The 94,120-nt window shown below is 65.2% G+C and carries 83 protein-coding genes, 2 tRNA genes and 2 pseudogenes (1 of these 87 only partly in view); 47 read left to right on the forward strand and 40 right to left on the reverse strand.

What is annotated here, in order from left to right; genetic code table 11:
- The 10 genes from murD to BLV97_RS11575 form a co-directional block, all read right to left on the reverse strand.
- Window positions 1-1,401: the 5' portion of a UDP-N-acetylmuramoyl-L-alanine--D-glutamate ligase gene (gene murD, locus BLV97_RS11530; RefSeq protein WP_035845704.1), read on the reverse strand. The gene continues 3 nt to the left of window position 1, outside the view; 1,401 of the gene's 1,404 nt are visible here — the first part of the coding sequence; the start codon lies at window positions 1,399-1,401; its stop codon lies off the left edge, out of view.
- A 250-nt stretch (window positions 1,402-1,651) separates the two neighbouring features.
- Window positions 1,652-2,743, reverse strand: coding sequence for a sensor histidine kinase (locus BLV97_RS11535; RefSeq protein ID WP_143037517.1), 1,092 nt, complete (start codon window positions 2,741-2,743; stop codon window positions 1,652-1,654).
- Window positions 2,744-3,074: 331 nt separating this feature from the next.
- Window positions 3,075-4,157, reverse strand: a complete 1,083-nt coding sequence (mraY, locus tag BLV97_RS11540; protein ID WP_035845707.1) for a phospho-N-acetylmuramoyl-pentapeptide-transferase — start codon at window positions 4,155-4,157, stop codon at window positions 3,075-3,077.
- Window positions 4,158-5,606 carry a UDP-N-acetylmuramoyl-tripeptide--D-alanyl-D-alanine ligase gene (locus BLV97_RS11545; protein ID WP_035845709.1) on the reverse strand — a complete coding sequence of 483 codons (1,449 nt, stop codon included), beginning with the start codon at window positions 5,604-5,606 and terminating at the stop codon, window positions 4,158-4,160.
- On the reverse strand, window positions 5,603-7,093 hold the full coding sequence (locus BLV97_RS11550; RefSeq protein ID WP_035845711.1) for a UDP-N-acetylmuramoyl-L-alanyl-D-glutamate--2,6-diaminopimelate ligase: 1,491 nt from the start codon (window positions 7,091-7,093) through the stop codon (window positions 5,603-5,605). The genes BLV97_RS11545 and BLV97_RS11550 overlap by 4 nt, the downstream gene beginning before the upstream one ends.
- A gap of 23 nt (window positions 7,094-7,116) precedes the next feature.
- Entirely contained in the window at window positions 7,117-8,916 is a 1,800-nt protein-coding gene (locus BLV97_RS11555) for a peptidoglycan D,D-transpeptidase FtsI family protein (protein WP_035845713.1), read from the reverse strand.
- Window positions 8,913-9,338 carry a cell division protein FtsL gene (gene ftsL, locus BLV97_RS11560; RefSeq protein WP_176992649.1) on the reverse strand — a complete coding sequence of 142 codons (426 nt, stop codon included), beginning with the start codon at window positions 9,336-9,338 and terminating at the stop codon, window positions 8,913-8,915. The genes BLV97_RS11555 and ftsL overlap by 4 nt, the downstream gene beginning before the upstream one ends.
- A complete protein-coding gene (rsmH, locus tag BLV97_RS11565; protein ID WP_051646259.1) occupies window positions 9,338-10,354 on the reverse strand; it encodes a 16S rRNA (cytosine(1402)-N(4))-methyltransferase RsmH in 1,017 nt (338 codons plus the stop codon). Before rsmH ends, ftsL begins: the two co-directional genes overlap by 1 nt.
- Window positions 10,351-10,929: a division/cell wall cluster transcriptional repressor MraZ gene (locus tag BLV97_RS11570; protein WP_035845715.1), complete on the reverse strand. Its 579-nt coding sequence runs from the start codon at window positions 10,927-10,929 to the stop codon at window positions 10,351-10,353. The genes rsmH and BLV97_RS11570 overlap by 4 nt, the downstream gene beginning before the upstream one ends.
- A 659-nt stretch (window positions 10,930-11,588) precedes the next feature.
- Window positions 11,589-12,686: an Mrp/NBP35 family ATP-binding protein gene (locus BLV97_RS11575; RefSeq protein WP_035845718.1), complete on the reverse strand. Its 1,098-nt coding sequence runs from the start codon at window positions 12,684-12,686 to the stop codon at window positions 11,589-11,591.
- A 240-nt stretch (window positions 12,687-12,926) separates the two neighbouring features.
- On the opposite strand from BLV97_RS11575, the gene BLV97_RS11580 reads away from it, so the two are divergent.
- The 4 genes from BLV97_RS11580 (at window position 12,927) to BLV97_RS11595 (ending at window position 16,550) form a co-directional block, all read left to right on the forward strand.
- Window positions 12,927-13,142 carry a DUF1127 domain-containing protein gene (locus BLV97_RS11580; protein WP_035845720.1) on the forward strand — a complete coding sequence of 72 codons (216 nt, stop codon included), beginning with the start codon at window positions 12,927-12,929 and terminating at the stop codon, window positions 13,140-13,142.
- A gap of 608 nt (window positions 13,143-13,750) precedes the next feature.
- Entirely contained in the window at window positions 13,751-14,548 is a 798-nt protein-coding gene (gene surE / locus BLV97_RS11585; protein WP_035845722.1) for a 5'/3'-nucleotidase SurE, read from the forward strand.
- Complete coding sequence (locus tag BLV97_RS11590) at window positions 14,545-15,231, forward strand: protein-L-isoaspartate(D-aspartate) O-methyltransferase (RefSeq protein ID WP_051646261.1); 687 nt, start codon at window positions 14,545-14,547, stop codon at window positions 15,229-15,231. The genes surE and BLV97_RS11590 overlap by 4 nt, the downstream gene beginning before the upstream one ends.
- A gap of 68 nt (window positions 15,232-15,299) precedes the next feature.
- On the forward strand, window positions 15,300-16,550 hold the full coding sequence (locus tag BLV97_RS11595) for a LysM peptidoglycan-binding domain-containing protein (protein WP_051646262.1): 1,251 nt from the start codon (window positions 15,300-15,302) through the stop codon (window positions 16,548-16,550).
- A gap of 148 nt (window positions 16,551-16,698) precedes the next feature.
- Here the strand turns inward: BLV97_RS11595 and BLV97_RS11600 are convergent, their stop codons facing one another.
- A complete protein-coding gene (locus BLV97_RS11600) occupies window positions 16,699-17,895 on the reverse strand; it encodes a DegT/DnrJ/EryC1/StrS family aminotransferase (protein WP_035845724.1) in 1,197 nt (398 codons plus the stop codon).
- Window positions 17,896-18,567: an HAD hydrolase-like protein gene (locus tag BLV97_RS11605; protein ID WP_092164071.1), complete on the reverse strand. Its 672-nt coding sequence runs from the start codon at window positions 18,565-18,567 to the stop codon at window positions 17,896-17,898.
- 101 nt (window positions 18,568-18,668) lie between these two features.
- Between BLV97_RS11605 and glmU the strand changes: the two genes are divergently transcribed.
- The 3 genes from glmU to BLV97_RS11620 are packed head-to-tail and all read left to right on the forward strand — an operon-like array spanning window position 18,669 to window position 22,548.
- Entirely contained in the window at window positions 18,669-20,021 is a 1,353-nt protein-coding gene (glmU, locus tag BLV97_RS11610) for a bifunctional UDP-N-acetylglucosamine diphosphorylase/glucosamine-1-phosphate N-acetyltransferase GlmU (protein WP_092164072.1), read from the forward strand.
- Window positions 20,021-21,841, forward strand: coding sequence for a glutamine--fructose-6-phosphate transaminase (isomerizing) (glmS, locus tag BLV97_RS11615; protein ID WP_035845770.1), 1,821 nt, complete (start codon window positions 20,021-20,023; stop codon window positions 21,839-21,841). Before glmU ends, glmS begins: the two co-directional genes overlap by 1 nt.
- Window positions 21,838-22,548 carry a DNA alkylation repair protein gene (locus BLV97_RS11620; protein WP_051646265.1) on the forward strand — a complete coding sequence of 237 codons (711 nt, stop codon included), beginning with the start codon at window positions 21,838-21,840 and terminating at the stop codon, window positions 22,546-22,548. Before glmS ends, BLV97_RS11620 begins: the two co-directional genes overlap by 4 nt.
- Before the next feature lie 35 nt (window positions 22,549-22,583).
- Here the strand turns inward: BLV97_RS11620 and BLV97_RS11625 are convergent, their stop codons facing one another.
- From BLV97_RS11625 to BLV97_RS11645, 4 genes are all read right to left on the reverse strand, one after another.
- On the reverse strand, window positions 22,584-23,123 hold the full coding sequence (locus BLV97_RS11625) for a GNAT family N-acetyltransferase (RefSeq protein WP_035845773.1): 540 nt from the start codon (window positions 23,121-23,123) through the stop codon (window positions 22,584-22,586).
- Between the two features lie 249 nt (window positions 23,124-23,372).
- Complete coding sequence (gene rpmA, locus BLV97_RS11635) at window positions 23,373-23,642, reverse strand: 50S ribosomal protein L27 (RefSeq protein ID WP_035845777.1); 270 nt, start codon at window positions 23,640-23,642, stop codon at window positions 23,373-23,375.
- A gap of 12 nt (window positions 23,643-23,654) precedes the next feature.
- Window positions 23,655-24,326 (reverse strand): 50S ribosomal protein L21, encoded by a 672-nt coding sequence (locus BLV97_RS11640; RefSeq protein WP_035845779.1) that lies wholly within the window; start codon window positions 24,324-24,326, stop codon window positions 23,655-23,657.
- Between the two features lie 275 nt (window positions 24,327-24,601).
- Complete coding sequence (locus BLV97_RS11645; RefSeq protein ID WP_081825164.1) at window positions 24,602-25,363, reverse strand: DUF1223 domain-containing protein; 762 nt, start codon at window positions 25,361-25,363, stop codon at window positions 24,602-24,604.
- Between the two features lie 256 nt (window positions 25,364-25,619).
- Between BLV97_RS11645 and acnA the strand changes: the two genes are divergently transcribed.
- From acnA to BLV97_RS11660, 3 genes are all read left to right on the forward strand, one after another.
- A complete protein-coding gene (acnA, locus tag BLV97_RS11650; RefSeq protein WP_035845788.1) occupies window positions 25,620-28,370 on the forward strand; it encodes an aconitate hydratase AcnA in 2,751 nt (916 codons plus the stop codon).
- A gap of 439 nt (window positions 28,371-28,809) precedes the next feature.
- Window positions 28,810-30,450, forward strand: a complete 1,641-nt coding sequence (locus tag BLV97_RS11655; RefSeq protein ID WP_035845789.1) for an FMN-binding glutamate synthase family protein — start codon at window positions 28,810-28,812, stop codon at window positions 30,448-30,450.
- 3 nt (window positions 30,451-30,453) lie between these two features.
- Window positions 30,454-32,169, forward strand: a complete 1,716-nt coding sequence (locus tag BLV97_RS11660) for a thiamine pyrophosphate-dependent enzyme (protein ID WP_035845790.1) — start codon at window positions 30,454-30,456, stop codon at window positions 32,167-32,169.
- A 221-nt stretch (window positions 32,170-32,390) separates the two neighbouring features.
- Here BLV97_RS11660 and BLV97_RS11665 read toward each other — a convergent pair whose 3' ends face one another.
- Genes BLV97_RS11665 through BLV97_RS11675 form a run of 3 tightly spaced genes read right to left on the reverse strand, consistent with a single transcriptional unit; the run spans window position 32,391 to window position 36,173 of the window.
- Window positions 32,391-34,652 (reverse strand): xanthine dehydrogenase family protein molybdopterin-binding subunit, encoded by a 2,262-nt coding sequence (locus tag BLV97_RS11665; protein WP_051646266.1) that lies wholly within the window; start codon window positions 34,650-34,652, stop codon window positions 32,391-32,393.
- Window positions 34,645-35,685, reverse strand: a complete 1,041-nt coding sequence (locus BLV97_RS11670) for an FAD binding domain-containing protein (RefSeq protein ID WP_035845792.1) — start codon at window positions 35,683-35,685, stop codon at window positions 34,645-34,647. Before BLV97_RS11670 ends, BLV97_RS11665 begins: the two co-directional genes overlap by 8 nt.
- Window positions 35,682-36,173 (reverse strand): (2Fe-2S)-binding protein, encoded by a 492-nt coding sequence (locus tag BLV97_RS11675; protein ID WP_035845794.1) that lies wholly within the window; start codon window positions 36,171-36,173, stop codon window positions 35,682-35,684. The genes BLV97_RS11670 and BLV97_RS11675 overlap by 4 nt, the downstream gene beginning before the upstream one ends.
- A 218-nt stretch (window positions 36,174-36,391) precedes the next feature.
- Between BLV97_RS11675 and BLV97_RS11680 the strand changes: the two genes are divergently transcribed.
- Complete coding sequence (locus BLV97_RS11680) at window positions 36,392-36,988, forward strand: TetR/AcrR family transcriptional regulator (RefSeq protein WP_244521014.1); 597 nt, start codon at window positions 36,392-36,394, stop codon at window positions 36,986-36,988.
- 147 nt (window positions 36,989-37,135) lie between these two features.
- On the opposite strand, the gene BLV97_RS11685 is transcribed toward BLV97_RS11680, so the two are convergent.
- The 3 genes from BLV97_RS11685 to mnmA all read right to left on the reverse strand — a co-directional run bounded on the left by BLV97_RS11685 (window position 37,136) and on the right by mnmA (window position 39,300).
- Window positions 37,136-37,212: transfer RNA gene (locus BLV97_RS11685), tRNA-His, on the reverse strand.
- Between the two features lie 66 nt (window positions 37,213-37,278).
- On the reverse strand, window positions 37,279-37,779 hold the full coding sequence (locus BLV97_RS11690; protein ID WP_035845797.1) for a GNAT family N-acetyltransferase: 501 nt from the start codon (window positions 37,777-37,779) through the stop codon (window positions 37,279-37,281).
- Between the two features lie 375 nt (window positions 37,780-38,154).
- Window positions 38,155-39,300, reverse strand: a complete 1,146-nt coding sequence (mnmA, locus tag BLV97_RS11695; RefSeq protein WP_035845799.1) for a tRNA 2-thiouridine(34) synthase MnmA — start codon at window positions 39,298-39,300, stop codon at window positions 38,155-38,157.
- A 135-nt stretch (window positions 39,301-39,435) separates the two neighbouring features.
- Here mnmA and sciP point away from each other — a divergent pair, with 135 nt between their 5' ends.
- The 18 genes from sciP to BLV97_RS11780 all read left to right on the forward strand — a co-directional run bounded on the left by sciP (window position 39,436) and on the right by BLV97_RS11780 (window position 59,222).
- Window positions 39,436-39,714, forward strand: a complete 279-nt coding sequence (gene sciP, locus BLV97_RS11700; RefSeq protein ID WP_035845801.1) for a CtrA inhibitor SciP — start codon at window positions 39,436-39,438, stop codon at window positions 39,712-39,714.
- 95 nt (window positions 39,715-39,809) lie between these two features.
- Window positions 39,810-40,532, forward strand: coding sequence for a response regulator transcription factor CtrA (ctrA, locus tag BLV97_RS11705; protein WP_035845804.1), 723 nt, complete (start codon window positions 39,810-39,812; stop codon window positions 40,530-40,532).
- A gap of 105 nt (window positions 40,533-40,637) precedes the next feature.
- Window positions 40,638-42,917 (forward strand): NAD-dependent DNA ligase LigA, encoded by a 2,280-nt coding sequence (gene ligA / locus BLV97_RS11710; protein WP_035845809.1) that lies wholly within the window; start codon window positions 40,638-40,640, stop codon window positions 42,915-42,917.
- Window positions 42,918-45,008 (forward strand): ATP-dependent DNA helicase RecG, encoded by a 2,091-nt coding sequence (recG, locus tag BLV97_RS11715; protein ID WP_092164073.1) that lies wholly within the window; start codon window positions 42,918-42,920, stop codon window positions 45,006-45,008.
- A 110-nt stretch (window positions 45,009-45,118) separates the two neighbouring features.
- Window positions 45,119-45,241: a hypothetical protein gene (locus BLV97_RS21790; protein WP_280138182.1), complete on the forward strand. Its 123-nt coding sequence runs from the start codon at window positions 45,119-45,121 to the stop codon at window positions 45,239-45,241.
- 453 nt (window positions 45,242-45,694) lie between these two features.
- Entirely contained in the window at window positions 45,695-46,906 is a 1,212-nt protein-coding gene (locus tag BLV97_RS11720; RefSeq protein WP_244521015.1) for a capsule biosynthesis protein, read from the forward strand.
- Between the two features lie 91 nt (window positions 46,907-46,997).
- The gene (locus BLV97_RS11725) at window positions 46,998-48,140 is read left to right on the forward strand and encodes a polysaccharide biosynthesis/export family protein (RefSeq protein ID WP_035845813.1); all 1,143 of its coding nucleotides are present in this window, start codon (window positions 46,998-47,000) and stop codon (window positions 48,138-48,140) included.
- Window positions 48,141-48,142: 2 nt separating this feature from the next.
- Window positions 48,143-50,185 carry a capsular polysaccharide biosynthesis protein gene (locus BLV97_RS11730; RefSeq protein ID WP_035845815.1) on the forward strand — a complete coding sequence of 681 codons (2,043 nt, stop codon included), beginning with the start codon at window positions 48,143-48,145 and terminating at the stop codon, window positions 50,183-50,185.
- A 48-nt stretch (window positions 50,186-50,233) separates the two neighbouring features.
- Window positions 50,234-51,952 carry a methionine--tRNA ligase gene (gene metG / locus BLV97_RS11735; RefSeq protein ID WP_035845817.1) on the forward strand — a complete coding sequence of 573 codons (1,719 nt, stop codon included), beginning with the start codon at window positions 50,234-50,236 and terminating at the stop codon, window positions 51,950-51,952.
- 204 nt (window positions 51,953-52,156) lie between these two features.
- On the forward strand, window positions 52,157-53,449 hold the full coding sequence (gene serS, locus BLV97_RS11740; protein WP_035845819.1) for a serine--tRNA ligase: 1,293 nt from the start codon (window positions 52,157-52,159) through the stop codon (window positions 53,447-53,449).
- A 341-nt stretch (window positions 53,450-53,790) separates the two neighbouring features.
- Entirely contained in the window at window positions 53,791-54,453 is a 663-nt protein-coding gene (locus tag BLV97_RS11745) for an EF-hand domain-containing protein (RefSeq protein ID WP_051646267.1), read from the forward strand.
- Between the two features lie 80 nt (window positions 54,454-54,533).
- Window positions 54,534-55,127 (forward strand): RNA polymerase sigma factor, encoded by a 594-nt coding sequence (locus tag BLV97_RS11750; protein ID WP_035845821.1) that lies wholly within the window; start codon window positions 54,534-54,536, stop codon window positions 55,125-55,127.
- Window positions 55,105-55,503, forward strand: coding sequence for a hypothetical protein (locus BLV97_RS11755; RefSeq protein WP_051646268.1), 399 nt, complete (start codon window positions 55,105-55,107; stop codon window positions 55,501-55,503). Before BLV97_RS11750 ends, BLV97_RS11755 begins: the two co-directional genes overlap by 23 nt.
- A gap of 1 nt (window position 55,504) precedes the next feature.
- A complete protein-coding gene (locus BLV97_RS11760; protein WP_081825168.1) occupies window positions 55,505-56,074 on the forward strand; it encodes a periplasmic heavy metal sensor in 570 nt (189 codons plus the stop codon).
- Window positions 56,075-56,696: 622 nt separating this feature from the next.
- Window positions 56,697-56,987, forward strand: coding sequence for a BufA1 family periplasmic bufferin-type metallophore (locus BLV97_RS11765; protein ID WP_035845823.1), 291 nt, complete (start codon window positions 56,697-56,699; stop codon window positions 56,985-56,987).
- Between the two features lie 62 nt (window positions 56,988-57,049).
- A complete protein-coding gene (gene bufB / locus BLV97_RS11770) occupies window positions 57,050-57,919 on the forward strand; it encodes an MNIO family bufferin maturase (RefSeq protein ID WP_035845825.1) in 870 nt (289 codons plus the stop codon).
- Complete coding sequence (locus tag BLV97_RS11775) at window positions 57,916-58,674, forward strand: HvfC/BufC N-terminal domain-containing protein (protein WP_035845827.1); 759 nt, start codon at window positions 57,916-57,918, stop codon at window positions 58,672-58,674. Before bufB ends, BLV97_RS11775 begins: the two co-directional genes overlap by 4 nt.
- Complete coding sequence (locus BLV97_RS11780) at window positions 58,671-59,222, forward strand: DoxX family protein (protein WP_035845829.1); 552 nt, start codon at window positions 58,671-58,673, stop codon at window positions 59,220-59,222. The genes BLV97_RS11775 and BLV97_RS11780 overlap by 4 nt, the downstream gene beginning before the upstream one ends.
- Here the strand turns inward: BLV97_RS11780 and BLV97_RS11785 are convergent.
- On the reverse strand, window positions 59,219-59,578 hold the full coding sequence (locus BLV97_RS11785) for a hypothetical protein (RefSeq protein WP_035845831.1): 360 nt from the start codon (window positions 59,576-59,578) through the stop codon (window positions 59,219-59,221). The genes BLV97_RS11780 and BLV97_RS11785 overlap by 4 nt on opposite strands.
- A gap of 246 nt (window positions 59,579-59,824) precedes the next feature.
- Here BLV97_RS11785 and BLV97_RS11790 point away from each other — a divergent pair, with 246 nt between their 5' ends.
- The 3 genes from BLV97_RS11790 (at window position 59,825) to BLV97_RS11800 (ending at window position 62,292) form a co-directional block, all read left to right on the forward strand.
- Window positions 59,825-60,031: a cold-shock protein gene (locus tag BLV97_RS11790; RefSeq protein WP_035845834.1), complete on the forward strand. Its 207-nt coding sequence runs from the start codon at window positions 59,825-59,827 to the stop codon at window positions 60,029-60,031.
- 231 nt (window positions 60,032-60,262) lie between these two features.
- Window positions 60,263-60,856, forward strand: a complete 594-nt coding sequence (locus tag BLV97_RS11795) for an SAM-dependent methyltransferase (protein WP_035845866.1) — start codon at window positions 60,263-60,265, stop codon at window positions 60,854-60,856.
- A gap of 65 nt (window positions 60,857-60,921) precedes the next feature.
- Window positions 60,922-62,292: an MATE family efflux transporter gene (locus BLV97_RS11800; protein ID WP_035845836.1), complete on the forward strand. Its 1,371-nt coding sequence runs from the start codon at window positions 60,922-60,924 to the stop codon at window positions 62,290-62,292.
- 131 nt (window positions 62,293-62,423) lie between these two features.
- Here BLV97_RS11800 and BLV97_RS11805 read toward each other — a convergent pair whose 3' ends face one another.
- Together BLV97_RS11805 and BLV97_RS11810 are read right to left on the reverse strand one after the other, a co-directional pair.
- Complete coding sequence (locus tag BLV97_RS11805; protein WP_035845840.1) at window positions 62,424-62,849, reverse strand: hypothetical protein; 426 nt, start codon at window positions 62,847-62,849, stop codon at window positions 62,424-62,426.
- Between the two features lie 8 nt (window positions 62,850-62,857).
- A complete protein-coding gene (locus BLV97_RS11810) occupies window positions 62,858-64,060 on the reverse strand; it encodes a pyridoxal phosphate-dependent aminotransferase (protein ID WP_035845842.1) in 1,203 nt (400 codons plus the stop codon).
- An 85-nt stretch (window positions 64,061-64,145) separates the two neighbouring features.
- Here BLV97_RS11810 and BLV97_RS11815 point away from each other — a divergent pair, with 85 nt between their 5' ends.
- The 3 genes from BLV97_RS11815 (at window position 64,146) to BLV97_RS11825 (ending at window position 65,447) form a co-directional block, all read left to right on the forward strand.
- Window positions 64,146-64,565 (forward strand): helix-turn-helix domain-containing protein, encoded by a 420-nt coding sequence (locus BLV97_RS11815; RefSeq protein WP_051646270.1) that lies wholly within the window; start codon window positions 64,146-64,148, stop codon window positions 64,563-64,565.
- Window positions 64,562-64,837: an FAD assembly factor SdhE gene (locus BLV97_RS11820; RefSeq protein ID WP_035845844.1), complete on the forward strand. Its 276-nt coding sequence runs from the start codon at window positions 64,562-64,564 to the stop codon at window positions 64,835-64,837. Before BLV97_RS11815 ends, BLV97_RS11820 begins: the two co-directional genes overlap by 4 nt.
- Window positions 64,838-64,949: 112 nt before the next feature.
- Window positions 64,950-65,447 carry a MarR family winged helix-turn-helix transcriptional regulator gene (locus tag BLV97_RS11825; RefSeq protein ID WP_035845846.1) on the forward strand — a complete coding sequence of 166 codons (498 nt, stop codon included), beginning with the start codon at window positions 64,950-64,952 and terminating at the stop codon, window positions 65,445-65,447.
- Window positions 65,448-65,522: 75 nt separating this feature from the next.
- Here the strand turns inward: BLV97_RS11825 and BLV97_RS11830 are convergent, their stop codons facing one another.
- The 3 genes from BLV97_RS11830 to BLV97_RS11840 form a co-directional block, all read right to left on the reverse strand.
- A complete protein-coding gene (locus BLV97_RS11830; protein ID WP_035845848.1) occupies window positions 65,523-65,975 on the reverse strand; it encodes a DUF1178 family protein in 453 nt (150 codons plus the stop codon).
- Window positions 65,976-66,023: 48 nt separating this feature from the next.
- Window positions 66,024-66,578 carry an NUDIX hydrolase gene (locus BLV97_RS11835; RefSeq protein ID WP_081825169.1) on the reverse strand — a complete coding sequence of 185 codons (555 nt, stop codon included), beginning with the start codon at window positions 66,576-66,578 and terminating at the stop codon, window positions 66,024-66,026.
- A gap of 210 nt (window positions 66,579-66,788) precedes the next feature.
- Entirely contained in the window at window positions 66,789-67,280 is a 492-nt protein-coding gene (locus tag BLV97_RS11840) for a hypothetical protein (protein ID WP_143037518.1), read from the reverse strand.
- A gap of 700 nt (window positions 67,281-67,980) precedes the next feature.
- Between BLV97_RS11840 and BLV97_RS11845 the strand changes: the two genes are divergently transcribed.
- Window positions 67,981-68,055: transfer RNA gene (locus BLV97_RS11845), tRNA-Gln, on the forward strand.
- 77 nt (window positions 68,056-68,132) lie between these two features.
- A complete protein-coding gene (locus tag BLV97_RS11850; protein WP_321196755.1) occupies window positions 68,133-70,337 on the forward strand; it encodes a site-specific integrase in 2,205 nt (734 codons plus the stop codon).
- Window positions 70,338-70,465: 128 nt separating this feature from the next.
- Here the strand turns inward: BLV97_RS11850 and BLV97_RS11855 are convergent, their stop codons facing one another.
- Genes BLV97_RS11855 through BLV97_RS11870 form a run of 4 tightly spaced genes read right to left on the reverse strand, consistent with a single transcriptional unit; the run spans window position 70,466 to window position 77,956 of the window.
- The gene (locus BLV97_RS11855) at window positions 70,466-71,200 is read right to left on the reverse strand and encodes a M48 family metallopeptidase (RefSeq protein WP_035845852.1); all 735 of its coding nucleotides are present in this window, start codon (window positions 71,198-71,200) and stop codon (window positions 70,466-70,468) included.
- Entirely contained in the window at window positions 71,190-74,258 is a 3,069-nt protein-coding gene (locus BLV97_RS11860; protein ID WP_092164074.1) for a type I restriction endonuclease subunit R, read from the reverse strand. Before BLV97_RS11860 ends, BLV97_RS11855 begins: the two co-directional genes overlap by 11 nt.
- Window positions 74,259-74,300: 42 nt before the next feature.
- Window positions 74,301-75,518, reverse strand: coding sequence for a restriction endonuclease subunit S (locus tag BLV97_RS11865; RefSeq protein ID WP_051646274.1), 1,218 nt, complete (start codon window positions 75,516-75,518; stop codon window positions 74,301-74,303).
- Window positions 75,515-77,956 carry a type I restriction-modification system subunit M gene (locus BLV97_RS11870; protein ID WP_035845993.1) on the reverse strand — a complete coding sequence of 814 codons (2,442 nt, stop codon included), beginning with the start codon at window positions 77,954-77,956 and terminating at the stop codon, window positions 75,515-75,517. The genes BLV97_RS11865 and BLV97_RS11870 overlap by 4 nt, the downstream gene beginning before the upstream one ends.
- Window positions 77,957-78,239: 283 nt before the next feature.
- On the opposite strand from BLV97_RS11870, the gene BLV97_RS11875 reads away from it, so the two are divergent.
- From BLV97_RS11875 to BLV97_RS11900, 6 genes are all read left to right on the forward strand, one after another.
- Window positions 78,240-78,812: a hypothetical protein gene (locus BLV97_RS11875; RefSeq protein WP_143037520.1), complete on the forward strand. Its 573-nt coding sequence runs from the start codon at window positions 78,240-78,242 to the stop codon at window positions 78,810-78,812.
- Window positions 78,813-79,012: 200 nt separating this feature from the next.
- Entirely contained in the window at window positions 79,013-80,869 is a 1,857-nt protein-coding gene (locus BLV97_RS11880; protein ID WP_035845966.1) for a site-specific integrase, read from the forward strand.
- On the forward strand, window positions 80,869-82,560 hold the full coding sequence (locus BLV97_RS11885) for a site-specific integrase (protein WP_035845969.1): 1,692 nt from the start codon (window positions 80,869-80,871) through the stop codon (window positions 82,558-82,560). Before BLV97_RS11880 ends, BLV97_RS11885 begins: the two co-directional genes overlap by 1 nt.
- 324 nt (window positions 82,561-82,884) lie before the next feature.
- Window positions 82,885-83,283 carry a hypothetical protein gene (locus BLV97_RS11890; protein ID WP_051646275.1) on the forward strand — a complete coding sequence of 133 codons (399 nt, stop codon included), beginning with the start codon at window positions 82,885-82,887 and terminating at the stop codon, window positions 83,281-83,283.
- The gene (locus tag BLV97_RS11895; RefSeq protein ID WP_035845971.1) at window positions 83,283-83,666 is read left to right on the forward strand and encodes a hypothetical protein; all 384 of its coding nucleotides are present in this window, start codon (window positions 83,283-83,285) and stop codon (window positions 83,664-83,666) included. The genes BLV97_RS11890 and BLV97_RS11895 overlap by 1 nt, the downstream gene beginning before the upstream one ends.
- A gap of 86 nt (window positions 83,667-83,752) precedes the next feature.
- Window positions 83,753-83,941 (forward strand): hypothetical protein, encoded by a 189-nt coding sequence (locus tag BLV97_RS11900; protein WP_051646276.1) that lies wholly within the window; start codon window positions 83,753-83,755, stop codon window positions 83,939-83,941.
- A 454-nt stretch (window positions 83,942-84,395) separates the two neighbouring features.
- Here BLV97_RS11900 and BLV97_RS11905 read toward each other — a convergent pair whose 3' ends face one another.
- The 6 genes and pseudogenes from BLV97_RS11905 to BLV97_RS11930 all read right to left on the reverse strand — a co-directional run.
- Window positions 84,396-84,983, reverse strand: coding sequence for a HEPN domain-containing protein (locus BLV97_RS11905; protein WP_035845976.1), 588 nt, complete (start codon window positions 84,981-84,983; stop codon window positions 84,396-84,398).
- 10 nt (window positions 84,984-84,993) lie between these two features.
- Window positions 84,994-86,070 carry a ParA family protein gene (locus BLV97_RS11910; protein ID WP_160169199.1) on the reverse strand — a complete coding sequence of 359 codons (1,077 nt, stop codon included), beginning with the start codon at window positions 86,068-86,070 and terminating at the stop codon, window positions 84,994-84,996.
- A gap of 193 nt (window positions 86,071-86,263) precedes the next feature.
- Window positions 86,264-86,761, reverse strand: coding sequence for an exonuclease domain-containing protein (locus BLV97_RS11915; protein ID WP_081825175.1), 498 nt, complete (start codon window positions 86,759-86,761; stop codon window positions 86,264-86,266).
- Window positions 86,762-87,031: 270 nt separating this feature from the next.
- On the reverse strand, window positions 87,032-88,297 hold the full coding sequence (locus BLV97_RS11920) for a type II toxin-antitoxin system HipA family toxin (RefSeq protein WP_051646278.1): 1,266 nt from the start codon (window positions 88,295-88,297) through the stop codon (window positions 87,032-87,034).
- Window positions 88,294-88,620 (reverse strand): helix-turn-helix domain-containing protein, encoded by a 327-nt coding sequence (locus tag BLV97_RS11925; RefSeq protein ID WP_035845978.1) that lies wholly within the window; start codon window positions 88,618-88,620, stop codon window positions 88,294-88,296. The genes BLV97_RS11920 and BLV97_RS11925 overlap by 4 nt, the downstream gene beginning before the upstream one ends.
- Window positions 88,621-88,684: 64 nt before the next feature.
- Window positions 88,685-89,093 (reverse strand): annotated as a pseudogene (locus BLV97_RS11930) (transposase); the annotation flags it as partial.
- 220 nt (window positions 89,094-89,313) lie between these two features.
- Here BLV97_RS11930 and BLV97_RS11935 point away from each other — a divergent pair.
- From BLV97_RS11935 to BLV97_RS11950, 4 genes and pseudogenes are all read left to right on the forward strand, one after another.
- Complete coding sequence (locus BLV97_RS11935) at window positions 89,314-89,970, forward strand: hypothetical protein (RefSeq protein WP_051646279.1); 657 nt, start codon at window positions 89,314-89,316, stop codon at window positions 89,968-89,970.
- Between the two features lie 9 nt (window positions 89,971-89,979).
- Window positions 89,980-90,597 (forward strand): RES family NAD+ phosphorylase, encoded by a 618-nt coding sequence (locus BLV97_RS11940; protein ID WP_035845984.1) that lies wholly within the window; start codon window positions 89,980-89,982, stop codon window positions 90,595-90,597.
- A gap of 304 nt (window positions 90,598-90,901) precedes the next feature.
- Window positions 90,902-91,141: pseudogene (locus tag BLV97_RS21970) on the forward strand (transposase); the annotation flags it as partial.
- Between the two features lie 190 nt (window positions 91,142-91,331).
- Window positions 91,332-92,696 carry a DUF7986 domain-containing protein gene (locus BLV97_RS11950; protein ID WP_035846003.1) on the forward strand — a complete coding sequence of 455 codons (1,365 nt, stop codon included), beginning with the start codon at window positions 91,332-91,334 and terminating at the stop codon, window positions 92,694-92,696.
- Window positions 92,697-92,891: 195 nt separating this feature from the next.
- On the opposite strand, the gene BLV97_RS11955 is transcribed toward BLV97_RS11950, so the two are convergent.
- Together BLV97_RS11955 and BLV97_RS11960 are read right to left on the reverse strand one after the other, a co-directional pair.
- Complete coding sequence (locus tag BLV97_RS11955; protein ID WP_092164075.1) at window positions 92,892-93,794, reverse strand: DMT family transporter; 903 nt, start codon at window positions 93,792-93,794, stop codon at window positions 92,892-92,894.
- A 59-nt stretch (window positions 93,795-93,853) separates the two neighbouring features.
- Window positions 93,854-94,120, reverse strand: a 267-nt coding sequence (locus BLV97_RS11960; RefSeq protein WP_143037521.1) for an SDR family oxidoreductase, incomplete at its 5' end; no start/stop codon positions are given.

Here is a 94,120-nt window from a genome sequence, read left to right on the forward strand (position 1 = left end):
TCCGGCGGCCAGGGCCTGCACCCGGGCGGTGAAATCCTCGCCCCGTTTCTCGAAATTCGGATATTGGTCGAAACTCGCGGCGGCGGGGGCCAGAAGGACGGTGTCGCCCGGCTCGGCCTCGGCCGCGGCGCGGGCAACGGCGACCTCCATGGTCTCGCAGATCTCATGCGCGGTATCGCCAAGCTGCAGCGCGAAATCGCGCGCCGAATGGCCGATCAGATAGGCCTTGACCACGTGATCCAGATGCGGCGCCAGCGCCGCGATGCCGCCGTCCTTGCCCAGACCGCCGGCGATCCAGCGGATACGCGGGAAGGCCTGCAGCGCCTTTGCCGCGCTGTCCACGTTGGTCGCCTTGGAATCGTTCACGAAACGCACGCCGCCGCGTTCGGCCACCAGCTGGCTGCGATGCGGCAGGCCGGCGAAGCTGTGGAAGGCCTCCTCGATCAGCTTCGGCGCCAGGCCCAGGGACCGCACCGCCGCATGGGCCGCGCAGGCATTTTGATGGTTGTGCGCCCCGGGCAGCCCCTTGATGGCGCGCAGATCGATCGAGGCCACCTGCCGCCCCTTGCGCCATTCCGCCAGGAACCCCTTGCGCGCGAAGACCGACCAGCCCGGCCCCTCCAGCTTGGTCCCCGACGAGACCCGGATCACCCGGTCGTCCCCCGGCCCCTCGGACAGCTGGTTGGCCAGAAACCGGCCCTCGACCTCGTCCACCCCGATCACCGCGCGGTCGGGTCCGCCCTCGGCGAACAGCCGGCGCTTGGCCGCGAAATAGCCGCCCGGGCCGCGGTGCCGGTCCAGATGGTCGGGCGAGAGGTTGGTGAAGACGGCGATGTCGGGGGTCAGCGCGCGCGCCAGTTCGGTCTGGTAGGAGCTGAGTTCCAGCACCACCACCGCGCCATCGCCGGCGGGGTCCAGATCCAGCACCCCGCGGCCGATGTTGCCGGCCATCTGCACCGGCCGCCCCGCGACCTGCAGGACATGATGGATCAGCGCCGTGGTGGTGGATTTCCCGTTCGAGCCGGTCACCGCGATCACCTTGGGCGGCTGGTCGAAGCGGTTCCATTCCGGTGTCGCGAAGGAGCGGAAGAACAGCCCGATGTCGTTGTCGACCGGGATCCCCTCGGCCAAGGCGTGGGCGACGATCGGGTTGGGCGCGGGATAGAGATGCGGGATGCCCGGGCTCACGATCAGCGCGGCAACGCCCTCGAACGCGCGGGCCCGGGTCAGGTCGTGAAGGGCCAGGCCCTCTGCCTCGGCCTTGGCGCGGGCCTCGGGGCTGTCATCCCAAACCAGCGGCTCGGCGCCGCCCGCCTTCAGCGCCCGCGCCGCGGCCAGGCCCGAACGCCCCAGCCCCAGCACCGCGACCCGCTGCCCCCCGTATCCCCTGACCGGAATCATCTGCGCCCCCAAAAGTTCGGGCCGGAACTTGCCCCGGAGCCATCCCCAAGCGCAAGGGCCACGCTTGGCCGTCGAGGTTTTGCGCCCTCTTGCCCCCGAACGCCCGGCCGGGACGGATCTTGGCCAACAGCAAGCAGCGCACCTCGCCCGACGTGCCGGCGAAAGGGCGCCGCAGCAAGCGGTTGGAGCGCCACTGGCGGCAGCAGCGGCGGGCGACAGGGCCCGTGTCCCTGCCCGCCCAACGCGCGCTTCAGCGCGGCTTCAGCACGGCGACCTTGTCGCGCGACACCAACGGGAATTCGACCCAGAAGGTCGAGCCCTGCCCCAGTTCGGAATCGAACCCGGTCTTGCCGCCCATCTGTTCGGCCAGCTCCTTGGTGATCGCCAGGCCCAGACCGGTGCCGCCGGCCTTGCGGATATCGGAGGAATCCACCTGCGAGAACCGCTTGAACAGCCGGTCGTGCTTTTCCTTGGCGATGCCGCTTCCCTGGTCGATGACCAGGATCCGCGCCGCCGCGTTGGTGTAGCTGACGCGCAGCCGGACCGAATTGCCCTTGGGCGAGAACTTCACCGCGTTCGAGATGAAATTGCCAAGGATCTGAAGGAAACGCTGACGATCGACATAGATCTCGTGCTCGGACCCGTTCAGTTCGGCCAGGATCTTCACATCGAAGGTCTCGCCGAAACCGATGTTGTCGTCGACCGCGTCCGAGACCAGTTTCTCGACCCGCCAGAATTCCATCTGATAGGTGACCTTGCCGCTCGACAGCTTCTCGATGTCGAGCAGGTCGTTGACCAGCGCCGACAGCCGCGTGCAATTGCGCAGGGCGATCTCGACCAGGTGTTCGATCTTCGGCGGCAATCCGCCCAGCGCATTGCTGCGCATCAGCGACAACGCCCCCGAGATCGAGGTCAGCGGGGTGCGCAATTCATGGCTGACGGTCGAGATGAATTCCGCCTTCATCCGGTCCATGCGCTTGCGATCGGTGATGTCGCGGATCACGCCGACGAAGATCGGCTCGCCCGCGTGGCTGACCTCGGTCACACTGACCTCGATCGGGAACAGATCGCCCGACTTGCGCTTGCCTTCCAGCTCGGGGCGCTCGTTGATCACCTTGCTCTGGCCGCTGGCGGCATAGGCGGCAAGATAGCGGTCGTGTCGCATCGCATAGGATTGCGGCATCAGCAGCGCGACATTCTTGCCCACGACCTCGGACGCGCGATAGCCGAAGATCCTTTCGGAGGCCTTGTTGAACGACCGGATGCGGCCGTCACCGCTGATGGTGATAATGCCGTCGGCAACGGTATCAAGCACCGCCTGATTGAATTCGGAGGCCGCCACCACCGCTCTCGCGTGGGTAAACTTGTCATCCCCGAATTCCGGATCACTATGCACTTCGAAACCTTTCGGATAAGGAATGGCTACAGATTGCCACTATTACAGATGCGGGCGCACTGTCGCCTCCGGTCCTCGAAAGACCAGAGGCCGACGAAACGAAAGCGCAAAGTGTCGCAACAGCGCATCGCTTTTTCCGCAGAAAGTGTGTGCACAAGATGGCGCATGCCTATTCGTTGCGCACCCGTCATGAAAGCCTCACATTCGCCGTGGCGCGCCGCGATCCGCGGCCTGGACCGGACCGGACCGGCCAAGCATAGCCCGTGGCGAAACCCTGTCAACGCAGCTTCAGCGTCGCCAACCCGATCAGCGCCAGGATCAGCGAGATGATCCAGAAGCGGATGACGATCTGCGGTTCGGCCCAGCCCTTCTTCTCGAAGTGATGATGGATCGGCGCCATCAGGAAGACACGTTTGCCGGTGCGCTTGAAATAGAGCACCTGGATAATGACCGACAGCGCCTCGACCACGAATAGCCCGCCGACGATGGCCAGGACGATCTCATGCTTGGTGGCCACCGCGATGGCGCCCAGCGCGCCGCCCAAGGCCAGGCTGCCGGTGTCGCCCATGAATACGGCCGCGGGCGGCGCGTTGTACCACAAAAAGCCCAGGCCGCCGCCGATCAGCCCGGCGACGAAGACCAGCAGCTCGCCGGTGCCGGGCACGAAATGCAGATCCAGGTAGTTGGCGAAATTCGCGTTGCCCACCACATAGGCGATCACGCCCAGGGTACCGGCGGCGATCATCACCGGCATCACCGCCAACCCATCCAGCCCGTCGGTCAGGTTCACCGCATTGGCCGATCCGACGATCACGATCATTCCGAAGGGGATGTAGAAATAGCCCAGATGGATCAGCACCCGCTTGAAGACCGGCACCGCCAGATCCGCCGACAATGCAGGGGGTTGCACCCACATCACCACCGCCGTCGCCACCGCCGCGATGGCCAGGCCCAGCAGGAAGCGCACCCGGCTGGACACACCCTTGGTATTGTTCTTGGTCACCTTCTGCCAGTCGTCGGCGAAACCGATCAGGCCGAAGCTCAGCGTCACGCCCATCACCAGCCAGACATAGATCACGTCAAGCCGCGCCCAAAGCAGCGTCGACACCACCACAGCGCCCAGGATCAGCACGCCGCCCATCGTGGGCGTGCCGGCCTTGGCGAAATGGGTCTGGGGGCCGTCGTCGCGGATCGGCTGACCCTTCTTCTGGCGCAGGCGCAGAAAGTCGATCAGTGGACGCCCGAACAGGAAGCCGAAGATCAGCGCGGTAAAAAACGCGCCGCCCGCCCTGAAGGTTATGTAGCGAAACAGGTTGAAGATATCGCCGCCATGCGAGAAGGCGCTCAGCCAGTAGAGCATTCAGAGGGGTCCTTGGCTTGGGGTGGCGTCCGCTTGGCGCAATTTGCGCAGCGCGTCAACCACAAGGCTGACCTTCGAGCCCTTCGAGCCCTTCACCAGCACGACATCGCCGGCGTCGACCAGATGATGCGCCCGCGCCGCCAGATCGGCGGCCGAAGCGTGCCATTCGCCGCGCTGGCCGCGCGGCAGCGCCGACCACAGGCCGCGCATCCGGGGGCCTACGCAATGGATCGCGTGGATCGCGTCCAGCCCCGGGTGGCGGGCGATCGCCAGGTGCAGCAACTCTTCCTCGGGGCCCAGTTCCAGCATGTCGCCGAGAATGGCGATGCGGCGGCCCTCGGTCACGCGGCCGATGCCGTGCTCGGGCTCGGCGGCGATCAGCACGTCCAGCGCCGCCGCCACCGAGGCAGGGTTGGCGTTGAAGGCGTCGTCGATCAGGTCAAAGGCCATCTGGTCCTGGACCACATCCATCACGATCCGCTCGCGCAGGCCGCGCCCCGCCGGCGGCTGCCAGTGCCCGATGTCCAGCGCCGCGACGGCCAGATCAAGGCCCAGGGCCTCGGCCACCGCCAGCGCGCCCAGGGCGTTCTGGGCGAAATGACGCCCGGCAGAGCGGACCTTGAACAGCAGCGGCGCACCGCGCGCCAAGGCCCGCACCACCGTGGCGTCACGGCTGACGCGGGCTTCCTGCAGCCGAAAATCGGCCGTCTCATCGGCGCCGAACAGGGTAATCGCGGCGCTCTGCGTTCCGGCGGCCGCCGTCAGAATCGGGGTCACCGCCAGATCGGCGGGCAGCACCGCGGTTCCGCCGGGTTCTAGCCCCTGAAGGATCGCGGCCTTTTCCTGGGCGATGCCCGCGATGCTTTCGAAAGCCTCAAGATGCGCCGCGGCCACGGTGGTGATCATCGCCACATGCGGCCGCGCCAGACGGGCGAGGGGGGCGATCTCTCCGGGGTGGTTCATGCCGATCTCGATCACCGCGAAATCGCATTCCGCCGGCATCCGTGCCAGGGTCAGCGGCACGCCCCAATGGTTGTTGTAACTGGCCTCGGCGGCATGGACATGGCCCTGCCCGCCCAGGACCGCGCGCAGCATCTCCTTGGTCGAGGTCTTGCCGACCGAACCGGTCACCCCGACGACCCGCGCCCGCGCGCGCGCCCGTGCCGCCGCGCCCAGCCGTTCCAGCGCCGCCAGAACGTCGTCGACGATCAACAGCGGCGCGTCCTCGGGCACGCCCTCGGGGATACGGCTGACCAGCGCGGCCGCGGCGCCCCTTTCCAGCGCCTGGGCCACGAAGTCATGGCCGTCGCGAATGTCCTTCAGCGCCACGAACAGATCGCCCGGCGCCAGCGTCCGGGTGTCGATCGACACCCCCGTCGCGGCGAAGTCGCGGGTCGCCCGGCCCTGGGTGGCGGCGGCGGCCTCGGCGGCGGTCCAAAGCACGCTCATGCCAGCTTTCCTTCCAGCGCGGCGACCGCGACGCTGGCCTGCTCGGCGTCGTCGAACGGATAGACCATGTCGCCGACGGTCTGGCCGCTTTCATGGCCCTTGCCGGCGATCAAGAGCGCATCGCCCGGCCCCAGCGCATCGACGCCACGCAGGATCGCCTCGGCCCGGTCACCGACCTCCAGCGCGCCCGGACAGGCCGCCAGGATCGCCGCGCGGATCGTGGCCGGGTCTTCCGAACGGGGGTTGTCGTCGGTCACGATCACCATGTCGGCGTTCTCGGCCGCGGCCTTTCCCATCAGCGGCCGCTTGCTGCGGTCGCGGTCGCCCCCCGCCCCCATCACCACCACGAGCCGCCCCATCACATGCGGGCGCAGCGCCTTCAGCGCGGTTTGCACCGCGTCGGGCGTATGGGCGTAATCGACAAAAACCGGAGCACCGCTGGCGCGCGTCGCCACATGCTGCATCCGGCCGCGCACCGTGATCAGGCGCGGCAGCACGTCGAACACCGCCTCGGGCGGCTCGCCGCTGGCGATGGCAAGGCCCGCGGCCAGCATCACGTTCTCGGCCTGGAAGCCGCCGATCAGGCCCAGCCGCACCTGATGCGCCTCGCCGCGCCAGGAAAAGCGCAGGTCCTGGCCGGTGGCGTCGAAGCGCTGGTTCAGGATGCGCAGTTCGCAGCCCTCGGTGCGGCCGACGTTCAGGACCCCCTGGCCGCGCAGCTTGGCGACCTGGCGCATCTCGACCCCGCGCCTGTCGTCGACATTTATCACCGCCGTGCCGTCCTCGGGCAGCACCCGGTCGAAAAGCCCCGCCTTGGCGGCGAAATAGGCCTCGAAGGTGGCGTGATAATCCAGATGGTCCTGGGTGAAATTGGTGAACCCCGCCGCGACCAGATGCACCCCGTCCAGCCGGCGCTGGTCCAGCCCGTGCGACGATGCCTCCATCGCCGCATGGGTGACGCCGGCCTCGGCCGCCGCGGCCAGCGCGCGGTGCAGGGTGATCGGCTCGGGCGTGGTGTGGTGCAGCGGCGCGGTCCAGCTTCCCTCGACCCCCGTGGTGCCGAGGTTGATCGCCATCAGCCCCAGCTCGTTCCAGATCTGACGGGTGAAACTTGCCACGCTGGTCTTGCCATTGGTGCCGGTCACCGCGACCATCACCCTGGGCTGGGCGCCGAACCACAGCGCCGCGGCCATCGCCAGGGCCTGGCGCGGATCCTCGGCCACGACGGCGGGGATGTCGGCCGCTTCCAGCGCCTTTGCGGCCTGGCGCGCGCCCTGCGCATCGGTCAGCACCGCGGCCGCGCCCTGGGCCAGCGCCTTGTCCAGAAACGCGATCCCATGCGCCCGGGAACCGGGCAACGCGGCAAAGAGGTTCCCCGCGGCGACGATTCGGCTGTCGACGGCCAGGCCGGTGATCGCCACCTCGCGGCCGCCGCGCGCCGTCAGCCCCAGCTGGGCCAGGCTTTTCGTGGTGTCTTGTGCCGCCATCGCAGGGCCCTTTCCGGCTGCGCTCAGTTCTGGGCGAGCTTTAAGCCATTCAGCGAGGCGGTTTCAACTTGCGGCCGCATCCCCAGCAACGGCGCGACGCGACGGATGATCTCGGCGGCCACCGGCACGGCCGTCCAACCGGCGGTGCGCTTGGGGTGGCTGCCGATGTTGTCCGAGGGTTCGTCCAGCATCACCACCAGCACATATTTAGGGTCGTTGGCCGGAAAGGCACCGGCGAAGGTGGAAACCACCTTGTCGTGATAGTAACCGCCCTGCGGGTCGGGCTTGTCGGCGGTACCGGTCTTGCCGGCCACCTCATATCCCTTGACGTTGGCCATCGTGGCGGTGCCATCGGTCACCACCTTGCGCAAGATCGCGCGGGCGGTGGCCGACACCTGCGGCGACACGATCTGCGGGCCGATCTTCGGGTGATCGGTCTTGACCAGCGAGGCATAGACCCGGTGCCCCCCGTTCAGGATGGAGGCATAGGCCACGGCCAGGTTCAACGGGCTGACCGCCAGCCCGTGGCCATAGGCGATGGTGGTCGAGGCAACATCGGTCCATTTCGGCGGCGCCAAGGGCTTGGCACCTTCGGCCTCGATCAGCTGCACATGGGTCGGCGACAGCAGGCCCAGCGTCTTCAGGAAGGCCTCCTGCTTTTGCGGCCCGATCATCTGGGCGATCCGCGCCGCGCCGATGTTCGAGCTTTCGACCATGATCTTGGTGACGCTCAGCTTGCTGCCGTAATTGTGGAAATCGTGGATCAGGAAGCCGCCGATGCGGAACGGCTTGGTGTCGATCACCGTGTCGGGCGTGACCAGCCCCAGTTGCAGCGCCTGCGCCAGGGCGAACAGCTTGAAGGTGGACCCCAGTTCGTAAAGCCCCTGAACCGCGCGGTTGAACAGCGGCGAGTCGCCCGGATGCACGCTGGGCAGCGGCGCCGGGCGGCGGTTGGGATTGAAATCCGGCAGCGAGGTCATCGCCACGATCTCGCCGGTGTTGGCGTTCATCAAGATCGCGGCGGCGCCCTTGGCATTCATCATCTTCATGCCGGTCTGCAGCACTTCGCGCACCGTGGCCTCGGCCGTCAGGTCCAGCGACAGCACCAGTTGCTTGCCGCCGTTGGCCGGGTCGCGCAGCCATTTGTCATAGACCTTCTCGATGCCGGCGACGCCGACCAGTTCAGCCGAATCCACGCCCTCGCGCCCGTAGCGCACGCCGCCCAGGATATGCGATGCCAGATCCCCGTTGGGATAAAGCCGCATCTCGCGCGGGCCGAACAGCAGCCCCGGAGATCCGATGTCATGCACCTTCTGCATCTGCTCGGGCGACAGCTGCTTGCGGATCCATACGAAGGTGCGCTTGCCGGTGAACTGGCGCTCCATGCGCGCCTCGTCCAGTTCCGGAAAGATCTTCTTCAGATCCTTGGCCACGCGGACCGGATCAATCATCTGCTGGGGCTGGGCGTAAAGCGAATAGGTGGCCATGTTGGTGGCCAGGATGTTGCCGTTGCGGTCCACGATATCGGCGCGCTGGTTCAGGATCCGCGCATCCACCGCCGCCGCGCCGCTGCCCGCGTTTGCGGCGCGCGGCTCGGTCGGATCCGAGGACGAGACCATCTCCATCTGCAGTGCGACGGCCACGAAGGCCATGAAGAAGAAGCCGCACATCACCAGCAGGCGCCCCTCTGCGCGTAGGCGCTGGCGGTCGCGCATCTGCTCGTGCCGGGCGCGGATATTCTCGCGCTCGATCGCATCGGGGTTCTCGCCCCTGGCCCGGGCGGAAAGAATGCGTGCCAGCGGACGGAGGGGAGTGCGGGTCATCGTTTCTGGCCTGGCTTCGCGAGGGGGGTATTAAGCGCCGTGCGCCCGCCGCCCGCCGCCGCGGGATGGGCGGTCTTGGCCGCGGGGTCCGCGCCGGCCGCCATGCCGGGGCTGCCCGCTGGATCGGCGGCCGGTGGCGGCGCGAAGGGGATCTGGCTGACATCGCCAAACTGACTGGGGCTCATCGGTACCAGCTTCAACTTGTCGAAGTTCAACAGCGCCAGCTGGTGCAGCCGCGAGGGGCGGTTGAGAAAGGCCCATTCCGCGCGCTGCATGCCAAGGTTTTCCTTCAGGCCGGCGATCTCGGTCTGAAGCTTGGCGACCTGCTTCAACGCCTTCTGGGTGCCGTAGTTCTCTCGGTAGGCCCAGAAGACCAGGCCCATCACCGCCAACGCCGTGAGCGCGTAAAGAAGATTGCGCATCAGCCCCGTCCCTTTCTGCCGGTCCGGGCCGTGTCGGCGCGCGAGACGCCCGGCAGGCCCAGACGGCTGCGATCGACCGTCCCGGCCGGTGCCTCGGTGCGCGTCGCGACCCGCAGCTTGGCCGAGCGCGCGCGTGGATTTTCGGCCATCTCGCCGTCGTCCGGGGCCACCGCGCGGCGCGTCGTCAGGGTGAAGCGCGGCGCGACCTCTTCGGGCTGGGGCGCATAGCGGTTGGCATTGCCCGCCTGACCCGCGCGCAACTGGAAGAAGCGCTTGACGATCCGGTCCTCGAGCGAATGGAAGGTTACCACCGCCAGCCGTCCGCCGGGTTTCAGGGCACGTTCGGCGGCCTCCAGCCCTTCGACCAGTTCGTCGAATTCGGCATTCACCGCGATCCGGATCGCCTGAAACGAGCGTGTCGCGGGATGGCTTTGCCCCGGCTTGGGTCTGGGCAGACATTTCTCAACGATGCCAGCCAGTTGCAGCGTGGTCTTTATGTCCGCCTCGGTGCGGGCCGCAACGATCGCCCGGGCGATCCGGCGCGAGGCGCGCTCTTCTCCGAAATGATACAATATGTCGGCCAGTTCGGCTTCGGGCAGGGTCGCGACAAGATCGGCGGCCGAGGGGCCCTGCTGGCTCATGCGCATGTCAAGCGGGCCGTCGCGCAGGAAGGAAAAGCCGCGCTCGGCCCGGTCCAACTGCATCGACGACACGCCAAGATCCAGCACCACGCCCTCGACCTGCGCGCCCGCCAATTCGTCCATCTGCGAAAAGGTGCCGTGCTCCAGCCGCAGCCGTCCGGCATACTCGCCCGCCCAGGCCTGCGCCATTTCCAGCGCCAGGGGGTCGCGGTCGATGCCGATCACCAGATCGGCGCCGGCATCCAGAAGGCCGCGCGCATAGCCGCCCGCGCCGAAGGTGCCGTCGATCCACACCCCAGAGACCGGGGCCACGGCCGCAAGCAGGGGACGCAGAAGAACGGGGACATGCGGGGCGGAGGACGGCGCCTCCATCATCCCTGCCCTTTCGCGGCGGCCAGCAGCGCGTGCGGGTTGAAATCCTCACCCTGACTGGCCAGGAATTCGCGGGTCCGGCTGGCGCGGCGGGTCTTGTGCACCTCGGGCGCCCAGATCTCGAAGCGGTTGCCCTTGGCCAGGAACAGCGCCTCGCCGTCGATGCCGATGCGGTCGCGCAGATCCTTCGACAGCACGATGCGGCCGTCGTCATCGACCGCGAATTCCTGCACGCAGGAATAATAGAGGTCTTCCATGACCTCGCGCGCATCGGATCCCGGGGGAAGCTGGTCGATCTGGTCGTGCATCTCGGAAAGGCCCTCGACCGAATACCCCTCAAGATAGGGGCGACCGTCCTCTCCGTAAGCGATGTTGAGCGTGGGGCGGGCGCCGGGGGTCCAGGCGGGATCGGAGGTCTCGATCACGCGGCGAAACGAGGCCGGGATGGAAACCCGGCCCTTGCCGTCCACCTTCTGCTCGAATCTGCCTACGAACTTGCGCGCCACCTGCTCGCGCCCCTTCACATTGTCCCGACCCGGCCCCGGCTGAACGGAAAACGGCGGTCGGGCTGCTGCCACTGCCCGATCCGCCGCCCTCGTCCCATCTCTGGGTTGTCCGGCTGCGCACGCCACCTGGGGGGATGTCTGCTCGCCTGCGCGCCGGATCTCTTCAGTTCGATGAAAGCGGCTGCCTGTATGAAACCTGCTTGGTTGCCTTTTTCGGGGTCTAGAGCGCCCCATCTGTTGGCCGTCTCATCGTGGTTACAGGGATGACATGGTACTTCATGGGACGCAATGGTTTTCTGCTTGAAACAAGCCCGCGATCTGCAGGCAAACACCGCAAGATCGAATATGGCCCTCACCGAAATATGAGGTTAGCGACACACGGGTAGTAACATCCAGAGAATCAACCACAACATATGGGACACATGACTTCGCTTTCGCAGGGTTCCATGATATCCCGCCAGATTTCAAATAATTGCTAATTTGTCACAGTCCAGACCAAAATCTCTGCGCTTTGATTTTCCATGTTCACAGGCCTGGAGCCAAAGAACACAGGGCATCACGGCTCATTGATTCGGGCTTGCGGCCCGAAGACGCATCGCGAAACCGGATACTCCCATGATTTCCCGTGCGCCCCACGACACGAAAAGACCCCGACGATGCTGCGTCGGGGTCTTCAGGGGAAATCTCCGCTTGCACCGCCCCGGCCCCCGCGCGGGGGCCGAGGGCGGGGATCAGGCCTTGCCTTCGTCGACCAGCCGCTTCGCCAGCGTCATATAGGCATCGGCCGCCGGCCCCTCGCCTGTCGCCACCGGCGCGCCGGCATCGCCCGCGATCCGCACATCGAGGCTAAGCGGCAGTTCCGCCAGAAGCGGCACGCCCATCTTCTTCGCCTCGGCCGCGACGCCGCCATGGCCGAAGAGGTGCTCTTCGTGACCGCAGTTGGGGCAGACATAGGTGGACATGTTCTCGATCAGGCCCAGAATCGGGGTCTTCAGCTTGTCGAACATGTCGATCGCCTTGCGCGCGTCCAGAAGCGCCACGTCCTGCGGCGTCGACACGACGATCGCCCCGGTCATGATGGTGCGCTGACCAAGCGTCAGCTGCACGTCACCGGTGCCGGGCGGAAGGTCGATGATCAGGACGTCCAACCTGCCCCATTGCACCTTGTTCAGCAGCTGCTGCAATGCCCCCATCAGCATCGGCCCGCGCCAGACCAGCGCGGTTTCCGGCGCCACCATAAGCCCGATCGACATCATCGTCACGCCATGGGCCTTCAGCGGCACGATCGTCTCGCCATCGGGCGAGTCGGGGCGCGCGCTGACCCCCATCATGCGCGGCTGCGAGGGGCCGTAGATATCGGCGTCAAGCAGGCCCACGCGCCGCCCCTGCCGCGCCAGCGCGACCGCCAGGTTGGCCGAGACGGTGGACTTGCCGACCCCGCCCTTGCCCGAGGCGACCACCAGGATGCGGTCGACGCCGGGCACCGCCTGCGGGCCGCCCTCTTGCGGGGTCGGGTGGCCGCCGACCCGCAGCTTGGGCGGCGCCCCCGTGCCGGCGCCGGCCGCCGACTGCCCCGCCGGTGCCGTGGGCGCGGTCAGCGCGACGGTCACCTTTTCCACCCCGGGCAGCTGCGCGACCTGCTTTTCGGCGATGTCGCGCAGTGCCTCCATCGCGCGCGCGGCCTCGGCGCTGGGGGCCTCGAAAACGAATCGGACATTGGCCCCATCAACCGTCAACGCCCGCACCAGATCGCGCGACACCGGATTGCTGCCATCCGGAAATGACAAGGCCTTGAGTGCTTCAAGCACGGCTTCGCGGGTGACCGCCATGACAGGCTTCCTTTCATATTCCAAGCAGCGCATACCTTGTCGCGTTTTGCCGCGAGGGCAAGGGTCGGGTTTCAAAAGCGACGCAATAATGCGCAAGAACCCGGAAAAGGTGGCGTCGAATAGGTCAGCAACAGTTATGCACTTGCTGCATGGCAGCATTTCGCAACGGCGGGATTGTGCATCCGCAGCAAACACCTATTTTGATCTCAACGACGCGAACACAAACCGAAAGACGAAACGATGGCAAGTCTGAGCATGACCCATGTGGCCGACGGCGCCCGTAGCGGGCGGCTGGGCCTTCTGAAATCTCAACTCCGCGCCGCGCTAGAGCGCCGCCGGATCTACCGCACCACGCTGAACGAACTGAGTGCCCTGAGCGACCGCGACCTCGCGGACCTGGGATTGCATCGTTCGATGATCAGGCGGATCGCGCTGGAGGCCGCGAACAAAGTTTGACGAGGTTCCTAGGAAGGCTCTCTCCTCCTCCCTGAGCCTTCCAAATCTCGCGGCGACATCTCTCCTCCTCCCTGATGTCGCCGCACTTTTCTTCCCGGGGCCCGCGCCCGAAAGCGCCCGCCCCAACAGTTACGAAAGGCCCTCTCCTCCTCCCTGGGCCGATCGTATAACGCGGCGGTGCTTCTCCTCCTCCCTGGCACCGCCGCCCCCTCATCAGGGATCCACCGGATCCCGAACGGTTACGAAAGGCCCTCTCCTCCTCCCTGGGCCGATCGTATAGCGCGGCGGTGCCTCTCCTCCTCCCTGGCACCGCCGCTTTTTTTTGACCGCGTCACGACCGTTGCGGTGTGGCGAAAGGGTCTGGCCCCCAGCCCTTTCTGGCGCCGCGCCGCCGCCAAGGATATCTTCATCGCAAAGCGACGGGTCCGCGCCAGGCACCTTCCCGGCCGGAAGTATTGCCTGCCCGTGCTTGCCGCCCCACCACCCGTAGCGGCGACAAAAGCGACCCAAGCGCCGCGGTGGAAAGCAAAAGCGCGCCGGCCCGCCCGCACGGGTTTACGCCTGCGTCGGGCTGAACTAATCAGGGCATGCAACGACCGGGGCGAAGCATGCGCATTCTCATCACCAATGACGACGGGATCAACGCACCGGGGTTGCAGGTGCTGCACGACATCGCCACCCAGATCGCCGGCGACGGCGAGGTCTGGACCGTTGCCCCCGCGTTCGAGCAATCCGGCGTCGGCCATTGCATCAGCTACACCAAGCCGATGATGATCGCCGAACTGGGCCCACGCCGTTTCGCCGCCGAGGGTTCGCCCGCCGATTGCGTGCTGGCGGGATTGCATGACGTGCTGGATGGCGACCTGCCCGATCTGGTGCTTTCGGGCGTGAACCGGGGCAACAACGCGGCCGAGAACACGCTTTATTCCGGTACCATCGGTGGCGCGATGGAGGCCGCCTTGCAAGGCGTGCCCGCGATCGCGCTGTCGCAATTCCTGGGGCCCGACAATTACCACGCCGAGAACCCCTTCGAGGCCGCCGCCGTTCATGGCGCCGTCGTGGTGCGCGGGCTTCTCGATCATGCCGATTGGCAGTCCGGCCCCTACCGGACCTTCTTCAACGTGAATTTCCCGCCGGTCAGCGCCGCCGCCGTGCGCGGCACGCGGGTGGTGCAGCAGGGCTTTCGCCAGGATACGCGGTTCACCGTCGAGCCGCAGCATTCCCCCGCCGGGCGCCGGTTTCTGTGGATCAAGGGCGGGCCGCAGCACCTGCCGACCGCCCCCGGCACCGATGTCGAGGCGAACCTGGCGGGCTTTGTCTCGGTCACGCCGATGCGCGCGGATCTGACGGCGCACGACTTGATCAGCGATCTGCGCGCCCGGCTGGAGGCGGAGTTACCCGGATGAACGCCGAGGACGATCCTTCCACGGACCGCGACGGCGACCAGGCCGAAAGCCTGGCCGAGCGTCAGATGCGCTTCGTCTACGCGCTGCGCTCCAAGGGGGTGACCGATGCGCGCACGCTTTCGGCCATGGAAAAGATCGACCGCGCCGCCTTTGTCCGCGGCCTGTTCGCCAACCGCGCCTATGAGGACATGCCGCTGCCGATCACCTGCGGCCAGACCATCAGCCAGCCCTCGGTTGTTGGGCTGATGACCCAGGCGCTGCAGGTGGGCCCGCGCGACAAGGTGCTCGAGGTCGGTACCGGATCGGGCTATCAGGCCGCGGTGCTCAGCCTTCTGTGCCGCCGTGTCTATACCGTTGACCGACACCGCCGACTGGTGCAGGAAGCACAAGAGGTCTTCGACACGCTCGGCCTGACCAACATCACGGCGATGACAGCCGACGGAAGCTTTGGCTTGCCCGATCAGGCGCCCTTCGATCGCATCCTCGTGACCGCGGCGGCCGAGGACCCTCCGGGGCCCCTCTTGGCCCAGTTGCGCGTGGGCGGTATCATGGTGCTGCCGGTCGGACAATCCGACGCGGTGCAAAGCCTGATCCGCGTGACGCGAACCGAGGACGGGCTGGAGTATGACGAGCTTCGCCCCGTGCGCTTCGTGCCGCTGGTCGGAGGGCTCGGGCAGGACTAGGCCGACCCTTGGGGCGGTGTTGATAAGGGCAGCCCGGCAGCGTCCGGGCCTAGGCAAGAGGCAGATTGATGACCAAGCGATTTCCGCTGACCCGCCCGCTGGTGCTGTGCCTGGCCGTCGCGGGCCTAAGCGCCTGCACCGATGGCTTTGACTGGGATTTGCGCAGCCACGGCAACGGGTTCGACACATCGGGCGCGGTACGCGCGGCGATGGCCAAGCGGCCCCGGCCCGACAACCGCGGCATCATCTCCTACCCCGGCTACCAGGTCGTGGTGGCCCGCGAGGGCGATACGGTGATGAGCATCGCAAGCCGCATCGGCATCAATCCGGGCGAGTTGGCGCGCTACAACGGCATCTCGCCGAACGTGGCGCTGCGTGGCGGTGAAGTGCTTGCATTGCCAACCCGGGTGGCTGAACCTTCGGCCGCGACCGGTGCCTACGCCGCGGGCGGCGGCGCGGCGGGCGTCTCGGGCCAGCAGGTCGGCAACCAGGTGGGCGGCAGCGGCCAGATCAACATCACGGCGCTCGCCAACAATGCAATCGACCGTTCGCAAGGCGAAAATCCGCCGTCGGCCCGCAGCACTCAACCGGTGATCCAGTCGGGCCAACAGCCGCTGCGTCACAAGGTGCGCCCTGGCGAGACCGCTTATTCCATCGCCCGGCTTTACAACGTGCCCGTCAAGTCGCTGGCTGACTGGAACGGCCTCGATGCCAACCTTGACGTGCGGGTCGGGCAGATCCTGCTGATCCCGGTGCCCAAACGCAACGCCACTTCCGCCGGCGCCAGTGCCGCCGCGGGGAGCGCGATCGCGACCACCGCGGTCTCGCCTCCGGGGCAGCTGACGCCGGTGCCGCAGCCGCCTTCCGCATCGCGGCCGCTGCCCGCCGGCAGCCCGCCGGCCGCCGCCGGGCCCGGCCCCAAGGTTCCACCCTCGCCCGATCTCGGCAAGGACCGCACCAAGGCCTCTTCGGCGAAGTTCGACATGCCGGTTCAGGGCAAGATCATCCGCGGCTATGTGAAGGGCAAATCCGACGGCATCGACATCTCGGCCCCGGCGGGCACCGCGGTCCATGCCGCCGACAGCGGCACGGTCGCGGCGATCACCAAGGATGTCGACCGGGTCCCGGTGATGGTCGTGCGCCACGCCGACAACCTGCTGACGGTCTATGCCAATATCGACCGTATCAAGGTGAAGAAGGGCGAGAAGATCCGGCGCGGCCAGACCATCGCGGTGGTGCGCAAGGGCAGTCCGTCCTTCGTGCATTTCGAGGTGCGCAAGGGCTTCAGCAGCGTCGATCCGATGCCCTATCTGCAATAAGCGACCCCGGGGGCGGCGCCAACCCCGCCCCGCCGCGCCTGTGCCCGCCGGATATCCTGCCCACGCGGCAGGACGGGCGCGGCACGCGCATATCACCTTGGGAAAGGTTTCGCGGGAAGGACGGCGCGGCAACCTGCCCGCGGCGTCCTCAGGGTGCCTGATGGACCGCCCCGGCCTCGGCCCGCAGGATGCGCGCGATCAGGGCGCAGTCATCTAGGCTGAAGGTCAGCGGCAGGCGCATGTCGATCAGCCCCGCCAGCACCCGATCGGTCCCGGGCAGCGGCGCGGGCCGTGCATAGCGCCAGCTGTCGTAGCGCGAGGTGAACCCCTGCGGTTCCGCCGCGCCGAACCATTTCAGTTCCACCCCCCGGGCTGCGCAACGGTCCAGATAGGCGCGGATCTTCGCCTCGGGCCAGCCGTCCAGCCGGAACTGGAACGAGGAGCCGACGAAATCCTCGGCCTCCGCGCGCTCGATCAGCGACAGGCCGGGCGTGTCGCGCAGCCCCGCCTCGACCACCCGATAGCGCGCGGTCCAGGCCGCGCATTGCATGCCCAGCCGCCGAAGCTGGGGCCGCAGGATCGCCGCGCGCAGATTGTCCATCCGGCCAGAGATGTTGGGCGTCTCCCAGCGCAGGGCGTCGAAGGCCTCGGGGGGCGGCGCGGCGCGGTGGCGGACATAAAGCATGTAGCTGCCCGAAAGCATCACCGCCCGCGCCATCAATTCGGCGTCGTCGGTGGTCAGGAACCCGCCCTCGCCCGAATTCAGGTGCTTGTAGGTCTGGGTCGAATAGCAGGCGATCGCGCCATGCCGGCCCGACAATGTGCCGTTCCAGCGCGCGCCCATCGTATGGGCGCAATCCTCGACCAGCGTCAGCCCCAGATCGGCGCAAAGCGCGACCAGCCGTTCCATGTCGCAGATATGGCCGCGCATGTGGCTGAGCATCAGCACGCGTGCGCCCGTGGCCCGCGCCTGCGCCACGAGATGATCCATGTCGATGGTCAGATCGGGCCGCGTTTCCACGAAGACCGGCCGAGCACCGAGGCTGGCGATCGCACCGGGCACCGGGGCCAGGGTGAAGGCGTTGGTCAGCACCGCCTCATCCGGCGCCACCTGCAGGGCGCGCAGCGCGCAGCCCAGCGCATAGCCGCCCGAGGCCACCGCCAGCGCATAGCGCGCGCCCATCGCCTCGGCGAATTCCTGCTCAAGCTGCGCGACCTCGCCCGCCTCTCCCGGCGCGGTGTTGTAGCGGTGCAACCGGCCATGGCGCATCACCGCGACGGCGGCCTCGATCGCCTCGTCGGGGATCGGTTCCTGCTGGGTGAAGCTGCCGGTGAACCGCTCCATTCAGGCCTCCGGCAGCAGGCGTTGGGCCAGATCCGGCAGTGCGTCGAAATGATCAAGCAGCGCATCGGGGGCGAAGCGTTCCACCCCCCGCCCCTCGGGGCCGAAGGTGACCAGCGCCAGCGGCACGCCGCAGACGCGCGCGGTCCTGGCGTCGGTCTCGGTATCGCCCAGCAGGGCCGATCTCGCGGCCGTCCCCCCGGCACGCGCCACCGCAGCCAGATAGGGCGCGGGGTCGGGCTTGCGGGTGGTCATCGTGTCGGCCCCCACGAGCGATGCGAACAGCGCCCGCACGCCAAGGCGGCGTAGCAGGTCCTCGGCCAGGGCCTCGGGCTTGTTGGTGCAGATCGCGGTGGCGATACCCAGGGTGTGCAATGTCTCCACCGCACGCTCGGCCCCGGGATAAAGCCGCGTGTGGCGATCGATGTCGTCGGCATAGGCCTGCAGCAGACGGGGGTATTGAGCGTCGACATCGTCCTCGGACCAGGGCACGTCGAGGCGCGAGAACCCCAGCCGCAGCATCGCCCGCCCGCCGTGGAACGCGGTCAGCGCATCGGCGCGGGAATCGAGCAGATCGCCATGGCCGAGGGCGCAAAAGCAATGGTTCGCGGCCGCGATCAGATCGGCCGAGGTATCGGCCAGCGTTCCGTCGAGATCGAAGACCAACGTGCGCATCGCGCCCCCCTGAAACATCCGGTAAGGAGTTTTGAAGCCGCGCCACTTGCGGCCCCGACGCCTCTGGGTAAAACGGGCGGGACAGGAAGGAAAGGCCAGACATGTCCGTCACCCTGATCATCCTTGCCGCCGGGCAGGGCACAAGGATGAACTCCGACCTGCCGAAGGTGCTGCACCGGCTGGGGGGCGCTCCGCTTCTGGCCCATGCGATGGCCGCCGGCGCCGCGCTGGCGCCGGAACGCGTGATCGTGGTCACCGGCCATGGCGGCGAGGCCGTGGGCCGCGCCGCGCTGGCGGTCGAGCCGGAGGCCGTGGTCGTCGAGCAGGCCGAGCAGCTGGGCACCGCGCACGCGGTGGCCCAGGCGTTGCCGGCGCTGGCCGGGGCCTCGGGCGATGCGCTGGTGCTTTACGGCGATACGCCGTTGATCCGGGCCGAGACGCTGGAGGCGATGGCCGAGGCCCGCGCCCGCCATGCCGTCGTCGTGCTGGGCTTCGAGGCGGCCACCCCGGGCCGCTATGGCCGCCTGGTGACCGAGGGCGAAAGCCTGCAGCGGATCGTCGAATTCAAGGATGCAAGCACGGAAGAGCGCGCCATCACCCTGTGCAACAGCGGGGTTCTGTGCGCCGAGGCGTCGGTGCTGGCCGATCTGGTCAGGGCAGTGGGCAATGATAACGCGGCGGGCGAATATTACCTGACCGACGTGGTCGAACTGGCCCGCGCGCGGGGCCTGTCGGCCGGCGTGGTGATCTGCCCCGAGGCCGAGACCATGGGCGTGAACACCCGCACCGAGCTGGCCGCCGCCGAGGCCGCCTTTCAGGCCCGCGCCCGCGCCGAGGCGCTGGAGATGGGCGTTACCCTGACCGCGCCCGAAACCGTCTTCTTCGCGCTCGACACCTTCGTGGGCCGCGATGCGGTGATCGGGCCGAACGTGGTCTTCGGCCCCGGCGTCACCATCGAATCCGGGGCCGAGATCCGCGCCTTCTGCCATCTCGAAGGCTGCCATGTCAGCCGCGGCGCCACCGTCGGCCCCTTCGCCCGGCTGCGCCCGGGGGCCGAGCTGGCCGAGGACACCCATGTCGGCAATTTCGTCGAGATCAAGAACGCCATCCTCGACGAGGGCGTGAAGGTCGGCCATCTGACCTATCTGGGCGACACCCATGTCGGCGCGCGCAGCAATATCGGTGCGGGCACCATCACCTGCAACTACGACGGCGTCTTCAAGCACCGCACGGAAATCGGCGCGGATACCTTCATCGGATCCGACACCATGCTGGTGGCGCCGGTGAAGGTCGGCGACGGCGCGATGACGGCGACCGGATCGGTGATCACCAGCGACGTTCCGGCCGGCGCGATGGCCGTCGCCCGCGCCCGCCAAGAGGTGAAGCCCGGCTTCGCCACTCGCTTCTTTCAGCGCCTGCGGGCGCGCAAGGCTGAACGGAAGGAAACCACCTGATGTGTGGCATCGTCGGCGTTCTAGGCAATCACGAGGCAGCGCCCCTGCTGGTCGAGGCGCTGAAGCGTCTGGAATATCGCGGCTATGACAGCGCCGGCATCGCCACGGTGACGGGGGGCCGGCTGGATCGGCGTCGCGCGGTGGGCAAGCTGGTCAACCTGTCGGACTTGCTGGTGCATGATCCGCTGTCGGGCAAATCGGGCATCGGCCACACCCGCTGGGCCACCCATGGCGCGCCCACGGTGGACAATGCCCATCCCCACCGCGCCGGGCCGGTCGCCGTCGTCCACAACGGCATCATCGAGAACTTTCGCGAATTGCGCGCCGATCTGGCCGCCCACGGCATCGGGTTCGAGACCGAGACCGATACCGAAACCGTGGCCCTGCTGGCTCGGCACTACCTGTCCCAGGGCATGCCCCCGCGAGAGGCCGCGGCCGCCACCATCGCCCGCCTGCACGGCGCCTTCGCGCTGTGTTTCCTGTTCGAGGGCGAGGACGATCTGATGATCGCCGCCCGCAAGGGCAGCCCGCTGGCGATCGGCCATGGCGAGGGCGAAATGTTCGTGGGTTCGGACGCGATCGCGCTGGCGCCGATGACAGATCGCATCACCTATCTCGAAGAGGGCGACCGGGCCGAGATCACCCGCGCCGGCGTGGTGATCTTCGACGCCGAGGGGCGGCTGGCGAACCGCGCCGAGACCCGCGTCACGCGCGAGGCGACCCAGGTCGAGAAGGCCGGCTACAAGCATTTCATGGCCAAGGAGATCGCCGAACAGCCCGGTGTGCTGGCCGATGCGCTGCGCCATTACCTGAAGGACAGTGGCACCGCGCTGTCGCTGCCCGAGGAGGTGGATTTCACCGGCGTCGACCGGCTGACGCTGGTGGCCTGCGGAACGGCCTCTTATGCCTGCCTGGTGGCGAAATACTGGTTCGAACGGATCGCCGGCCTGCCCGTCGATGTCGATATCGCCTCGGAATTCCGCTACCGCGAGCCGCCGCTCTCGCCCACCTCCTGGGCGCTGTTCGTCAGCCAGTCGGGCGAGACCGCCGACACACTGGCAGCGCTGCGCTATGCGCAGGAAAAAGTGGCCAAGATCGTGTCGGTGGTGAATGTGCCAACCTCCTCGATCGCGCGGGAATCGGATCTGGCGCTGCCCAGCCTGGCTGGGGTCGAGATCGGCGTGGCGTCGACCAAGGCCTTCACCTGCCAGCTGACGGTGCTGGCGGTGCTGGCGCTGAAGGCGGCGGTCGATCGCGGCCGGCTAAACCCCGAGGCGCTGGCCGGGCATCTGGCCGCACTGTCGGCGCTGCCGGGGCTGATGAACCACGCGCTGGGGCTGGAAGACCGGATCGCCACCATCGCCGCGCAACTGGCCGAGGCGCAGGATGTGCTGTTCCTGGGGCGCGGCGCGATGTTCCCGCTGGCGCTGGAAGGCGCGCTGAAGCTGAAGGAGATCAGCTATATCCATGCCGAAGGCTACGCCTCGGGCGAGTTGAAGCACGGGCCGATCGCGTTGATCGACAGCCATGTGCCGGTGGTGGTGATGGCGCCGCGTGATGCGTTGTTCGACAAGACCGTGTCGAACATGCAAGAGGTGATGGCGCGCGGCGGCAAGGTGCTGCTGCTGTCGGACGGCGCCGGCGTGGCCGAGGCCGGGGCGGGCATCTGGCAGAGCCTGACCATGCCCATGGTCGATCCGTTCACCGCGCCGATCCTTTACGCCTTGCCCGCGCAATTGCTGGCCTATCACACCGCCATCGCCAAGGGCACGGATGTCGACCAGCCGCGCAACCTGGCGAAATCCGTGACGGTAGAGTGAGCGCCGCAGCCCCCACCGGCGCCCCCACCCCTGCCGAGGCACTGGCCGCGCTGGAAGCGCTGGGCGATCGCGAACGCGCGGCGGGGGCTGCGGCCTATCACAAGGCCCGGCGGCGCTATCTGGGGGTTTCGGTGCCGCAGATCGACGCCCTGGCCCGGGACTGGCGTCAGGGCCCTGATCTGGGCGCGCGGCTTCAACTGGCGGATGCGCTGTGGCGGTCCGATATCCATGAGGCACGGATCGCCGCCGCGCGGCTGCTGACCCAGGCACGCATTCGCCCCGACGATCGCGCGGCCTGGGATCTGGTCGCATCCTGGGTGCCGCAATTCGACGCCTGGGCGATCGCCGATCATGTCGCCAAGGCCGGGGAACGGCGGCTGCTGGCCGATCCGGCACGGCTCGATCAGGTCGAGACCTGGCTGGAGGCGCCGAACATGTGGCAGCGCCGCGCGGCGCTGATCTTCACCCTGCCCTGGACCAAGATCCGCAATCCCAAGCCCGAGGATCTTGCGCGGCGCGACCGGATCCTGGGCTGGGCCGCGCGCCTGGCCGGGGGACGCGACTGGTTCGAACAGAAGGCGGTGGCTTGGTGGATCCGCGATCTGTCGCGCCACGACGCGCCGCGCGCGCGGACCTTCCTGGACGCCCACGGCGGCAATCTGAAGGGGTTCGCCCGCAAGGAAGCCGCGAAATACCTGCATCCGTGATCGGGGCGCGGGCCTCGGCCACGCCGTGCGCCGCGTCAGCCGAAGCGCTTGATATAGGTCCAGGTCGGCACGCGGGCGTCGCGCGCGATGCAATAGGTTTCGGCGTCGCCGAGGTATTCGAACCCGCAATTGGTCAGCACCCGGGCCGAGACAGCATTGTCTTGGAATACCTCGGCAAAGATGGTGCGCGCGCTGTGCGGATTGGCATCGACCAGCGCCTTCACCGCCTCAGAGGCGAAGCCGGTGTTCCAGAAGGCCGGCGCCACCCAATAGGCGATCTCGAATTGCTCGCGCTCCATCTTGCGCAGGCCGACGGTGCCCAGGACCTCGGCCAGACCATGGGCCGAGCCGTCCAGAACCCAGACATCTTCGGAGCGGTTCTCGGCCATCGCCCGTTCGATGAAGGCCTCGGTCGCGCCGGGCGGAAGCGGATGCGGAATCGACCGGGTCGCCTCGGCCACCCGGCGGTCGGCGGTATACATGGCGATCAACCCCGCATCCGAGCGCCGCACCGGCCGCAGCACGAAACGCTCGGCCGCAATCTCCCGCTGGGGATGGATCGTTTCGAGTTTCATGGCTTCCCTCCTCTGAAGCGCACGAAGTGCCAGCCGCCGATCATCATCGGCGGCGCCGGCCTGTGCAAGGTCATCGCGGTAGCGGCCATCAGTCGACCGCACAGCAGAACGCGCGTCGAGCCGGGACGGATCCCCGCAACCGACTGCCGCCACATGCAAATCCACTGCTCCACCCATCGCGCCCTCGAACGAAAAAAGGGACCGGCCTTTTCGCCGATCCCCATACTGTGCAAAGAGTTAAGGTTCGGCTTACTCGGCTGCCTCCGCTACCGGGAGGACCGAAATAAAGGTGCGGCCCTTGAGGCCCTTTTTAAAGGTCACCTGGCCATCAACGGTGGCAAAGATCGTGTGATCCTTGCCCATGCCCACGCCCTCGCCCGGCCACCAGGTGGTGCCGCGCTGACGCACGATGATGTTGCCCGGCGCGGCGGCCTGGCCGCCGTAAAGCTTCACGCCGAGGCGGCGGCCCGCGGAATCGCGGCCGTTGCGCGAGGAACCGCCTGCTTTCTTATGTGCCATGGTCTGGTCTCCTTACTTCGCGAGGTCTTTGGCCTGGGCGACCCAGCCTTCGCGCTCGATCCGGCCCTTGAACGACAGCTTCTCGTCCATCTCGGCGATATCGGCCTCGGTCCAGGCGGCGATCTGGGCGAAGCTGGTCACACCGGCCTCGTGCAATTTCTTCTCGAGCGCCGGGCCGACACCCGACAATTTCTTGAGATCGTCCGCAGCGGCAGCGGCCTCGGCCTTCTTCTCGGCCTTGGGCGCGGCGGCCTTCTTCTCGGCCTTCGGGGCTTCGGCCTTCTTGGCCGGTTTCGCGGCACCGGTCTCATGCGCGGCGATTCGCGCGGCGGCGGTGCCAAGCGCGGCGCTGACGCCCGACTTGTCCGCGCCCGAGGCGAGGATGTCGGTGACGCGCAGCAGGGTCAGCTGCTGGCGGTGGCCCTTGGTCCGCTGCGAGCTATGCTTGCGGCGGCGCTTGACGTAGTGGATGACCTTGTCGGCCTTGATCTGTTCGATCACTTCGGCCTGCACGGCGGCGCCTTCGACAAGCGGCGCACCGACGGCGGGCTTGTCGCCGCCGATCATCAGAATCTCGTTGAACTGGATCTTATCGCCAGCATTGGCCGCAAGCTTTTCGACACGCAGGACATCGCCCGCCTGCACCTTGTATTGCTTGCCGCCGGTCTTGAGGACCGCAAACATGGGTCTTTCCTTCTCGTTCCCCGCGTCCTGCGGCCCCCCTGGCGGGGCGTTGAGGCCGGCTTCCCGGCGCCTTCGGACAGCGCGCCCCGCAGCGGGGGCCGTATTGCAAAAGCCCGGAAAGTGCGCGGGCACCATCCGGGATGGCGGCTTATCGGGAATCGCGGCCCAAAAGTCAAGTCTTGCGGGTCAGGTCCGCGGCAAGCGCGCAGCCCTCCGCGCGCCCCTGGGATATCCGAGCCGGAACGAAGTGCATGGAGGGACCCGTTCCCCACGCATCAGTCGACCCGGGCGGCGCCGTAGATCGGGCCGGGGCCCGGCGCCTGGATCAACAGAACCGCAGGGTCATCGCCTTCGATCTTGACCTTGGCGCGATAGCTGCCCGCGCCCTCCCATTCGCCGATCCGCGTCAACTGGGTGACAATATTGTGGTAGTCCATCGCCCGGCCCGCGTTCTCTCCACGGGTGATCTTGACCCGGCGCATGGGCTGGTATCGCACCAGTTCGACCAGCGCGGGCGCCTCGAAGCGGTGCTCGGCGGTGGCTTCGATGGTCAGCATGTCGCCGGTGCGCGCCATCGTCACCTGGGCGATCGGCGGGGTGGCGCGATACAGGCGGATCAGCGCCGCGACCTCGTTCGGCTTGAAGCCTACCACGCGGTCGGTGCCCTGGATGATCATCTGCGGCGTATAGACGGCGCGGTCGCCGGCCGTCCGGGCATAATCCTTCTGCCGTTTGGTGAAGGCCGGCGAACCGAAGGAATCCTTCCAGCCGATGTAATCCCAGTAATCAACGTGGAAACCCAGCGCGATCACCCCGCGATGCGTGGCCAGACGGCCCAGCAGTTCGTCCGCCGGCGGGCAGGACGAACAGCCCTGAGAGGTGAAGAGTTCCACCACCACCTGCCGGTCGGATGTCGCGGCCGCGGCCTTGTCCGTGTCGGACCCCGCCGCCGTCCCCGATCCGGCGGCCAGGGCGGCGCCCGCGCCCCCTGCGATGACAAGTACCAGCGCCAGAGCGGCGCCCGTAAGTCTGTACATGATCCTGTCCCGACCTGTCGCTTCCCTACACTTTCGTATAAGACGACACGCCCGCGCGCGACCAATCACCGTTGCGCGAGCATCTGTAACAGCCGCCGGCGCCGGATTTTCCCGTCCGGACCGCAGGCCCCGGAAATTCCCTCTGGATTCTCGGCATACAATTGCATACATACGCGGCGAGTCCCTTGCGCCCTCTGCCCGGCTGGGGCATGGAGTGCGGCAAGGACAGCCCCCGGATTCACCTAAGGAGGTCGCGATGAGTGTCACCGTCGGACATGACAGCCAGAAAACCCGCCAGAGCCTGAAGGCCGGCGGTGCCAGCTATGCCTATTACTCGATCCCCGCAGCCGAAGCCGCGGGTCTGGGCAAATTCGCCCGTCTGCCTGCATCGCTGAAGGTGGTGCTGGAGAACATGCTGCGCTTCGAGGATGGCAAGACCGTCAGCGTCGACGACATCAAGGCGTTCTCGGACTGGGCCGACAAGGGCGGCCAGAACCCGCGCGAGATCGCCTATCGCCCGGCGCGCGTGCTGATGCAGGATTTCACCGGCGTTCCGGCAGTGGTTGACCTTGCGGCGATGCGCGACGGCATCCTGGCGCTGGGCGGCGATGCGCAGAAGATCAACCCGCTGAACCCGGTCGATCTGGTCATCGACCATTCGGTGATGATCGACGAATTCGGCAATCCGCGCGCCTTCCAGATGAACGTGGACCGCGAATACGAGCGCAACATCGAACGCTACACCTTCCTCAAATGGGGCCAGAAGGCGTTCAACAACTTCCGCGTGGTGCCGCCCGGCACCGGCATCTGCCACCAGGTGAACCTGGAATATCTGGCCCAGGCGGTATGGACCGACAGCGACCAGAACGGCGAGGAAGTCGCCTATCCCGACACGCTGGTGGGCACCGACAGCCACACCACGATGATCAACGGCCTGGGCGTGCTGGGCTGGGGCGTCGGCGGGATCGAGGCCGAGGCCGCGATGCTGGGCCAGCCGATTTCCATGCTGATCCCCGAGGTCGTGGGCTTCAAGCTGACCGGCGAGATGGTCGAGGGCACCACCGGCACCGACCTGGTGCTGAAGGTCGTCGAGATGCTGCGCAAGCACGGCGTCGTCGGCAAGTTCGTGGAATTCTGGGGCGACGGGCTTGACCGACTGCCGCTGCCCGACCGCGCCACGATCGCCAACATGGCGCCCGAATACGGCGCCACCTGCGGCTTCTTCCCCGTCGATGGCGAAACCCTGCGCTACCTGGAAATGACCGGCCGCGACAAGGACCGCATTGCGCTGGTCGAGGCCTATGCCAAGGCCCAGGGCATGTGGCGTGACGCGGATTACGCGCCGGTCTACAGCTCGACGCTGGAACTGGACATGGGCACGATCGTGCCGGCGATCTCGGGGCCCAAGCGGCCGCAGGACTACCTGCCGCTGAACACCGCCGCCGATGCCTTCCTGAAGGTCGTGAACGATTATCGCGGCGTCGCCGCCACCGCCGGCGCCGAGGAAATGGCCTCGGAAGGTCCGGCCCCCGCCACGCCGGCCGATCCGCGCAAGTCGGGCGCCGTCGAGGGCGAGGATTACACGCTGCACGACGGCTCGGTCGTGATCGCCTCGATCACCTCCTGCACCAACACCTCGAACCCCTATGTGATGATCGGCGCGGGCCTGGTGGCGCGCAAGGCCCGGGCGCTTGGCCTGACCCGAAAGCCCTGGGTGAAGACATCTCTTGCGCCCGGCAGCCAGGTTGTCAGCGCCTATCTGGAGGCCGCCGGCCTGCAAGAGGATCTGGACGCGATCGGTTTCAACCTGGTGGGCTATGGCTGCACCACCTGCATCGGCAACTCGGGTCCGCTGCAGCCGGAAATCTCGAAATCCATCGCCGACAACGACCTGATCGGCGTCTCGGTGCTGTCGGGCAACCGCAACTTCGAGGGCCGCATCAGCCCCGACGTGCGCGCCAACTATCTGGCCTCGCCGCCCTTGGTGGTGGCCTATGCGCTGGCCGGCGACATGAACATCGACCTCACGACCGAGCCGCTGGGCAAGGACCGCGACGGCAACCCGGTCTATCTGAAGGACCTGTGGCCGACCCAGAAGGAGATCGCCGATCTGGTCCACAAGACCGTGACGCGCGAGGCCTTCCAGTCGAAATACGCCGACGTCTTCAAGGGTGACGACAAATGGCGCGCGGTCGAGACCACCGACAGCCAGACCTACGACTGGCCGCCCACTTCGACCTATGTGCAGAACCCGCCCTATTTCCAGGGCATGTCGAAAGAGCCGGGCAAGATCGAGGACATCTCGGGCGCGCGCATCCTGGCGCTGCTGGGCGACATGGTCACCACCGACCACATCAGCCCCGCGGGCTCGTTCAAGGAAACCACGCCGGCGGGCAAGTACCTGATCGATCGCCAGGTCCCGGTGCGCGAGTTCAACTCCTACGGGTCGCGCCGCGGCAACCACGAGGTGATGATGCGCGGCACCTTCGCCAACATCCGCATCAAGAACGAGATGCTCGATGGCGTCGAGGGCGGCTATACCAAGGGCCCGGAGGGCAAGCAGACCTCGATCTATGACGCCGCGATGGCCTATCAGGCGCAGACCACACCGCTGGTGGTGATCGGCGGCATCGAATACGGCGCCGGTTCCAGCCGCGATTGGGCCGCGAAGGGCACCGCGCTGCTGGGCGTGAAGGCCGTGATCGCGGAAAGCTTCGAGCGCATCCACCGCTCGAACCTGGTCGGCATGGGGGTGATCCCGTTCGAGTTCACCGGCGGCGACAACCGCAAGACGCTGGGCCTGACCGGCGACGAGGAGATCTCGATCGAGGGTCTTGCGGGCGATCTGAAACCGCTGAGCGAAGTGCCCTGCACGATCAAATACGCCGACGGCACCGTGAAGACGATCCAGATCAAATGCCGGATCGATACCGCGATCGAGGTCGAATACGTCGAGAACGGCGGCGTGCTGCACTATGTGCTGCGCAACCTCGCGAAAGCGTCGTGATCGGCTGAACCGCAGGCCACTTTCCCAGCGCGGCAGGCGATCGCGCGCCAAGGGACCAGGCCTTCCAGACCTGCCGGCTTCCGGGCCGGCAGGTCTTTCTCGATCCGCGACGCCTGCCCCGCCTGCGCCTGCCCCGCCTGCGCCTGCACAGACGGGAACTTGTGCGCAAAAGCCGCGTTCACCCGGGACGCTCCGGCGCCGGGCCGCCGCGTGGCAGAGCCGCAAGGTGTTCGGCTTGGCACCCCCGCCTCCCGGGTCCGGTTTGCGAAGCGAAAGCAAACAGCGACGGCGATCGGCCAAAGCACCTGGCGCGGCGGGCGCGTCGCGCAACTGTGTTGAGTTGTCATGAAACCGAACGCCGCACCAAGGGTTAATGCTTTGAGGTGCGCCCTTCTCCCTTCCCGACGCCCCGGGCCGCCACCAAGACAGAGGAGGGCCCATGCTCAAGCGCGCCATCTTGCCGGTCGCGGCCGCGATCCTGACCGTCCTGGCCTTGATCCCGGCCTATTGGAACGCCTGGTGGTTGCTGGTCTGGGTGCTTACGCTTCCCACGGTCGCACTGGGGATCTACGACTATGTCCAGACCCGATGGACCATCACCCGCAACTATCCGGTCGCGGCGCGCATCCGCTGGCTGTTCTACGATCTGCGCCCGTTCCTGCGCGCCTATATCGTCGAGGGCGACCTAGAGGGAAAACCCTTCCCCTACGAAGCGCGCAACCTCGTCCATGCCCGCGCGCGAGGCGAGACCGACACCCATCCCTTCGGCACCGAGTTGGACACCGAAGCCGAGGAATATCTCTGGCTCAACCATTCGATGGCCCCCGCCAACACCCCCGACATGCGGCCCCGGGTGACTGTGGGCAACGCGCAATGTTCGAAACCCTATTCGGCCTCGGTCCTCAACATCTCGGCGATGAGCTTCGGCGCGCTGTCGGCCCGCGCGATCGAGGCGCTGAACCTGGGCGCCAAGCAGGGCGACTTCTACCACGACACAGGCGAGGGCGGGCTGTCGCCCTATCACCTGAAACATGGCGGAGACATCGTGTGGGAACTGGGCTCGGGCTATTTCGGGGCCCGCGACGGCGACGGCAATTTCGAGCCGGAACTGTTCCGCGACCAGGCCCAGAACGACGCCGTCAAGATGACCGAGATCAAGCTGAGCCAGGGCGCCAAGCCGGGCCACGGCGGCCTGCTGCCGGCCGCCAAGGTGACCGAGGAAATCGCCCGGGTGCGCAAGGTGCCCGCGCATCAGGACTGCCTTAGCCCGCGCGGACACAAGGCCTTCAAGACGCCGTGCGAGATGATGGAATTCGCGGCCCGGATGCGGGATCTTTCGGGCGGCAAGCCGGTGGGGCTGAAGCTGTGCGTAGGCCAGCCGCACGAAGTCTTCGCGCTGGTCAAGGCGATGCGCAAGACCGGTATCTACCCGGATTTCATCGTCGTCGACGGCGGCGAGGGCGGCACCGGCGCGGCGCCGCAGGAACTGTCCGACAGCGTGGGCACGCCGCTGATCGACGGGCTGATCTTGATGCGCAACGCGCTGGTCGGCAGCGGCGTGCGCGACAAGGTGCGCCTGGCGGCCTCGGGCAAGGTCTATTCCGGCTTCGGCCTGGCCCACAACCTGGCGATCGGCGCCGACTGGTGCAACGCGGCACGCGCCTTCATGTTCTCGATCGGCTGCATCCAGGCGCAGCGCTGCCATCTGGGCACCTGCCCGACCGGCGTGACCACGCAAGACCCCAGCCGCCAGCGCGGGCTGGTCCCCGAGGTGCAGGGCGAACGCGCCGCACGTTTCCACGGCAAGACGCTGGACGCGCTGGCCGATATCGTCGCGGCCGCGGGTATCACCCATCCCACCGATCTGCAGCCGCATCATATCGTCCACCGCGTCGGCGTGACCCAGGCACGCACCATCGACACGGTCTATCCCTTCCTGCCCGAGGGCGTCCTGCTCGACGATCCCGACAGCACCGACTATGCCGATTGGTGGAACGCCGCCGATCCCGACAGCTTCGCCCCGCGCTTCCCGCTTGAACGGGTGCGCGAATCCACCCGAGCGCACGAGAAGGAGGCCTGATCCATGTCCCAGACCGTATCCGAGATCGTCGCCGATACCCTGGTAGAGGCGGGCGCGAAGCGCGTCTACGGGATCGTCGGCGACACGATCAATCACTTCATCGACGCGGTGCGGCGCTCGCCGCTCGACTGGGTGCATGTCCGGCACGAGGAAGTCGGCGCGCTGGCCGCCGGCGGCGAAAGCTACATGACCGGGGAACTCAGCGTCTGCGCCGGAACCGCCGGGCCGGGCAGCCTGCATTTCGTCAACGGCATTTTTGAAAGCCACCGCAACGGGGCGCCGGTGGTGCTGATCGCGTCGAACGTCGACCGGGCCGAACAGGGGCTGGGCTTTCCCCAGGAAGTGGACCAGCGCAAGATCTACGAACAGACCTCGGTGTTCTGCGAGGCGATCAGCCACCCCGATCAGGCCCGGCGGATTACCGCGATGGCGGCCCAGGCGGCGCTGGCCAGGGGCGGCGTGGCGGTGGTGATCGTCAATGGCGACATGTTCAAGCAGACCTCCGACGACGCGCGCCACTGGTCGGTGCATCGCGCATCGCCAGTGGTGCGCCCGTCAGAGGCAGAGCTGGACGCCCTGGCCGCGATGATCGCCGAGGCCAAGCGCCCGACGATCTATGTCGGCATCGGCGCGCGCGGCGCCGCCGATCAGGTCAAGGCGCTGGCCGAACGGCTGGCGGCGCCGGTGGTCCACACCACGCGTTCGAAGGAATTCATCGAACCGGCCAACAACTGGAACGTCGGCATGACCGGCATCCTGGGCAACCGCGCGGGGATGGAGGCCGTGGCAGATTGCGACCTGCTGATCTGCCTCGGCACCGATTTCGCCTATACGCAGTTCTACCCCGAGCGCGCGAAGATCGCCCAGGTCGATACCGATCCCACCCATCTGGGGCGCCGCACGCCGGTGGATCTTGGGCTGGTCGGCGATGTCGGCGCCACCATCGAGGCGCTGCTGCCGCGGCTGCAGCCGCGCGAGGCGGACAAACACCTGACCGCGGCGCGCGAGCAATGGGCCAAGGATCGCGCGGGCTATGACAAGCAGGCCGACGAGCCCGATCCTGCGCTGATCCACCCGCAGCATGTCGCGCATCTGCTCGACCGGCTGGCCGGGGATGATGCGATCTTCACCGCCGATGGCGGCTCTCCCATGGTCTGGCTCTTGCGCCATTTGACGGCGCGGGGGCGGCGGCGGTTCCTGACCTCGCTCATGCACGGGACGATGGCCAATGCCTATCCGCAGGCGATGGGGATCAAGCTGGCCTATCCCGACCGGCCGGTGATCGCGATGTGCGGCGATGGCGGCATGACCATGCTGATGGGCGACCTGCTGACATTGGTGCAGGAAGAAATTCCGATCAAGCTGCTGATCTTCAACAATTCCTCGCTAGGCTTCGTCGAGATGGAGCAGCGCGTCGAAGGCCTGCTCGACAGCTTCACCGGCCTCAAGAACCCCGATTTCGCGGCGCTGGCGCGGTGCGTCGGGATCGAGGGCACGCGGGTCGAGGCGGCCGGCGATCTGGACGCCGCGATGCGGCAATGGCTGGCGGCGAAGGGCCCGGCGCTGCTGGATGTGAAGGTCAACCGGATGGAACTGGTAATGCCGCCCAAGATCGAGGCCGGGCAGGTGGCGGGCACCGCCATGTTCGGGCTGCGCGCCGTGCTAGGCGGCCGCTCGGGCGAGGTGGTGGATCTGCTGCGCGACAACTTCTTGCGCTGAGGGCCGGCGGATGGGCTGGGTGGGCGCGAGGCGCGCCCCGCGTCACGGGGCCCGGCGGGCGCGCGTGGCCATCCGGGGCGCCGCGCCTCCCTTCGCCGCCCCGTGATCGCACCACGCGAAGCGCCAGCCCGTGGCGACGGGCGCGCGCCCTGCGCCCGTCGCCACGGACCGACCGGACCGCAAACGCGCCTCGCCGCGCCCCTGCCCCGGCCCGGCTGCCGCTAGGCCAGCCCTTCCATCAGATCCTCCAGCCGGATCGGGTAGCGCGTCACCCGCACCCCGGTCGCGTGCCAGACCGCGTTGGCGATCGCCGCCGCCGTTCCGGTGGTGCCGATCTCGCCGACGCCCTTGATCCCCAGCGGGTTCACATGCGGGTCGTCCTCATGCACCAGCAGCGTTTGGATCGAAGGCACATCGGCATTAACCGGAACCAGATATTCGCCCAGATCGGCGTTCAGCAGGCGGCCGCTGCGCGGGTCCATCTCGGCCCGTTCCAGCAGCGCGAACGAAAGCCCCCAGATCATGCCGCCGTTCAACTGGCTTTCCGCCAGCCGCGGGTTGATGATCCGGCCCGCCGCGAAGGCGCCGACAAGGCGCGAGACACGGATCTGCCCAAGCTCGGGATCCACCTTCACCTCGGCGAAGACCGCGCCATGCGACTGCATCGCGTAGGCGCCCGCCGCCGCCGGATCGCGCACGCCCTTGGCCTGGCCGCTTAGTGCCGTCCTGTCGGCCCGGGCCAGGATCTCGGCATAGCTTTCGCCGCGGCTTTCGTCGCCGGCCGCGTGCAGCCGCCCGCCGCGCGCCACCACGCCGGCATTTCCGGTGCCATAAAGCGGCGAGGCCGGATCGGCTGCGGCGATCTCGGCCAGCTGGCGGATCGCCTCGGCGCCGGCGCCCTCGATCGCCAGACCGGCGCTTGCGGTATGGCCCGAGCCGCCGGCGATGCCCGCGTCGGGCAGGTCCGAGGCGCCGCCGCGCATCTCGATCCGGTCCAGCCCCAGCCCCAGCGCGTCGGCCGCGATCTGCGCCAGCGCGGTCCAGGCGCCCTGGCCCATGTCGATCAGGCTTGTTTCCACCAGCGCGCTGCCGTCGGCGCGCAGGGTGGCGCGGGCCTCGGATTCGAACATCGGGCAGGGAAAATTGGCCGTGCCCATGCCCCAGCCGACCAGCATGCCCCGGTCGTCCGTCATCTGGCGCGGCGCCAGCGGCCGGCCGGCCCAGCCGAAGGCCTTCGCCCCTTCGGCAAAGCATTCGCGCAGCGCCTTCGAGGAATAGGGATTGCCGGTCATCGGGTCGGTCTCGGCGTAATTCAGCAGCCGGAAATCGATCGGGTCCATTCCCTGGGCCTCGGCGGCGATGTCGATCGCGACCTCCAGCGCGGCGGTGCCAGAGGCTTCCCCCGGCGCGCGCATCGGGCCCGGCAGGCCGATGTCGTTGACCACCGCCGCGTGCGTGGTGGCGATCGCGGGGCTGGCGTAGAGCAACCGCGAGGGCGTCGAGGCGGCTTCGATGAATTCGTCGAAACTGGCGGTCTCGGCGATGGTGTGATGGGCCAGCGCAGTGAAGCGGCCTGCCCCGTCAAGGCCCATGCGCAGCGTCTGACGCGTTGCGCCGCGATGACCGACGGGGCCGAACATCTGCGCCCGCGTCAGCACCATCTTCACCGGCCGACCGACCATGCGCGCCGCCAGCGCCGCCAGGATCTGCGGCGCCGACAGCACCGCCTTCGATCCGAAGCCGCCGCCCAGGAAGGGCGTGCGCAGGGTCACGTTCTGCGGCGCGATCCCGAACCAGGTGGCGAAGGCGGCGGCGGCCATCACCGGCGCCTGGTTTGGCGTGTCGATGACCAGTCTGTCACCCTGCCATTCGGCCACGATGGCGTGCGGCTCCATCGCGTTGTGATACTGGGCGGGGGTCTCGATCGTCACCTCCAGCCGCCGGGCGGCGGCGGCAAGGCCCGCCTCGATATCGCCCTTGGTCACCTTGGCCGGGGCGCCGATGCCGACCGCCTCGGGCGTGTAGGGCGGCTCATCCAGGCCGATGCGCGGCGCCTCGGGCGCATAGGTCGGGGCAAGCAGCGCGGCGCCCTCGGTGGCGGCTTCCAGCGTTTCGGCCAGTACCAGCGCAATGGGTTGGCCGGCGTAAAGCACGCGGTCGTCCTGCAATACCTGGGTGCGGAACCAGAACCGCATGGGCTTGCTGTCGGGATCGGCCGCCAGGGCCGGGCGGTTCGCCGGCGTGATCACCTCGACCACGCCGGGATGGGCCTTGGCCGCGTCGACGTCGAGGCCGGTAACCCGGCCGCGGGCGATGGTGGCGCAGGCGAAGGCCGCATGCAGCAGCCCCTTGGGCTGGTTGTCGGCGGCATAGGTGGCCGCGCCGGTGACCTTGGCCACGCCGTCGCGCCGCGTCGCGCGCTGGCCGGCGTTCGAACCCATGCGCTGCGGCAGGGCGGTGGCGATGGGGGTGACGTCAGACATGGGCGGTTTCTCCCCTATGGACGGAGCCCGGCAATGCGGGGACGCGCTCGGGCGTGCCCTGGGCGGCATGGGTCAGGGCGCGGGCGGCAAGGCGCTTGGCCAAGGCGATCTTTGCGTCATGGCCCGCGGCTCCTGCCAGCGCGGCCTCGGCCGCGAGGGCGAAGCTTTCGGCATCGGGCCGAGCACCTTTCAGCGCGGCCTCTGCCAGCGGCGATCGCCAGGGCCGGGGGGCGATCCCGCCAAACGCCAGCCGGGCCTCGGCGATCACGCCGTTCTCGATGCGCAGCATCGCGGCGGCCGACACCAGCGCGAAGGCGAACGACGTCCGGTCGCGCAGCTTCAGATAGCGGGCGTGATGACGGAACCCTGCCGCCGCCGCCGGCAGGCGAATTGCGACGATCAATTCGCCCGGCGCCAACTGGGTGTGCGCCTCGGGGCGCGTGCCGGGCAGCAGGTGGAAATCGGCCAAGGGCGTCTCGCGCAGACCCTCGGGGCCCGCGATCTCGACCACGGCGTCAAGCGCGGCCAGCGCCACGCACAGATCCGACGGATGGGTGGCAATGCAGGCGTCAGAGCCGCCGAGAACGGCAAAGCCGCGCCGGTCGCCACCCTGCGCCGCGCAGCCCGTGCCCGGCGCGCGCCGGTTGCAGGGACTGGCCGGGTCGGCGAAGAAATGGCAACGCGTGTGCTGCATCACGTTGCCGCCCGTCGTGGCGGCATTGCGCAGCTGGCCCGAGGCACCCGACAGCAACGCCTCGGCCATCGCCGGGAAGGTGGCGGCGATGTCGGGATCATGGGCGAGATCGGAATTGCGCACCATCGCGCCGATGCGAAGCCCGCCGTCGTCTTGCCATTCCCAGCGGTCCAGCCCGGGCAGGCGGGTGATGTCGACCAGCCGTTCGGGCCGGGCGGCGCCGGTCTTCATCAGATCCAGCAGATTGGTGCCGCCCGCCAGATAGGCGGTACCGGGCTTGCCACCCTCGGCCAGGGCCTGGTCCAGGCTTTCGGCGCGGATGTAGTCGAAGGGTTTCATGCGCGCTTGGCCTCCTGAGACAGGGTTTCGGTTGCGGCCAGCACGGCCTTGGTGATGCCGGCATAGGCGGCGCAGCGGCAGATGTTGCCGCTCATGCCTTCGCGGATGCGCTCGGGGTCGGCGCCGGCCTGGGCCTCGGCGATCAGGCCCACGGCGGACATGATCTGACCGGGCGTGCAATAGCCGCATTGCATGCCGTCATGCGCGATGAAGGCGGCCTGCACCGGGTGCAGCGTGTCGCCCCGCGCCAGGCCTTCGATCGTGGTGATCTCGGCGCCGTCATGGCTAAGTGCCAGCGCCAGGCAGGCATTTATCCGCCGCCCGTTCGCCAGCACCGTGCAGGCGCCGCATTGGCCGCGATCGCAGCCCTTCTTGGTGCCGGTCAGGTACAGCCGCTCGCGCAGCAGATCCAGCAATGTAACACGCGGATCGTCGAGTGTGACTTCCTGTACCGTTCCGTTTATCGTCAGGGTCAGTGTATGGGACATTTCGGGCTCCGGGCACTCGGGATGTCGGGAAGGACCGGCCCAGATGCGCCTGCGGGGCATGGCGCGGGCGGGCAGATCGGGATCAAGGACGGCACAGCACTGCGCCGGACGGACTGGGGGGCGCGGCCTCGGAGGCACCGCGCGACTTCCTTATACGGAGGGTTCCTCCGTTTTGCAAGAGGCGTAGCGGACCCTGTTTGGCGGGGCCCGGAAAGGCGATGACGAAGGACATGGGGCACGAGGACGCCAAGACAAGCCGCAAGCCGCGGGCCGATTCCCTGCGCAACCGCGAAAAGCTGCTGGCCGCGGCGACAGAGGTGTTTCGCGCCGGCGGCCCCGAGGCAAGCCTGGAGGCCGTCGCGCGCCGGGCGGAGGTGGGCATCGGCACGCTCTACCGTCACTTCCCCACCCGCGACGCGCTGTTCGAGGCGGTCTACCGGCGCGACGTGGACCAGCTGGCCGACCTGGCCGATGCGCTTTCGGCGGCAGAACCCCCGGGCGAGGCGCTGCGCCACTGGATGCACCGCGCAGTCGATGTGGTGGCCACGAAAAAGGGCATGCTGGCGACATTGTCGGTGGCGACCGAAGGGCGGCAGGAGCTTTATGCCTATACCTCCGGGCGCATGCATGACGCGGCGCGCGGCCTTCTGGAACGCGCGACCACTGCGGGTGCGGTACGCGCGGATGTAACGCCCGAGGACCTGCTGCATGCCTTCGTCGGCATGGCCTCGATCCGGCCGCGCCCCAATTGGCGCACGGCGGTGATCCGGGTGCTGGACATCTTCATCGACGGGCTCGCACCGGACAGGGGATGAGCATCTCGGCAAGGTCAGGGCTGGCAGGCTCAAGGCCGCCCGATCGCCTGCTGGCGCCCGGCCGGTTCGCGGCGGCCCGGTATCTCCGCGCGATGTAAGCCCGCATCCTGCCCGCGGCGGGCCAATTGCGCCGTAGTGTCGATGACTTGGTACCGCCTCCCCGGCTTGAACGGGGGACCTCTGGATCCACAATCCAGCGCTCTAACCAACTGAGCTAAGGCGGCACTGAGGGCCGTTTACCGCCCCCTCCTCTCGATTGCAAGAGGCTCCTGCGCCAGCGTTTGCTGGGGCTACAGGTCGATCTCCCAGCTTTGTTGGACCAGATCGCAGCCGAAGCTGCGCACCGGTCGCGACTCGGTCAGCAGAAAGCCGTGGCGGGCGTAAAGCGCGCAGGCGGCGCGGTGGCTTTCGTGGGTCCAGAGCACCATGCGCCCATAACCCCGCGCCCGCGCCCATTCCATGCACGTTTCAATCAGACGCTTGGCAAGGCCCGTTCCGCGCGCCTCGGGCTCGACCAGGAACAGGCGCAGTTTCGCCACCCCCTTGCCGGCCCGGACGCAGAAGATCGAGCCCAGGCGCCGACCGCCGTGCTCGGCAATCCAGCCGCGCTCGAACGCCGGGTCGTGGTCGCGGATGAATGCAGCGAGGATCTCAGCCACCAGCGCCTCGAAGGTCAGGTCGAAACCCTCGTCGCGGTGGTAAAGCTCGCCATGCCGCATCACCAGCCAGCCCGCGTCGCCGGGCCGCAGTTCGCGCAGGATCACCGCATCAGCCGGGATCGGATCGGGCATGACACTCTTTTCCTTGCGGGCTGCCTTGCGGGATGGACCGGGCGCGCGCCCGAGGCGGCGCATCCTACCCTTCCCAGGCTGGATTATGCCCCGGGATGACGCCCGAAACCAGAGGTGAAGACAGGTCATCGCCGCGCGGCGCGGGATCCGCCCGGTGCCCGCCATCGGTGCCGGACTGGCCCCTGCCCGCCCCACCACGCCGGAGGCATGCCGCCACCCGCAGCGATGCTGCTTGGCTCAACCGGCTGACACTTCGTTGCTTTCGATCACTCGGGCGGTCTGGCCGGACGTTGCCCCCATGGTGGCGACACTTCACCACCGCGACGCGACGCCGCATGAACAGGCGCCCTCTTGAGAGCCGCGCGAACCGCCCGCCTACCGGCCGCGCCAGATCCAGCCACCGCCCAGCACGCGGCTGCCCTCGGGGGCGTAGAACACACAGGCCTGGCCGGGGCTTACCCCCTCTTCCGGGGTCAGCAGTTCGACCTCGGCCTCGGTGTCCGAGACCGGCCGGATCACCGCGGACCGCGGCGGTCGGGTCGAGCGGACCTTGACCGCCACCTCCCACTCGCGCCGCGAAGTCAGGGCCGCGTCGCCCAGCCAGTTGATCTCGCGCACCGGCACGACGCGGGTGGTCAGCGCCTCCTTCGGGCCCACCACGACGCGACGCGCCTCGGGGTCGAGCTTTACCACATAAAGCGGATCGGACAGCCCGCCGATCCCCAGCCCTCGGCGCTGGCCGATGGTATAATGGATCACGCCGCGGTGTTCGCCCAGCACTTGGCCGTCCATATCCACGATCTCGCCCGGATCGGCCGCGCCGGGGCGCAGCTTCTCGATCACGCTGGCGTAATTTCCGTTCGGCACGAAGCAGATGTCCTGGCTGTCGGGCTTGTCGGCCACCGAAAGCCCATATTTCACCGCCAGCGCCCGGGTTTCGGCCTTCGATGCCAGATGGCCCAGCGGAAAGCGCAGATAATCCAGCTGCTCGGGCGTGGTGGAGAACAGGAAATAGCTCTGGTCGCGGGCCGGATCGGCGGCACAATGAAGCTCTGCCCCCGCCGCGCCGGTCTTGCGCTGTATGTAGTGGCCGGTTGCCATGCAATCGGCCTCCAGATCCTTCGCGGTCTGCAACAGGTCCTTGAACTTCACCCGCTCGTTGCAGCGGATGCAGGGCACGGGCGTGGCGCCGGCCAGATAGGCATCGGCGAATTCGTCGATCACCGCCTCGCGGAAGGTGTTCTCGTAATCCAGGACATAATGGGGAAAACCCATCGCCTCGGCCACCCGGCGGGCGTCGTGGATGTCGCGCCCCGCGCAGCAGGCGCCCTTCTTGGCCAGCGCCGCGCCGTGATCGTAGAGCTGCAGCGTGACGCCGACCACGTCATAGCCTTCCTCGGCCAGCTGCGCGGCCACGACCGAACTGTCGACGCCGCCCGACATGGCCACGACCACGCGGGTGTCGGCCGGGGCCTTGGGAAAGCCCAGCGAATTCATCCCGGTTTTGCTGTCGGGTGCCATGATCACGCCCTGAATGGGGATTGGGGAACAGGTGAGCAGGAATATAGGAAAATGCGTTACATCCTCAACCCCTCGCTTCACCCATCTTTAAGGCAGATCTGCAAGGCTTCCCGCGACAAGACGAGGGAAGGTTTCATGTACCTGAAGAAAGTTGACGGGCCGCGCCAGGTCACCCTGCCTGACGGGACCATTCTCAGCCGCGGGGACCTGCCGCCGCCCGATACCCGCCGATGGGTCGCCTCGCGCAAGGCGATCGTGGTACGGGCGGTGGCCTACGGGCTGATCGAGATGGGCGAGGCGCTGGACCGCTATTCCCTTTCGGAAGAGGAATTCGAAAGTTGGCGGCAGGCAATTGAAGTTCATGGGGAAGCCGCGCTGAAAGTCACGGCCATTCAGAAATATAGACAACTTTAAGTTGTTTTCAGGTGAAACTCTGTCACAGTAACGGCTGATTAACCATTTGCCACGATGGTATTAACGAAGCTTGTGACTGTAGCGGAGAGATTGCGATGCGTATCCTGTTGGTGGAAGATGACCCAACCACCTCGCGCAGCATCGAATTGATGCTGACCCATGCGAACCTCAACGTCTATTGTACCGACCTGGGCGAAGAAGGCATCGATCTCGCCAAGCTTTACGATTACGACCTGATCCTGCTGGATCTGAACCTGCCCGACATGTCGGGGCACGAGGTGCTGCGTCAGCTGCGTCTGTCGCGGATCGAAACACCCATCCTGATCCTGTCGGGCGACGACGCCACCGAAAGCAAGATCAAGGGCTTCGGCTTCGGCGCTGACGATTACCTGACGAAACCCTTCCATCGAGAAGAACTGGTGGCACGCATTCACGCGATCATCCGCCGTTCCAAGGGCCATGCGCAATCGGTGATCCGCACCGGCCCGGTGACGGTCAACCTGGACGCAAAGACCGTCGAGGTCGATGGGAAATCGGTGCATCTGACCGGCAAGGAATATCAGATGCTGGAACTTCTGTCGCTGCGCAAGGGCACGACGCTGACGAAAGAGATGTTCCTCAACCACCTTTACGGTGGCATGGACGAACCCGAATTGAAGATCATCGACGTCTTCATCTGCAAGTTGCGCAAGAAGCTGTCCGAGGCGACGGGCGGAGAGAATTACATCGAAACCGTATGGGGTCGTGGCTATGTCCTTCGCGATCCCGCCCCGACCCTGTCGGCCGAAACCGGGCCGCGGCTGGCCATCGGCGCCTGAACGCGCCGCCGCCGAAAGCGCCCCTGCGGCACCATTCGCGGCTGGACCTCGGCCCTGGCGCCTCCTATCACTTTCCGGGCCGACAGACCCCCGGGGGAGGACAGGATGCGCCCGGCCGAAGATATCGCCGTCGAAGAGTTGACCGAAGACCAGGCCCGGGCCGAACTGGCGCGGCTGACTGAGGCGATCGCGCGCGCCAACCGCGCCTATCATGCCGAGGATGCGCCCGAGATCTCGGATGCGGCCTATGACATGCTCAAGCGGCGCAACGCCGCGATCGAGGCGCGCTTTCCGGCGCTGAAACGCGCCGACAGCCCGTCGGATCAGATCGGGGCGGAACCGTCAGAAACCTTCGCCAAGGTCCGCCACGCCGTGCGCATGCTCAGCCTGGCGAACGCGTTCGACGACGCGGAGGTGGCCGATTTCGATGCCCGCATCCGCAGTTTCCTGAACCTGCCCGCCGACGCCCCCCTCGCCTATACCGCCGAGCCGAAGATCGACGGGCTCTCGCTCAGCCTGCGTTATGAGCGCGGCATCCTAGCCCTGGCCGCGACGCGCGGCGACGGCGAAACCGGCGAGAACGTCACCGAAAACGCCCGCACCATCGCCGATATACCCCAGCGCCTGACCGGTGCACCCAATACGCTGCCCGATATCCTGGAGGTGCGCGGCGAGGTCTACATGAGCCATGCCGATTTCGCGGCCCTGAACGACCGCCAGGCCGCAGCCGGCGCCAAGACCTTCGCCAACCCCCGCAACGCCGCCGCCGGCTCCTTGCGCCAGCTCGACGCCGCGATCACCGCCGCCCGGCCGCTGAGGTTCTTTGCCTATGCCTGGGGCGAGGTCTCGGCCCCGCTTGCGGATACGCAGATCGGCGCGGTCGCGCGACTGGCCGGTCTGGGCTTTTCGACCAACCCGCTGACCACACTTTGCGACGGCCCGGACGAGATGCTGGAAATCTACGCCAAGATCGAGGCCCAGCGTGCCGAACTTGGCTATGACATCGATGGCGTGGTCTACAAGGTGAACGACCTTGGCCTTCAGGCAAGGCTGGGTTTTCGCGCCTCGACGCCCCGCTGGGCCATCGCGCACAAATTCCCCGCCGAACTGGCGTGGACGCGACTGGAGAAGATCGAGATCCAGGTCGGCCGCACCGGCGCGCTTAGCCCCGTCGCGCGACTGCATCCGGTGACGGTGGGCGGCGTCGTGGTGTCGAACGCCACCCTGCACAACGAGGATTACATCGCCGGGCGCGATTCCAAGGGCGCCGAGATCCGCGGCGGCAAAGACATCCGGGTCGGCGACTGGGTACAGGTCTATCGCGCCGGCGACGTCATCCCCAAGGTCGCGGATGTGGATCTGTCGCGCCGCCCCGTGGGCGCCCAACCCTATGAATTTCCGACAAAATGCCCCGAATGCGGATCGGACGCGATTCGCGAGGAAGGCGATTCCGCGCGCCGCTGTTCCGGCGGGCTGATCTGCCCGGCGCAGGCGGTCGAGAAGCTGAAGCATTTCGTCAGCCGCGCGGCCTTTGATATCGAGGGGCTGGGCGCCAAGCAGATCGAGATGTTCTTCCACGACGATCTGCTGCCGATCCGCGAACCCGCCGACATTTTCACGCTTGAAGCCCGCGACGCCGCCGCCCCCCTGCAGAAGCTGAAGAACCGCGACGGCTGGGGAGAGACCTCGGCCACCAACCTGTTCCGCGCGATCGACGAGAAACGCCGCATCCCGCTGAACCGGCTGATCTTCGCCCTCGGCATCCGCCATGTCGGCGAGGTCGCCGCACAGGACCTGGCCCTCCATTACGGCACATGGACGTCTCTGACCGCCGCGATCGACGCCGCCCGACCCGCCGAACAGCGCCACGAACAGGCCGAGGCCGCGCTGCTGGCCGAACGCCAGGCCGCCCAGCACGAAGGCCGCCGCGCCCGCATCACCGAAACGCGCAACGCCGTCTGGCAGGCCGACCCGCCGCCGCCCGCCGCCGCGGTCGAGGCCTGGGATGATCTGATCGGCATCGACGGGATCGGCGCTACATTGGCCGTGTCGCTGATTTCGGCCTTCCACCAGAAAGCCGAGCGCGCCTCGATCGACCGCCTCGTCGCGCATCTCCAGATAGAAAAGGCCACCCGCCCCGTGAACCAGGGAAGCCCCGTCGCCGGCAAGACCGTGGTCTTCACCGGCTCGCTGGAAAAGATGACCCGCGCTGAGGCCAAGGCCCGGGCCGAGGCACTGGGCGCGAAGGTTGCCGGCTCGGTCTCGGCCAGGACGGATCTGCTGATCGCGGGTCCCGGGGCCGGGTCGAAGGCGAAGAAGGCCGCGGAACTGGGCGTCGAGACGATCGATGAGGATGCCTGGCTGGCCCTCATCGGAGACGGCTGAATGGCCGGCCGCCCCGAAATCCTGTTCCCGCTTTTTGCCGGGATCGAGACACTGCCCGGCGTCGGGCCTCGGGTGGCCGAACATCTAGCGGCGCTGGACATCACCCGCCCGCGCGACCTGCTGCTGACCCTGCCGCATTCCGTCGTCGACCGGCGCCTGCGCCCCAGCATCCGCGGCGTGCAGCCCCCCGACGTGGCGACGGTCGAGGTCACCATCGGCGCCCACCTTCCGCCGCGGGCAAAGGGCCGCCCCTACCGGGTGCAGGTGCGCGACTCTGAGACCGAATTCCAACTGGTCTTCTTCCATGCCCGCCCCGAATACCTGCTGAAACAGCTGCCTACCGGGCAGCGGCGCGTGGTGTCGGGCAAGCTGGAAATCTTTGACGGGATCGGCCAGATGCCGCATCCCGACCACATCCTGCCACCCGAGGCCGCAGGCGATCTGCCCAGTTATGAGCCGATCTATCCGCTGACCGCCGGCCTGACCCAGCGCACCCTGGCCAAGGCGATGGCCGGCGCGCTGACCCGGGCGCCCGAACTGGCGGAATGGATCGACCCCGCGCTGAAGACGCGTGAAGCCTGGCCCGATTGGCAGGCGGCGTTGCGCTGTGTCCACGCGCCGCAGGGGGCCACCGATCTGTCGCCCAGCGCGCCCGCCCGCCAGCGCCTGGCCTATGACGAATTGCTGGCCCACCAACTGACCCTGGCGCTGGCGCGTCAAAGCCTGCGCAAGGCCAAGGGCCGCGCCAGCCACGGCACTGGAACTATTCAGCGCAAGGTATTGGCATCTCTTCCATATTCCCCCACGAATGCACAGAACCGCTGCCTGTCCGAGATCGCCGCCGACATGGCGTCGGAGACCCGGATGAACCGGCTCTTGCAGGGCGACGTGGGCGCCGGCAAGACGCTGGTGGCCTTCCTGTCACTGCTGGTCGCGGTCGAAGCCGGCGGCCAGGGCGTGATGATGGCCCCGACCGAGATCCTGGCGCGGCAGCATCTGGCAAGTCTGCGCCCCCTGGCCGAAGCAGCGGGCCTGAGGCTCGAATTGTTGACCGGCCGTGACAAGGGCTCCGAGCGCGCGGCGAAGTTGGCGGCGCTGGCGGCGGGAGAGATTTCGGTGCTGGTGGGCACGCACGCGGTGTTTCAAAAGGACGTGGTCTTTTCCGATCTGCGCCTGGTGGTGATCGACGAACAGCATCGCTTCGGCGTCGCCCAGCGGATGGAACTGGGCGCCAAGGGCCGTCAGGCGGATGTCCTGGTGATGACGGCGACGCCGATCCCGCGGTCGCTGAGCCTGGCGCAATATGGCGACATGGATGTTTCGCTGCTTGACGAAAAGCCCGCCGGGCGCAAGCCGGTGACGACCGCGCTGATCTCTCTGGGCCGGCTCGACGAGGTGGTCGAGCATCTGCGCCGGGCGGTGGCCGAGGGGCGGCAATGCTATTGGGTCTGTCCGCTGGTCGACGAAAGCGAGGTCAGCGACCTGACCGCGGCGGAAGAGCGTTTCCGCCATTTGCGCGCGGCCCTGGGCGAGGGCGTCGTGGGCCTGGTCCATGGCCAGATGCCGCCGGCCGAGAAAGACGCCTCAATGGCCGATTTCGCCGCCGGCCGCAGCCGGGTGCTGGTGGCGACCACGGTGATCGAGGTCGGCGTCGACGTGCCCAATGCCTCGATCATGGTGATCGAGCGGGCCGAGGCCTTCGGCCTGGCGCAGCTGCACCAGTTGCGCGGCCGGGTCGGCCGGGGCGCTGCGGACTCGACCTGTCTGCTGCTGTATCAGGCGCCGCTCGGCGAGGCCGGCGCACGCCGCCTGCAGGTGTTGCGCGACACCGAAGACGGCTTTCGCATCGCCGAAGAGGATCTGGCGATGCGCGGCGCGGGCGATCTGATCGGCACCGCGCAATCCGGCGTGCCGCGCTTCCGCATCGCCGATCTGGAACGCCAGTCCGCGTTGATGGCCGTGGCCCAATCCGACGCCCGCAAGCTTCTGGCCGAGGACCCCGGCCTGAATTCCGGCCGTGGAAAGGCCGCCCGCGTGTTGATGTGGCTCATGGAACAGGATCAGGCAATTCGTTTGATTTCCGTGGGTTAAGGGAACTTCGGCAGCCTGAGTTCCCATTTGTTCTCATTTGTTCGTTAAAAGTTCTTTACATCACGTTAAGAACATGAGAACAAACAGGCAACAGAGAACAGGAGACCCCCATGTTTGACGATCTGAAGGCTGCTTTCTCACGCTCGGCCCCGACGCTCATCGAAGATGCGGCCGGTGCCACGGCGCTGGTGGTGATGCTGATGGTGGGCCTGTTCCTTCCGGCTGTGCTCTGACCTGCCTGCTCTCTCGCGTGCGGCGGCCCGCATCTCATCCCCATTGATGCTGCCTGGTCCTGCCTGACCGTCTGCCGGATGTCCCCACATCCGCGCCGCCGCCTCCGCGAGATTGCCGCCTGCCGCCGCCATCCTACGATGCGCGGCGGCTTTTTCTTGACCGCGCACCCGGGAATTTCGCGCCCGTTGCCTGCCGTCCGCGCGCCCCGTCCGGGCCAAAGTTCCGACACGGGACCATGCCAGATTTGGCGAAATTGTACAAAACTGCGTGACATGACCGCCGCCAAAGCGCACAGAAAGGCGGGTTTGCGGCACGGGACGGGACCGAAGATGGCCAGACACGGGGCTCGGGACAGGGCAAGCCGCCACCCGGCGGCAATCATATCGGGAAGTGGGCGTCACTTCCTGCTGCTTCAGGGTCCGCACGGGCCCTTCTTCCACCGTCTGGGGGGGATGCTGCGCGCCGCCGGAGGCACCGTCCATCGCGTCGGCTTCAACCGTGGCGACCAGGCCTTCTGGTTCGACGCGCCCGGTTATATCCCCTACCAGGGTGCCCCGGAAGACTGGCCCGACACCTTCCGCGATCTGGTGCACCGGCATGGGATCACCGACCTTGTGCTTTACGGTGACACGCGCCCGATCCATTCCCAGGCCATCGCCGCGGCCCGGGCACAAAATCTGACCATCCATGTCTTCGAGGAAGGCTATCTGCGCCCCTACTGGATCACCTACGAACGGGACGGCGCCAACGGCCATTCGAAGCTGATGGATATGTCGATCGCACAGATGCAACAGGCGCTGGACCAGCTGGACATGGAGCTTCCCGACGCCCCCGCGCGCTGGGGCGACATGCGCCACCACATCTTCTACGGCGCGCTCTACCATTTCCTTGTGATGACACGAAACCAGGCCTATCGGGCCTTCCACCCGCATCGCGCGCTTAGCGTGACCCAGGAATTTCGTCTTTATTTACGGCGCCTTCTGCTGATGCCGGCACATGCGCTGGAGCGCATCGCCGCGACCCGCCGGATCAAGCATGGCGGCTTTCCCTTCCATCTGGTGCTGCTGCAACTGGAACATGATTCCAGCTTCGTCATGCATTCCCCCTTCTCGACGATGACCGAGTTCGTGGCGCTATGCATCGAGGGCTTTGCCCGCGGCGCGCCGCCCCATCATCACCTGGTCTTCAAGGCCCACCCGCTAGAGGACGGCCGCGTCCCCGTGGCGCGGGAAATCCGCCGCCTGGCAGCCGAGCACGGGGTGGCGAAGCGGGTGCATTTCGTGCGCGGCGGCAAGCTGGCGGGTCTGCTGAACCATGCCCGCAGCGCGGTCACCGTGAACTCGACCGCCGCCCAGCAGGTGCTTTGGCGCGGGCTGCCGCTGAAGGTTTTCGGCGCGGCCGTCTATGCCAAGCCCGAATTCGTGTCGGACCAGCCACTGGCCACCTTCTTCGCCCGACCCTCACGCCCCGACAGCCGAGCCTATCGCGACTATCGCCACTATCTGCTGGAAACCTCGCAGGTGCCCGGCGGCTTCTATTCCGCCCGCGGCCGGCGCGAATTGCTGCGCCAGGTGGTCGACATGATGCTGACCCCCGAAGACCCCTATGACGCACTGCAATCGGGCAACGCGGCCCCCCGGCAACAGTTGCGGCTTCTGAAGTAGCAGGGCGATCACACTCTGGCTTTTTGTGCCGGCTTTATGTACCTTTGCGGAAAAAAGCTAAGGCAGAAATCCAGGTCAAGGAGACCGGGCAGTGAAAATCATCAGTCTGAGCGGGGCCCGCGTGTTGGCCCTTTTCGCGCTTGTTACGGTCCTTGCAGGCTGCGCCTTGCCACGCCCGGGTCCGGACAAGGCCGAGATCTACGCAGGCTCCGTGCAGCGCAAGGGAGACGCCTTCATCGTTGCGGTGAATGATCGCGTCACACGCGCCACCAGCGTCACGCCGGCGCTGGGGTTCTCGAATTCCTTCAAGCATGCGGGGCTGGTCGGATCCGATATCATTCACCCGGGCGACAAGCTGGGGGTCTCGGTCTATGAAAACGTGACCGATCCCCTGCTGGGCGCGCCCGGACAGAAGGTCTCGCAACTGGCCGAGATCAAGGTTGACGGGGCGGGCTATATCTTCGTGCCCTACGCGGGCCGCATCAAGGCGGCTGGCCTGTCGGTCGAGGCGTTGCGCCAGGCGATCACCCGCAAGCTGGACACACAGACTCCGGATCCGCAGGTGTCTGTCATCCGCGCGCCGGGCGACGGCGCGACCGTCACCGTCGAGGGCAGCGTGACCGGCCAGGGCGTCTATCCGATCGACCGCTCCACCCGGACGCTTGCCGCGATGATCGCCAAGGCCGGCGGGGTCAACATCCCCAATGACGTCGCCCTGGTCAGCGTGACGCGGGGCCACAAGGTGGGCGAGATCTGGCTGAACGATCTGTACGAGAACCCCAGCCTTGACATCGCGCTGCGCCCGGGCGACAGGATCACCGTCACCAAGGACAGCCGCGCCTTCACCGCGCTCGGCGCCACCGGCGTGCAGACCCGGGTGCCGTTCACCAGCAACACGATGTCGGCGATCGAGGCGATCGCGCAGGTCGGTGGGCTCAATCCGCTGCTGGCGGATCCGACCGGTGTGTTCATCTACCGCAACGAACCCGCGGCGATCGCCAATGCGGTGCTTGGCCGGCATGATCTGGTCGGCCCGCAAAGGATGATCTATGTGCTGGATCTGACCAAACCGATGGGCATGTTCGAAGCCCGCGACTTCCTGATCCGCAACGGCGATACGCTCTATGTCACCCAGGCGCCCTTCGCGCAGTGGCAAAAGGTGCTGTCCGCGTTCAGCGGTACGGTCGGCACGGTCGGCAACATCGCCCGCGTCAAGTCTGCGACCGGCTTCTGACCATGACGGGGCCCGACCGGCCCCAGATCCAGGCCGCCGGGGGGGATGCCCCCCGGCGGCTTCATGTTTACACCGGCGGATTGCTGCGCCCCGGCCGCATCCGGCGCATCCTTACCCTCGCCGGCCTGCGCCCGGTGCTGGGCCTGCCCGGACCCGGTGATCCGGTGGGCGTCTGGGGCCGCAGCCCGCTGGCGGCGCGCGGCGAACGGATCGCGGCACGCCGCGACAGCCCGCTGATCCGCATCGAGGACGCCTTCCTGCGCTCGGTCCGTCCCGGGCGCGCGGGCGAAGCCCCCCTGGGCCTGCTGATCGACCGCCGCGGGGTTCATTTCGACCCCGCCGTCCCGTCCGACCTGGAACATCTGCTGGCGACTCACCCCTTCGACGATTCCGTCCTTTTGGAACGTGCGCGCGATGGCATGGGCCGGATTAAGGCTGCGGACCTTTCAAAATACAACATCCACGATCCAGCCCTGCCCGCCCCCGCGCCGGGCTACGTGCTGGTGGTCGATCAACTGCGCGGCGACGCCTCGATCCGCCATGGCGGCGTGACCGAGGGCCTCTTTCGAGAGATGCTCGCCTTCGCCCAGATCGAGCATCCGGGCGCGCGGGTGCTGATCAAGACCCATCCCGAAACCCACTCCGGCCACCGCCCCGGCCATTTCGGCCCACAGGACGAAAACGACCGCATCCGCCTGTTCAGCGATCCGGTATCGCCCTGGAAGCTGCTTGAAGGCGCGGTCGGGGTCTACACCGTGTCGTCGCAGCTGGGGTTCGAGGCGATCCTGGCCGGCCACCGCCCGCGCGTGTTCGGCAAGCCCTTCTACGGCGGTTGGGGTCTGACCCAGGACGAGGCCCCGGTTTCCCGCCGCAGCCGTTCGCTGACACGGGCGCAGCTTTTCGCCGGCGCGATGCTGCTGTACCCGACCTGGTATGACCCCTGCCGCGACCGGTTGTGCAGTTTCGAGGAGGCTTGTGACCAGTTGGAGGCCGCGGCCCGTGCATGGCGCGAGGATCGTCACGGACATGTCGCCATGGGGATGCGGCTGTGGAAACGCGGCCATCTGCAAAAGGTCTTCGGCCAGGAGCGGCGGGTGATTTTCGACGACAATCCCGCCCGCGCCACCGAGCGCTCGGCACGGACCGGCCGGAGCCTGATGGTGTGGGCCGGCAAAGAGCAGATGGCACCCGCCGCGCCGGCCGTGATCCGTGTCGAGGATGGCTTTCTGCGTTCGCGCGGGTTGGGGGCGGCCCTGATCCCGCCGCTGTCCTTGGTCACCGACGACAGCGGCATCTACTACGATCCGACCCGCGAAAGCGCGCTGGAGCGGCTGATCGCGGCAGGTCCGCCGCCCGGCGGCACCGCGCGCGCGGAACGGCTGATGCGCGACCTGCTGCGCGGACGCCTGTCAAAATACAACATTCCCGGCGGAATGCCCGCGCTTCCCGCGGGGCACAGAATTCTCGTTCCCGGTCAGGTGGAAGACGACGCTTCCATAGAAAAGGGCGCGGCCGAGGCCCGCACGAACCTTGCACTTCTTCGATCTGTCCACAGCGCCCGTCCCGATGCGGTGATTGTCTACAAGCCGCACCCCGATGTCGAGGCAGGGCTGCGAAAGGGCGCGGTCCCCCAGGACGATCTGGCCCGCCTTGCCACCGTCACCACGCGCCATGCCGATCCGATCGCGCTGATCGAGGCCTGCGACGAGGTCTGGACGATGACATCGCTTCTGGGGTTCGAGGCGCTGCTGCGCGGCAAGCCGGTCACCTGCCTTGGCGCCCCGTTCTATGCCGGCTGGGGGCTGACGACCGACCTGGGCCCGGTGCCGGCGCGGCGCCGGGCGCGGCCCGCGCTCGCCGATCTTGCCCATGCCGCGCTGATCGCCTATCCGCGCTATTTCGATCCGCTCAGCGGCCTGCCCTGCCCGCCCGAGGTGGTGGTGGAACGCCTTGCCCTCGGCCCCCTGCCCCAGCCCGGCGCGGCCAACCGCGTGTTGGCCAAGCTGCAGGGCATCCTTGCCAGCCAAGCCCACCTCTGGCGCTAGGGGCGGGCTTGGGGTAGACGGGCGCCAACACGGACAAAGGCGCTTCTCATGGCTCGGATTCTCATTACTTCCGCCCTGCCCTATATCAACGGCATCAAGCATCTGGGCAATCTGGTCGGCTCGCAATTGCCGGCCGACCTTTACGCCCGCTACCAGCGCGGGCGCGGCCACGAGGTGATGTTCATCTGCGCCACCGACGAACACGGCACGCCCGCCGAACTGGCCGCCGCCAAGGCTGGCAAGCCGGTGGCCGAATATTGCACCGAACTGCATGAGGTCCAGGCCGGGATCGCCCGCGGCTTCGGCCTTTCGTTCGACCATTTCGGCCGCTCGTCCAGCCCGCAAAACCACCGCCTGACCCAGCATTTCGCGGGCCGGCTGGCCGAGGCCGGGCTGATCGAGGAAGTCGCCGAGAAGCAGATGTATTCCAACGCCGACGGCCGCTTCCTGCCCGACCGCTATATCGAGGGCACCTGTCCGAACTGCGGCTATGACCGCGCCCGCGGCGACCAGTGCGAGAACTGCACAAAACAGCTTGACCCGACCGACCTGATCAATCCGCGCTCGGCGATCTCGGGTTCCACCGATCTGGAGGTGCGCGAGACCAAGCACCTGTTCCTGCGCCAGTCCGCGATGCGCGACCGGCTGAACGACTGGATCGACGAGAAGACGGATTGGCCGGTGCTGACCACCTCGATCGCGAAGAAATGGCTCAATGACGGCGACGGGCTGCAGGACCGCGGCATCACCCGCGATCTGGACTGGGGCATTCCCGTCAGGAAGGGCGACCAGGACTGGCCGGGGATGGAGGGCAAGGTCTTCTACGTCTGGTTCGACGCGCCGATCGAATATATCGCCGCCACCGCCGAATGGGCCGAGGCGCGGGGCCTGGACGATGCCGCCTGGCGCCGCTGGTGGCGCACCGACGAGGGCGCGGGCGACGTGCGCTATGTCCAGTTCATGGGCAAGGACAACGTCCCCTTCCATACGCTCAGCTTCCCGGCCACGATCATGGGATCGGGCGAGCCCTGGAAGCTGGTGGATTACATCAAGTCGTTCAACTACCTGAACTACGACGGCGGCCAGTTCTCGACCAGCCAGGGGCGCGGGGTGTTCATGGATCAGGCGCTGTCGATCCTGCCCTCCGATTACTGGCGCTGGTGGCTTCTGAGCCATGCGCCGGAAAATTCCGACAGCGAATTCACCTGGGAAAATTTCCAGACATCGGTGAACAAGGACCTCGCCGACGTGCTAGGCAATTTCGTCAGCCGGATCACCAAGTTCTGCCGGTCGAAATTCGGCGAGACGGTGCCCGAGGGCGGCGCCCAGGCCTCGGCGGAAGAGGCGCTGATCGCCGATCTGACCACCCGCGTCCGCGCCTACCAGGCCAACATGGACGCGATGGAGGTGCGCAAATCCGCGACCGAGCTGCGCGCGATCTGGGTGGCCGGCAACGAATACCTGCAATCGGCCGCGCCCTGGTCGACCTTCAAGACCGACCCGGCGCAGGCCGCGGCGCAGGTGCGGCTGGGGCTGAACCTGATCCGCCTTTACGCGATCCTGTCGCGGCCCTTCATCCCCGACGCGGCCGAGGCGATGATGCAGGCGATGGGTTCGGACGATTGGTCCTGGCCCGAAGACGTCGCCGCCGCGCTGTCCGCCCTGCCCCCGGGCCATGCCTTCACCGTGCCGGATGTCATGTTCCGCAAGATCACCGATGAGGAACGCGAGGATTGGCAGACCCGTTTCGCAGGGCTGCGCACCTAAAGGCACTTCGCCTTCCTTTCGCCCGCGCGACCTGTTGCGCCCCGCGGGCCGCACACCCGGCGCCATCCGTCGCCAGAACCGGCGGCCCCCCGGGCCGGGGCGCTGATCGGGGGCGTTTTCGGACATGGCGCCGTCTTTCCCGGCGCGCCGCGATCTGCTAGGCCTTCGCCCGCGCCCGCGCCGCCCCACAGAAGGTTGAAAGACATGCACGACATCCGCGCCATCCGCGAAAACCCCGCCCAGTTCGACGCCGACCTCGGCCGCCGGGGGATGCCACCGATGTCGTCGCGGATCCTGGCCATCGACGAGGCGCGGCGTGCCAAGATCCTGGCGGCCGAAACCGCGCAGGCGGCACAGAACGCGGCCTCGAAACAGGTCGGGGCGGCCAAGGCCAGCGGTGACGAGGCCGAATTCGAACGCCTGCGCGCCCTGGTGGCCGAGAAGAAATCCGAAATCGCGCGCCTGCAGGAAGAGGCCGCGGCCGAGGACGCGAAGCTGCGCGACCTGCTGATGGGTCTGCCCAATCCGCCGCTGGCCGAAGTGCCCGACGGCGCCGACGAGGCCGGCAATGTGGAACTGCGCCGCTGGGGCAGCCCGCGCGATTTCGGCTTTTCCCCGAAAGAGCATTTCGAGATCGCCGGGGTGAAACCGGGGATGGATTTCGCGACCGCCGCAAAGCTTTCGGGCTCGCGTTTCGTGGTGCTGCGCGGCGCGGTGATCCGGGTTCACCGGGCGCTGGCGCAATTCATGCTAGACACCCATGTGAACCAGCATGGCCTGACCGAAACCTGGACCCCGGTGCTAGTCAAGGAAGAGGCGATGATCGGCACCGGCCAGTTGCCGAAATTCGCCGAGGACAGCTATCAGACGACCAACGGCTGGTGGCTGGTCCCGACATCGGAGGTGACGCTGACCAACACGGTCGCGGGGGATATCCTTGAGGCCGGCGCCCTGCCGATCCGCCTGACCGCCCATTCCCAGTGCTTCCGCTCGGAAGCCGGCAGCGCGGGCAAGGACACCTCGGGCATGCTGCGCCAGCACCAGTTCGAGAAGGTCGAGATGGTCTCGATCACCCATCCCGACGAAAGCCTCGCAGAACATGAGCGCATGACCGGCTGCGCCGAGGCGATCTTGCAAAAGCTGGGCCTGCCCTATCGGGTGATGGTGCTGTGCACCGGCGACATGGGCTTTGGCGCGCGCAAGACCCATGATCTGGAGGTCTGGCTGCCCGGCCAGAACACCTATCGCGAGATCTCCTCGGTCTCGGTCTGCGGCGATTTCCAGGCCCGAAGGATGAACGCCCGCTTCCGCCCCGAGGGCGGCGGCAAGCCGGAATTCGTGCACACGCTGAACGGCTCGGGGCTGGCGGTGGGGCGGGCGCTGATCGCAGTGCTGGAAAACGGCCAGCAAGAGGACGGATCGGTCACGCTTCCCGAGGCGCTGCATCCCTATCTGGGCGGCAAGACCCGGATCAGCGCCGAGGGCGCGCTGACCTGAACCCGCCACGGGCCCCGGCCTGCGGACCTGGCGGTGGGGCAAGGCCGGAGGCCGGGGGTTTTACACCCCTTCGTGATTGTCGCTTGAACCGATGGCGCACCAATGCCGGTCCCGTGGAGTATTTGCGCCAAGACGAAGACAGAGGAGGCGCCTGACCCGGATCCGTGCGACCGTCGCGCCATGGGCCGAGGCGCGGATCTTCGCCTGCGGCCTCGCCCTTTCCGGCGCAATTTCGCCCATTTCCATTGGCCGGGATATTTCGATGCGACGGAAGGGGTGGTCTGCCGCGTTGAAGGGGCATGACGCGCGGCAATTCAGCCCCGTGCCAAGAGGAGAGACCTATGAAACGCAAGGCAACGCTCACTGCTCTTACCCTGGCCGCCGTGGCCGCAGCCGGCCTGTCGACCGCGATCAGCGCCCAGACCATGGGCGGCGGGATGGGGGGGCCGATGGGTGGCCCCGGCATGCACCGCATGGGCCCCAAGATTGATTACAAGGCGATCGACACCAACGGTGATGGCACCATTTCGCAAGAAGAACTGAAAGCCTGGCAGGCCAAGCAGATCGACGGACTCGACGCCAACAAGGACGGATATCTGACCGAACAGGAGGTTGTCGATTTCGAGACGAAGAAGGCCGAGGCCCGGATCAAGGCGCGCGTGGCGCGGATGTTCAAGCAGCTCGACGTGAATGGCGACGGCAAGATCAGCGCCGCGGAAATGATGATGGCGCCACGCGACATGATGGCCGACCGAATGTTCCGGATGGCCGACGTCAATCACGATGGCAAGGTCACCCAGGCCGAATTCGACGCCGCGAAGCAGAAATTCCGCAAACGCATGGAACGGATGCGGGCCCATCACGGCGAGCGCAACTGGCATGGCGAAGATCAGTCCCCGATGCGCCGGCACATGGGGCAGGCGAATGGCCAGATGGGCAGCCAGATGAACACTCCTCCCGCGGCCGAGGGCAGCGACGAGGCCAAGACCCACGACAACAACTAGACGAGCCGCCGCGTCCGGCGCTGAGGCTCCGGGCGCGGCGCATTGAGTGAATCGGGGTTTCGGGATACGCCGACGGCAGGATGACGATGCCCTATGACGCCATGACCGAGGCCCCGGACGATGCGTTGCTGGCGCTCTATGCCAATGGCGACGGCGCCGCGGCACGGGTGTTGACCGAACGTCTGGCGCCGCGGGTCCTGCGGTTCGCGGCACGCATGCTGTCGGACCCGGCCGAGGCCGAGGACGTCACGCAAGAGGCGCTGCTGCGTCTGTGGCGGATCGCGCCCGATTGGCGCCGGGACGAGGCGCAGGTCTCGACGTGGCTTTATCGGGTGGCGCGCAACCTTTGCACCGATCGGCTGCGACGCAAGCGTCCGCTGGGGCTGGATGCCGCGCCAGAGGTGGAAGACGATCGCCCCGGCGCTGTCGCACGGCTGCAGGCGGCCGAGCGGGCCCAGGCGCTGGACCGGGCGCTTGCGCGGCTGCCCGACCGCCAACGCGAGGCGGTCGTGCTGCGGCATATCGAGGGGTTGTCGAACCCCGAGATCGCTGCAGTGATGGAGATCAGCGTCGAGGCGGTGGAAAGCCTGACGGCGCGGGGCAAGCGGGCGCTGGCGGCCGATCTGGCCGGCCGGCGCGAGGAATTGGGGTATGACGATGACGGACCGATCTGACGCGATGGCGGAACTCGACAGCTTCTTCCGCGCCGCCCGAACGAGCGCGCCGGTCCCGTCGGCGGACCTGACCGCGCGGATCCTGGCAGATGCGGCGGCAGCACAACCGCGCGCACGCACGCAGGAGGCGACCGCTCGGCGCGCGTGGGGCAAGCGGTGGCGCGGATTGCGGCGTCTGTACCTGCCCGCCCTCGGCGGCCCGGGTGTGATCGCCGGTCTGGCCGGCGCGATCGTCGCCGGTGCCTGGATCGGCTTTCTGCAGCCCGCCCCCCTGGCAAGCCTGGCCAGCCGGGTGACCGGCCAGACGGCGATGCTGGAACAGATCGACCTGATCCCCACCCTCGATAGCTATCTCACTACGGATACCGGAGAATAACATGAGCCCAGGCAGCCCTCCGCCCCAGCCCGGGCCCCGACCTGACCCCACCCCACGCACGCCGCTAAACCGCGGTTGGCGGATCTTGATCGTCACCTCGTTGGGGCTGAACCTTCTGGTCCTGGGTGCGATCGGCGGGGCGCTGTTCGGCGAATGGCGCGGCCACGGCCGCGTCGTGGTGCGCGATCTGGGCTTCGGCCCCTATGGCGCGGCGCTTAGCCGTGCCGACCGGGTTGCGCTGATGCAGGCCTTCGCGCGTGAGACCGGGGGCTTCGGGGCAGAGCGGCGCTTGGCGCGCGAGACCTTCGGCAAACTGTTGCGGGTTTTGCGCCGGACACCGTTCGATGCCGGTGAGTTCGGCAAGCTGATGACCGAGCAAGAGCAGCACATGGCCAGGCGTATGGCGCTGGGGCAGAAGCTGCTGGTCCAACGGGTCGAGTCGATGGACGCGCGGCAACGCCACGCTTTCGCCGACCGGCTGGAAGCGGCGCTCGCCCGGCACGAAATGCACCACCGCCGCCCGGGCCCGCCCCCGCCCGGCCCTGAGGCCCCGGCGCCCGCGAAGCCCTGATCGGACCACGGAAGGCCGCGAGAAAAAGGCTCGGGCCTTCCGCGCCACGCCCTCGGGGCGCAATCCGCGTACGATCCCGCTTTGCCGGCCGGCCATGCACCGGTTTACGGAATCGCCCCGCAAAGGCCGGGCACCCGCGGACTTTCCGGCGCCGCGCCCGCGACACGAAGGCCCGCCCGCGCCGTTTGGCCCAAGCCCGGCCGAAATCCCGCACCGTAAAACAAGGCCGAGCGTGGTGAGATTCGGTGCGCAAGCTCTTCACGCGGGCCCCGGCCACGCGCCGTTTTCGCGCCAGATCCATGCCAGATCGGTCGAATGTTACAACAGACCCCGCGCAGCGCCGCGCGGCCCGGAACCCATCGCCTTGCGCCACGGCCGCGGGCCGCCACGGGGACAGACGGGGCCAACCTATTCTTTCGTATCGCATTTATACTAACGTATAGGTTCGGACCTTTACCGGCTGCAGCCGTGCCCGCGGTTGCCGCAACCGCGAAAAATGTTTCATCACCTGACGGCTTCGTTACACACAGATGCGTGAATGGTTCGCGAGATCGCGTGACCAGTACCATGATAGCCATCGCAGTCGCGATCCATCAGAACCGTCAACAAGGGAAGTAAACACATGTCTCAACACATCAAGACCCTCGCCATCGCCGGTGCGGTCGCCAGTGCGCTGTCGGCTCATCTGGCGACGCCCGCAGCGGCCGCGGAGAAGGAAAAGTGCTACGGTGTCTCGCTGGCCGGGCAGAACGACTGCAAGGCCGGCCCGGGTACCACCTGCGCGGGTAGCTCGAAGGTGGATTACCAGGGCAACGCCTTCAAGCTGGTGCCCGCCGGCACCTGCGCCAAGATGGAACTGCCGGGCGGGCGGATGGGATCACTCACGTCGCTCAAGCGTGACGTGCCCGCGTGATGCCGCCGGGCTCCCGCCTAAACCGGGGGCCCGTCTTCCTACCCTTCGGCAGGAGACATGCCATGTTCGATGCGCCGCGCAACCCCGGCCTGCCCGCACTTTCCGGCGTCGGCTACAAGCCGCAGCACTATGCCCAGATCCTGGCCGATCCCGGCCCCGTCGCCTGGCTGGAAATCCATGCCGAGAACTACATGGGCGCCGGCGGCAGACCACTGGCCCAGTTGCGTGCATTGGCCGCGCGGTTCCCGATCTCGGTACATGGCGTGGGCCTGTCGATCGGCGGCGAAGCACCGCTGGACCCCGAGCATCTGGCGCGGCTGAAACATCTGCTGGGCTGGCTGAAGCCGGCAAGCTTTTCCGAGCACCTGGCCTGGTCGACCCACGAGGGCGCCTTCTTCAACGATCTGTTGCCGCTGCCCTATACCGCCGCCACGCTGGCCCGCGTCTGCCGGCATATCGACCAGGTGCAGGAAACCCTGGGCTGCCGGATGCTGCTGGAAAACCCGTCGACCTATCTCGCCTTCGCGGAAACCGAGATGGACGAGGTCACCTTCCTCACCGAAATTTCGCGCCGCACCGGCTGCGGGCTGCTGCTTGACGTGAACAACGTCCATGTCTCGGCCACCAATCAGCAGACCGACGCGACATCCTATATCGACGCCTTCCCGCTGGAACGGGTGGCCGAGATCCACCTGGGCGGCCACCAGGCCCAGACCGACGACGCGGGCGAGGCGCTGCTGATCGACAGCCACGACGCGGAAGTGGCCGATCCGGTCTGGGCGCTTTATGCGCATACCATCGCGCGGGGCGGACCGCGTCCCACGCTGATCGAACGCGATGCCGAAATCCCCCCCTGGCCGGACCTGGCAGCCGAAGCGGAACAGGCCGCCCAGATCCTCGCCGCCGCCACCGCAAGGGAGCTGCCGGCATGAGCACGCAATCCGCCTTTCTGGCCGCGATGCTGACCCCCGATGCGCCCATCCCCGAGGGCCTTCTAGCCCCGCGCGGCCGCCCAGCCGGAAACCGCTTTTCCGTCTATCGCAACAACGTGGCCGTCAGCCTGACCGAAGCGCTTGAACAGACCTTCCCGGTGCTGCGCGCGCTGGTGGGGGCGGAATTCTTCAGCGCCATGGCCGGGATCTTCCTGCGCGCCCATCCGCCGCAAACGCCGGTTCTGGCCGGTTACGGAGCGGCGATGCCGGGCTTTCTGGAAAGCTTCGATCCGGTCGCCGGGCTGCCCTACCTGCCCGATGTCGCGCGGCTGGAACTGGCGATCGGCGCCGCCTACCACGCCGCCGATGCCACGCCGGTGGCGCCCGAGACGCTGGCCCGGATAGATCCCGTGGCCTTCCTTGGCGCGCGGCTGACGCTGGCGCCGGCACTTCGGCTGATCCGTTCGGACTGGCCGGTCGCCACGATCTGGCACGCGCATCAGGAACCCGCCCTGCCCGAGGCCGCAAACCTGCCGGAAGGGCCGCAGGACACGTTGATCACCCGCCCCGCCTTCGACCCCCGCGTCCACCGCCTGCCCACCGGCGGCGGCGGCTTCGTCGCCGCGTTGATCGCGGACCAGCCGCTGGGCGTGGCGGCCGAGGCCGCACCGGAGGGTTTCGATCTGGGCGCCGTCCTGCGCCTGCTTCTGGCCGAGGGCGCGATCACCGCGATAACCACGGGGGAGAGCCTATGAACCAACTAGCCACCCTTCACCGCCGCAGCTTCGCGCGGGCAGAGGCGATGCTTGGCCCCTGGCTGCTGCCCACTATGGCACGGCTGATCTTCGCGGGGGTGCTGCTGGTCTATTTCTGGTCCTCCGCGGCGACCAAACTGGGCCCCGGGGCGCTGGGCTTCGTCAGCCCCTCGGCCGGGGCCTATGCCCAGATCTTTCCGCGCGCCTTCGAGGCCGTGGGATATGATACCGGCCAGTTGTCCGTCCTGCACTGGGCTGTCGCGCTGGCCGGAACCTGGGCAGAATTCCTGCTGCCCGCCCTGATCGTGCTGGGCCTGTTCACCCGGCTGGCCGCGCTGGGGATGATCGGCTTCATCGCCGTGCAAACCTATGTCGACATCACCGGGCACATGGTCGATGCCCAGACGGTCGGGCTTTGGTTCGATGGTGATTCGACGGCGCAGATCATGGATCAGCGCGCCCTTTGGCTGTTCTTGCTGACGCTTCTGGTGCTGCGCGGCGGCGGCCCCCTGTCCCTGGACCGCCTGCTTTCGCGGAACCGGACCTAATGCGGATCGGGCTGCTGCGCAGCGATCGCCAGGATCCCGCCCAGCCCGCACATCGCGATCGGGAACATCGTGAAGACGTTGAAGCCGAAGCCGTAGAACATCCCCGCCGCCGACACCAGAAGCAGCACCCCTGCAGCCATGTTGCGCGACCTCGCCATCGCCCCACCGGCGATCGCAAGGATCGGGGAAAGCAGGCTAACTACACGTATTAGCTGCGGATTATTCACCTGATGCGCCAGATCTCCGACATCGCTGCCGAACATGTCCATGAACACCGTGTAGCCATAGCCGAAGAAACCGACGATCATTCCCCAGATCCCGCCGATGATCCCCAAGATCAGTGCCGCATTGCGCATCAGGCGCCCTCCACGCTACGTCCCGCCGATATAGGCCCGCGCGCAGCCCGGGCAAAGCCCCCTCGCGGCGCGGGCGACGCCATATAATGTTTTCTTGATTTTCGTTGCGCTTTTGGCATGATTTTTCATGTGACAACAGACTTTCTGCGCGACCGCCTCCTGTTTCAGGCAGCCGGAAGACTCGAAGGACCTGGCTGCACGGCCCACGGCAATACCGCCGGGGGAAACAAGACATGGAGAGAGGGCATGCCGACTGGCACCGTGAAGTGGTTCAACAGCACCAAGGGTTATGGCTTCATCGCGCCTGACGATGGCGGCAAGGACGTGTTCGTCCACATTTCCGCCGTCGAACGCGCAGGCCTCAAGGGCCTGAACGACAACCAGAAAATCGGCTACGAATTGCAGGCCGGACGCGACGGGCGTTCCTCGGCGGGCGATCTCAAGCTACTCTGAGTTCAGCCGGCGGGTCCGCCCGGCGGCACAGCTGGCAAAAAGAATAGCAATATGATGCCGGGTCACCGGCCTGCGGCCCGGTGCGATCCGGGCCGTTTCACGTGATGCGAGGGTTGCCTCGCGATAGGGTGATCGGCCGAGCGCGCAGGCGATGCGGCGCCCGGGGATTGGCGCTTGTCCCGGCGCGGCGGACGCCCTACCTCAGCCCAAGCCGCAGCAGGGAGATCAATGATGTGGAATGAGCGTTATGCAGGCCAGGACTACCTATTCGGAACCGAACCCGCGGCCTTCCTGAAACGCGAGGCCGGGCGTCTGGCCCCGCAATCGCGGGTGCTGTCCGTGGCCGATGGCGAGGGGCGCAACTCGGTCCACCTCGCCGGTCTGGGCCATCAGTTGCACGCGATGGACGGCGCGGCCAACGCGGTCGAAAAGGCCCGCAAGCTGGCCGCGGACCGCGGCGTGTCCGCCAGTTTCGAAGTTGCCGACATCTCCACCTGGGAATGGGCCCCCGACAGTTATGACGCCGTGGTCGCGATCTTCATCCAGTTCGTGGGCCCCGAAGCGCGGCGCCAGATCTTCGATGGCATCACCCGGACGCTGAAATCAGGCGGGGTGCTGCTGCTGCATGGCTATACGCCGAAGCAACTGGAATATGGCACCGGCGGACCGAAGGTGCTGGAAAACCTCTACACACCCGAACAGCTGCGCGCCGAACTGCCCGGCCTGACCATAGAGCGGCTGGAGGCCTATGAAGCCGATGTGGACGAGGGCAAGGGCCATTCCGGCCGGTCGGCCCTGATCGACTTCATCGGCCGCAAGCCCTGACACGGGTCCGCGCCGCGGATCCAAGCGCGCTGGACGCCTCTCTGCGCCTCGGCTAAAGGCCGGATATGGTGCAAGAAGGGACATTCCGGGCCCAGATTCGGGCGACGCTGGGGCTGGGGCTGCCGCTGATCGGGGCCAATCTGGCGACGCTGGCGCTGGGGATCACCGACACGGTGATGCTGGGCTGGTATTCGGTGCCGGCACTGGCCGCCAGCACGCTGGGATTTTCCTTCTATTTCCTGTTGTTCATCCTGGGTAAGGGCTTTTCGGCGGCAGTGATGCCGATGGTGGCGCAGGCGGCGTCGGGCGGCGACGAAACCGAAGCGCGGCGCGTCACCCGCATGGGGTTGTGGCTGTCGCTGGCCTTCGCCGCGCTGGCCATTCCGGTGACCTGGTTCTCGGGTCCGATCCTGATTGCCATGGGACAGCAGCCGAAACTGGCGGCGCTGACGCAAGATTATCTGCGGATCTTCGGCTTCACCATGTTGCCGGCGCTGATGCTGCAGGTACTGATCAGCTTTCTCGCCGCGATGGAGCGCGCCCAAAGGGTGCTTTGGGCAAGCCTCATCGGCGCGGTCCTGAACGCGGGGCTGGATTACGCGTTGATCTTCGGCAATTTCGGGCTGCCCGCGCTGGGGCTTCGGGGGGCGGCCATCGCCTCGGTGTTCACGCAGACGCTGATCTTCCTGATCGCCGCCGGCTTTGCCACCTTGCCGTACGAGATGCGCCGCTATCAGTTGTTCGTACGCTTCTGGCGGCCCGATTGGGCGGCGCTGGCGCAGGTCTTCCGGCTGGGCCTTCCGATCGGGCTGACAAGTCTGGCCGAGGGCGGCCTGTTCAGCGCCTCGGCCCTGATGATGGGCTGGATCGGAACGCTGGCGCTGGCCGCGCACGGGATCACGCTGCAGATCGTGTCGCTGACGTTCATGGTGCATATGGGCCTGTCGAGCGCGGCTACCGTGCGTGCCGGTCGTGCCCAGGGGCGCCGCGACGCGCGCGATCTGCGGCTTGGCGCGTTGGCGGCGGTGACGCTGTCGGGGGTGTTCGGGCTGCTTTCGGTCGCGGTCATCGTGCTGATGCCGAGGCAACTTCTGGGTCTGTTCATCGACCCGACAGATCCGCTGAAGCCACAGCTTCTGGGGGTGGGAACCCGTCTGCTGATGGTCGCGGCGCTGTTTCAGATGACGGATGCGGCGCAGGTTATGGCGCTGGGGCTTTTGCGCGGCCTGCGCGACACGCGGGTGCCGATGATTCAGGCGGCGATCAGTTACTGGCTGATCGGCATCCCGGCGGGCTATGTACTGGCCTTTCCGATGGGTTTCGGGGCTGTCGGTGTCTGGTTCGGGCTGGTCATCGGGCTGACCGTCGCCGGCGTGCTGATGATGACCCGGTTCTGGCGCTTGGCGCCGCATCCCGGGACCTCTCAGCCGGCCTGAATAGCCGCGTCGGCGGGGCGCCCTTGGTCCTTTTCATGAAGACGATACCCATCGAAGCGCCATTGGCCGATCAACGATGACGACGGGCCGAGAAGCCCCGGCGCCGGTTCAGCGCAGGCGTGGCGCGCCTCTCACTCTTCGGTCCTTTCCGCGCCGGCGCCGCCGATGATGCGCTCGGCCTTCTTGCGCACCAGCACGCTGCGCAGGTCATGCATCGCCATCAGCAGCGCGTCGGTCACCACGTCCAGCTGCGCGTCGCTGGCCTTCGACTGCGCCCATTGCGTCGTCAGGTTCAGATGATCGACAGCGCGGTGGATATCGTCCAACTCGCGCGCGGCCAGCACGGCCTGGCGCGACGCGATCCAGCCGCGGATCGCCGCCAGTTCGTTCTCGGTCAACGCCCGGCCGCCCTGGGGCTTGATCTCGCCGTTGCGGATATTGACCACCGCGATCTGGTCCATCTCGATCCGGCGTTGACGGTTTTCGGAATCGACCCGAAACACCGCCGCGCCGTTCTCGCGGATCCGAAAGTAGAATTCCGGCAGATCCCCGGCCATTCCGTCCCCTAGCTAAGGCCCCCGCAGAAGGCCTGGATCCGCGAACATGCCTCTGTCAACGCGGCGTCAGAGGTAGCGTAGCTGACCCGGAAGGCCGGCGAAAGCCCGAAGGCCGCGCCGAAGACCACCGCAACGCCGGTCTCTTCCAGAAGCGCGGCGGCGAAGGCCTCGTCATCGGCGATCTTCGCGCCGCCCGCCGAAGTCTTGCCGATGCAGCCCGAGATGTCGGGATAGACGTAGAAGGCGCCTTCGGGCACCGGGCAGGTCACACCGGGCGCCGCGTTCAGCATCGACACCACCAGATCGCGGCGGCGCTGGAACACGGCGCGGCTTTCGCGGATGTAATCCTGGGGCCCATTCAGCGCCTCGACCGCGGCCCATTGGCTGATCGAGCAGGGATTCGAGGTGCTTTGCGACTGGATCTTCGCCATCGCCTTGATCAGCGGCACCGGCCCCGCGGCGTAGCCGATGCGCCAGCCGGTCATCGCATAGGCCTTGGATACGCCGTTGCAGGTCAGCGTGCGCTCATAAAGGCCCGGTTCGACCTGCGCCGGGGTGCAGAATTCGAAATCGTCGAAGACCAGGTGCTCATACATGTCGTCGCTCAGCACCCAGACATGGGGGTGGCGCATCAGAACGTCGGTCAGCGCCTTCAGCTCGGTCCGGCTGTAGCCCGCGCCGGTGGGGTTCGAGGGCGAATTGAAGACGAACCACTTGGTGCGCGGGGTGATCGCGGCCTCCAGCGCGGCGGGGGTCAGCTTGTAGGCGTCCTCCATCGGGCATTGCACGGCGACCGGCTCGCCACCCGCCAGCAGCACCATGTCTGGGTAGCTGACCCAATAGGGCGCGGGGATGATGACCTCATCGCCCGGGTTCAGCGTCGCCAGAAGCGCGTTGAACAGGGTTTGCTTGCCCCCCGTCCCCACGCTGATCTGGTTTGGCTGATATTCCAGCCCGTTCTCTCGGGCGAACTTGTCGCAGATCGCGCGCTTCAGCTCGGGCAGGCCGTCGACGGCGGTATATTTGGTCTTGCCGGCCTGGATTGCGGCGATCGCGGCCTGTTTGATGTTGTCTGGGGTGTCGAAATCGGGCTCCCCGGCGCCCAGGCCGATCACGTCGCGCCCGGCTGCTTTCAGTTCCGCCGCCTTGGTGGTTACCGCGATCGTCGGTGACGGTTTCACGCGATCAAGCGACGCGGACAGGAACGACATGGGGAAACTCCGGTTTGATGTTGCCGGGGACCTGTCATAGGTTGCGGCCCGAGGCCGATCAAGCGATATCGAGGGGAGAGGCACGATGGCAGATGAAATCCAGCAAGCCGGGGGCGACACCGCCGGCTGGTACAGCGAAGAGGCCGCCACCTTCGGCGACCGCCTGGCCGGCGCGCGCGAGGCCGCGGGCATGAGCCAGACCCAGCTGTCGCACCGGCTGGGGGTCAAGCTGAAGACCGTCGCCGCCTGGGAAAACGACCTGCGAGAGCCGCGCGCCAACAAGCTGCAGATGATCGCCGGTATGCTGAACGTCTCGATCATGTGGCTTTTGACCGGCCGCGGCGAAGGGCTGGATGCCCCGGCCGACCCCGAAGCGCTGCCCCCCAGCGCGGAACGCCTGTTGGCTGATCTGCGCGCCGCGCGAGCCGAGGCGCGCGCGCTGTCGGACCGGATGGGACTGCTGGAGAAACGCCTTCGCGGCCTGTTGAAGGAAACCTCGCTGTGACGGAAACCGCCGAGGCCCGGCTGAAACGGCTGAAGATGCGATCCTGGCGGCGCGGCACGAAGGAAATGGACATGATCCTGGGCCCCTATGCCGATGCCCACCTGGGCGGCATGACGGCCGTGCAGCTGGATCTGTACGAGACGCTGCTGGAGGAAAACGACCAGGATCTGTACCCCTGGATCAGCGGCCAGGCGGCGCAACCTGCACGCCTTGCCCCGCTTCTGGAAGAGATCGGCGCCTTCGCCCGCGCCCGGCTTCGCCCCGCCCGCTGACCCCGCCCGCCGCCCCACCGGGCGAAAAACGGCCTCGGATCGCGCATCATTTAACCCAATCTTTCCGTTTTGCCCTCAGCTTCGTGCGATGAGAGCGGACGGAGTTGGCGCAATGAGTATGCATGCACAGGGGGTACATGACCCCCGATTGGGGTTCATGGAGGGCTATCTTGAAAGCCTGTCACTGATCGAACGTCTGCACCGGCTATTGCTGGATGTCATCAAGGACGAGTTCGAGCGCCTGGGCCTGCTGGAAATCAACGCCGTGCAGGCGCTGCTTTTGTTCAACATCGGCGACAACGAGGTGACCGCCGGAGAACTGAAGTCGCGCGGCTATTATCAGGGCTCGAACGTCAGTTACAATCTGAAGAAACTGGTGGAGCTGGGCTACATGCACCACCAGCGCTCGGAGGTGGATCGCCGCTCGGTCCGGGTGCGGCTGACCGCCCAGGGGCAGGAAATCCGCCGCGTGGTGACCGATCTGTTCCAACGCCAGGCGACCGGGCTGGACGCACGCGGGGTGATGGGACTGGACGGGATCGACCGTTTCAATTCCGCCCTGAAGCTGATGGAACGCTACTGGGCCGACCAGATCCGCTATATCTACTAGGGGATTGGATCCAAACGGAAATCCCCGGGGCATGGATCAGCCGCCCGGCGCCTGTTCAGCTTTGCCGCGCTTGGCCTAATTGGTCTTGCGTCCGGGCGCGATGGGCAAGGGCGTAACTGGCAAACCCTCTTCCATAAGCTCCCTGACCTCATCAAGCCGCGCCTCGCCATGGATGACACGCTCGGGCGCCTCGCCGCCGTGGATCGCGCGGGCTTCGCTGGCGAAGCGTGGGCCCACATATTCGGAATTCTCCGCCAGATGCTTGCGCAGCGCCTTCAGCGCGGCTTCCATCGGATGGGAGGTTACTGAAAGCGGCCGCGAAGCGGCGTCAGCAGGCGCGGGGGCCTCAGCCGCCGCCGCCCGGCCAGGCCTGACAGAGGGCGCCATCAACGTCTTGCCGACCTTCGAGATGCCGCATTCTGGGCACGAAACCCTGCCCGTGCTCAAAAGCGAATCATAGGCCTCAGCCGAGGCGAACCAGCTTTCAAAACCATGGTCATTCGCACATTTCAGCGCGTAGCGGATCATCCGTCTTCTCCGTCAGATGGGATTAATCTAGTCCCCGACCCGCGGAATTCAACTTGCCTTCTTCGGCCCGCCGGACTTTTCGCCCTTCTTCCCAAGCACTTCGGGAAATTCGCGCAGAAGCGCACGCAACTCGGGCTCATCGACTTTCTGGGCCGCCTTCTTCGGGCTGAACCAGCGGCGCCGGCGCTCTTCGCGTTCGGGAAAGTCGTCAAGCAGCTTGCTGACCCTGATCGGATAGACGGCAACCACACAGGGCACGCCATTGGATCGCTGCGGCCCAAGCAGCTTTGTATAGGAATAGATGCCGGCACAGGCATCGCTGACCTTGCCGTTGACCCCGGCCTCCTCATAGGCCTCCTGGCGGGCGGTCTCGCTGGGGCCTAGGCCCTTGATCGGCCAACCCTTGGGAATGATCCAACGGCCGGTCTCGCGGCTGCTGACCAGAAGCACCTCGATCTCAGAACCACCGCGCCTGCGACGCCAGCACAGCGCCCCGTACTGGGTGCGCGGAGGGCGATCCCCGGCCTCTGCGCCCACCGCCCCGGTGGTGACCGCCTTCCCCTTTTTTTGCGCGGGGATGTTCGCTTTTCCCTCATATGACATGCGTTTCTGTGCGCCCGATTTCGGTTTTGCGCCGTTTTTTCTACTGCTCGGCACTATTAGTATAGCGTTTCGGGAAATAATGCACAACGTCCTGCCCTACCGGACGCACCTGTCACGCGAAGGCAACGCGGCCTTTGATGGAAAATCGGGCGGAGCCCGGCGGCCAGGGCGCGGTCTCCGGGGCAGCGCGATATTTGCCCCGCGAGACGCTTACACGCCGGTCGCGTTCCTCGGGCATCGCAGCGGCTTGGGACTGTCGCGGACCTCGACGTCTCTGTTGGCGCGCACCCAGCCCTTGCCCCCCAAGGCTGAACTGGCGTCCTTGCTGCCGTTGCCCAGGAACTGCGCCCTCAGCCCGTCCTGCTCGCGGTAGAAATGCCAGCAGTCGGGCGTGTCGCCCCCGCCCTGATAAAGAAAGCAAATCCGCCCATCCGAGGCCGGGAACCAGTGCCCCTGTTGACAGGGTTGGCCCAGAAAGGCCCAGACGACCTGGTGCTTGGGCAGGTAGTGTTCGGCGCCGTAGGGCGTCTTGCCGATTTCGTAGTAGAGCGTCTTGCCCGCCACATAGGAAGCAAAGGCCTGGGCCGACATTGGCGCCGCCCCGGCGCCGGCAGCGAGCCCGGCGAAACCGGAAACGACCCAGACTGCAAGAACCAGCGCAACGGTCTTGCGACCGCGTGAAAGAACAGCTGCACAGCGCATGGGACCTCCTCCTCGAGTCGAATGTGCAGAGCCAGTGCCCGAGGTTTGCAGATTTGCACCCTTGCCGCCAGCCCCGGCAGGCGCGACGGAAGCACGCAGGCCAGGACGCCCTTTGCGATGGTGATGACATGGCGGTGGCCAGCCTTCCCGCCCCCGGCCATGTTCGCGTCGCAGCAAAGCGCATTCCGACCTTGCACAGCGCTGATCAGGGTTTCCCGGCGCTATTCAGGACGATGGTGGGGGGCGTCCGCCGGTTTCTTCAGCGCGCGCGGGGTCTTGCTTCCGACCAGGCTGTGTGCCCGCTGCTCGTTGCCGTATCCACGCCACGTCTTCAACGTTTCGCCCGCATCTTCAGGGCTGAGCAACGATTGCTGGTTCAAGCACTCGGTCCGGAGCCGGAAGTCACGCGATGCGTTCATCGCCAACGACGCCAGCCAGACCTGCGGGGCCTCGCCGGCGTCTATGGCGGAGCCGATAGGCGATCCCCGCCCCCACCGACACGGGCACCCGGGAACCAGCCGGGCGCGCGTCGATCGACCCGACGTTCGCGCCCCGAACACAGAATGCGTCGTTCGGCAGCAGGCTTGCAAGCGCTCGCTCGGCGTCTTCGCAGAGCGGCGCTCGGGGAAGACTGCGGCGGAAAAAAGTCACCGTTACCCTCTTGCGGCGCGCACGGTGCTTGGATAAACACCGCGCACGTTGGGGCGTAGCCAAGCGGTAAGGCAGCGGTTTTTGGTACCGTGTACCGTAGGTTCGAATCCTACCGCCCCAGCCATGACTTCCAGAAAATACAGCAAAAACAATGCTCTAAGAGAGCCGCCGAAAGGCGATGTGTCATACCCCGCGTCAGGTATGACACAAGGTGTGACACATGGTGTGACACACGAGTCATCGCCGGCGCGCCCTGGGCCACGGGCACAACCGGCCCCGAGGGCACGACGGCGCCCTGCCCGATCGCCTGGTCCCTACCTCCAGAAACGCGTCGGAACCTTCTATTTCCGCAAGCGGCTCTCGCGCCGGCTGTCGGAAAAATGCGGCTCCGAGTTTTTGTGCATCTCGCTCCGGACAAGCTTCCAGAGGGAAGCGATGCAGCGCGCCCTTCGCCTGCTCGCCACCCTGGATGAAGCCGAGCAGACGATGTTGTCAGAACCCGCCATTGAAGCGCTGAAACCGGAGGAAATCCGCGTCCTCATCACCGAAGCGCTGCGCCTCGAGTTGGGAAAGATCATCGATGGCCAGCAGGCTGCCGCGGCCAGGAGCGACGAGGAGATCGACAGCCGGATCGAGGCGCTTGAGGAGGAGATCAAACGCCTTCGCCGCGCAAGCCGGCGCAACGATTTCGACCCAGCACACGAATGGCTGGCGCCCGCCGCCCGCACCACGTCCGTCACGCCTCCCAGCAGACTGACTACGGACGTTGGCCGGGAAGTTCTCGGTGTGATGCGTCAGCTTGTTGAGGTCGCGATCGCGGTCGAAGACGGCGAGGACGCGGTGTCGCGCAGCGCGCCTCTTGTCGCGCCATACTCGTCCGCGTCTGTGAAGGATTTCGTTCAGAAACCGGTTCTGATTTCCAACGCGACCGAGGAGAGCAAGAAGCACTACAGCGCCACGGTTCAGAAAACCGTTCAGGTGACGTCCTCGCTGCTTGTCACCTTCGCCACAGACTGCCCGGTCGACCTTCTCACGAAGGAAAAACAGAAAGAATTCTTCGCGTTCCTGTCACGGCTTCCAAAGGACCATGGCCGCAAGCACGGCAAGAACCGATACAACTCGGAGGGAACGCCGCTGACGAAGCTCGAGGAGATCGAAGCGGCAGATCAAAGAGATGCGCGGATCAAGGATGAGATCCGCGCCATGGACATCTCCCAACATGAAAAGAGGGCCCTGTTGGCCGACCGTCTCACGCCACGCGTCACCGTGGCGAACCTCCACAAGCATCTCGGGAATTTGGGACGCATTTTCCATGGGGCTCGGGAGCTCGGCGCCGCGTCCGGGCTTGATCTGATCACTCGCAAGGAACTCGCCGAACATCTTGCGACCCTGCGGACCGGGGACCCCTTGGACTTGCGCGTCACGCAAGGCAAGGAGCGCTTGGCATGGACAACCGAGCGCCTCGAGAAATTCTTCACGAGTCCCCTGTTCAGAGGCTGTTTCTCGAAGCATCGGCGGTCCCGGCCTGGAAAAGTAATCATCCGCGATGCATCGTACTGGATCCCCCTGATCGTGGTGATGATGGGCACTCGTATCGAGGAAATCCTTCAGCTCAGGCGGACCGATCTGCAGAAGCGCAATCGCATGCATGTTCTATCGATCGGCACACATGGCAATGCGGAGCAAACGACCAAGAATGAGGACAGCCGACGGTTCATCCCTATTCCAGACTCTCTTCTGAAACTCGGATTCGTCGATTGGGTTCACACACTACCGGCTGAACATGGGCCGCTGCTGTTTCCAGAAGCAGCCGCAAGAAGCGGGTCCGGCAAGCTGTCGGATGCCTTTGGCAAGCACTTCCGACGACTACTCGAGAACTTGGGCGTAGGTGACAGCGAGGAGGATTTCTACGCCCTCCGCAAGACTCTCTTGTCAGCCCTCGACCAGGCAAATGTTCCAGACGCAGTCCGAAAAGCGATCGCCGGGCACAAGCAGCAGGACATCATCAACCGGCACTACACTGCGCAGAATGCTCCCAAGCTGCGTACCGCTCTCGATCTGGCCGACTACGGTCTCGAAATTCAGCACTCGGAACGCCATGGCTACCCGATCATCGTCGGTTGTAGCGTCGGTCGGGAACGAGTTTTCGAAGCGAGCGTGGAACTGGGCGACCAAGGCGAGGCGAAGCAGGTCCGCGTCATCGACTGCGCAGACGGCAAGGAAGTGTTTGCGGCCCATATCTCCTTCGATTCGACATACGCCGGGGGAAAGCACGAGGGGCTTCGCATCATGTCACCTTTCGACGCCGCTAAACGGCTAAGCGAATATGACGCCGAGGGCTACCTTAGGAGACCGAAATACGGACCCAAATTGGCTGCACTGGAGAGCCTTGAGGCGTACGCCTGAATAGTGGATCGACGTAAGAGATGGCGCAATTATGTTTGGGGGAGAAGTAGTCCGCCCTGATACGTAGCATTTTGCGCCGTCGGGAAGCGGTCATTGGTGTGGTTACCCAGGAGTAAGGCCTTCCGCCCTTACAGCGAGTCGCGGTCAGCAACCCAGGCAGGAAGCGGAAGGGCATTCAGTTCGTTCCGGATGCCCCTCCAGCGTGGCAACTCGCGATCAAGAACTTCCGTGAAACTACTGTCATGTCTGGAGGAAACCAGATGGGCCAGCTCATGTAGAATGACGTAGTCAATCATGCGTTCCGGCTTCTTTGCGAGTTCAGAATTCAGCCAGACGATCCTTTTCTCGGAATTGCAGCTGCCCCATTTCGTCTTCATTGGTCGAATGCCCCATTTATGGGGGCTTCGTTTCAGGCGATCGGCCCAGAAGGAGACGCGGGGTGCGGCATAGGCACGGAGTTTGGCTTTCAACCAAGCATCCATCCAGCCTCGCATTTGGACTGGAGTACTGTCCCTCGGCACCCTGATAACCAAGCGATCACTGCCCTGCTGCGCGATGCGGTGGACTTTCTTGTCCCACCGTTGAACGTCCAGTCGAAGCGATCTGCCAAACAGGAAATGCGTTTCCCCGGAGACGAACTTTCGAACCGCCTGGCGCTCCTGCTTCAGGAACTGGGATTGCTTGCGCTTGATCCACTGCATTCTGGTCAGGACGGCAATCCGGATGGCTTCGTTGGTCATCCCCAAGGGGGCCGCGACCCTGACGCGTCCCTCCGGTGGATAGCAGCCGATATGGAGATTCTTGATCGTCTTGCGCACGATTTCGACCTCGACGTCAGCGATCTGCGAGATTTCAGTATTCATGCTGGTTCTTCAATATCTCAAAGACCCGCTCCAAGGTGTCAGGATCATCCAGAACCTGCTCCAGGCCGCGACGAACCTTCCTCTCCTTCATGGCGCTGCCGCGCCATCCGAACGGGGCCGTTTCGCGAACGATGCGATCAACCTCTAAGGTAAGGGCTTCATCCCCGCCGAGATTGTCATAAAGGGCTTTCTTACCCGGGCTGGTGATCGTCTCCGGATACTCCCTGCCATGCCCAGCCTTCACGTCCCTTACAAGTGCGGCAATCCGTTCGAGATACTCGGCGTATTCGATGGCCTCGGCCCGGCGCTGGCGGACGAGGTCGGTCAGGAGCTCGGACATTTTCTCGTAGAAGCGCGGGTTGACCGGCATCTCCTCGATGATCAGCTTTCGCACGTTGTTTTCGATCGCTTCGGCAACATTCTCGCGCTTGCGTCGTGACGCTGCCGGGAGATCATCTTCGACGGCTGCGCCCTTGCTCACGACCAGATCGATCAGGCTGATGTCGTCAAGATGCGAGATGGTCTCCGAGTCGTCGGCACGGATGTAGTTGTCGATCAGGTGCCGCATGGCTGGCTCGTAGAGCTTCATATCGACGGCATCGCCACTGTGCAGCCTGACCGCGTCCCTGATACCGATGGCGCGCTCAACCTCCCGGCGGAATTCGTCCAACTCCAAGTCGTTGAAGCCGGAATCTTCGGGCTCGGCAGCAATGTTCGCGTAGGCGCGGGCATAGCGACCGGAGATCTTGTAGAGCGCCTGTCGGCGCCGGGCCTTTTCCTCGGCGTCCGGGTCGTTTTCGATACCCTGCGGGCTCGAGAAATAGGCGAAGATCTCGTCATCCGATTTCGGCTGTTCGACTCCATCCATGAGCCCCAACCAGGCATCGCGTGCGGCCCGCAGATCCTGATCTGCCTGTTCGGCCCGGTCCGTGATTAGGCCTTCCACGTCCTCCTTGTCGAAGGCATCGAAGGCTTCCGACGTGTAGTCATCCACCGCGCTTTCGATGTTTCGGAACAGGTCCTTGTAGTCGACGATGTAACCGAAATCCTTGTCGTCACCGTCAAGGCGGTTCACCCGGCAGATCGCCTGGAAGAGGCCATGATCGCGCATCTGCTTGTCGATGTAGATGTAGGTCGCCGTGGGCGCGTCAAATCCGGTGAGAAGGCGGCTGACCACGATCAGCAGCTTCATGCGCCCGGGTTCCTTCTTGAACAGTCGGAGCGCCTCCTCTTCGTAGTCCTCTTCCGATGTCTCTCCGAGTAGATCCGTATAGACCCGATGAACATATTGCTTCTCGGTCTCGCCCATCCCGGTCTCCTCGCCGGTTATCTCGGGTGCCGCGCGCTTGTAGGAGGTGACGATGGCGCATTTGTCGGCCAGAACCGAGCCGGATTTCTTGAAGATCTCGAAGAATTTGCAGGCTTCGGGGATCGACCCGGCGACCAACATGGCGTTTCCCATCCCCGCCTTCAGGCGCGGTTTCATCTCCATGTCCATGATGATGTCATTCGCAATCTGCTCCAGCCGATCGCGGCTGGACAGAACACGCTGCAAAGTGCCCCAACGCTGCTTCAACGCCGCCTTGGCAATCGGGGTCAGGCCCTTTGTCTTCGCCTCGAACCAGGCGTCGATCTTGTCCGGGGCGCTGATCCGCTGGTCGATGTCGCGGGCTTCGTATCGCAGGTCCAGGACCACACCATCCTCGACCGCCTCGTCGAAGCGGTAGGGTTTGCCAATATAGGGGCCGAAGGTCTCCAGAGACGTGCCCTTGTCGGATCGTAGCAGCGGCGTGCCGGTGAAGCCGACGAACATCGCCTCAGGCAGCACCTTGCGCATCGCCTTGGCCAGCTTGCCGGACTGCGTGCGGTGTGCCTCGTCGATGAAGACGAAGAATTCGCCGATCGGGGCGCCGATATTGGCATTCTGGATCTCGGAGATCAGGCTCTCCATCTCGCCCTCTTCGCGCTTGCCGAACTTGTGGACGAGGGAGCAGATGACGCGGTCGGTCGGGTCCGCCCGCGCGGCCATCAGGTCGTTACCGCTGCGGGCGCGGCGCACCTTTTCGCCAGTGTTGCCGAAGACCTCCTCTATCTGGCCATCCAGTTCCTTGCGGTCGGTTACCACAAGGATACGCCCATCCGGGAAGGCCTCCCTGATCCAACGCGCCAGCATCACCATGATGAGGCTCTTGCCGGAGCCTTGGGTCTGCCAGATGATCCCGCCTTCCTTGGCGCTCACGCGGTCCTGTGCGGCCTTCACGGCGAAATACTGGTTCGGACGGGCGATCTTCTTGATGCCGGCATCGAACAGGGTGAAATCGTGGACCAGTTCCAGGAAGCGCGCGGGGGACATCATCTGCGTCACATCGCGGTCGAGACGGGCCGAGATTTCACTCTCTTCCTTCCAAGCCAACCAATAGGGCTGCGGCGTCTGGATCGGGGCGTAGCGCAGACCCTCGCTGTCATTCCCGGCGAAGGTGATCTGCACCGTGGTGAAGAAATGCCGGATGAACTCTGGGCGCTGGTTGTCGAGCGTCTGGCGGATGCCTTCGCCCACGCCCACGGTCGATTTCTTCAGCTCCACCACGCCAAGGGCGATGCCGTTCACGTAGAGGACCAGATCCGGGCGTTTGTTCCAGGACTTGGCGTCCTTGCCCTTGATGGCGACCTCTTCGGCGACGCCCAGGTCATTGGCGGCAGGGTCGCCCCAGTCGACGAAGCGGACCGTGACGGGGGCCTCCCCCGGGCCGGGGGCGACAGGCACGCCGTAGCGGAGCATCTCGTAGAAGCCGTGGTTGGCCTCGTAGAGTTTCGTGCCCTCCATCCGCGCCTCGCGCTTCAGGAGGGTAATTGCCTGGGTGACGATCTCGGGCGCGTAGCCGCGGGAGAGGAGCCAAGGACGAAGCAGGTCCTCCTCGATATTGGCGTTGCCCTCGCGCTTCTGCCAGTCGCCGAGGTAGCGCCAGCCCAAGCCGCCAGGCGCATCGGTCCGGTGTTCACTCAAAAGCTCGATGACCCGGTTCTGCGCCTTGCGTTCTGCCTCGCCGATCGTGCTCATCGCCCCTGTCTCCGTCCTTGGAAGTCACTCGTGAAGGTGTCGTCAGATCGGCCTGATCCGTCCGGTCAAAAGGTTCTGCATCATGCTCTCCTTCACCTGCCGTGCCTTTTCAAGGCGGGCTTCGAGGGCCAGGATTTCGGCATCCATGTCGGTCAGGACATTAGCTATTGAAACTCTCTCTTCGCTATCAAGCGGATACATTACTTCGAAAGCTCGGACTTCGTCTGCGTTTACGGAGTCAAAAGTCGACCCTTTTGAAAGGGAACTCCACGCACTTTCCGCGTTGATTAGAGCGTGATAGACAAATTCCTGTCCTGTACGCACGGCGCAAACACCGCGCCCAAGACAAAGATCGAATTCAGCTCGCGAGACTTCGCCAACTGGTGCGCGCACGGTAAGAATTATGTCGCCGCGCTTCCCCAGCTTCGTGATCTCAGAAGTGAATATTCGTCTGATTGTTTTTCGGGCTCTGATGTCGGCGGCGCCTTGAATAAGCGGTAAACCTCGCGCTTCCGAATTGTATGCCGCCGAACGCGGAGACTGCCCCATAATCACTGCTGCAATTTCACCAAGGTGCTTTTCCTTCCACTCCCCCGAGAACCCCGGAAGTCGGCGCTTGGCGGTCAGGAGATCCTGCATTGCGCCCCGCTTGATGAGCCGCTTCTTGGCGATCAGCCGCTCCAGCCCCTCGATCAAGCCATCCGCATTCGAAAGCGCCTCGGCGATGGCTTCCTGTTCTGGCATGGACGGCACGAGGATCTGCAAGTTCTGGAAAGTCGGCATGTAGATCGTGTTGTGGGTGCTGCCCGCCATCAGGCGTTCCCATTCTCCCCCCATGCCTCTGAACAGGTGCGCCAGGTAGGAGTTCAGCAGCCTCGGTCCGCAGATGTAGCAGGCGAAGTCCTGGCTGGTCGCCATCTCACGGCCCAGGATCGCGACCTTGCCGATCGTGGCCGTTCGAGACAGTGCGACGGTGCCCTTTGGGAGAAGTCGAGCTGACGAGTTCGCGATGCCGAGCGCGGATACAGTCATCTTGGTCTTGTGGAGTGTCTTGCCTTCGATGGTCTTGGAGTCATGAAGGGAGAGCCAAGGAATATCTCCATCCCAATAGTCAGGACGATTCCGACTGGGCGTGTGGCCGCTTTCAAGGCGTGCGATGTCGCAGAGCTTCTCCAACGTCCAGCCGTCCGGCTCGACATCAGGTGTCGGATGAACCCGCCCGACATGCCAGCGGGAAGCGAGGTCGCCTACTTCGCTCATACGGAAACACCCATGGCCACGAGATGGGCAGACACCTTCGCCTCCAGTGCAGCCATCTGATCAGCGATTTCAGGCAGCGTGTGCCCATACCGCTCCGTCAGCACCCGCACCCGGGCGGTCAGCTGTTCCGTCCGTGCCTCGATCTCAGCATCGATCAGATCGGCAATGTCGGTCAGCCATTTTTCGTCTACGACCAAGGAGCGGATCTCCTCATCGGTCAGCGCTGGATATTTCTTCAGCGTGGCCTCGGTCAGCGCCTCCTCGGCCTCCTTGCCTGCCTTCTTTGCCCCTGTTTCGGCGGCAATCAGCTTCGCCACCTGTTTTAGCAGTTTGGCCTCCTCAGGCCCTGCGTCGCCGGATTTGGTGCGCGCCTTGACCGAGGCCGCAGTCAGCTTGCCCGCCTCGGTCAGAGCGAACTCCAGAAGCCCGCCCTCGCCCCCGTGCTCCTCGGCCATCTCCTCGATCTCGCGGCTCAATTCCTCTGCCTTCGCCTGCGCATCATCAAGCGCCCGCTGCATTTGCGGGAAGAAGCGCGCAACGATCAGTCCGGGGGGGATAACATCTGCAACTATGCGCTTGCCGTTGACCGTCAAATCGGCGTCCTCAAGCCATTTGATTTTCTTGCCATCTTCGGACTTTTCATGGCGTGCAACGCGCAGTTCCTTCGCAGCCGCCCAGCCGGCGTCGGCGATGATGAAGACATCGTCCTGCATCACGTCGGCCCAGTAGGACATGAGCCGCTGATAAGCCTCGTATTTGTCGACAAGCGGAGCTGCGTCGAAACGTTCCAGCATGTTCTCGGCGATGGTGTGGATCAGGGCCTTTGGCTTGTCGCCCACCTGAATGCCGTCCAGGAGCGGTGCGTTCGCCCCAGCCCAGCGATCAAGTATGGCGTGAACGCGGTCGCGGAAGGCGCCGAATTCGGGATGGTCGCGAATGGTGGGACGAACCTCCTCCGGCTCGACCAGAGGGTCGGAATAACCTGGCCGCGGATTCGGCCCGAAGAGCGTGGCGCGGATACCAGGCATTACATCCCAGAACTCACCCAACAGATCGATATCGCGGTCCGGCACTCCACCTTTCAGGTGCGCCTCGATATCCTGAAGGTCCTCGGGGGTCGGGTCGGGAATGTACCGCGGAATATTCAAGTTGAAGTTGTTGCGCTTGATCGTGGCGAAGGGGACAAGGCTGGAGTAGCCCTCGATCTCCGCCTTGCGGACGTAAGCATCGATGATCTTGTGAATGTCGCGCTCGCGCAGACGGTTCTTGTTGCCGTCCTTGATGAAATCACGGGAGGCGTCGATCATGAAAACGGGGCGCTCGGCGCATGCGCCGGACTTGTCGAGCACGATGATAGAGGCGGGTATGCCGGTGCCGTAGAAAAGGTTCGCGGGCAGGGCGATGATCGCCTTGATGTAGCCGCGCTTGAGGATCTTCTCACGCAACTCCGCTTCCTTGTTGCCGCGGAACAGCACGCCATGGGGCAGAATGACCGCGCCTGAGCCGGTGGCCTTCATGGAGCCGAGGATATGGAGCAGGAAGGCGAAGTCGCCATTCTTCTCGGGTGGCATGCCGAGGTCGAACCGTCCGAACTTGTTGTCGCTGGTCAGACCCGAGCCCCAGGCCTTGGCCGAAAATGGGGGATTGGCGACCACGAAGTCGAACGTTTGAATTTCGGTCTCGGATGCCTTGAACTGCGGCTCGCCGATAACGTCGCCCTGGGCGATCTCGGCGTCCTCCCGCCCGTGCATGATCATATTCATCTTGGCGAGGCCGCGAGTCGTGATGTCGAATTCCTGGCCGTAGATCGTTAGATCGACGTCGGCGGCGTCCGCGGCCTTCAGCAACAACGACCCGGAGCCACAGGTCGGGTCGTAAACGGTCTGCTGCGGGCTGGTGGCGCGGTTGACGCCCGCAACCGCGGCGACCACGCGGGAAACCTCTGCTGGCGTGTAGAATTGCCCTTTGCTTTTGCCGGACTCGGTCGCGAAGTTCCGCATGAGGTATTCGTAGGCATCGCCCAGGATGTCGTCGCCGTCCGCCCGATTCCGGCTGAAATTCAGCTCTTCGCGGCTGAAGATGTTGATCAGCGCGGTAAGCGTGGTGACCATCTTGGCACCGCGCCCGAACTTCTCGGTGTCGTTGAAGTAGGCGCGATCGATGACGTTCTTCAGGTCGTTCGCTTCGGCAATCCCGGCGATAGCCGTGTCGATGCCTTCGCCGATGTCCTTGGTGCCCCGCAACTTTCGGATGTCTTCGAAGGAGCAGCCCGCCGGAACCTCGATCAGCGCGTCGGGCTGCCCGGCCCGATCGGACACGTATTTCAGGAAGAGCAACGTGAGGATGTAGTCCTTGTAGAGCGAGGCATCCATCCCCCCTCGCAACTGGTCACAACTGTCCCATAGGGACCGGTAGATATCGCTCTTCTTGATTGCCATGCCGCGCCTTTTCATGCCGTGGCGCCGCGATCTGGGCGGCGCTCGTTCGTTCTTCAGCGATATGACCGGAAGTGCTGAGCTTCCTCAACCATCAACCTCGAGACACTCCTCGGAGCAAGCCGGAGAAACGTAGTCTGGCTGGCCGCCCCGTTCAGCGCAATCGCGGGCTGCGACATGCAGAGCCGGTTCGAGGAGTTGCTGCCCTGGGACTACGCCGGCAAGGTGCGACCGGGACGCCAACCACAGAAATCTCGAATATTATTCATAAATATCAAAAGGGTGAATGAAATTTTCCAGATTTCTGAATTTTCTTTTTCCGTGCTCGCCAGGATGGACCCAGGTCCTCTCCATGACACACACAGCTGCATACAACGCAACCGACATCCGCAAGCGAGCGCAAGCTCTGAAAGCCAATCCTGTTCCGCTTCTAACCAAGAGTGATCTGAAGGCGCGGTGGCAAGTCGAGAGCTTCCAGACGATCAAACGGGTTCTAAAGTCCCACCATGTGACCCCGACCAATTCGGGCCGCTCGCAAAGAGAACTCTACAAGCTGACAGACATCCTCGGCATCGAGGGCGTCGACGATCCCATGACCGCTTGGGCACTGGGACGCGAGGAGGATCGCGACACCCTGAAGGCTCCCCTGCTCACGCCAGCAGAAGTCAGGCAAGAGGATAACTGGCTCGTACCTCAACACCTCGAAAGCATCCGCCGCAACGCCCGATCAGGCATGCGCCCCGGCATCAAGATCGGGAGGCAGTGGAGGTTTCGTCAGACTCGAAATGACGAGTGTGACACTCGGGATGAAGCTCAAAATGACGAAGGTTCTACGACTTATCCAAAGGGGTGCGATTAGCGCAAAAATGACGAATGCACCCCGTCGGGTTCTTCTGGGGAACCCTACAGTGTGTTCTCGTCAAACACTCCCCCCGACCGCGATTAACGCAAAATCCTCGTCATTTCACACGCTGGAGCGGGGCCTCGCTGGGGCGATGCCGACGCCCCGTTCCAGCCTGCATCACAGACCTAATCCAAAGAAGAAAGGAGCACGGACCGATGCTCGACGACACCTCCAAAACTAACATCATCACCTTGCCGGAGGCGCAGGGCCGCTTCGCACGCGGCGACTTCGATGACGCCTGGGCTGAGCAGACCCGGCTGAAAATCCGCGGATCCGTCAACAAGATTCCCAAGGTCTATCGCGCTGTCGCCGGAATGACGTCGCCCCAGCTGATCGTGTGCGACGTGGCCAGTCATGACGCGCTTTTCGAGCGCTACCTTCTGAGCAAGACCGCGCCGGAGCACTGCGGCTTCAAAAGCTATTCCAGCTTCTACACCTGGTACTCCAACAGCAGGCGCTTCATGGACGTCGCCAGTGGCAGCCGCATGCGGAAGGTTGCCTTGAGCGCGCTTGACGACGACTGGGCACAACTCATCAATCATCTTTCCGGTCAGTGCGGGACGCCGGCCTGGTTCGATCAATACGACATGATCGCGATCAGCATTCTCGCCGCGGAGTGCCGCGAGCGCGGGATTGCCATCGCCCAGCTCAGCGCCTCCTTGATCATGCAGTTCGTTCCCGAATTGCGCTCTGGGCCCAGGGACGCCATCCGTAACGCGTGCAGGCTTATCGACTCGCTTCGCGAGACCAACATGGTTCCGTCGGATCTCCTGCCGAGGTCGCCGATCGGGAGCCTGCCGACTTTTGTTGCTTCCGGTCGACGGCAGACCCCGCCTGTCGGCGCTGCCTACGCGATCACTCGAGATGCTTACATCGCGAAGCGTATCAACGGCAGCAAGGTGCTTCCTCTGGGCAGCGAAAAACGGGAAATCTCCACTCACGGCGTGGGGCCCGACCGCGCCAAGTCGATCAAGCAAGGGATCGACTGGTACTGGAACGGCCTCTGCAGCCTCGATCTGATTGACGAGGCCGCACCGATCGATCCGAAGCTCTACGCTGAACCCTACATCCTCCACGACGTTGTCATGGCCTGCGCCGATGGCAAGCTCGGAGGCGCCTGCAGCGTTGATACCCGTCGTGGACGGACGCGGACCGTGATCGAGTTTCTCGAGTGGTTGTCCCCCGGCTTCAAGGCCAGCCTTCCGGACGAGCTGTTCGAGGCCGTACAACTCGCCAAGGACCCCAATGATGGGGGCAGCGAATTCGATGCGTTCAAGCGGCAGACCTGTCTGTCTTTCGTGGGTGATCTCAACCGCCAACGTCGTTTCTTCCAGATGCCAAAGCACTTCTTCGATCTCGCCCGCCCCTTGATCGCGAATTTCAATGGCCTGCGTCCCGAGGACCAACGTGGCGAGATCAGCCGGGAGCAGCATCGCGCGCTCGACCTCGCGATCATGGCTGCTAATACGGCGATTGCGACCCGGTTTCCGCTTCGCCTTGCAACGCGTGCCCAACTTGTCGCCGGCGGCGTGCGCCCTCACATCGTGTTTCCTGAGGAGTCGAAGGAGGTTATCTTCAACATTCCCGGCTACATCACGAAGAACGGCCACTTCGCCGATGGCGTCCCGATCGCGCCGAGCCGGACGGTGGATCCCCGGGCTATCCTCGAATGGTACCTTTCCGAGGCTCATCCGCTGATCCTGAAATACAAGGTCGGCACCAAGGAGCGCCGCAAACCGCACTTGCTCTTCGCGGGCCTTCACGTCGAGACGCTTCGTCGGATCTGGCGCCGCCACACGGCGGAGGCGGGCTGCTACATCACGCCGCACATGTGCCGGCACGTCCTGGCGACGCTTCTCTACGCCGACGGCGTTCCCCTCGAGATCATCGCCGAACTGCTCGGCGACACAGTTGGGACAGTGGAAAAGTCCTACGCCTTCGTGAATCGGGCGAAACTCATTCAAGGCGCGATGGAGGCTCTCGCCCGGAAATTCAAGGGGATGTCGATCTGATGGAGTGCTTTCAGGAGTGGCCGGTCGCTTGCGTCCCCGCCTTGCAAACCGTACTGAAAGAAGCCGGCGACGAGCTCATGCAACGACGTGCTCAGAACGTCTTGACCAAGTACACTGAGTTCAGCCGTGCTCACGCCGGGGCAGTTCAACTGGGCGTCAATCTCGCCCGGCAGTTCCGCACGCACCTTCAGGCCACTCTCAGCGCCACCACGGCAAATAGTCAGTTCCGCATCATCTACAGGATCGGCATCTTGAGTTCCGACCTGCTCGTTCGGGACTGGTTCTTCGAGAATGCTCCGGACATGCGAGTGCAGGATAGGATTTTGGCCTCTCCTTGGTGGCCTGACTATATGCGACTGCTCGCGCCCGAAATGCTTGAGGCGCGACAAGCAGATGGCCGCCAGATCCTCGGGGAACTCGACAATTACTTACGGTTTCGACAGCGGCACCCGCAACTTCCCGCAGATGGCCTCATCGACCAAATGTTCTTGACAGAAGAACAAACGTCGCTGCGAAAATACCTAAGAATGGGTAAGCTGGTTGTAGGTCTCGAGCTGCTCGATCCGGGCACCCCGGAGTTGGCAATTCTCCGAACCGAGATGTTGCACCTTCACCGGGAGGCATATCCACCTCAGGGCCTGGACGCTCGGGCCCGACATCTTCCCGAAGTCGAGGAACTCCTGCGACGTGCCCGCAAGATCGGAAAGAAAGGCCGTGGCGCCCCCTATTCCGAGGCTGCGACGCGGGGACATCGCTTTGCGCTTACCGTGTTGCACGACGTGCTGATGGAGAACGGTCAGAGCTTTTCACTCAACCGGGCTGCACTGGATATCTTTGTCGACCACGTCGTCAAACAACATGAACGATATCGCGAGAACCACAACGCCGAGGATTGCTGGACGGCGACGTCGTGCGCGACCGTGCTCAAGTCACTCATTCCTTTCGTCGAGGGAAAACATCTGCGCGCGGATCTGAACGCGACGGCGGACTATTTTTGCGGCGAAGCCACGCTCGAAATCAAGGCAAAGGAACGCAAACTTGCCCAACACCCCTTAACACTTGAGAGCTATTTCGAAAGTGCGGCAAAACTGTTCGAGGCAGCGATGCATGAGACTCGCATCGCCATTCGTAACCCGAAATGCATCGGCGCCGGCCTGATCGCGCTTCTGGTCTTCTATCCACTTCGCCGCGCAGACGTTCGCAAGCTTCGCGTCGGCGTTGACATCAAGAGAACCCCTCGCGGCTGGCAACTCATCGCGGGCTCCACGCAAAAGGCAGGGACCCCGATCGAACCTGTCCGCTTGCCTGATGAGGCGACTCCGTTTCTCGACGGCGCTCTTCTTCAGGGCGTCATGTCCGAACACCTTTGGCAAACCTACGAAGAACGGATTGGGAAACCGCTCTTTCCATCCCGCAAGACCGGGGACTTCTACAGCGCACAAGGCCTGTCTGAATTGTTCCGGCGGGAAAGCGGTTTTGGCTTCGGCCCTCACATCATGCGGAGCCTCTGGGTGGATGCCTTGGTCGCCGAGGGCGAAGACCGTCAGACCATCAGCGCCATGCTGCAACATCGCAACCTGATGTCCCAGAAAGAGTATGAGGTCTTTGCGACCAAGATTCGCCGCAGCAAGGCAATCCAGCATGTTACCGACCTCGCAAATCGCGCACTCGCCATACCGGGCCTGAGCTGATTGGCAGAGGGTCGAGTGACCTTCCATGTTGGCGCCGCGAAGGTAACAATCACTCCGTTGCGACGAGTACGGGTGCGGTTTGGGACTGGTTGTACTCAGGTCACCCCGACAATCGGCGCGGCATTCTCGGTGAAGCCGCGCCGATTGTCAGGGCACCTTGAGTGAAAGGTTGGGCTGTCGAATTGAAATGGCGGGCATGAAGGTTTGGCAACACGAAAGGAAAGGGGTTGTGAATGGCCCGTGCCTCAATAGGGAAGACAAGCTGACACGGGAGATTCTTGACGCGGACCCATTGTGGGGACGCACACACCAGACAGGTGAGAAATGCAATACACTCCCAATCTCCAATCCCTGCTCCGCAACCTGAACAAGGCCAGCGCCTTCATCGACTGGCTGCGGGATGAGGGCGACAGTCTGATTGCCTCCGCTACGTTGCTTGGTGGCGCCAAGTGGGCGAAGCGCGCCCGTACCGTGGTCGCCCGCGCTCGGGCCGGCGATGACACCGCGTCTTGGGGCAAGGACCTGCATGCCCTGCGCCGGCTGCTGCATCTCGAGTTCGCGGACACCCTGGGCAGCGAGGAGGCCTATCGTTTCGCTGCGATCCATCCTGACGATCCTCGTGCGGACGAGGCCCGTCACTGCGCGGAGGCCGTCGATCGCGGCGTTCGCGCGCTGGAGGCGCTCCGGCTCTCCGGCCTGACCAACGTGCGCGGGGCTGCGTGATGGCGGAGGCTCTGAGCATTCATCGCGCGATGGGCCGCAACTGCACCCGGATGGCCGCCCAATGGCTTGTCCTGATCCATTTCAGGGCCCACGCGAACGCTCCTGTCTTTTCGCCGAGCGTTTCGCTCTACCACGACATGTTGAACCCGGAGGCAGAAGACAGCGCACGCCTGAAAGCCTGCCGCACGATGCTGGCAGTCGTGCGGGAACAAATCCTCTTCGAGAACCGGTTCGGGCGGCAGGCCTACACACGCGACAGGCCGGTCGACCCCTATGGTCGGCACTGGCAGACCACGGAGCTTGGCGCTTCGCTGGCGGCGATCGCCAGCCTTCTCGCCGAAGCGATCGGTGCCTTCGATCAGGGTCTGGCGAAACAGAACTAACTGGGCTGCGTCACCGGGCGGTCAGTTGCCGCCCGGTGATCCTATCAGCTTTGGTGACAGGGACTTGAGGAACAGGAGGGGCAGTCATGGAAGAGGCGGATATCCTGGAGCGCATCGCACCCCGCTTCGAGACATTCGAAGAAGCGTACATATGGTACGCCTTTGTCACGGTGCCTGGCTTCAGCGGGCAAACCGCACGAGAATTGGTCGATCAAGGTCGCGGGCAAGCAGTACTCGAGTTCGTCGCAGCCTGCGACGCCGGCGTCTACACCTGAACCGATCCGCGATGACGCCTCAATAAGTCATCGGTTGACCTGCCGTGGGTGTTTCATCCAGCCGTGACCGGAGCCTGGTTGATGTTTACGCCGATCGGCGCAGGTTGAGCAATCGTCCGACGCGCGGAGTGACACGCACGGCCTTTGGCGGCAGTTCATGCCACGCGCAGCGGATGACCGGTCCCTGAGCCTTTCCCGCCGCGCTTGACAGCACAATTTGGTAATAGCATAGGAAATGGTCTGTCAAAACCTCGAGGTGTCGCGCCCGCTATCGATGCTCATTTCTCTAGGCTGCTGGTCATTTGCAATATACCGATGCTGCCCACCGTCGCGCCAGACACTGGACGCACTTCCCTCTCGGTATAATTCTTTCCTGATCAAGGCCTCCCTCCACACAGTTTTCGGACCGTTTATCAACGGAAGCTTTAGGGTCGGCGACTGTCTTGGGAGGAATTCATGGCGTTAAGCTCTCGATCAGATCCGTAATGTCTTGAGCCAAGTCCACAAGAAAGTCCGCAGCGTCCGTAACATCGCCTGAGTAAATTCCCCAGTAAACAAAACTAGAATTGCTTGGAACCAAATCCCCCTCGTGAGCCACTCTATTTCTCCACCTCCAAATGAGATCCAGCTTCTTCCGCGTTTCTTTTGAATCTCTTCCGTTAAAATTTTCAAGCTCTGACCAGATGTTTACTGAGATCGAAGAAAAGCACTCCTTAATGTTTGCAGAACCGACAAAAGAACGGAAGGAGTTCTGTTTGCGCACGAAAAGATCAATTTCAGCTCCCATATTGGCTTCCCCCCGAGCAGTAACACTAAAGGGTACTTGTAGATTCACGCTCTCTGGGAAAGAAGCAACTCTTCTCGACACCTCGACTCTAATCACCTCGTGAATAAAAAAATCGAAAGCTCCGACGATCAGCATCAAGCTGCCACGGATGGCGGTATCCTGATCCTTGATGGGCAAGACCGAAGCTACACTGATTAGACTCCTTGCATCCGCGACGCACTTCTGAAACCCATCCTTTGCAAAGTAAAACGCCATTATATATGCATTATATATGCTTGAGCGCTAGAGAGATTTTCTTTGCGGCATTTTTGTAGATTCCATCAAATGTCGACACACTTGCGATTTGATTGTTCGCAACTGAACCAGATGTATTGATGTCGTCTCGCGTGAGTGTAAAAACTGGCTTCGAAAGATCTTGCGAAATCGCCATCAGGCTATTGAAATCGGGCACCTCAACCATGAAATCTTTCGGGTCTGAATTCATCTCTTTATATGCTTCTTCGTCAAGTAAAAAGCCTGCAGCTTCGAAGCTTTCGAAAAGATCGGACTGGAGCACCGACTTGAGATTATTGAACCATTTTTCAAACGCACGGGTTGGCCGATCCTCTCCATCCCTAAGTCTCTTTCGGTAGTTCTGCACAATTGATCCGACAAATTTAACCGGCTTCCCAGTCCATGGGTAATCTGCGGATTTGAGTATCGAATTCTCCCCAGCATTCTTGGACCACTCCCCCCAAACAGGAAGCGTTTTTGCCAAAGAACGGAGCGCCATCGCAGAGAAGAAATCTGGTGCCATCGGTATGATAAATGCGTCACTGCTCATCAAGATGTTTTGATTTAACGCCCCGAGGCTGGGACTCAGATCAATGAGCACAACATCAATGCCATTCTTTGCCGCTGTGATATTTATCGAATGAGCAATTGCGCCTGGTATATTCTGGAAATTCACCAGCGCTCCACCGAGCTCATGTGCGATCGCCAACCTGCTTTCGTATTCCGAAAGCCCAACATGCCCCGGAAGGATGAAAAGGTTGGATCTTCCGGGAACTGATTGTATTTCGGAGACTTCAATTGGTCGGGGACGACCATCAAACGCGGGCGCAACGGAATCTTTAATGTTTCGTGGATTCTTTACATCATTGGTTTCATAGGGATATTCTTCGTCTTGAGAATACTCCAGCATGAGCCCCGTAAGATTACACTGCGGATCGCAGTCGACAAGAAGAACCTTCTTTCCCTCTTCTGCCAGCTTCCAGCCGATGTTGAAGGTTGACGTTGTTTTCGAAACACCTCCTTTGTGGTTGAAAAAAGCAATTCTTTTGGCTTGAGGTTTTTTTGGCATTTGTGCTTTCCGAAGTTGCAGTTTTCTTGACGTAACCATGAAACTGGCAAATAAACAATATGTTAGTGTGCATGGGCTAGAACTTCCTCGCCAACAATGTCGCGGGGCTGACGCAGGATTTATGCTTAGCGACTGGCTATCTCGGTCTCTGACGGATCAATGATGTTATGCCTCCGTCAGATTCGGCTTGCTGTCACGCCTCAGACCGCCGCGGTCCCATCAACCAGGTGCAGCGCTTTCTGGGCTTTCCGGTCGTTCGTCCGGTTCGCAGCGAAGGTCGGCTCCCCGCCCTTCTGATCGCTCGCTGCCAGCGAGCCCAAGCAGGAAGTGGAAGGGCGTTAAACTCGTTACGGATCGCCTCGAGGCGCCCCCGCGTGCGCAGGTATTCGGGGATGCTGTTCGGAAGATCGTTGATCTCGACGTTCTCCCGGTAGACGTCGGCATCGGCGTTGCAGACGAGAACCGGCACCCCATCCAGGAAAGCCTCGAAGCGGCCCAGGGCCGCGGCAAAGGGGATGCCCTCGGCATCGAGGCGCGCCTGCGAGATGCACGTGAACGCCTGGCAGAAGTCGCTGAGCTCCGGGTTGACCTTCGGGCGCACGACCAGCTCGAAGCGATCGATGACCGAGAAGGTGCGGGTCTCGACGCGCACGGCGCCGATCTGGATGACCTCTCGCAGGTCGGTCGGCAGAGGGCGCCCGGCCTGCCGGCGCTCCCAGGACCCCTCTCAGCAGGTCTGTTCGGCGTCCAGGATCACCATGTCCGGGGTCTGCCGGAACTCCTCCAGCATCTGCCGCGTCGCGCCCTCGTTCAGCATCGTCTTTCCTTTCCTGGCGAGGGCCCGGTCGGCCCGCGGTCATCCAGGATATTGGCCTGAACGCGATGACGCGAAGCGAACTCTGCCCGGTGCGGGATGATTTTCGCCGACCCGGGCGCGTTTGCCGATGTTGGATGCTCGCCGCTATCGCGCTCGATCGCGACCGTAACGTCCCAGAGGGAGTTGCTTCATGGCCGCGCGCGTTGCGGTGCCGATCGCCTTCCTTGTCTTCGGAGGCACACCCTGCTCCTTTAAGAATTCCGGTAGCGCGTCCACGACGTCCGAGACCTCGCGCACGATCTCGCGGGTTCGGGATTCCTCGATGCCGTAGCGGCCTGCGAGGTTCACGATTGCTTGGGGGCGCATGTCCATATCGTCAGCCGAGAGGCCCATGGCATGATAGCCGGACGGGCTTCGGACATGCGTGATGTCGAAGGCCGGCGACAGCGTCCATGAGCCATTGCGGGTCATGAGGTAGGCGTGGTTCTTCGCGTGGTCGTCCTGGTTCACGGCGGCGATGTTGAAGGTCAGGCGCCGGAGAAGCTGCTCGGCATCCCGGTCATCTCCGTGAAGGCTTCGCGAGATCTGGAAGAGACTCTCGTAGGTCAAGGAGCCGGCGCGGAAATTCTGGTCGGTGAGGGCGGCGGCGGACTGCATATGGAGTCGTCGCGCCCCGGATCTGTCGAAGCGGTCCGTCTGGAAGAAGCGTTCGCCTTTATCGGACTGGACAGTTTCCGTATTCTCCATCGAGATGCAGGCCGCTCGGGCGGCCTGGGCGTAGGCCGCCTCGATCGGCACCGCACTCGGCAGGTCGTCGCGCGCGGCGCGCTTGACGAGGACATGCCTCAGGCCCGACTGCCACTCCGATCTGTGGTCGCGGTAGCGTCCAGTCTTTTCATCGAGGAGTGCCACGAATTTCGGGCGGGCGCCCTGCGAGCCGCCGGAAACGGCGCGCAGTCCCGCCAGCACATCGTGGTCGACCTGCTCGAGATCGTCCGATGTCCGTGCAAAATAGTCGAGGGAGAGATCGCTGACGCGCCTGGCGGTCTCATCCGCCGGCTCGTAGCACAGCGCCCCCATGCCATGGCGACCGACCATCGCGAGATGAGCCATCGGTCGAGGAAGGTGATCTTCCCGGACCAGGAGTTCCCGGTCCATGAGGAGCCTTCCCCAGCCGTCGGGAACACTGTCTCCGAAGACGGCAGGAAGTCCGTGAAACGCACGGGGGTCGTTCGTCGTGTGGAGGCGGGACCAATCCGTGACGAGGAAAGGCGAGAGCTTTAGACTGCTTTCGCGAACCTCATCGCTCCACTCGACATAGGCGCGACGCTCAGCATCGTTCCAGGCCAGGGTTCCGACATCGACCTGCGGCTGGCCGTCGTGAAAATCGAGCGACGCGCGAAGCCTCACGGCTGTCTCCCGCGCGGCGAGGCGCGTTTTCGCACTTTCCTTGGAGTGCGTCCTTCGACCTCATCCAGGGTGGACGGGGGCGCCGGCGGGATCACGTCATTGAGCCTGTGCCCGACCGCGATCGCGTCGCAAATGGCAAGGAAGGAGGCCAGCGAGATCTGACCTGTCCGTTCGAACTTCTTGAGTGTGGAGAGCGGGACGCCGCTCGCCTTCGCGAGGTCTTCCTGGGACAGGTTGAGGCCGAGACGACGGTTGCGCACGGCCTCCGATAGAGCTGCCACTCCCGGGGTCTCGCCGCGCCTGAGAACATCAACGAACATCATAGTAGCTATATGGTGCGGAATCTTTGCAGAAGCAAGGTGGAGCTTCCTTGGCGTTGTTACGCAAATCAGCGTCCAGGCTGAAGGGCCCCTTGCCCGAACGGCGGTACGGGACCTTCACCCCGATCCGCGCCTGCCGTCGGCACAGCGTCGAATAGTCCGGCACCGGCCAGTCGAGCCCAGCGATCCGGATCAGGCTCTCGACCGGCCCAACCGTTCGCCGAAGCGGAAGGCCGAAGATCACTTTCAGCGTGAGGCATAGCTGGACCGCATTCGTCGGGAAAACAGCGCCCCACGCTGTTTTCTGATCCTCCTCATTCCGAAAACGTCTCGGGCCGCCCCCGCTTGCCGGTCTTTCCGGCGCGCCAGACCGTGCCGGGATCGAACCAGACCGACAGCGAGCCAGGGCGCCGCAGCGCTGCATTGTAAGCGGACCAGTTTGTCGTGCGATAGCGGGTGGGACTTGGCTTCGGCATGGGCCGCTTCTAAAGCACCAGATTCGTTCAGTGAATCCTCTTCACCGATATGTGCAACAAGGTCCTCCTGCCTGGAGAACGGAACCGATCTCCCGCCGCGACGCGTTCCTGCTGCCGACCGATCCCGTCGACCGGACCCGGCTCTTGCATATCTCGAATATCAGCATACAATATATGCAAGATAACTGACGACGCCGGTACGCACCCGAGGAGGTCGCCCATGAAGGAAAACATCCACGTCATCCAGGCCGACGGCAAGGACAGCAGCCTGCCCCGGTCGGACGTCCTGCAGGCGCTCGGCCACATGCGCAACGCGCTTGTCGTCACCTTCACCTCGGCAAGCGATCTCACGGTCGGGCGCGGGGTTCTCCGCAACCTTCCGCGCCTCCTCGAGGAGAAACGTGCAGCGCGCCAGCAGGAGCGCATCGAGAAGATGATGGAGGGCCTCCTCGACCTCGATCCCTTCGACCAGGCCGAGACCAGGATCGACGCCGACAACGCGGCGCTGCGCACCCGCTTTCTGGAGGACTTCAAGACCCTGACGAGCGCGGAAGTGCATGCAAATGTCGGTCACAAGGGCCGGAATACCGCCCAGACCGCCGCGACGTGGAAACGGGCCGGCAGGATCTGCTCCGTGACCTACGGCGGTCGGGATCTCTTTCCCGCATTCCAGTTCGACAGTGGCGGACAGCCGCTGCCGCTCCTGAAGGACGTGCTCGCAGCCCTGCCCGGGACTCTCACATCCTGGCAGCGCGCCTTCTGGCTCGTCGCCCGCGATTTCCATCTCGACGGAAAAAGGCCGATCGATTGCATCAGGGAAGGCGACCCCGGGGTCATCGAGGCTGCCCGCCATGCGGGTGCCCTGCCGGTTGGATAAGGGATCTCGATGAAACTCCCGGACCCGGCCCGTGTCGCCCGGCCAGTCACTCTGGCCGCCGGCACGGACCTTCATCGCCTGCATCACGTCGATTATCCCGGGGCAAGCTTCAACCCCTGCAAGGGGGCTCCCACCCGCTTCGCACCGCTTTTCGACGGCACCACCTGCATCCCGACCTTCTACGCCGCCACGACTTTCGATGGCGCGGCCTACGAAACCCTCTTTCGCGGGATCCCGGACCCCTATGCCGGCATTCCGCGCGGATCGCTGGACGACCGGGGCGCAAGTCTCATCGCGCCGCTTCGGGACCTCACGCTTATCCCCTTCTTCACACCCGAACTCATCGGCTGGGGCCTCGACGCGGCCACTGTCTTTTCACCGAACATCTCGTCCTACCCGGCCTGCCGGGCACTTGCCCTCCAGGCCTGGCGCGACAATCCCGCCGCGGACGGCCTGATCTGGAACTCGGTCCGGGACAACTCGGCCCAGGCCATGCTCATCTTCGAGGGCCGGGCGCAGGCCGGAAACTTCCAGACGCGTTCCGTTCGCGAGGTGCGCGCGGATCCGGATCTTCTGGCCGACATCGCGGACGCGGGCCGGCGCGCGGGCTTCACGATCACCCGTTAGGAGAGGCAGACCTCACCTGCTGGAAAGGCTTCGCGATGACATCCAGGATCTTCTCACCCGATCACCGCGGGTAAATACGGGCCAGCCTTTTGCAGTAAATGAAGCAGAATGACCCGCCGAGGGCTCGTAGCGCGATGACCGCTTGGACCCCGCATCGACCGATTCTGCGACTGTCATTAACGGCGACTACGATGATCTCATCCTTCTTACGGGGCACTTAGGCGGTCGCGGTTTGAGCTTGGCTGAACCCGCGGGACAGGGCGACCTGCCACATGCGGTTCAGGTCTTGCTTGCCGACGCGCGCAACCTGTTGGTCGACAGCACAGGGATCAAGTTTCTCGGGGATGGAGAGTGGCTCGCTCGCAAGCACGGCACGCACCGCAGACGCCAATACCGCAAGGTCCATCTTGCGATGGACACGGGCTCCGGCGACATCCTGGCCGTGGAATTCACGTCCAGCCGCGAGGGCGACAGCCCCGTCCTGCCGGACCTCCTGGATCAGATCCCGCCGGATCAGGAGATCGGCACCGTGACCGGTGATGGTGGCATGCAGGTCCTTCAGGATGGCGAGACGACATTCATGCAAGGTGCAGCATTCTCGCTGAGAGGACGGCTGCAGTGTAGGCACGAAGCGGATGCTGAGGGCGGGCGGATGCGTCGATCACCAATTGCTTGTGGTGCTCCGCCGAAAATTTTACCAATCGCTCGTAGTCCCGTCGTGGAGGAGGGAGCCAGTGCAGGAAGGACATGATCTCGACGGTCTGATCCGATTTTCTCAACGCGATGAAGCCTGGAGAGAGCGGCTCGCCTCGGTGCTGGATGAGCATCTTCTCCCCGCCATGGAAGAATTCGATCTCGACTTCGAAGACCTGGAAGAGCTCCTGGGCGAGCAGGTGCCTTGGACGCTCTGGGGCTGTGCCTTCGAGGACTTCCTGTCTCGCGGGTGGGAACCGGGCGGACAGAATATCATCGATGTCTACCTCAAGCGTCGCGGTTGGTCGGAAAAGGCGCTGAACCGGGCCTACATCGAAGGCCTGCGCGATGCCCATGTCAGCCTTCACGAGGTCAGCGATGTAAAGCCGGGCGCCTCCATGAAACTGCGAGACCTTCTGACTGGGGCGGCCCCTGTGACCGTGCGCGAGAAGAGCGCCACGCGGTCTCTGAAGCAGTGGGACCGGATCGCCGTCCGGATTGTTCCGGTTCGGGATCACCACGTGATCTCTGGGGGCCTACTGCCTTTTTCACAGGAGGCGACAGATCTCCTCTTCGAGGGAATGCGCGATGTTCTGCGATTGCGAAAATCGCAAGAGCTTCGGCTGACGGAGGAGCAACTGCGCGACTGTGCTCCGCTATTCAGCTCGGCATGGCTGTTTACCGAACTGCCACGGGTTCTGGAGCCGCAGGCGCCGCAGCTGGCCAACACCGATGGCGAAGACCTGCTCTTTCACGAGCTTCGGTTTCCCTTCGCCAAAGGCGTGCTGCAGAGCCAGGTGGCCGCCGCGCTCAGAAAGGTGACCGGACTGGAACCGGCGGGGGCGAAATTCTGGAACTGGCTGGCCCCCAAGTCACGCAGCAAGAAAGGACAAACACAGAGGAAGGGGTCAGGGCTGGCTTTCGGAACCTTCACCGAGAGCGGAACCGTGCTCGGAACGGTTGAACTCAAAGGCAAGGCTCTGATCCTCGAAGTCAACTCCAAAGAACGTGCGCTTCGCGGTGAGGTGTTGATCAAGGACGCCACCGGCGATTTGCTGCGACCGCCGTTGACCAAGATTCAAACCGTCGAGCAGATCATGCGGGAGCGGGAAGACCAGCCGGACGAGGATTTCGACGGCACGGATGAGGTCCCGCCCGAGATTGCACGTCAGGTCACTCTGGAATACTTGGATCGCCATTATCGCGAAACGCTGGACCAGCCGCTCCCGGCATTGGACGGCAAGACACCACGCAAGGCAGTTCGCAGTGCTGCCGGGCGGACGAAGGTGGTGGAGTGGCTGAAATACCTGGAAAATGCCAGCGCGAAGAACATCGGATCCCCGATGGCCGACTACGATTTCGGCTGGATGTGGGATGAGTTGGGCCTCGGTGACAAGCGACAGTAGGAGTGTCGGCTTTGTTTTTTCTCGGACGACCGAGATCTGGAGCACGCCCATTGCTGCCCACAAGGGCAGTCGCGGCGGGCTGGTGCCCCCGTTCAGCATCAGCTCAGATTTCTCAGGGGCGCTGATGGGGGCGACGGGGGACAAAGAACCTCTTCATCGCCTGCGGCGCACCCTCGCGAAACTTGGCAAACGACGCTATGCCGCAAGAAGCCCCTTCTTCGCAGGGCGCTGCCGTCCGGCCTGCAACACGGCGACCCCGGCCAGGATCAGCGTCATCGCGATGCCATCGGAAAGGGTGACCTGTTCGCCCGCCAACGCGCCGATCGCGAGCGCGACGACCGGCGGGATGTAGGTCGCGCCCGAGGCGACCACCGCGCCAAGCTCTGCCACGATGTAGTAATAAAGCACATAGGCAAGCCCGGTGCCCAAGAGCCCAAGCCCCAAGACAAGACCAACGGAGGCACGCGGATCAGCAAACAGGTGTGTGATCCCGGTGAAGCTCGTCGTGGCAGCAAGCAATATCAGGGCGAACCCGGTCTGATAGGTGGCCAGCGCCAGCGGCGGGATGTTCAGCCCGCTCAGGAACCGACGGGCGTAGACAAATGACCCGCCAATGCTGAGCGCGCCCAGCAGCATCCAGGCCGTCCCGATCAGGCTCACCCCCAGCCCGGCCTGCCAGGGCTGCGCGATCAACAGGATTCCGGCGAAGCCGATCGCGACCCCCATGGCCATCATCAGCGTCGGAGGCTCCTTGCGCAGACCCACCCAGGCACACAGGAAGGTGAATAGTGGAATCGACCCGCTCAGAAGCCCTGCGATGCTGGACGGTAAAAGCGATACGCCCTTGGCAAAGGCAAAGTAGTAGAACGCCGTTGCCAACACCGACATAGCCAGGAAATGCGGCGCATGGCGCAGGTGCGACCGTGTCAGCACGCCCTTGTAGAAAGCCACTCCAAGGATCGGGAGGAAGCCGAACAGCACCCGCAGGAATACGATCTGTGCCGGGGAAATCAGCGCCAGCGCCCACTTCATGAAGATGAAGTTGCTGCCCCAGACGAACCCCAGAACCACAAAAGCAATATAGGCGCGCGACCGCATCGAGATCTTCCTTCTGGTGAAGTCGTCATGTTTTCCAGGGCGTGCAGGTCAGGGCGCCGTCAGACGGCGCGCGTCAACCCGCCGTCGACCCGCAGGTTCTGGCCGGTCATGTAGCCGCCCCCCTCGGACGCAAGCCACGAGATCAGCGATGACACTTCCCCCGCATGGCCATATCGCCCCAACGGGATGCGCGCCTTGCGGTCCTCGGTCTCGGGCAGGCTGTCGATGAAGCCGGGCAGGACGTTGTTCATCCGGATATTCTGCGCGGCGTATTTGTCGGCATAAAGCTTGGCGAAGGCGGCAAGGCCCGCGCGAAACACGCCCGA

Source organism: Allgaiera indica (assembly GCF_900106675.1).
Taxonomy (GTDB): domain Bacteria; phylum Pseudomonadota; class Alphaproteobacteria; order Rhodobacterales; family Rhodobacteraceae; genus Acidimangrovimonas; species Acidimangrovimonas indica.

Bases quoted from the DNA above. Each gene is read 5' to 3' on its own strand.
- BLV97_RS11910 (WP_160169199.1), bottom strand. From the start codon at position 86,070: ATGCCAAAAAAACCTCAAGCCAAAAGAATTGCTTTTTTCAACCACAAA.
- BLV97_RS11580 (WP_035845720.1), top strand. From the start codon at position 12,927: ATGGCAAGTCTGAGCATGACCCATGTGGCCGACGGCGCCCGTAGCGGG.
- BLV97_RS11640 (WP_035845779.1), bottom strand. From the start codon at position 24,326: ATGTTTGCGGTCCTCAAGACCGGCGGCAAGCAATACAAGGTGCAGGCG.
- BLV97_RS11645 (WP_081825164.1), bottom strand. From the start codon at position 25,363: ATGTACAGACTTACGGGCGCCGCTCTGGCGCTGGTACTTGTCATCGCA.
- mraY (WP_035845707.1), bottom strand. From the start codon at position 4,157: ATGCTCTACTGGCTGAGCGCCTTCTCGCATGGCGGCGATATCTTCAAC.
- BLV97_RS11865 (WP_051646274.1), bottom strand. From the start codon at position 75,518: ATGAGCGAAGTAGGCGACCTCGCTTCCCGCTGGCATGTCGGGCGGGTT.
- BLV97_RS11860 (WP_092164074.1), bottom strand. From the start codon at position 74,258: ATGAGCACGATCGGCGAGGCAGAACGCAAGGCGCAGAACCGGGTCATC.
- BLV97_RS11840 (WP_143037518.1), bottom strand. From the start codon at position 67,280: ATGCGCTGTGCAGCTGTTCTTTCACGCGGTCGCAAGACCGTTGCGCTG.
- BLV97_RS11885 (WP_035845969.1), top strand. From the start codon at position 80,869: ATGGAGTGCTTTCAGGAGTGGCCGGTCGCTTGCGTCCCCGCCTTGCAA.
- BLV97_RS11800 (WP_035845836.1), top strand. From the start codon at position 60,922: ATGGTGCAAGAAGGGACATTCCGGGCCCAGATTCGGGCGACGCTGGGG.
- BLV97_RS11870 (WP_035845993.1), bottom strand. From the start codon at position 77,956: ATGGCAATCAAGAAGAGCGATATCTACCGGTCCCTATGGGACAGTTGT.
- BLV97_RS11550 (WP_035845711.1), bottom strand. From the start codon at position 7,093: ATGGCGGCACAAGACACCACGAAAAGCCTGGCCCAGCTGGGGCTGACG.
- BLV97_RS11605 (WP_092164071.1), bottom strand. From the start codon at position 18,567: ATGCGCACGTTGGTCTTCGATCTCGACGGAACGCTGGCCGATACCTCG.
- recG (WP_092164073.1), top strand. From the start codon at position 42,918: ATGGCCGGCCGCCCCGAAATCCTGTTCCCGCTTTTTGCCGGGATCGAG.
- BLV97_RS11655 (WP_035845789.1), top strand. From the start codon at position 28,810: ATGCTCAAGCGCGCCATCTTGCCGGTCGCGGCCGCGATCCTGACCGTC.
- BLV97_RS11855 (WP_035845852.1), bottom strand. From the start codon at position 71,200: ATGAATACTGAAATCTCGCAGATCGCTGACGTCGAGGTCGAAATCGTG.
- BLV97_RS11775 (WP_035845827.1), top strand. From the start codon at position 57,916: ATGAGCACGCAATCCGCCTTTCTGGCCGCGATGCTGACCCCCGATGCG.
- BLV97_RS11830 (WP_035845848.1), bottom strand. From the start codon at position 65,975: ATGATCCGCTACGCGCTGAAATGTGCGAATGACCATGGTTTTGAAAGC.
- BLV97_RS11900 (WP_051646276.1), top strand. From the start codon at position 83,753: ATGGAAGAGGCGGATATCCTGGAGCGCATCGCACCCCGCTTCGAGACA.
- BLV97_RS11600 (WP_035845724.1), bottom strand. From the start codon at position 17,895: ATGGAGCGGTTCACCGGCAGCTTCACCCAGCAGGAACCGATCCCCGAC.
- BLV97_RS11745 (WP_051646267.1), top strand. From the start codon at position 53,791: ATGAAACGCAAGGCAACGCTCACTGCTCTTACCCTGGCCGCCGTGGCC.
- BLV97_RS11555 (WP_035845713.1), bottom strand. From the start codon at position 8,916: ATGACCCGCACTCCCCTCCGTCCGCTGGCACGCATTCTTTCCGCCCGG.
- BLV97_RS11880 (WP_035845966.1), top strand. From the start codon at position 79,013: ATGCTCGACGACACCTCCAAAACTAACATCATCACCTTGCCGGAGGCG.
- surE (WP_035845722.1), top strand. From the start codon at position 13,751: ATGCGCATTCTCATCACCAATGACGACGGGATCAACGCACCGGGGTTG.
- BLV97_RS11625 (WP_035845773.1), bottom strand. From the start codon at position 23,123: ATGAAACTCGAAACGATCCATCCCCAGCGGGAGATTGCGGCCGAGCGT.
- BLV97_RS11890 (WP_051646275.1), top strand. From the start codon at position 82,885: ATGCAATACACTCCCAATCTCCAATCCCTGCTCCGCAACCTGAACAAG.
- glmU (WP_092164072.1), top strand. From the start codon at position 18,669: ATGTCCGTCACCCTGATCATCCTTGCCGCCGGGCAGGGCACAAGGATG.
- BLV97_RS11595 (WP_051646262.1), top strand. From the start codon at position 15,300: ATGACCAAGCGATTTCCGCTGACCCGCCCGCTGGTGCTGTGCCTGGCC.
- glmS (WP_035845770.1), top strand. From the start codon at position 20,021: ATGTGTGGCATCGTCGGCGTTCTAGGCAATCACGAGGCAGCGCCCCTG.
- mnmA (WP_035845799.1), bottom strand. From the start codon at position 39,300: ATGGCACCCGACAGCAAAACCGGGATGAATTCGCTGGGCTTTCCCAAG.
- BLV97_RS11850 (WP_321196755.1), top strand. From the start codon at position 68,133: ATGACACAAGGTGTGACACATGGTGTGACACACGAGTCATCGCCGGCG.
- BLV97_RS11805 (WP_035845840.1), bottom strand. From the start codon at position 62,849: ATGGCCGGGGATCTGCCGGAATTCTACTTTCGGATCCGCGAGAACGGC.
- ctrA (WP_035845804.1), top strand. From the start codon at position 39,810: ATGCGTATCCTGTTGGTGGAAGATGACCCAACCACCTCGCGCAGCATC.
- BLV97_RS11680 (WP_244521014.1), top strand. From the start codon at position 36,392: ATGACGAAGGACATGGGGCACGAGGACGCCAAGACAAGCCGCAAGCCG.
- BLV97_RS11875 (WP_143037520.1), top strand. From the start codon at position 78,240: ATGAAATTTTCCAGATTTCTGAATTTTCTTTTTCCGTGCTCGCCAGGA.
- BLV97_RS11790 (WP_035845834.1), top strand. From the start codon at position 59,825: ATGCCGACTGGCACCGTGAAGTGGTTCAACAGCACCAAGGGTTATGGC.
- BLV97_RS11925 (WP_035845978.1), bottom strand. From the start codon at position 88,620: ATGATGTTCGTTGATGTTCTCAGGCGCGGCGAGACCCCGGGAGTGGCA.
- BLV97_RS11835 (WP_081825169.1), bottom strand. From the start codon at position 66,578: ATGTCATATGAGGGAAAAGCGAACATCCCCGCGCAAAAAAAGGGGAAG.
- rsmH (WP_051646259.1), bottom strand. From the start codon at position 10,354: ATGATGGAGGCGCCGTCCTCCGCCCCGCATGTCCCCGTTCTTCTGCGT.
- BLV97_RS11730 (WP_035845815.1), top strand. From the start codon at position 48,143: ATGACGGGGCCCGACCGGCCCCAGATCCAGGCCGCCGGGGGGGATGCC.
- BLV97_RS11675 (WP_035845794.1), bottom strand. From the start codon at position 36,173: ATGTCCCATACACTGACCCTGACGATAAACGGAACGGTACAGGAAGTC.
- BLV97_RS11575 (WP_035845718.1), bottom strand. From the start codon at position 12,686: ATGGCGGTCACCCGCGAAGCCGTGCTTGAAGCACTCAAGGCCTTGTCA.
- BLV97_RS11545 (WP_035845709.1), bottom strand. From the start codon at position 5,606: ATGAGCGTGCTTTGGACCGCCGCCGAGGCCGCCGCCGCCACCCAGGGC.
- BLV97_RS11825 (WP_035845846.1), top strand. From the start codon at position 64,950: ATGAGTATGCATGCACAGGGGGTACATGACCCCCGATTGGGGTTCATG.
- sciP (WP_035845801.1), top strand. From the start codon at position 39,436: ATGTACCTGAAGAAAGTTGACGGGCCGCGCCAGGTCACCCTGCCTGAC.
- BLV97_RS21790 (WP_280138182.1), top strand. From the start codon at position 45,119: ATGTTTGACGATCTGAAGGCTGCTTTCTCACGCTCGGCCCCGACGCTC.
- BLV97_RS11905 (WP_035845976.1), bottom strand. From the start codon at position 84,983: ATGGCGTTTTACTTTGCAAAGGATGGGTTTCAGAAGTGCGTCGCGGAT.
- rpmA (WP_035845777.1), bottom strand. From the start codon at position 23,642: ATGGCACATAAGAAAGCAGGCGGTTCCTCGCGCAACGGCCGCGATTCC.
- acnA (WP_035845788.1), top strand. From the start codon at position 25,620: ATGAGTGTCACCGTCGGACATGACAGCCAGAAAACCCGCCAGAGCCTG.
- BLV97_RS11755 (WP_051646268.1), top strand. From the start codon at position 55,105: ATGACGATGACGGACCGATCTGACGCGATGGCGGAACTCGACAGCTTC.
- metG (WP_035845817.1), top strand. From the start codon at position 50,234: ATGGCTCGGATTCTCATTACTTCCGCCCTGCCCTATATCAACGGCATC.
- BLV97_RS11660 (WP_035845790.1), top strand. From the start codon at position 30,454: ATGTCCCAGACCGTATCCGAGATCGTCGCCGATACCCTGGTAGAGGCG.
- BLV97_RS11815 (WP_051646270.1), top strand. From the start codon at position 64,146: ATGGCAGATGAAATCCAGCAAGCCGGGGGCGACACCGCCGGCTGGTAC.
- bufB (WP_035845825.1), top strand. From the start codon at position 57,050: ATGTTCGATGCGCCGCGCAACCCCGGCCTGCCCGCACTTTCCGGCGTC.
- BLV97_RS11670 (WP_035845792.1), bottom strand. From the start codon at position 35,685: ATGAAACCCTTCGACTACATCCGCGCCGAAAGCCTGGACCAGGCCCTG.
- BLV97_RS11795 (WP_035845866.1), top strand. From the start codon at position 60,263: ATGTGGAATGAGCGTTATGCAGGCCAGGACTACCTATTCGGAACCGAA.
- BLV97_RS11590 (WP_051646261.1), top strand. From the start codon at position 14,545: ATGAACGCCGAGGACGATCCTTCCACGGACCGCGACGGCGACCAGGCC.
- BLV97_RS11690 (WP_035845797.1), bottom strand. From the start codon at position 37,779: ATGCCCGATCCGATCCCGGCTGATGCGGTGATCCTGCGCGAACTGCGG.
- BLV97_RS11780 (WP_035845829.1), top strand. From the start codon at position 58,671: ATGAACCAACTAGCCACCCTTCACCGCCGCAGCTTCGCGCGGGCAGAG.
- BLV97_RS11765 (WP_035845823.1), top strand. From the start codon at position 56,697: ATGTCTCAACACATCAAGACCCTCGCCATCGCCGGTGCGGTCGCCAGT.
- BLV97_RS11955 (WP_092164075.1), bottom strand. From the start codon at position 93,794: ATGCGGTCGCGCGCCTATATTGCTTTTGTGGTTCTGGGGTTCGTCTGG.
- ftsL (WP_176992649.1), bottom strand. From the start codon at position 9,338: ATGCGCAATCTTCTTTACGCGCTCACGGCGTTGGCGGTGATGGGCCTG.
- BLV97_RS11750 (WP_035845821.1), top strand. From the start codon at position 54,534: ATGACGATGCCCTATGACGCCATGACCGAGGCCCCGGACGATGCGTTG.
- BLV97_RS11665 (WP_051646266.1), bottom strand. From the start codon at position 34,652: ATGTCTGACGTCACCCCCATCGCCACCGCCCTGCCGCAGCGCATGGGT.
- BLV97_RS11760 (WP_081825168.1), top strand. From the start codon at position 55,505: ATGAGCCCAGGCAGCCCTCCGCCCCAGCCCGGGCCCCGACCTGACCCC.
- BLV97_RS11940 (WP_035845984.1), top strand. From the start codon at position 89,980: ATGAAACTCCCGGACCCGGCCCGTGTCGCCCGGCCAGTCACTCTGGCC.
- BLV97_RS11935 (WP_051646279.1), top strand. From the start codon at position 89,314: ATGAAGGAAAACATCCACGTCATCCAGGCCGACGGCAAGGACAGCAGC.
- BLV97_RS11720 (WP_244521015.1), top strand. From the start codon at position 45,695: ATGCTGCGCGCCGCCGGAGGCACCGTCCATCGCGTCGGCTTCAACCGT.
- BLV97_RS11785 (WP_035845831.1), bottom strand. From the start codon at position 59,578: ATGCGCAATGCGGCACTGATCTTGGGGATCATCGGCGGGATCTGGGGA.
- serS (WP_035845819.1), top strand. From the start codon at position 52,157: ATGCACGACATCCGCGCCATCCGCGAAAACCCCGCCCAGTTCGACGCC.
- BLV97_RS11895 (WP_035845971.1), top strand. From the start codon at position 83,283: ATGGCGGAGGCTCTGAGCATTCATCGCGCGATGGGCCGCAACTGCACC.
- ligA (WP_035845809.1), top strand. From the start codon at position 40,638: ATGCGCCCGGCCGAAGATATCGCCGTCGAAGAGTTGACCGAAGACCAG.
- BLV97_RS11810 (WP_035845842.1), bottom strand. From the start codon at position 64,060: ATGTCGTTCCTGTCCGCGTCGCTTGATCGCGTGAAACCGTCACCGACG.